Origin of the sequence: Pedobacter sp. Bi27 (assembly GCF_918698255.1) — a bacterium.
GTDB lineage: Bacteria > Bacteroidota > Bacteroidia > Sphingobacteriales > Sphingobacteriaceae > Pedobacter.
In genome coordinates, this window is sequence record NZ_CAKKMW010000003.1 from 57672 (window position 1) to 173014 (window position 115343).

At 38.4% G+C, this 115343-nt stretch carries 97 protein-coding genes and 2 tRNA genes (2 of these 99 cut by a window edge); 40 read left to right on the plus strand and 59 right to left on the minus strand.

Annotated features, from left to right (window positions below; all coding sequences use genetic code 11):
- From rpsB to pnuC, 6 genes are all read right to left on the minus strand, one after another.
- On the minus strand, positions 1–429 hold the beginning of the coding sequence (gene rpsB, locus LQ227_RS10355; protein ID WP_029279074.1) for a 30S ribosomal protein S2. The gene continues 432 nt to the left of window position 1, outside the view; only the first 429 of its 861 coding nucleotides appear in the window; the start codon lies at positions 427–429; its stop codon lies off the left edge, out of view.
- Between the two features lie 18 nt (positions 430–447).
- Entirely contained in the window at positions 448–834 is a 387-nt protein-coding gene (rpsI, locus tag LQ227_RS10360; RefSeq protein WP_029279076.1) for a 30S ribosomal protein S9, read from the minus strand.
- Positions 835–837: 3 nt separating this feature from the next.
- The gene (gene rplM, locus LQ227_RS10365) at positions 838–1281 is read right to left on the minus strand and encodes a 50S ribosomal protein L13 (RefSeq protein WP_010602007.1); all 444 of its coding nucleotides are present in this window, start codon (positions 1279–1281) and stop codon (positions 838–840) included.
- 382 nt (positions 1282–1663) lie between these two features.
- Positions 1664–2197: an ORF6N domain-containing protein gene (locus LQ227_RS10370; RefSeq protein WP_230149264.1), complete on the minus strand. Its 534-nt coding sequence runs from the start codon at positions 2195–2197 to the stop codon at positions 1664–1666.
- Positions 2198–2239: 42 nt separating this feature from the next.
- Positions 2240–3205 (minus strand): AAA family ATPase, encoded by a 966-nt coding sequence (locus LQ227_RS10375; RefSeq protein ID WP_230144308.1) that lies wholly within the window; start codon positions 3203–3205, stop codon positions 2240–2242.
- Complete coding sequence (pnuC, locus tag LQ227_RS10380) at positions 3202–3864, minus strand: nicotinamide riboside transporter PnuC (protein WP_230144309.1); 663 nt, start codon at positions 3862–3864, stop codon at positions 3202–3204. Before pnuC ends, LQ227_RS10375 begins: the two co-directional genes overlap by 4 nt.
- A 147-nt stretch (positions 3865–4011) precedes the next feature.
- On the opposite strand from pnuC, the gene LQ227_RS10385 reads away from it, so the two are divergent.
- Positions 4012–5079, plus strand: coding sequence for a mechanosensitive ion channel family protein (locus LQ227_RS10385; RefSeq protein WP_230144310.1), 1068 nt, complete (start codon positions 4012–4014; stop codon positions 5077–5079).
- A 75-nt stretch (positions 5080–5154) separates the two neighbouring features.
- Here the strand turns inward: LQ227_RS10385 and LQ227_RS10390 are convergent, their stop codons facing one another.
- The 12 genes from LQ227_RS10390 to LQ227_RS10445 form a co-directional block, all read right to left on the minus strand.
- Positions 5155–7446, minus strand: coding sequence for a Tex family protein (locus LQ227_RS10390; protein ID WP_230149266.1), 2292 nt, complete (start codon positions 7444–7446; stop codon positions 5155–5157).
- 122 nt (positions 7447–7568) lie between these two features.
- On the minus strand, positions 7569–8909 hold the full coding sequence (locus LQ227_RS10395; RefSeq protein WP_230149268.1) for a DUF4419 domain-containing protein: 1341 nt from the start codon (positions 8907–8909) through the stop codon (positions 7569–7571).
- Between the two features lie 98 nt (positions 8910–9007).
- The gene (locus tag LQ227_RS10400; protein ID WP_230144313.1) at positions 9008–9385 is read right to left on the minus strand and encodes an iron chaperone; all 378 of its coding nucleotides are present in this window, start codon (positions 9383–9385) and stop codon (positions 9008–9010) included.
- Positions 9386–9389: 4 nt separating this feature from the next.
- Positions 9390–10421, minus strand: a complete 1032-nt coding sequence (locus LQ227_RS10405; RefSeq protein ID WP_230144314.1) for a hypothetical protein — start codon at positions 10419–10421, stop codon at positions 9390–9392.
- Positions 10422–10472: 51 nt separating this feature from the next.
- A complete protein-coding gene (locus LQ227_RS10410) occupies positions 10473–11042 on the minus strand; it encodes a pentapeptide repeat-containing protein (protein WP_230144315.1) in 570 nt (189 codons plus the stop codon).
- 426 nt (positions 11043–11468) lie between these two features.
- A complete protein-coding gene (locus LQ227_RS10415) occupies positions 11469–12455 on the minus strand; it encodes a pyruvate dehydrogenase complex E1 component subunit beta (RefSeq protein WP_029275017.1) in 987 nt (328 codons plus the stop codon).
- A gap of 345 nt (positions 12456–12800) precedes the next feature.
- Positions 12801–13358, minus strand: a complete 558-nt coding sequence (locus LQ227_RS10420) for a GNAT family N-acetyltransferase (RefSeq protein WP_230144316.1) — start codon at positions 13356–13358, stop codon at positions 12801–12803.
- Positions 13359–13578: 220 nt separating this feature from the next.
- Positions 13579–16434 (minus strand): PD-(D/E)XK nuclease family protein, encoded by a 2856-nt coding sequence (locus tag LQ227_RS10425; RefSeq protein ID WP_230149270.1) that lies wholly within the window; start codon positions 16432–16434, stop codon positions 13579–13581.
- A 7-nt stretch (positions 16435–16441) separates the two neighbouring features.
- A complete protein-coding gene (locus LQ227_RS10430) occupies positions 16442–19660 on the minus strand; it encodes an exodeoxyribonuclease V subunit beta (RefSeq protein WP_230149272.1) in 3219 nt (1072 codons plus the stop codon).
- Positions 19661–19736: 76 nt separating this feature from the next.
- Complete coding sequence (locus LQ227_RS10435) at positions 19737–20534, minus strand: ThiF family adenylyltransferase (RefSeq protein WP_230144319.1); 798 nt, start codon at positions 20532–20534, stop codon at positions 19737–19739.
- An 11-nt stretch (positions 20535–20545) separates the two neighbouring features.
- The gene (locus tag LQ227_RS10440; RefSeq protein ID WP_230144320.1) at positions 20546–21544 is read right to left on the minus strand and encodes a YhcG family protein; all 999 of its coding nucleotides are present in this window, start codon (positions 21542–21544) and stop codon (positions 20546–20548) included.
- Between the two features lie 136 nt (positions 21545–21680).
- Positions 21681–22337: a TatD family hydrolase gene (locus LQ227_RS10445; RefSeq protein WP_230144321.1), complete on the minus strand. Its 657-nt coding sequence runs from the start codon at positions 22335–22337 to the stop codon at positions 21681–21683.
- A gap of 172 nt (positions 22338–22509) precedes the next feature.
- Between LQ227_RS10445 and LQ227_RS10450 the strand changes: the two genes are divergently transcribed.
- Positions 22510–23043, plus strand: coding sequence for a thioredoxin family protein (locus tag LQ227_RS10450; RefSeq protein WP_230144322.1), 534 nt, complete (start codon positions 22510–22512; stop codon positions 23041–23043).
- A 102-nt stretch (positions 23044–23145) separates the two neighbouring features.
- Here LQ227_RS10450 and LQ227_RS10455 read toward each other — a convergent pair whose 3' ends face one another.
- From LQ227_RS10455 to LQ227_RS10490, 8 genes are all read right to left on the minus strand, one after another.
- Positions 23146–23355, minus strand: a complete 210-nt coding sequence (locus tag LQ227_RS10455) for a hypothetical protein (RefSeq protein ID WP_230144323.1) — start codon at positions 23353–23355, stop codon at positions 23146–23148.
- A 207-nt stretch (positions 23356–23562) separates the two neighbouring features.
- Positions 23563–25263 carry a glycoside hydrolase family 3 protein gene (locus tag LQ227_RS10460; protein ID WP_230149274.1) on the minus strand — a complete coding sequence of 567 codons (1701 nt, stop codon included), beginning with the start codon at positions 25261–25263 and terminating at the stop codon, positions 23563–23565.
- Between the two features lie 143 nt (positions 25264–25406).
- Positions 25407–25979: a nicotinate (nicotinamide) nucleotide adenylyltransferase gene (gene nadD, locus LQ227_RS10465; protein ID WP_230149276.1), complete on the minus strand. Its 573-nt coding sequence runs from the start codon at positions 25977–25979 to the stop codon at positions 25407–25409.
- A 9-nt stretch (positions 25980–25988) separates the two neighbouring features.
- A complete protein-coding gene (locus LQ227_RS10470) occupies positions 25989–26372 on the minus strand; it encodes a type II toxin-antitoxin system VapC family toxin (protein WP_230144326.1) in 384 nt (127 codons plus the stop codon).
- Complete coding sequence (locus LQ227_RS10475) at positions 26372–26575, minus strand: DUF2281 domain-containing protein (RefSeq protein WP_230144327.1); 204 nt, start codon at positions 26573–26575, stop codon at positions 26372–26374. The genes LQ227_RS10470 and LQ227_RS10475 overlap by 1 nt, the downstream gene beginning before the upstream one ends.
- A 36-nt stretch (positions 26576–26611) precedes the next feature.
- Complete coding sequence (gene gmk / locus LQ227_RS10480) at positions 26612–27178, minus strand: guanylate kinase (protein WP_108197851.1); 567 nt, start codon at positions 27176–27178, stop codon at positions 26612–26614.
- Between the two features lie 58 nt (positions 27179–27236).
- Complete coding sequence (locus tag LQ227_RS10485; RefSeq protein ID WP_230149684.1) at positions 27237–28100, minus strand: YicC/YloC family endoribonuclease; 864 nt, start codon at positions 28098–28100, stop codon at positions 27237–27239.
- A gap of 298 nt (positions 28101–28398) precedes the next feature.
- Positions 28399–29130 carry a 1-acyl-sn-glycerol-3-phosphate acyltransferase gene (locus LQ227_RS10490; RefSeq protein ID WP_230149278.1) on the minus strand — a complete coding sequence of 244 codons (732 nt, stop codon included), beginning with the start codon at positions 29128–29130 and terminating at the stop codon, positions 28399–28401.
- Between the two features lie 70 nt (positions 29131–29200).
- On the opposite strand from LQ227_RS10490, the gene LQ227_RS10495 reads away from it, so the two are divergent.
- The 3 genes from LQ227_RS10495 to LQ227_RS10505 are packed head-to-tail and all read left to right on the plus strand — an operon-like array spanning position 29201 to position 31342.
- Complete coding sequence (locus LQ227_RS10495) at positions 29201–29860, plus strand: hypothetical protein (RefSeq protein ID WP_230149297.1); 660 nt, start codon at positions 29201–29203, stop codon at positions 29858–29860.
- Between the two features lie 47 nt (positions 29861–29907).
- Complete coding sequence (locus LQ227_RS10500) at positions 29908–30645, plus strand: hypothetical protein (RefSeq protein WP_230149298.1); 738 nt, start codon at positions 29908–29910, stop codon at positions 30643–30645.
- Positions 30632–31342, plus strand: coding sequence for a hypothetical protein (locus tag LQ227_RS10505; protein WP_230149301.1), 711 nt, complete (start codon positions 30632–30634; stop codon positions 31340–31342). The genes LQ227_RS10500 and LQ227_RS10505 overlap by 14 nt, the downstream gene beginning before the upstream one ends.
- A gap of 154 nt (positions 31343–31496) precedes the next feature.
- Here the strand turns inward: LQ227_RS10505 and rnc are convergent, their stop codons facing one another.
- The 3 genes from rnc to LQ227_RS10520 all read right to left on the minus strand — a co-directional run bounded on the left by rnc (position 31497) and on the right by LQ227_RS10520 (position 33832).
- Complete coding sequence (gene rnc / locus LQ227_RS10510; RefSeq protein WP_215124919.1) at positions 31497–32225, minus strand: ribonuclease III; 729 nt, start codon at positions 32223–32225, stop codon at positions 31497–31499.
- A gap of 95 nt (positions 32226–32320) precedes the next feature.
- Positions 32321–33574, minus strand: a complete 1254-nt coding sequence (fabF, locus tag LQ227_RS10515) for a beta-ketoacyl-ACP synthase II (protein WP_029274997.1) — start codon at positions 33572–33574, stop codon at positions 32321–32323.
- 21 nt (positions 33575–33595) lie between these two features.
- Positions 33596–33832 (minus strand): acyl carrier protein, encoded by a 237-nt coding sequence (locus tag LQ227_RS10520; protein ID WP_008508386.1) that lies wholly within the window; start codon positions 33830–33832, stop codon positions 33596–33598.
- A 158-nt stretch (positions 33833–33990) separates the two neighbouring features.
- Here LQ227_RS10520 and LQ227_RS10525 point away from each other — a divergent pair, with 158 nt between their 5' ends.
- The 3 genes from LQ227_RS10525 to LQ227_RS10535 all read left to right on the plus strand — a co-directional run bounded on the left by LQ227_RS10525 (position 33991) and on the right by LQ227_RS10535 (position 36161).
- Positions 33991–34410: an IPExxxVDY family protein gene (locus LQ227_RS10525; protein ID WP_230144333.1), complete on the plus strand. Its 420-nt coding sequence runs from the start codon at positions 33991–33993 to the stop codon at positions 34408–34410.
- 147 nt (positions 34411–34557) lie between these two features.
- Positions 34558–35988: a pyruvate kinase gene (gene pyk, locus LQ227_RS10530; protein WP_057931851.1), complete on the plus strand. Its 1431-nt coding sequence runs from the start codon at positions 34558–34560 to the stop codon at positions 35986–35988.
- 88 nt (positions 35989–36076) lie between these two features.
- Positions 36077–36161, plus strand: a tRNA-Ser gene (locus LQ227_RS10535).
- Positions 36162–36353: 192 nt separating this feature from the next.
- Here the strand turns inward: LQ227_RS10535 and LQ227_RS10540 are convergent.
- Together LQ227_RS10540 and LQ227_RS10545 are read right to left on the minus strand one after the other, a co-directional pair.
- Positions 36354–36983 (minus strand): hypothetical protein, encoded by a 630-nt coding sequence (locus LQ227_RS10540; protein WP_230144335.1) that lies wholly within the window; start codon positions 36981–36983, stop codon positions 36354–36356.
- A 120-nt stretch (positions 36984–37103) separates the two neighbouring features.
- The gene (locus tag LQ227_RS10545; RefSeq protein ID WP_230144336.1) at positions 37104–37418 is read right to left on the minus strand and encodes a peptidyl-tRNA hydrolase; all 315 of its coding nucleotides are present in this window, start codon (positions 37416–37418) and stop codon (positions 37104–37106) included.
- A 380-nt stretch (positions 37419–37798) separates the two neighbouring features.
- On the opposite strand from LQ227_RS10545, the gene ppsA reads away from it, so the two are divergent.
- The 6 genes from ppsA to LQ227_RS10575 all read left to right on the plus strand — a co-directional run bounded on the left by ppsA (position 37799) and on the right by LQ227_RS10575 (position 49323).
- The gene (gene ppsA / locus LQ227_RS10550; protein ID WP_230144337.1) at positions 37799–40423 is read left to right on the plus strand and encodes a phosphoenolpyruvate synthase; all 2625 of its coding nucleotides are present in this window, start codon (positions 37799–37801) and stop codon (positions 40421–40423) included.
- 346 nt (positions 40424–40769) lie between these two features.
- Positions 40770–42905 carry a S9 family peptidase gene (locus LQ227_RS10555; protein WP_230144338.1) on the plus strand — a complete coding sequence of 712 codons (2136 nt, stop codon included), beginning with the start codon at positions 40770–40772 and terminating at the stop codon, positions 42903–42905.
- A 571-nt stretch (positions 42906–43476) separates the two neighbouring features.
- Complete coding sequence (locus tag LQ227_RS10560; protein ID WP_230144339.1) at positions 43477–43842, plus strand: hypothetical protein; 366 nt, start codon at positions 43477–43479, stop codon at positions 43840–43842.
- A 107-nt stretch (positions 43843–43949) separates the two neighbouring features.
- Positions 43950–46976 carry a SusC/RagA family TonB-linked outer membrane protein gene (locus LQ227_RS10565; RefSeq protein WP_230144340.1) on the plus strand — a complete coding sequence of 1009 codons (3027 nt, stop codon included), beginning with the start codon at positions 43950–43952 and terminating at the stop codon, positions 46974–46976.
- An 18-nt stretch (positions 46977–46994) separates the two neighbouring features.
- Entirely contained in the window at positions 46995–48500 is a 1506-nt protein-coding gene (locus LQ227_RS10570; protein WP_230144341.1) for a RagB/SusD family nutrient uptake outer membrane protein, read from the plus strand.
- Positions 48501–48651: 151 nt separating this feature from the next.
- The gene (locus LQ227_RS10575; protein WP_230149302.1) at positions 48652–49323 is read left to right on the plus strand and encodes an epimerase; all 672 of its coding nucleotides are present in this window, start codon (positions 48652–48654) and stop codon (positions 49321–49323) included.
- Between the two features lie 87 nt (positions 49324–49410).
- Here LQ227_RS10575 and LQ227_RS10580 read toward each other — a convergent pair whose 3' ends face one another.
- Complete coding sequence (locus LQ227_RS10580; RefSeq protein ID WP_230144343.1) at positions 49411–50169, minus strand: M57 family metalloprotease; 759 nt, start codon at positions 50167–50169, stop codon at positions 49411–49413.
- Positions 50170–50477: 308 nt separating this feature from the next.
- Here LQ227_RS10580 and LQ227_RS10585 point away from each other — a divergent pair, with 308 nt between their 5' ends.
- Both LQ227_RS10585 and LQ227_RS10590 read left to right on the plus strand, forming a co-directional pair.
- Positions 50478–50795, plus strand: coding sequence for a hypothetical protein (locus LQ227_RS10585; RefSeq protein WP_147303081.1), 318 nt, complete (start codon positions 50478–50480; stop codon positions 50793–50795).
- 135 nt (positions 50796–50930) lie between these two features.
- Complete coding sequence (locus LQ227_RS10590) at positions 50931–51455, plus strand: DinB family protein (protein WP_051691638.1); 525 nt, start codon at positions 50931–50933, stop codon at positions 51453–51455.
- A gap of 89 nt (positions 51456–51544) precedes the next feature.
- On the opposite strand, the gene LQ227_RS10595 is transcribed toward LQ227_RS10590, so the two are convergent.
- Entirely contained in the window at positions 51545–51724 is a 180-nt protein-coding gene (locus tag LQ227_RS10595) for a hypothetical protein (protein WP_057931837.1), read from the minus strand.
- 212 nt (positions 51725–51936) lie between these two features.
- Positions 51937–52638 (minus strand): SAM-dependent methyltransferase, encoded by a 702-nt coding sequence (locus LQ227_RS10600; protein ID WP_029274984.1) that lies wholly within the window; start codon positions 52636–52638, stop codon positions 51937–51939.
- A 279-nt stretch (positions 52639–52917) separates the two neighbouring features.
- Between LQ227_RS10600 and LQ227_RS10605 the strand changes: the two genes are divergently transcribed.
- Positions 52918–54759 carry a DUF6600 domain-containing protein gene (locus LQ227_RS10605; protein WP_230149304.1) on the plus strand — a complete coding sequence of 614 codons (1842 nt, stop codon included), beginning with the start codon at positions 52918–52920 and terminating at the stop codon, positions 54757–54759.
- A gap of 527 nt (positions 54760–55286) precedes the next feature.
- Here the strand turns inward: LQ227_RS10605 and LQ227_RS10610 are convergent.
- Positions 55287–55910 (minus strand): HAD family hydrolase, encoded by a 624-nt coding sequence (locus LQ227_RS10610; protein WP_230144345.1) that lies wholly within the window; start codon positions 55908–55910, stop codon positions 55287–55289.
- Positions 55911–55962: 52 nt separating this feature from the next.
- On the opposite strand from LQ227_RS10610, the gene LQ227_RS10615 reads away from it, so the two are divergent.
- From LQ227_RS10615 to LQ227_RS10630, 4 genes are all read left to right on the plus strand, one after another.
- Positions 55963–56217: a YtxH domain-containing protein gene (locus LQ227_RS10615; protein WP_230146651.1), complete on the plus strand. Its 255-nt coding sequence runs from the start codon at positions 55963–55965 to the stop codon at positions 56215–56217.
- Between the two features lie 63 nt (positions 56218–56280).
- Positions 56281–57681, plus strand: coding sequence for an MBL fold metallo-hydrolase RNA specificity domain-containing protein (locus tag LQ227_RS10620; protein WP_230149306.1), 1401 nt, complete (start codon positions 56281–56283; stop codon positions 57679–57681).
- 123 nt (positions 57682–57804) lie between these two features.
- Positions 57805–58491 (plus strand): class I SAM-dependent methyltransferase, encoded by a 687-nt coding sequence (locus tag LQ227_RS10625; protein WP_230149309.1) that lies wholly within the window; start codon positions 57805–57807, stop codon positions 58489–58491.
- Between the two features lie 70 nt (positions 58492–58561).
- Positions 58562–59566, plus strand: coding sequence for an LLM class flavin-dependent oxidoreductase (locus LQ227_RS10630; protein ID WP_230144349.1), 1005 nt, complete (start codon positions 58562–58564; stop codon positions 59564–59566).
- A gap of 98 nt (positions 59567–59664) precedes the next feature.
- Here LQ227_RS10630 and LQ227_RS10635 read toward each other — a convergent pair whose 3' ends face one another.
- The 6 genes from LQ227_RS10635 to LQ227_RS10660 form a co-directional block, all read right to left on the minus strand.
- Positions 59665–62439 (minus strand): outer membrane beta-barrel protein, encoded by a 2775-nt coding sequence (locus LQ227_RS10635; protein WP_230144350.1) that lies wholly within the window; start codon positions 62437–62439, stop codon positions 59665–59667.
- Positions 62440–62759: 320 nt separating this feature from the next.
- Positions 62760–63899 (minus strand): M28 family metallopeptidase, encoded by a 1140-nt coding sequence (locus LQ227_RS10640; RefSeq protein ID WP_230144351.1) that lies wholly within the window; start codon positions 63897–63899, stop codon positions 62760–62762.
- Positions 63900–64287: 388 nt separating this feature from the next.
- Positions 64288–65226, minus strand: coding sequence for a DUF6607 family protein (locus LQ227_RS10645; protein WP_230149311.1), 939 nt, complete (start codon positions 65224–65226; stop codon positions 64288–64290).
- Positions 65227–65249: 23 nt separating this feature from the next.
- Positions 65250–66455, minus strand: a complete 1206-nt coding sequence (locus LQ227_RS10650) for a PepSY domain-containing protein (RefSeq protein WP_230149313.1) — start codon at positions 66453–66455, stop codon at positions 65250–65252.
- Positions 66456–66532: 77 nt separating this feature from the next.
- Positions 66533–67243 carry a DUF4198 domain-containing protein gene (locus LQ227_RS10655; protein ID WP_230144354.1) on the minus strand — a complete coding sequence of 237 codons (711 nt, stop codon included), beginning with the start codon at positions 67241–67243 and terminating at the stop codon, positions 66533–66535.
- 66 nt (positions 67244–67309) lie between these two features.
- Positions 67310–69748, minus strand: a complete 2439-nt coding sequence (locus LQ227_RS10660) for a TonB-dependent receptor (RefSeq protein ID WP_230149315.1) — start codon at positions 69746–69748, stop codon at positions 67310–67312.
- Positions 69749–70205: 457 nt separating this feature from the next.
- Between LQ227_RS10660 and LQ227_RS10665 the strand changes: the two genes are divergently transcribed.
- Genes LQ227_RS10665 through LQ227_RS10680 form a run of 4 tightly spaced genes read left to right on the plus strand, consistent with a single transcriptional unit; the run spans position 70206 to position 76626 of the window.
- On the plus strand, positions 70206–73385 hold the full coding sequence (locus tag LQ227_RS10665; protein WP_230144356.1) for a SusC/RagA family TonB-linked outer membrane protein: 3180 nt from the start codon (positions 70206–70208) through the stop codon (positions 73383–73385).
- A gap of 10 nt (positions 73386–73395) precedes the next feature.
- The gene (locus tag LQ227_RS10670) at positions 73396–74910 is read left to right on the plus strand and encodes a RagB/SusD family nutrient uptake outer membrane protein (protein WP_230144357.1); all 1515 of its coding nucleotides are present in this window, start codon (positions 73396–73398) and stop codon (positions 74908–74910) included.
- Positions 74911–74937: 27 nt separating this feature from the next.
- On the plus strand, positions 74938–75624 hold the full coding sequence (locus LQ227_RS10675; protein ID WP_230144358.1) for a hypothetical protein: 687 nt from the start codon (positions 74938–74940) through the stop codon (positions 75622–75624).
- Between the two features lie 18 nt (positions 75625–75642).
- Positions 75643–76626 carry a DUF5007 domain-containing protein gene (locus LQ227_RS10680; protein ID WP_230144359.1) on the plus strand — a complete coding sequence of 328 codons (984 nt, stop codon included), beginning with the start codon at positions 75643–75645 and terminating at the stop codon, positions 76624–76626.
- 116 nt (positions 76627–76742) lie between these two features.
- Here LQ227_RS10680 and LQ227_RS10685 read toward each other — a convergent pair whose 3' ends face one another.
- Positions 76743–77516 carry a DUF4397 domain-containing protein gene (locus LQ227_RS10685; protein ID WP_230144360.1) on the minus strand — a complete coding sequence of 258 codons (774 nt, stop codon included), beginning with the start codon at positions 77514–77516 and terminating at the stop codon, positions 76743–76745.
- Between the two features lie 509 nt (positions 77517–78025).
- Between LQ227_RS10685 and LQ227_RS10690 the strand changes: the two genes are divergently transcribed.
- From LQ227_RS10690 to LQ227_RS10740, 11 genes are all read left to right on the plus strand, one after another.
- Positions 78026–78724, plus strand: coding sequence for a GNAT family N-acetyltransferase (locus LQ227_RS10690; RefSeq protein ID WP_230144361.1), 699 nt, complete (start codon positions 78026–78028; stop codon positions 78722–78724).
- Between the two features lies 1 nt (position 78725).
- Positions 78726–79913 (plus strand): argininosuccinate synthase, encoded by a 1188-nt coding sequence (gene argG, locus LQ227_RS10695; protein WP_230144362.1) that lies wholly within the window; start codon positions 78726–78728, stop codon positions 79911–79913.
- Positions 79914–80006: 93 nt separating this feature from the next.
- Positions 80007–80987, plus strand: a complete 981-nt coding sequence (gene argC, locus LQ227_RS10700; protein ID WP_230144363.1) for an N-acetyl-gamma-glutamyl-phosphate reductase — start codon at positions 80007–80009, stop codon at positions 80985–80987.
- A gap of 70 nt (positions 80988–81057) precedes the next feature.
- Positions 81058–81414, plus strand: a complete 357-nt coding sequence (locus LQ227_RS10705; RefSeq protein ID WP_230149318.1) for a four helix bundle protein — start codon at positions 81058–81060, stop codon at positions 81412–81414.
- A gap of 95 nt (positions 81415–81509) precedes the next feature.
- On the plus strand, positions 81510–82640 hold the full coding sequence (locus LQ227_RS10710) for an aspartate aminotransferase family protein (protein WP_230149320.1): 1131 nt from the start codon (positions 81510–81512) through the stop codon (positions 82638–82640).
- 199 nt (positions 82641–82839) lie between these two features.
- Positions 82840–83811 (plus strand): acetylornithine carbamoyltransferase, encoded by a 972-nt coding sequence (locus LQ227_RS10715; RefSeq protein ID WP_230149322.1) that lies wholly within the window; start codon positions 82840–82842, stop codon positions 83809–83811.
- A gap of 104 nt (positions 83812–83915) precedes the next feature.
- The gene (argB, locus tag LQ227_RS10720) at positions 83916–84746 is read left to right on the plus strand and encodes an acetylglutamate kinase (RefSeq protein ID WP_230149324.1); all 831 of its coding nucleotides are present in this window, start codon (positions 83916–83918) and stop codon (positions 84744–84746) included.
- 286 nt (positions 84747–85032) lie between these two features.
- The gene (gene proC / locus LQ227_RS10725) at positions 85033–85845 is read left to right on the plus strand and encodes a pyrroline-5-carboxylate reductase (protein WP_230144368.1); all 813 of its coding nucleotides are present in this window, start codon (positions 85033–85035) and stop codon (positions 85843–85845) included.
- 111 nt (positions 85846–85956) lie between these two features.
- Positions 85957–87024, plus strand: a complete 1068-nt coding sequence (locus tag LQ227_RS10730) for a M20 family metallo-hydrolase (protein WP_230144369.1) — start codon at positions 85957–85959, stop codon at positions 87022–87024.
- Between the two features lie 165 nt (positions 87025–87189).
- Positions 87190–88521: an argininosuccinate lyase gene (argH, locus tag LQ227_RS10735; protein ID WP_230144370.1), complete on the plus strand. Its 1332-nt coding sequence runs from the start codon at positions 87190–87192 to the stop codon at positions 88519–88521.
- 28 nt (positions 88522–88549) lie between these two features.
- Entirely contained in the window at positions 88550–89803 is a 1254-nt protein-coding gene (locus LQ227_RS10740; RefSeq protein WP_230149326.1) for a pyridoxal phosphate-dependent aminotransferase, read from the plus strand.
- Positions 89804–90021: 218 nt separating this feature from the next.
- On the opposite strand, the gene LQ227_RS10745 is transcribed toward LQ227_RS10740, so the two are convergent.
- The 5 genes from LQ227_RS10745 to LQ227_RS10765 form a co-directional block, all read right to left on the minus strand.
- A complete protein-coding gene (locus tag LQ227_RS10745; RefSeq protein WP_230149328.1) occupies positions 90022–91446 on the minus strand; it encodes an RtcB family protein in 1425 nt (474 codons plus the stop codon).
- A gap of 11 nt (positions 91447–91457) precedes the next feature.
- On the minus strand, positions 91458–92519 hold the full coding sequence (locus LQ227_RS10750) for a DNA polymerase beta superfamily protein (RefSeq protein ID WP_230149330.1): 1062 nt from the start codon (positions 92517–92519) through the stop codon (positions 91458–91460).
- Positions 92509–93270 carry a nucleotidyltransferase domain-containing protein gene (locus LQ227_RS10755; protein ID WP_230149332.1) on the minus strand — a complete coding sequence of 254 codons (762 nt, stop codon included), beginning with the start codon at positions 93268–93270 and terminating at the stop codon, positions 92509–92511. Before LQ227_RS10755 ends, LQ227_RS10750 begins: the two co-directional genes overlap by 11 nt.
- A 63-nt stretch (positions 93271–93333) precedes the next feature.
- On the minus strand, positions 93334–94431 hold the full coding sequence (locus tag LQ227_RS10760; RefSeq protein WP_230149334.1) for a slipin family protein: 1098 nt from the start codon (positions 94429–94431) through the stop codon (positions 93334–93336).
- Between the two features lie 359 nt (positions 94432–94790).
- Positions 94791–94851: transfer RNA gene (locus LQ227_RS10765), tRNA-OTHER, on the minus strand.
- A gap of 561 nt (positions 94852–95412) precedes the next feature.
- Between LQ227_RS10765 and LQ227_RS10770 the strand changes: the two genes are divergently transcribed.
- Positions 95413–96450: a YafY family protein gene (locus tag LQ227_RS10770; protein WP_230144376.1), complete on the plus strand. Its 1038-nt coding sequence runs from the start codon at positions 95413–95415 to the stop codon at positions 96448–96450.
- A gap of 69 nt (positions 96451–96519) precedes the next feature.
- Here the strand turns inward: LQ227_RS10770 and LQ227_RS10775 are convergent, their stop codons facing one another.
- Complete coding sequence (locus LQ227_RS10775) at positions 96520–98103, minus strand: peptide chain release factor 3 (RefSeq protein WP_029274134.1); 1584 nt, start codon at positions 98101–98103, stop codon at positions 96520–96522.
- 448 nt (positions 98104–98551) lie between these two features.
- On the opposite strand from LQ227_RS10775, the gene LQ227_RS25595 reads away from it, so the two are divergent.
- The 3 genes from LQ227_RS25595 to LQ227_RS10800 all read left to right on the plus strand — a co-directional run bounded on the left by LQ227_RS25595 (position 98552) and on the right by LQ227_RS10800 (position 101962).
- On the plus strand, positions 98552–100819 hold the full coding sequence (locus LQ227_RS25595; RefSeq protein ID WP_305800128.1) for a helix-turn-helix domain-containing protein: 2268 nt from the start codon (positions 98552–98554) through the stop codon (positions 100817–100819).
- A 53-nt stretch (positions 100820–100872) separates the two neighbouring features.
- Positions 100873–101250, plus strand: coding sequence for a GxxExxY protein (locus LQ227_RS10795; protein WP_230144377.1), 378 nt, complete (start codon positions 100873–100875; stop codon positions 101248–101250).
- Between the two features lie 103 nt (positions 101251–101353).
- Complete coding sequence (locus LQ227_RS10800; protein WP_230149336.1) at positions 101354–101962, plus strand: SprT-like domain-containing protein; 609 nt, start codon at positions 101354–101356, stop codon at positions 101960–101962.
- A gap of 150 nt (positions 101963–102112) precedes the next feature.
- Here the strand turns inward: LQ227_RS10800 and ade are convergent, their stop codons facing one another.
- The 11 genes from ade to plsX form a co-directional block, all read right to left on the minus strand.
- On the minus strand, positions 102113–103750 hold the full coding sequence (ade, locus tag LQ227_RS10805) for an adenine deaminase (protein WP_230149338.1): 1638 nt from the start codon (positions 103748–103750) through the stop codon (positions 102113–102115).
- 93 nt (positions 103751–103843) lie between these two features.
- Positions 103844–105820, minus strand: a complete 1977-nt coding sequence (locus LQ227_RS10810; protein ID WP_230149340.1) for a thiamine pyrophosphate-dependent enzyme — start codon at positions 105818–105820, stop codon at positions 103844–103846.
- A 30-nt stretch (positions 105821–105850) separates the two neighbouring features.
- Positions 105851–107236, minus strand: coding sequence for a LutB/LldF family L-lactate oxidation iron-sulfur protein (locus LQ227_RS10815; RefSeq protein WP_371824742.1), 1386 nt, complete (start codon positions 107234–107236; stop codon positions 105851–105853).
- 153 nt (positions 107237–107389) lie between these two features.
- Positions 107390–109024, minus strand: coding sequence for a M28 family peptidase (locus LQ227_RS10820; protein ID WP_230149344.1), 1635 nt, complete (start codon positions 109022–109024; stop codon positions 107390–107392).
- Between the two features lie 26 nt (positions 109025–109050).
- Complete coding sequence (rpiB, locus tag LQ227_RS10825) at positions 109051–109488, minus strand: ribose 5-phosphate isomerase B (RefSeq protein ID WP_230149346.1); 438 nt, start codon at positions 109486–109488, stop codon at positions 109051–109053.
- A 45-nt stretch (positions 109489–109533) separates the two neighbouring features.
- Complete coding sequence (gene tatC / locus LQ227_RS10830; RefSeq protein ID WP_057931792.1) at positions 109534–110415, minus strand: twin-arginine translocase subunit TatC; 882 nt, start codon at positions 110413–110415, stop codon at positions 109534–109536.
- A gap of 120 nt (positions 110416–110535) precedes the next feature.
- Positions 110536–111723, minus strand: coding sequence for an LVIVD repeat-containing protein (locus LQ227_RS10835; protein WP_230149349.1), 1188 nt, complete (start codon positions 111721–111723; stop codon positions 110536–110538).
- Positions 111724–111891: 168 nt separating this feature from the next.
- A complete protein-coding gene (gene accC / locus LQ227_RS10840) occupies positions 111892–113232 on the minus strand; it encodes an acetyl-CoA carboxylase biotin carboxylase subunit (RefSeq protein WP_029274147.1) in 1341 nt (446 codons plus the stop codon).
- A 98-nt stretch (positions 113233–113330) separates the two neighbouring features.
- Positions 113331–113807 (minus strand): acetyl-CoA carboxylase biotin carboxyl carrier protein, encoded by a 477-nt coding sequence (accB, locus tag LQ227_RS10845; RefSeq protein WP_029274148.1) that lies wholly within the window; start codon positions 113805–113807, stop codon positions 113331–113333.
- A 172-nt stretch (positions 113808–113979) separates the two neighbouring features.
- Positions 113980–114978, minus strand: coding sequence for a beta-ketoacyl-ACP synthase III (locus tag LQ227_RS10850; RefSeq protein WP_230149351.1), 999 nt, complete (start codon positions 114976–114978; stop codon positions 113980–113982).
- A gap of 18 nt (positions 114979–114996) precedes the next feature.
- Positions 114997–115343 carry the 3' portion of a phosphate acyltransferase PlsX gene (gene plsX / locus LQ227_RS10855; protein WP_029274150.1) on the minus strand. It continues 592 nt past the right edge of the window, so only the last 347 of its 939 coding nucleotides appear in the window; the start codon falls outside the window, past its right edge; its stop codon occupies positions 114997–114999.

A 115343-nucleotide genomic window follows, 5' to 3' on the forward strand; every position in this document is an offset into this window, starting at 1 on the left:
TTTAATACGCTCACGTTGAATCATTAAACGCTCTTTTTTAGATAAGATCGAATAAGTACCGTCTTTAGTCATTTTATCGATGTTAGACATCTTTTTGATTGACTTGCGAACAGTAGCAAAGTTAGTTAACATACCACCTAACCAACGTTCGGTTACGAAAGGCATGTTTACTTTTTTAGCTTGTTCAGCTACGATTCCTTTTGCTTGTTTTTTTGTTGAAACAAATAATACTTTACGTCCTGATTTTACGATTTGTTTAATCGCAGCCGCAGCTTCTTCAGTTTTAGTTAAAGTTTTATTTAAATCTATAATGTGAATTCCATTACGCTCCATGAAAATGTAAGGAGCCATTTTTGGATTCCATTTACGGGTAAGGTGACCAAAGTGTACACCTGCATCCAATAAGTCTTGATAAGTTGTTCTTGCCATTGTCTTTGCCTCCTGTGATTAACGTTTACTGAATTGGAATTTCTTACGAGCTTTAGCACGTCCTGGTTTCTTACGCTCAACCATACGCATATCACGCGTCATTAGTCCTTTAGCACGTAATGCAGGTTTTTTCTCCGCATCTAGTTCAACAATCGCTTTAGCAATAGCTAAACGAACAGCTTCTGCTTGTCCTTTTACTCCACCACCCTGTACATTTACAGTGATATCATAACGACCTACAAGCTCAGAAACTTCTAAACTTTGGTTTACGATATATTGCAAGGGTAAAGTTGGGAAATATACTTTGTGATCTTTACCGTTAACGGTAATTGCGCCAGCACCATCTTTTAAGTAGATACGTGCAACAGCTGTTTTTCTTCTTCCTGAAGTGTTAGTAACTGACATTTCTTAAAGTTTAATGGTTTTTGGAGATTGAGCCGCATGAGGGTGAGTTTCACCTGCATACACAAAAAGATTGGTGTATAATTTTTTACCCAATTTAGTTTTCGGTAGCATACCGCGTACCGCTTTCTCGATTACACGTTGAGGGTGTTTCGCCATTAACTCCTTAGGAGAAATAAAACGTTGACCACCTGGATAACCAGTATAAGAAACATATTGCTTTTCGCTGAATTTGTTTCCTGTCAATTTAACCTTGTCTGCATTAATAACGATAACGTTATCTCCGCAATCTACGTGTGGGGTGTACTCAGGCTTGTTTTTACCACGGATGATCATAGCGATCTTCGATGACAAGCGCCCCAAAATCTCGCCTTGCGCATCAACAACAATCCACTGTTTGTTAACAGTTTTCGCATTGGCCGAGACAGTTTTGTAACTTAACGTATTCACTTGCTTGTATTTAATTTATTAAACAATTTATTATTCCCATTAAATTTGGGACTGCAAAGATAGATAGAATACTTTTATTATCAAATAGTTGAAGAGAAAATTTTTGATATAAAATTATCGTCATTGCGAAGAGCACAGCGATGTGGCAATCTAATTGTTGCTTTTTGTAAAGCGTAACCTGTAGTTCTTTGGGTGGTTCCAGTCGGGCTTTACGCTAAATCTTTTTGTTTTTTTAAGCTTTGATAAATTTTCTTGCCTCGGTGCTATTAATTTGTCAAAGCAAAAAACAATAAAGGGTATCGCTGCAATCCCGTTTAAGAATCCGGGCTAGTACAATTATTAAAGGTAGGGGGTAAAGTGTTTAAATATTTAATACTATCTGTCACAAATCATCAGGCATATAACCAATCCTTTTCCTTGGTCCAGTTTTCTTATCGATAAGTCTATCCAGGTAGGTAAAAACCAACTCAATATTTTTATCATGATTATTCAGCGTCTTTTTAATCTCTTCGATTTCAAGTTTGAGCTCGCCATTATCAATAATAAATTGACGGATGCGGGAGAAAATCCTTACAATTTGAATATTCACTTGAATCGCTTGCTTACTATTTAATACACTCGAAAGCATCAGTATGCCATGTTCGGTAAAAACAAACGGGAGTTTTCTTCTTCCTCCCCAACTTGAAGTCGCAAATTGCGACTTCAAGTTTAACCATTCCTCATCATTAAGTTGAAACATGAAATCTTCGGGAAATCTATCTGGATTTCTGCCAACTTGCTCATTGAGGCGTTTAGTCTCTACACCATATAGCTCCGCTAGGTCGCTATCGAGCATCACTTTAAGACCTCTTAGCTCGTAAATTTTATTAACTACAATATTGTCAGGGATGATAGGAAGCACTTGTTTAGCTGTCATATCATTTTTGGATTTGAATTGAAGATACAAAAAATAGATTCTTTAAACCAAAATTGAATCTATAATCTTTTTGATCATTTCTTCCCGCTCTCTATAATTACCACTGATTTGAATGTAGTCTATTCCACGTTTTTCTAGCTCTGCCTTAAAAAGCTTAAACATCTCCAGCCGCCTGTTTCCAAAATCGCGGAGGTGGTCGGCTACCCATTCTACATCAATATCTAGCAGAAAATATAAATCGTATTTGATTTCATTTTCAAGATCGTTTAGGATATCCGGAATCTCATTTAAATAATATCGCGAGTATATCTTTGTAGTAATTAAATCGGTATCGCAAAAAACAATCTTATTGGCGCTGTTGGTTTTTTCTTTTACCCTTTCAGTTTGTGCTGTCCCAATTTTGATAATGTCATCGACAGTAATATCGTTCGAGGTAATTAATTCGCGCGCAACTTCCGGAACGAAGGTAGTTTGATAATGTATAGCCATTTTTTCGGCCATTGTCGATTTTCCTGTGCTTTCTGGTCCGTAGAAACAAATCTTCTTTACAAAATATGGTCGGACTTCTTTTGGAATAAATTCCCAATATTGAAACGGATGGTTTCTGATTAGGGTTGCTGAAACGGGGATGGATTTTCTTAGCTCGTCAAATAAGATGTGTTCCGCTTGTAAATTGAAGGCAAATGGTTCTCCATAAAACTCGGAGCTAAAAAGAATATCAATTTTTGGATATACCTCCCGCATCCTGATTGCCCAAATATTTGTCCTTTCATTTACAGACAGGGTTTCATCATCAAAATTATCAGCAATAATGGCTGGTTTGATGCCTGGTTGATCCTTAAAAATCTCTTTGATCCATTCAAAACGTAAAACCGGATCAATCTTGTCCTCAGGAGTAAAGCTCATTGATACAATCAGCTCATCACATTGGGAAGCAGCGAAGTTAATCAATGCAATATGCCCATTATGAATCGGCATAAATTTGCCAATCACTAAGCCTCTTTTCATGCCGTTTTAGTATAGCTTCTATATTCTTTTATCCAATGCCACAATGCAAAAGCTGCAATGATGGTGAAGATGACATATTCTACCCCCATAAACTTGATGCCTTTTAAAAAGTACAGGTAAGTAGCCACTACATCGATGATCAACCAGATAATCCAACATTCTACTCTTTTCTGGATCATTAGAAAAGTGGTAATTACACTCATTACAAAAATAAATGAATCGACAAAAGGATAAGCACTTGGCAGGTTGAAGAGTAGTGGAAGCCAATTGTGGAGCTGACTGGCCAGAGTACCCATCAGCAATGTGCCAACAATACCTATCGCCAGTAAGATTAAAAACTGCCTTACAGGCATAAAACTAATTTTAAGCTCTTTGTTTTTGTCTTCTTCTTCCGGTTTTGGATTTGTCCATCGCCACCAGCCCATAATGTTGGTTATAAAAAAGAAAGCCATCAAAAACATGTCGGGGTAGAGCTGGTTTTGGTAATATAAAAAGGCTGATAAAAATACATTAACAATGCCAGCGGGCCAGCTCCAAATGCTAGCTTTTGCTGAAAGAATAACTGAAATAATCCCCGTAATTACCGCGAAGAATTCCAGGTAGCTCATTTTATATTCAAGAACCGTGAAAAATATACTTTTGGCATCGAAAAAATCCATCTTTTCTTTTTTGAAGATCTACAAAATGCTAATGTAAATAATTTATTTGCGGCTCTTGGTTTTCTGTTGGCAAACAATCCAAAAATATAGCTGTTATAAGAATATCCATAGGCTGATCGCCGTATTTATTAACCACAAATTTCGTTTATGCAGTATATCGACCAGATTTTCGGTTATCCAATTCCTTTGTTTTTTAAGAACCTCATTATTGGATTAATAGCGGTATCTCTTGGTATTTTAATCAAGTTCATCATTCACAAAACTTTCATCCTGCTTTCGCGTTGGTGGGATTTTATCATTATAAAATCGACAGTAAAGCATTTGAGGAGACCTGTAGCTATTTTTATTCCCTTATTGTTCCTTAACTTCTCATTAACGCTGATGGAGATGGTGCCAACATATCGTCTTCCAATAACCAAGATATTAGAAATTGCCCTGACGATTACTTTTGCGCTTATTTTGGTGAGGACAATTAACGTTTTGGAAGATTATTTCTACCTGAAATATGATCTAAACAAAGAAAACAACCTAAAAGAGCGAAAAATCAGAACACAGTTACAGTTTGTTCGAAAGTTTATTATTTCGCTTATTATTTTAATTACTGCTGCTATTATTTTATTGAGCTTTGAAAGTATGCGCAAAATCGGAGCAGGGCTGCTTACCGGGGTGGGCATCGGCGGAATTATTATAGGCTTTGCAGCACAGAAGTCGCTCGGAAATTTATTGGCCGGTTTTCAGATTGCCTTTACCCAACCGATCAGGATTGATGATGTTTTGATTGTGGAAGGCGAATGGGGTAAGGTAGAGGAGATTACTTTAACCTATGTGGTGGTTAATATCTGGGATCAACGGCGGTTAATCTTACCGATTACTTATTTCATCGAAAAGCCTTTTCAAAACTGGACCCGTGTTTCTGCCGATCTGCTCGGAACGGTTTTCTTATATCTGGATTATACGATCCCTATTGAACCGATGCGGCAAGAATTATCCAGATTATTGGATGCTAATCCGCTTTGGGACAAGCGCGTAAATGTGGTACAGGTTACCGATAGTACAAAAGACGGTGCCATCGAAGTCCGATTTCTGATGAGTGCTTCTAATTCTTCAAGGGCTTTCGATTTACGCTGCCATGTAAGGGAAGCTATGATTTCGTTTATTCAAAGAAATTATCCTGAAAGCTTACCGAAGCAAAGATTAGAGTTTAAGAAACAGTAATTTATACATGTCAGTCTGAATCTGTCGAAGATTCCTTAAATACTTCGACAGGCTCAGTACGACAATCGATGGAAATTATTTAAACATCCCTTTCAGCTTTGCTAATTTTTCCTGCAGATCGCCATCAGCGTCTTTAGGCTCATTACGTGGCTTGAAATTGGATTTACTGTTATTCTGTTTAAAATCTTGTTTAGGTTTATGCTCCTTAGATTCCCGATTACGGACTTCCGGCTTCGGGCTGGCTTCAGTTTTCATCGATAGTGAAATCCTTTTGCGTGCTGCATCAACTTCCATTACCGTAACTTCTACCTTTTGGTGTACTTTAACCACATCATTTGGGTTAGCCACAAAGCGGTTAGCCAGCTGACTAGTGTGAACCAAGCCGTCCTGATGTACGCCGATATCAACAAAGGCACCGAAATTGGTGATGTTGGTTACAATTCCTGGGAGCTTCATACCCACCCTTAAATCTGAAACCTCGTTTACGCCATCGGTAAAGCTAAAAGCTTCAAAATGTTCACGTGGATCGCGGCCGGGTTTTGCAAGTTCTTTTAAAATATCCGTTAATGTTGGTAAGCCGATTTCTTCGGTTACGTATTGCTGTGGTTTAATCTGTTTTTGTAGTTGCGGATCTTTCATTAAAGCGGAAACGGTAGTGCCAAGATCTTTCGCCATTTTATCTACTACGGCATAACGTTCCGGGTGAACACCGCTCGTATCCAAAACATTTTCTGCATTGCGGATGCGCAAGAAGCCTGCTGCCTGCTCGTAGGCTTTATCGCCCAAACGAGGTACTTTTTTCAAACTTTCACGGTTTTTAAAAGCACCATGCGTATTTCTATAGTCTACAATATTTTGTGCTAAAGTTGGACCCAAGCCAGAAACATAGGCTAAGATCTGCTTTGAGGCCGTGTTTAATTCTACGCCAACAGCATTTACTGCACTGATTACCGTATCATCCAAACTTGCCTGTAATTTATTCTGATCAACATCATGTTGGTATTGACCAACACCGATGGATTTTGGATCGATTTTTACTAATTCTGCCAATGGATCCATTAAACGGCGGCCGATTGAAACCGCTCCACGTACGGTAATATCCTGTGTAGGGAATTCCTCTCTGGCCACTTCTGATGCTGAATAAATAGAAGCGCCACTTTCGTTAACCATTACAATGGTGATGTGCGGTAAATTTAATGCACGAACAAAAGCTTCAGTTTCTCTTCCTGCTGTACCATTACCAATGGCAATGGCTTCAACATTGTGTTTTTCACAGAGCTGTTGGATAGTAAATTCCGCATTTTTCACATTCCCTTGTCCGGTATGCGGATAAATGGCTGTATTCTCTAACAATTGACCTTGTTTATCTAAACAAACCACTTTACAACCGGTACGGAAACCCGGATCGATAGCCAGTACATTTTTTTGCCCCATTGGAGCTGCCAATAACAATTGACGTGCATTTTCCGCAAAAACCCGAATGGCTTCTTCATCCGCTTTCTGTTTGGTAAATACACGAAGTTCGGTTTCCATGGCCGGTTCCAACAAACGTTTGTAGCCATCTTCTAAAGCCTGCTGAACCTGCTTTGAAGCCGCATTATTGCCTAAAATAAACTGGTTCTCTAAAATAGCAATGGCATCTTCTGCTGGTGGAAGGGCATCTAATCTTAAAATCAGTTCCTTCTCACCACGGCGCATAGCCAGAACACGGTGTGATGCAGCTGTTTTAACCGGCTCGCTCCATTCGAAGTAATCTTTATATTTAATGCCTTCTTCTTCTTTTCCTTTGATCACCTCTGATTTAAAAACAGCTTTTTCCTGAAAATAAGTGCGCATTTTGGTCCGCGCCTCCACATTTTCAGAAATCATTTCGGCTATGATGTCCCTTGCGCCAGCTAGAGCTTCGTCAAGTGAATTTACACCCTTCTCAGTATCGATAAATTTATCAGCTGATGCCTCTAAATCAAAAGCATTTTGCTCAAATATCTGCAAAGCCAAAGGTTCTAATCCTTTCTCTTTTGCAACTGATGCCCGGGTTTTACGCTTAGGTTTAAATGGCAGGTAAATGTCTTCTAAAAGTGAAATGGTTTCGGCTTCGTTGATCTTTTTTTCCAGTTCGGGAGTTAATTTGCCAAGTTCGGTCATCGATTTCAATATCGCTTCCCGGCGCTTGTCTAAATCGCGCAACTGCAAAACCCGATCACGGATTGCAGCTACTTCAACCTCATCTAAACTGCCTGTGGCCTCTTTACGGTAACGCGAAATAAAGGGTACAGTTGCACCTTCATCTAACAGATTTATGGTTGCCGTTACTTGTTTTTCTGCAACTTTTAATTCGGCTGCAATTATTTTATGGTGGGTTAACATATCCTAAAGGTAAAAATTAAAGGAAGCAAAGCTAATCAGGATTTGCGGGATTTCAGGATTTTTAAAATGAAGTTTTCCACCGAAATTTGTGAGTAAGTTTTAAAAAATGGTAGATATATTTATCAATGATCGACTGATTTGTCATTTATGATCAGCCAACTGTTTGGAAAAAGTTTTAAAATCCGCTGTGTTTCCACCTCAGTAATTTTCCCATCTAAATTTAAGCTTCTGATCTTGATTTTACTAAGTTCATCGGGGATAACAATATTTTTAGTGAACTTGATCCTAAGTGAACCAATACTTTCCAACTTATATAAGGCTTTCGGAATTTCATTGATATTGCTCATGGAAAGATCATCAGCATGCGTTTTATTGTCGAAAACAGAAGTTTCAGAAGGAGCACTGTTTTTATTGATGATCGCCCAGCTCATTTCTGGTTTCATGGCAAAGTCTTTATTGTTTTGAGAAAGGCCGATAAAGCCAGCCCAGATTTCCATATTGTTTGATGTATGGTGCTCATCATCTTTTAGAATAAATGGAACTTTTACAATTTCAGAAGCCAAACTGTTTACACTCGTAATCGGCTTTAAACCTGTTTTATTTCCTTCTTTGGTGTAAGGGAAAAACTTTACAATCCAACCGTCGATTGTATTTACGGTTCCATATTTCTTTTCGGTATGGTATTTTACCATGTTCATCCAGAAATCCTTATTTACTTTTCCTTTTTTTGCGGCAATAATTTCTTCGAGAATTGGGATGAGCTCATTTGTCCACCACTCTAATTTATACTGAGAGAGATGTTTTGTTTTCTCCAGTAATTTTTTCCAATCGTGGGTTGTGCCTTCTATGGTGATTTTCGGAATTCCACAACCAATAATAATCACCTTAAATTCGAAATAAGATTTTACGGCTTCCATAATCGTAACCTGGCTCACAATTTTTGAAGTTGGTGTAGTTGTAGTAAAATCGGAAGTTAAAATACCAACCAATTTTTTGCCTGTATAATCGTTGATCTGTTCATTAAACTGAGGGAAAATTGATGCCCAATCTGATTGAGGATTGCCAATCTGGATTTTATTTGAAACAATAGTCAAGGTTTTTCTACCCTCAAAGTTTACCATCTGCGACCTGAGTTCTTCTGTATTTTGAGTGATATGCCGGGCAAAACCCTGGCAGATCAATAACCAGAAAATATCGGGAGAAATCACAAACGGCCTGTGATCTATATATGAATTTAAAATGCCCGTTAGGAAAGGGTGCTCACCATAATAAACCAAACTGTCGGGTAGATTTTCAACGTTTCTTTCTACATCGGCTTTCAACACTTTGAGTATTTCCGAAGTAGGAACAACTGGAAGTAGCTTTGCTGGTTTCGAAAGTGTTTCAATTTCTACAACTGTTGCTTTCTGACTAAATGATTTGGTAGAGATAAAGATGACTAGGAGTAAAAGTATTTTTTTCATCTGTTTGGCGTCGGTTTAGTAAGATTTTACTAAACAGATGCTTTTTTGAACTGTTTTCCATAATTATACCTCCATTTTTCCCAGATAGGAAACCAGAACTACTTGGATTTTTTGTTTTTGACCTTCTCTAAATCCCTTTCTGCTTTAAACTTGGTGATTCGGGTAATCAGGTCTAGCGGTAAAGGTTTGTCTAAAGGAAACTGTACAGTTCCTTTGCTCCATTTATACTGGGCAAATTCTTCTTTAAATGCTTCAATTCCTGAACCGGTTGGATAAAAGCCAATGTGTTTGGCATAACCCGCAAAATAAACGAGCACCGTGTTTTGTTTAAAGGCTGGCATGCCATAACTGATTACTTCTTTGGCTTCTGGTACGGTTTTGTATATAGTTTCACGGATTTGCTGTAATAGCTTTTGCGTTTCTATTGGGAAATTAGCAATGTATTGATCAATGTTTTCTGGTTTGGGCTGTTCCATAAATTTAGATTTTATTTAAGGATACTTTGTAAATCTTATCTTTTTGTTTGCTCATCCAAGTGCCCTCGATCTGGTTGTTTTTAAATTCAGCTTTGATAAAGCCAACATCTTTATAATCTCTGTTCTTTTCCGATAGCGACAATGTTGTGTCGTTTAATTGTCCGGTCAAGAATATACCATCGCCATACCTTAGATATACATATTCGGCACTGATCTCATTTTTATAGCCCTTATTTATAACCATTAATACATTTTTTCCTGCAATTTTTCCTGTATACAATTGCGGTAAGGATTTTGAATGAAATTCTTTTATAGGTTGATTGTTAAGATTAAAAATAGATTTCCCATACGGATTTAAAAATTTCTTGAATTCTGCATTTTTAAATGCACAAACTGTTTCGATTCCCGAGAATTTTAAGTTTTTATGAAAACTGTTATCGCCATCAATGTATAGGTTGCCATTTTTGATGTAAAAATCATTTAAATCGTCATCGCCATAATAACTTTCGATTTCTTTAAAATCTGCCTGCTCTGCTTTATCGAGCTTTTTTATTTCTTCTCTGAGTCGTTTGATTCTTTTCTCTGCAATTTTTTTATAGAATTCTCGATACCCGGCTTCGGTAAACATGTCCTTTAATTGAAGGAGTTCGCCATTTTGGGCATTGAAATTATAATAACGGACCCAATAATGACAGGTCATGCCACAACTGGCCTGATTAAATTTAATGGAGAGCAATTTACTGCTATTGGTTTGAATAGCATATGAAATGGAGACTTTACCACCATAAAGACCATTGTTGTTAGTGCTGATTTTTTTGAAAATATTTTGACCTGACGATTTTCTTAAAATCTCCAATTCAGAAATTTGCAATAACTGATTGATCTTTTTTGAAGCCGAAGAACCATTACGGCCAGAAACAATTGGAAATGAAAAGCCATTATTGTTTTTTATGTTCTTAACAGAAAAATATCCGCTATGGGCATAGGTTGAGATGCCAGATAGGAATAAACAGAGAAAATAAGCTAATGGTCTCATTTTGTAATATAGATAGACTAATATAGTAAATTACAGACCTTTTATATATCATTATTTAATATCTATATCATATTTGTGCAATAGCCCTGCAAGTCCGGATTGTGAAAATTTCGCCTTTTTGACCTTGTTTTTTTCCGGATCTATAGAGTAATTATAAGCTGTTCTAAAATCTGCTTTTTCGAGAATGCTCCTGTCGAAAGTTGCGTTTAATAAATCACAATTATCGAAGGTTGAATTGGCTAGATCACTTTCCGAAAAATCAACCTCATGCAATTGCGAATTTTTGAAATCTGTTTTCTTCAGTTTTAATTTATAGAAAGAAGAATGATCGAGTTTGCAGTTGTTAAAACCAAATGCCAGCCCAAAATCATTGCAGTTTTCGAATCTTAATCCAAGCATTTTACAGTCTTGAAAGTTTACATCAATAAATGAGGTTTTGGTAAGGCTTGCCAGACTTAAGTTACAGGAGATAAATTCGCAATCTAAAAGCTTAACGCCGCTTAAATCTGAACTGGAGAAATCACAATTGATGAATTTACAGTTTTCGTATTCTGCTTTTGGGAGTGCCCGTGAGGTAAAATCGGCTTTTTCGAAGGTTTGATCGGCTATGTATTCGGACATGGAAGGAGTTTCTTTGTGCAACGAATATAAAAATTATCACGCATTTTTTTTGCTTTGAGCAGGAAACTGAATTGTGTTTCTTATACAGGCCATGGTTCACTAAACCTGACAGAAATGGAAATACTTTTTGGTGTGCCCTACAGGAAAGATTGCTTCATCGTCCCCCCTCGCAACGACGATAAATGGAGTAGGTAACCGGCCAAAAAGATTGCAATGAATGGCAGGACTGATGAAACCGAAGGATTACTGAAGTTGATTTTCAAATCTTTATTAATACAACTACCTCTGGAAGGTATAGCAGAATGTTACTAATACACCCCGTCCTGCGGACACCCCTCTGAAAGAGGGGAATAAAAAAATCCCCCAAATTTCTTTGGAGGATTTATATGTTTTGGTCTTCGACTAAGCTCAGACTACAATTTGTAATTACTTTTTAACGTACATTACTTCTTTTACTGCTTTAACCACACGCTCAGCATTTGGTAAGCTTGCTGCGATTAAAGTTGGTGAATATGGAAGTGGAACGTCGGCACAGGTGATACGTAAAACCGGTGCATCTAAATAATCGAATGCATGTTTTTGTACCATGAAAGCAATCTCTCCAGAAAGAGATGCCAAAGGCCATGCCTCTTCTACAACAACCAAACGGTTTGTTTTCTTAACAGAAGCGATAATGGTATCATAATCAATAGGACGTACGGTACGTAAATCGATCACTTCAACATTGATTCCTTCTTTAGTTAATTCTTCTACAGCTGGGTTTACAACGCGAGTTAACATTTTACCAAAGGTTACGATAGTAACATCGGTACCTTGTTTGGTTACGTTTGCTTTTCCTAATTCGATATAGTACTCTTCTGCAGGAACATCGCCCTTATCGCCGTACATTACTTCAGATTCCATGAAAATAACCGGATCCTGATCTATAATTGATTGCTTTAATAATCCTTTTGCATCGTAAGGAGTAGCTGGAACTACCACTTTTAATCCTGGTGTATTTGCAAACCAGTTTTCGAAGTTTTGAGAGTGTTGTGCCCCTAATTGACCTGCGTTACCTGTTGGGCCACGAAAAACCATAGGGCATGAGAACTGACCACCGCTCATTGATAAAATTTTAGCAGCACCATTGATAATCTGATCGATAGCTACTAATGAGAAGTTAAAAGTCATAAATTCCACAATTGGAATAAGGCCTGCTGTTGCTGCACCAGTTGCAATACCTGCGAAACCTAGTTCGGCAATCGGGGTATCGATAATGCGTTTCGCACCAAATTCGTCAAGCATACCCTGACTTACTTTGTACGCACCGTTATATTCTGCTACTTCTTCACCTAATAAAAAAACGCGGTCATCTTTACGCATTTCTTCGCTCATGGCTTCGCGTAGTGCTTCTCTAAATTGGATTTCTCTCATTGTAAATTTTAATAACGGTGGCAAATATAATTATTAATCGCTTTGAAACCAAAGGCTAAAATGCCTATGTTTTGTAATAATTATGGGTAATCTGCCTAATTATTCAGGCTCTTTGAGGCTGTATTTTTTGTTTATCTGTTAAAAGAAGAAATAATATTGGGCAATTGTGTTTTTGATTAGCTTATTGTATTAAAGCATGTGCTTTTTCCGAAATATCTTCTTCAAAATAAATAATATTGCTGCTATTGTATAAATAGAAGGCTGGCGCACAATAGATCTCTCCGCTCCGCCATGCTCTGGTCGAGATGATGCCCCTTTTTATTAAAAGCCCATTTTTACCATGATTTAATGATTTGGATTTAGCAATCCATAAATTTCGCTATCCAGAAACTGGCCCCTAAAATAATAATCTTGTTTAAAATGTGCTTCTTTTACAAATCCGTGTTTAATCAGCATTTGCCTTGAGGCATCGTTTTCGACATTAATATTAGCGCTGATGGTGTGTAGATTAACCTGTTCAAAGCCAAATGCAATTGATCTCTTTAATGCTTCCGAAATAATTCCTTTTCTCCAATAATCGGGATGGAGCATGTAGCCAATTTCAGCCCTGTGGTTAGCAAAATCAGTGCGCCAATAACCTACGGATCCGATCATTTGTTCAGGGTTTTCTTTTAAGGCGATTACCCAAGCCAGGTTGTCGCCATTTTCGTAACCATTTCTAAAACGTGAGATAAAATCTTTGATTTCGAAAATATCTTTGGGCCTTTCTCTGTCAATATATTTCATGACCGTTTCATTGGTACGCATGGCAAAAAGTGCTTCGGCATCAGCAAGATCGTGTTCACGGAGAATTAAACGTTCAGTTTCGAGTATGGGGAATTTTGTGAAATTTAAGGCTAGCATTTTTAAATTTAAGAGATTAACCGCAAAGCACGCAAAGTTTTTTGCAAAGAACACAAAGTTTTGTTTTACCACAGAGCACACGGAAATTTTCACGGAGGACACGAAGTTGATATTTTTCAATCCAGCTCTGGGTACTCTGCGGCTTACTTTGTGTGCTCTGTGGTTATTTTACTAAGCACTTGCGCTCTTTGCGATTGACTTTATTTCTTTGCGATTGAAACTACTTTCCAAACAAGGTTTTATAAATAGAATATTTGTAATTATCCTCAATGGCACTGGCAACGAAATAAGGTGCTTCGAAAAGTTCGGTTAATTTTTTTCTTAACTCAGCAAGAAATTCCGGTTTAATTTCTTCCAAATAAGCTCCAGATAGGTTTTGCCTGCCTGATTTAAACCAAACGCCATCTACACTCATGGTTTTTACTACATAAAGATTGGGTTCTACAAAAGTTCTGCCCGAGAATTGTTCATAAACATAGGTGTACAATAAAGTTTGGATTAAAGCTTTGTTGATATTTTTGCCATCAGAATTGAATAATTCAGGGATGTCTTTAAAGGTTAACTCATCACTTCCTGTTTTGTAATCAATAATTTTAGTTACCCCATCTTTTACATCAACACGGTCTATAAAACCAAATATTTTAACGCTGGCTTCTCTTCCTTTAAGCGGGAAACTGATTTCGGCTTCTACTTTTTGCTCTAGGCTAATGATTGTAAATGGCGTTTGGGCTTCATCCTGATTTAAAATGATGTTTACATAGGCATCAACAATCGATAAAATTACCTTTTGCATACCCTTATATTCCATCACTGTATCAGGATTTTTAAACATCACGGCATTAAAACCTTTTTGTATCAAAGAGGGAATCTGTTTCCGTTTCTCTTTAATCCGCTCTGCAGTAATTTCAGCCGACCTTAAATCCTCGTAAAAATACTCCATCACTTTGTGTAAAATCGAACCTATTTCGTTGGCTTCTACCACTGCACTGATCTCTTTAGGCTCTTTAATGCCTGCAATGTAATTGAAAAAGAAATCTATCGGGTTGGAGATATACTGGGTAAGTGCCGATGGAGAAAGTATCTTCTTTTTATCGAGGTATTTCTGAAGTGTTTCCTGGATAAAAGCATTATTGGTTTTCTCGATCTTTACTTCCTTAAAAGGCTCGGTTTTTACCTCCAGATTAAGCTCATTATAGGTAAAGTCGAAACCGCTTTCGTACTCAAGCTGCTTTAAGATTCTGCTGGCTTCGCCTGAAGTAGACTCGTCGGTTAAGCTATTATAGACAAAATTGATATTCTTTGCTCTTTGTAATAGACGGTATATCATATAAGAGGAAATGGCATCGAGATTTTCAAGAACCGGAAGGCCGTAAACACGACGTATAGAATCGGGAATAAAACTATTACCGATGGATGATTTTGGAATAATACCTTCATTAAAACCTAAAATCACCACTTTATCGAAATTTAAGTTTCGCGTTTCGAGTAATCCCATTACTTGTATCCCATTCAGTGGATCGCCTGAAAGCGGTACGGCAATGGCCTGCAGCGATTTTTGAACGAGGTAAATTACAAAAGGGATTTCCTCTTTACCGATGTGGTTGCTAAAAGTATCGTGCAGCCTATTTAATTCCTGAATGGTTTTTACAAACAGTTCTGCATCGATTTTTTTTAATGTTTTCGCATTCGATAATCTTGTTAACACATAATCCAATACATCGAGTAAATTGGTTACTACATGCTGCAGATCGTCGATTTTTTTATAAAAAGTTTCAAACAGCCCACTTTGGCGTAATAACCTTTTATGATCGATCTCCACTTGGTTTTCTTCCAACAATGCGGTTAAAATTTTATCGCGCATTTTTTGGGTAAGGCCTGTTAAGGGATGGGTTAAAAAAGCTTCTACATTTTTGTAGCTTACTTTATTCCGCTGTAAAATCTCCAACTGACTTCCCAACCATAAATCAACCAAGCCAAAAATGCTTGAGGTTGACAGCGCAAAACCCATCGTTACATTAAGATCGATTTCTTTTCCGTTAAATGTGGTCGGAATCGTCTGTAAAGTTGGGATCAAGAGACTCTCATCTGCTAAAACCACCACTGTTTTGCCAATAGTTTCAGTAGCTGTATAATCTTCTTCTAAAATATTATTTAGGATTTTGGCCTGTGCAGATTGTCCCTGAACTTTGAAAACCTTCACATGGTGTTCTGCAGATTTCATTAAACTTTCATGGTCGGCAAATACATTTTTTAAACCCAGTTGGTTCATGTTTTTGCGTAAAAACAAACCTGCTTCCTGCGATATATCATCTAAATAATAAGTATCAGCATCAAAATAAAACAATGATTTTTCGGCTTCTTGTAGCTGGGTAAATATTTTAGCTTCGGCGCTACTCAAAGCATTAAAACCTACAAAAATGATCTTGCCCTTATCAAAATTTGAAATAAACTGCTGGAGATCGGTAATGTTATCGGCCAGGTGGCGATAAACAGAGCCATTGGTTAAATATCCCTGTTCTTTAAGCGTTGAGTGGAATTTATGGTAAAGCTTGGGCATCCTGCGCCACATCCTGATGAACAGTTCCTGTTGTTTTTTGTGTTTTCCTTCAGAATAGGAAGTCCAGAACTGGGCCAGGAACTCATATTGCTCAGGGCTTAAATAATCGAAATCTTTATTGATGACTGAAATATCTTCCAGATCGCGGTATAGTTTCTCAGCATCAACAAGATCGGCATCAATCTGATTAAAATCGCTTAAGATGATCTTGGCCAATGGAAAAAACTTATGGCTCGAAATGCTTTCCAGTTGCTCTTCTGCAAGCAGTTGATTATAAATACGGTGTAAAGTAAAAAACTGGAGGTAAAAATCGGCTATTTTATAGCTGGTAGAACTGGAGAAAAATTCTTGTATGGTAAAAAATGAGGGACTGAAAAAAGGCTTGCCAATAATATCGGCAAAGTGTTTCTGTAAATAGGCTGATGGCCGTTTGTTGTTAAAAACAATGGCACAGTTTTCAAGCTGATTTCCAAACCTGGTAACTAAATCTTCGGCAACTTCCTGTAAAAATGGTTTCATCTGCATATTATACTAATTTCAACTTGCCTTTAACCGCGTAAAAAAGATAGGTTCTGATATTTTGATAACCCATTTCAGTAAGCAATATTCTGTAAATGTTTACCTGCTCGATGTGTTTGTCGCTTTCTTCCAAGGTAAATTTATAATCCAGAATAATTACCTCATCTGCATTGATCAAAACCCGATCGGGGCGATGAAGCTTACCATGGGCATCAATAATATTTTTTTCTACGATACTTTCGCTCGCTTTATCCAAAATGGCCTTAAGTTCGGGATTGTTTAATACTTCAAGTGCCGAATCGATTAATTTCTGCTTTTCTTCTTCCTTGATAATGCCTTGCAAAACCAGATTGCTTGTATAATCATTTACCTCTTTTGAAGTACTTGCACTGGCCAGGATATCATGTAACAACGAACCTTTTCTTCCTGATTTTTCAATATTGACCAAATGCTTTAAATGTTTGTCTTCTGAAGGGATGTATAGCGCTGATAATCGGGTTGTGGTTGGATAACTATTTAAATTGATAAAATTCGAATCCTCTGATTTACTTTCGATCGAGACATTATCTACGATTTCGTATACCCCGTTTTCATCAAATTGCTCATCAAAAGTAAAATTGATCACATCACCCATATTGGATAATTTTAGCTCTTTTTTTGCCATCGTGGCGATGTACAAATAATCTTTTGAACGTGTGGTAGCCACATAAAGCATATTCAACGCATCCATATTATTATAAAGTAACTCCTCATAATATGCTTTCGCGATTGCCGAATCGGCCAGGGCTTCATTGTATTTTAATGGAATGCCCTTAAGTTCCTTGTAAACCGTTTCTTCAGAAGAGACCCAAAAAGTGCCATTCGGTTTACCTTTAATTTCCCAATTACAAAAAGGAACGAAAACAGCCCTAAAGGCCAGCCCTTTAGATTTATGTATGGTGATGATCTGTATGGCATCTGCGCCTTCTGGTGAGGGTAGTGATTTTTTGATACCGTCTTCTTCCCACCAGGTTAAAAAGGAAATAATACCTTTTTCGCCAAGCTTACCGGCAGAAGCGGTGAGATCTCTAAAAGCCAACAAGTAGGGTAAATTGGCGGTCAGGTTTTTTAGCCCATAGCTTTCAATTAAGATTTCAACCAGCTCAGGCAGGGGAAGCTGTAACCAGCTTTGCCAGTTCTCGCACAATGCTACAGGTAAAACTTCCGTGAGTGTGTTTAAAGGCTTGTTGTTAAGGTTTAAATAATAATTGGCGTTGATCTCTTTCTCGTGCAAGGAATGATACAGTGCTATACAATTGGCTTTATATAATGCTGTTTGCGATTCTAAGCCGATGAGCACTTTCAAAGTGTTGATGATGAGCTGTATAGCCGAGTTGTTCGAAATTAATAAAGCATCGCCCGATAAAACCGGTAAGTTGTGCCCCATTAATTTTTTAACCGTCAGTAAGGCTTCACTATTCGAACGAACCAAAATGGCAATATCCTTTAGGGCATACTGCTGCTGGTTTTTGAGATGATTTATTTCTTCAACAATATCGTCTAAAGCAATGTCCCTGAAAATGGTTTCGGTAAAACGCGCTTCATTAGGTGCATGATCTTTGCCAAACTTTTTAATTTTGATGGTTCCGCCTTTTAAGGTATTGGTGGCAAAGTTCTGGGTTGAGCCACTATAAATATCGGTAATAATCTGCTGGTATTGCTGTTCTTGCCACCATTTAGAGATGCTTTCAGGCTTGCTTGCCAGGTTTTCGTTCAGTTCGTTCTGCAGCGTTAAAGGGATAGCTTTGTAAAGGAAATTGTTAAAAGTGATGATGTTCTCGGCACTTCTATAATTTTCTTCCAAACTTTCCTCCAATACATTCTCTGCGCCAACGTCCAGCTTGGCATGTTTATGCAGGATGTTCCAGTCGCCATTGCGCCAGCGGTAAATAGATTGTTTGGTATCGCCAACAATCAGGTGATCGATCAGATCCTTACTAGGCGTGGCCATCGCATTTGTTAAGAGCGATTTAAAACTTCCCCATTGGCTGGTAGAGGTATCCTGAAATTCGTCGAATAAAAAATTACGGTAGCGGTTGCCAACTTTTTCCCAGATAAAAGAAGGGTTATCGCCTGCATCTTCGGTAATTCCGGAGATCAGTTTTTGTGCATCGCTAATGAGCAGATTGTCATTTTCAGCCCGGTACGCTTTCAATAGTACGGCAATTTCCTGCATCAACCTTAAATAGTAAAGATTTTTATTAAAAGCGATGGCCAGGCTATAATTTGGTAAATGTGCTAAATAATGCATTTTTAATTTCTGGAGGATCGGATTTACCGTATCGTAAGCCTCTGGAAAATTTGCATTTTTTTGAAACCACTCTTCAGGTTCATCGATTAAATTGAATAGTGGTTCTATCTTAGAAAAATCGCCTCTTGCTACCAGGATAATTTTAGCCAGCGGACTACGCGATTTCCCTTTGAGGTGCTCGGTTTCTACACCGATTACATTCAGGGCTTCATTCGCTTCGGTTGCCAGAGAAACCAGTTCCTCTTCAAAGTTCTTGATTTCTGTTTTGGTAACAGCTATGTATTTTTTAAATAATTCGTCGACGTTTTCTAAACCAAGGGTGCTTACCGCATCTTCAAAAATCTGGAAACGTTCAGAAAATATTTCTCCAATTAAATTATAAAGTTCGAATTTATAGTTCCAGCTTTTATTGTCGCTAATGCGTTCGATTGCCAGATCGATAATCCATTGTAAAAGTTGTTTATTATGGTCTAAAGCTTCGTCTAGTTTGTTTACGAGGTCATCTTTAACCTTGTCATAATTCATTTCTAAATTATAATCGGCATTTAGTCCCAGCTCGAAAGCAAACCCACGGATTACTTTTTGCACAAAGCCATCAATCGTACTTACCGAAAAGCGGCTGTAATCGTGCAAAATTTTCCGGTAAATCTTATCTGCTTTGAACTGTAATTCCTGGGGACTTAATATCGGATAGGCGAGTAAAATGAGTTTCCGATAGTCTTCGATTTTTTTCGATGGATTGCCCTTTGCCAATCCTAGCAATACCTCCAGAATCCTGGTTTTCATTTCTTCGGTCGCCTTGTTGGTAAAGGTGACCGCTAAAATTTCACGATACTTATTGTCTCCACTAAAAAGCAGCGTAAGGTAATGTGCGGTAAGACTGAATGTTTTACCAGAACCTGCGGAGGCCTGAAGAATTTTGAGGGGTTGGGGCATAATATGATTTCTCTCGAATTTTAAACTTACAACAATTTAAAATTTTCTCGAAATCATGATATCAACAATTCTACCTCTATTTGGATTTTTTACTTTTCCTTTTATTCAATGTCTTATGGCTGATCCTTGCAGGGCGTTCTGCCATTTCGATTGGCAGGCCAAGCAGATCGCGGATTACAACCGAGGCGCAGGCACCGCCAAATGCTGCAGGTAGGTAAGAAACTGTACCATAAGCGGAGCGCTTGAAATTACTCCCATCAGTCATGATCATCGAGTTTTTATCCATTTCCTCTGTTGAGAAAACAGCCTTTATTTTGCTTGCATTTGCAAGCTTGTTCAATCTTTTACGCACATAACTGGCAAAAACGCATTGATAAGTATCTGGAAGCAATGTAATCCTTATTCTGGTAGGGTCCATTTTGCCGCCAGCACCCATTGAGCTAACAATAGGAATGTTCTTTTCTAATGCAGTTCCCAATAAAGTGATTTTTGGCATTACACTGTCGATACAATCCATAATGTAATCAAAGCCAGATTCTAAAATTTCCCTGCATTTCTCCGGACTAAGAAAAGTATTTACCACATGAAGTTTTAGTTCAGGATTAATGGCCAATAAACGCTCTTGCATTATTTCGGCTTTGCTCACACCATGATTGGTCGCCAAAGCAGGCAACTGCCTGTTCCGATTGGTCGGATCAACCACATCACCATCAACAATGGTCATTTCGCCAACACCCGAACGGCATATAAATTCGGCAGCAAAAGAGCCTACACCGCCCAAACCGATAACCAAAACGTGTTTCGATTGGAGTTTATTTATACCATCATTCCCAACAAGGAGGGCAGAGCGCGAAAGCCAGCTAACATCAGACATATTACGTTTAATTAACTTCTTAGTTTTTCAATTTCTTTTTTCATCTCAGCCATTAATTGCTGCTCTGTCGGCAGGTAGAGATGGTATTTACTTGCTATAATTGTTTTATTATTTTCGGGCAAAGATATTTTTACTACAGCATCGTTTTTATCGGTGCATAGTAAAATACCAATGGTTGGGTTTTCGAAATTTTGTTTTTCAAAACGATCGTAGTAGTTTACATACATCTGCAACTGTCCCATATCTTGGTGACTAAGTTTAGTTGTTTTAATTTCTATTATTACAAAGCATTGTAATAACCGATTGTAAAAAACGAGGTCTATAAAAAAGTCATCACCATCAATATGTATCCGTTTCTGCCTTGCGACAAAAGAGAAACCGTTACCGATTTCTAATAAAAAATCTTGAAGGTGGGTAATGATTGCCGTTTCTAAATCCTTTTCATAATATGCTGCTTCCCTTTTTAAGCCCAAAAATTCTAATATCATTGGGTCTTTAATAATCTGTGTTGGTTCTGTCGGATGTTTTTCTGCTTTGGCTATAGCTAAAACAGATTCAACATCGTTGCTTAACAATAGGCGTTCAAATAGTTGGCTATTTACTTGCCGCTCTAACTGTCTTGCTGACCAATTATTTTTTTCAGTCTCGGCAATGTAGAAGTCTTTTTTATCTTGATTATCAATGCTCATCAAGATTTTGTAATGTGTCCAACTGAATTGCGTCCGCAGTGCAGACGCAATTGGAAAAGCACGATAAAATTGCCTATTTCGCTCTAATTGGCGAATCGAAAATCCTGTCCCTAATTTTGGTTGAAATTCATTGGATATAGATTTAATAAGGTATTCCCCATAATCAGCCCTATCTTTGCCTTTTTGTTCTTCTTCAAAAATAACTTTACCAATTTGCCAATACATAAGCATTCTTTCAGTCTCAACAGAACGTATTGCACGTTCTTTTGCAGAGGCTATGATAGATTGTATTTGCGTTAAAAGCTCTTTTTTTAATTGCATCTAGTTTAGAGAAATTATAGTGGTCTTTTTGTTACTAAAAACTTAAGCATGAAACCAACAAATATAATATTTTTAGAGTTGAGATATTTAAGCTGATTTACTAAAAATATTAGTTTTTCGGCCAGCTTGTTAAAATTTAGATTAAAATCAATTTATTCCAGTCTCCAAAAATACGAGCTTTAAGCTCATCAATGCTACATTTTTTTAAAATGGCTGCGGCCTGGTAAATTTCTTCAATTGAGCTATCCGAATCATCAGTTTCCAGGAAAAATTGATCGGTACTTTGAATCAGCTTAGCTGCGCCCGAATTTTCTTTTAAAGCAGCTATTCCAAAGGAAAGAAGGAAACCTTTATCCAGTAGCTGTTGGCCGAGCTGCTCATTTTTATTAAAACCATGGATAATCATCGGTACTGTAACTTTTAATCGTTCTTTAATTGCAATTAATTCTGAAAAGCATTTAACACAATGTACAATCAATGGTTTATTAATTTTTTCTGCCAATTCAATTTGTTTTTCTAAGATTATGGTCTGATTTTCAAGGTTTTCGCCCCTCAACCGATCTAAACCACACTCTCCAATCTGTTTCACATTTGTTTGATTGGCCACAACGCTTAGATATTTCATCTGTAGTTCGAGGTGATCAATTTTAGCAAACCAGGGATGCAGACCAACAGAAATTGGCTTGGTTTTAGGCATTGCTAAAAAGATATCGCTGGTTAACGACAAACTTTGAACGCTGGTTACCCCAGGTTGGGTGGCAACTTTATGGGTATGTATGTCTAAAAAATCCATTGGAAAACAAAGATATGTAAAATGAAGATGGAGAATGTAAAATTCATATTTGATTAAACCTTCGTTCTTAATCCCTTTTCATTCTACGGACTGTTTCCACTCTGTAAAGAATTCGAGAATAATCCATTGTAACCCTAGACTTTATTACATTTGCTATTATTCATCGAAAATCATGAAAAAATTAATCATCTTATTAACTGCTGCATTAATTTCGACAGCGGCGTTTAGTCAGGCGAAAAAAGAAGGTGTTCATATCTATAACCCACAAGCAGATGCTAAAGCTGAAATTGCTGCTGCGGTTGCAAAAGCTGCTAAAGAAAATAAACATGTTTTGTTGCAGGTTGGTGGTAACTGGTGCAGCTGGTGTATCGCCTTTCATAATCTGGTTGACAGCACAGCAACGCTGAAAAAATACATTAACGATAATTTTGAAACCGTTCTGGTTAATTACAGCCCTGAAAATAAAAACGAAACTGTTTTAGCCAGCTTAGGCTACCCTCAACGTTTTGGTTTTCCGGTATTTTTAATTCTGGATGGGAAAGGCAAAGTACTCCACATCGAAAATTCTTCTTACTTAGAAACCGAAGAGATTGGCGCTAACGGTAAAAAGAAAGTTGGGCATGATGTAAAGAAAATCACTTCATTTTTAAAAGGATGGACAAGCACCGCGGTTAATCCCGAAACTTATAAGCCGAAGGCCAAATAAAGGTTTAAGGTAGAGGGTGTAAGGTTTAAGGCCCAACGACAATAGCCGGAGCCTAAAAAAGCAAGAAAGCCATCCTGATGTAAAATCGGGATGGCTTTCTTGTTAATCGTCTAAATCATCTTCATCTAGCTCATCATCGAGGTTTAACTCATAAGAAGCCCTTGATGCTTCATCGGCTTGTTCCAACAGATCTTTATCATGTTCAATGTTGGTGTCGTCGCCATTAATTTCGTTGATATTTTCAACATCATCCTCTCTGCGTAAAGCATCATTCGGATCGTTTGAATAATTGTCATCTTCTGGATCTATCATAACATTAAGGTTTTATATTAGATAATCGTTTTGAGAGTAAAATTGTTTTAAGAAAGCTAAAAGACTAAAGCAATAGATTGATTATCTGTAAATGCTGTATTTCCGGAGCTAAAATATATAAATAAAAAATGCCGGATGATTTAGTCATCCAGCATGCAATTCTTTTTCGAATTAGAGCCCTCCCTTTTAGGAGAGGGTTGGGAGGGGTTAAAGGCCATCTCCAAATTTATAAAACGGCGCCACGCCTACAGGCAACTTTCCTGTTGGTACCAATCGGTTATTAATTACAGCAGCAGCTGAAATCTGCATATAATCTTCTTTTTGATAGGCAACAACCAAACCTTTACTGTTTTCCAACCCTGATAAACCGGCCAGATTATATGGGTTTGCAAAGAGCGCAAAAACAGCATTCTTTGCCGATAATTCTTTAATAAAATTCTTTACGCCTGCATTTAGCGGGATATTATTGGCTGGTCTTGCACGACTATCGTGAATACCCACAATCACTTGGTCAAATGCGCCGATTTCGCGGGCAATGTTCGAAATCTGAGTAGCACTGGCATCTTTATCCAGTACATAATAAACAGAGTTATAATAACCTTTCGAAACCTCTTTTTGGAAAGTGGTAACCGAAGGTACACCGATGCTGATAATGGCCGTTCTTCTGATCGGGATGAGGCGTTTGATATAATCTTTACCTTTTAACAGCGTTACCGATGCATTGGCAAGTTCCTGCACCAAAGCGTTGCTCGACTTGCGGTTTACACCTGCAACAACACCTTGGGTTACAACCGTATCGCGCTTTGCCAGGCCTGCCCAGTATTTTGCAGTCAATATTTTACGCACACTCTGGTCTATTTCAGCCATGCTTACACGATCTTGCCTTACGGCTTTACGCACCAATTTAATGGCCCTGTCGCTGTTTTCAGATAGCTCAATAATATCGTTTCCGGCAATGATACCCATTAAATCAGCTTCACCACCTTTAAAATATTTTACCACGCCTTTCATATCCATCGCGTCAGAAATAATCAAACCTTTAAAGCCCAATTTCTGCTTCAAAATCCCTGTAACAATCGGTTTAGATAGGGTAGAAGGTAGGTTTGGTGTAGCATCTAGCGATGGGATATTCATGTGGGCAATCATCACGCCCGATGCACCTTGTTTAATCAGCTCTTTAAAAGGATATATCTCCAATGTATCTAAACGTGTAGCAGAGAAAGTAAGCTGTGGTAAATCGTAGTGCGAATCTACATCGGTATCGCCATGACCGGGGAAATGTTTCAACGTAGTTAATAAACCTCCATCTTGCATTCCTTTCATATAAGCGGCAACCTTAGAGGCTACGTTATATTTATTTTCGCCGAAAGAACGGTAATTGATTACGGGGTTTTTGGGGTTGTTATTGATATCGGCATCAGGAGCTAAATTCATCTGCATCCCCATGCGCTTGTAATCTTTAGCCACTTCAAGACCCATTTTATACAGTAATTCTTTGTTTTGGATGGCACCCAAAGTCATTTGATAAGGATAAGAAATGGTACTGTCCAAACGCATGCCCAGACCCCATTCACCATCATTTGCCACAATTAACGGCACCCGACTTAGTTTTTGATAAGCGTTTGTGGCTAAAACCTGTCGACCAGGGCCTCCCTGAAAAAAGATAACCCCACCCAATTGTTCTTTTTTTATTACCTGACCAACTGAATCGGTATATTTTTTACCCAGATTGGTGTGTGCCCGAACAAAGAACATCTGTGCAATACGTTCTCTGCGGTTAAGTTTGTTAAAAACCGAATCTACCCATTTAGGTTGATTGGCCAATAATTCTAAGTAGGTTTTTTGTTGTGCGCTTGCCGAAAATGCAGCGCCACAAAGGGCAAGGAGTATAAATAAGTTTTTTTTCACGTGTTTTGTTTGTATCTGCTGCCGCTAAATTAGTAATCAAAAGGTGAATTAAACAAAAACCAATCCAAGTAATCGATTTAATACAATATGTTGTAAGCCTGTTGTTTTTTAGGTGCTGTATAGGTTAGAAATATTGATCGCTGCTATTTATACATTCCCTTGCCTTCAATGAAATCAATCACTTCATCGGGCAGAAAAAACTGAACATTCTTTTTCTCTTTAATGGCTTTGCGGATAAAGGTTGATGAAATTTCCATTAAAGGGGTTTTGGTAAAAGTGATGGAAGGATGATTTTCCCATTCACTTACATTTGCCTCTGGGCGCGGATAAACATAAATATGATAGTTTTTTAAAAGCACCTCGTAGTTTTTCCATTTTTTGAATGATACCAGATTATCGGCACCCATAATGAGTACAAATTGCTTTTCAGGATATTTCTCGTGAAGATAGGTTAAAGTATCGATGGTATAAGATGGCTGCGGCAATGCAAATTCGATATCGCTCACACGGATATGTTCTGCATTTTCGGTCGCCAACTTGGCCATTTCCAAACGGTCGTACATATTGGTTAAGCCACTCTTATCTTTTAGCGGATTATGTGGCGAAACTACCAACCATACTTCATCAAGCTCGGTATAGTTAGCCATGTAATTGGCAATAATTAAATGCCCGGTATGGATGGGGTTGTATGAGCCAAAGAAAAGACCAGTTTTCATGTTTATGATTTACCAAAGCGCTTTAACCTTATAAAAGCTAAAGTTTTGGTCTTTTGTTAAAATCGTTAAGTTTTCAGAGATGCCCTGAGCAATTAAAATCCGATCAAATGGATCACGATGATAAAAATCTAATTCATTCAGCTTAATAATATGATCGAATGAAATTGGCAATATTTCTATTTGATTTTGATCTAGAAAATCTAAAATTTTATCGAAATCTGCGCTTAAAGAAAGTTTGTTTAATTTAGATTTAATTGCAATTTCCCAAATACTAGCAATGCTAATCAAACATTGATTATTTAGGTTTTTAATTTCATTAACTATCTTCTTTGGCAAGGATGAATCTCCATTTATAAACCAGATAAATGTATGCGTATCTAACAGAAGCTGCATTACATATAATCTTTAAAGTCTTCTAATGGTTCATCAAAATCAGCAGACATTTTAAAGAAATCTTTGGCATAGCCAAATTGTCTTTCTTTCAATTTTTTACTTTCTTTCGATTTTTTCTTTAGGGATGAGACAAAATCAGACACTTGCTTCTTCAGGTCTGAAGGCAATGAAGATATTTGGCTATATAATTGAATATCAGTCATCACTCAAATATAAAGATTTCTACTTTCTTTAGAAAACTATTTCTTCAAAAAATCACCTACCAACTGCTCTGCTTCTGCACAAGCTGTAGCCAGATCGTAATTTTTTAAAATTACATCAAACTTATCTGCATAAAGTAATTCTTTTTCAGCTTTGATAAAACGTTCCTGTAATTTTTCCGGACTATCTGTTCCGCGACCGCTTAAACGTTCTTTTAAAACGTCTAGAGATGGTGGCTGAACAAAAATGGCCAAAGCATCTTCTTCATATTTTCTTTTCAAACGGATACCGCCTTCTACATCAATATCGAAAATAACATGTTTGCCTTCATTCCAGATGCGTTCGATCTCGGAGCGTAAGGTGCCATAAAAAGTTCCGTTATAAACTTCTTCGAATTCCACAAATTCCTGGCGGGCTACTTTGTGCAAAAACTCTTCTTTACTAATAAAATAGTAATCGTTTTCATGTGTTTCAGCGCCTCTCAATTCGCGGGTGGTTGCAGAAATAGAAAAGCTCAGTTCAGGAAATTTCGTTAATAAATGATGTACTATAGTGGTTTTACCTGCTCCTGATGGTGCCGAAAATATGATTAATTTGCCTTGCATTTTTAAAAATTTTGCGATTGGCGTCTGGCGTTAAGCGCTTATCGCTTTCCGCCTAACGCTACAACACATTCAGTAATTGTTCTTTTATCTTTTCTAATTCTTCTTTCATACCTACAACAAATTGTTGCATCTGGGCATCATTTGCTTTAGCACCCATGGTATTAATTTCTCTTCCAATTTCCTGAGAAATGAAACCCATTTTTTTACCGTTTGCTTCTTTGCTTGCTAAAGTTTGCAAGAAATAATCGCAATGGCTTTTTAAACGTGTTTTTTCCTCGGTAATGTCTATTTTGTCAATATAGTAGATCAATTCCTGCTCGAAACGGTTCTGATCGATATTTACTTTGCCTACAGCATCGTCTAAAAACTGGGTGAATTTATCGCGGATTGCGGTAATTCTTTTAGGCTCTAATTCTTCAACAGATTTGAAATAAGAAAGGATATTTTTAATTCTCAGTTCTAAATCGGCCTTTAAAACTGAGCCTTCATCTTCTCTGAATTTATTGAAATTGGCCAAAGCCGAGGTAAAAATCTGAAACAAATGGTTCCACTCATCCTCGCTTACACTTTCTTCCTTGTAACTGATTACATCAGGAAAAGTTAATGCGGTTTGCAATAAGTTACTGCTACCAGCACCCAATTCGTTATTAACGGCAATAAGCTGTTTGTAGTAGTGGCTTAATAAGGCCGTATTGATGGAAGCACCCGTAACTTCACCATTGGTACGTTCTACATTGATGCTTAAACTTACTTTTCCTCTTTCGATGTCTTTACTGCAGATGTTGCGCAGGATCAGCTCTTTATCAGAAAAAGCTTTAGGGTATTTTAAATTCAGCTCCAGGAATTTGCTGTTGAGCGATTTGATTTCGACACTATACTTTGCATTTGCATAATCGGCTGTTGCTAAGCCGTATCCTGTCATGGATTTTATCATGCGCAAAGATAGGGTTTTAAGCCGAAAGGAGAAATAATAATGGCCAAGGCGTGAGAACTGTGTAGAATAATAATTAGAGCTATGTATAAATATTAAGAAAATCAGCGTTCAATATTTCTTTGGTAATTGCAGCCCCGCTTTTCATTACAAGTCCTCGCTGTGTGCTTTTCATTTCAATCGGGTTTATGTACATCGTGGAGTAGTTTTTGGCAGGGGTCTGTTACCTACAAGGCGCAGAACTGCTTTAGCCAAAAGTACCGAATCCTCATTTTCAAATAAAGATTAGCTATTTTTTTATTAACAGTTCTAAAATTGCGTTGAAAGTTTTTTCCTTTAACATTTCCAGATCATCAGCAACGAATCCCTTCGCCTCAATGGCTTCTCCAAATACTGTTCTAATCATCCCGGGGTTGAGTAAAAGGGGGTTCGTTCGGTGGAAATGTGCCTTACTGTTCAATATCGCAAAAGGTAAAATCGGTGTTTGGGTTTCTATCGCCAGCCGAAACGCGCCATCATAAAATGGATTTAAAGGCTGATTGGATTTATTCATTGTCCCTTCGGGGAAAATCAGGATCGATTGTCCATCGGCCAGGTCTTTTCTCAGTTCGGCTACAGAATGGTCTCGGCTTTCTCTGCTACTTCGATCAATCATCACCACCAAACGTTTGTAAATCCATCCAAATACCGGGATTTTAAGCATTTCGATCTTTCCAAGTGGACTAAAAGCCTGTGGAATGCAGATTACAATGGCAACGGCATCTAAAAATGAACTGTGATTGCCTACATAGATGTAAGCCCGCGAAGTGTCAATTTTTTCTCCACCGGCGGTAAACCATAAAAAAGTAAAAACGCTAAAGCTCCATGCCCAGAATTTTAAAAAATAGAATGAAATTTTTCTTCCTGTTTTTTCCTTAAAAATACCTGTACTGATCAGGATAAAAGGGCAAACGATTACCATGAGTATAAAAAATACGATTGCCGAATAGCCTAAATAAAATCCGCCCAATAGCTTTCTCATGGTTATTAACGTTTCTTTAACAGTTTGCAAGATTAACAAATGTTAATTTTACAAAAAATATTTTATAGATATGAAAGCATTTCTAATCACGCTATCACTTTCATTACTATTGTTCTTTTTGCCTAAAAAAACGCTCGCTCAAATTACTTCGGCTAAAGGCGTTATTTTAGAAAAAGGAACACAGATCCGCATTGCATTGGCTGTAGTGACCAATATCAACAACAAACAATCGGTTGGCAGTAATGACATGGGTTTCTTTCAGATCAAGGCCAAAATTGGTGATACCCTGGTTATCAGTAAAAGGCACTTCAATAATATTACTGTCGTGCTCATCAACGATCAGGATTTGGTTATAACACTACTCAGGGCCGAAATGCTGTTGGAAGATGTAACAATTAAAGCAGAAAACAAACAACAAAACTTATCGGCTGTTAGGTTAGAACATCGTAAGAAAACTTATTTTTATGGTAAGAAAAGAAATCCGCTTTATTATGCACGTTACCCGCTGGCAGCCATCATGGAGCTGTTTAGTGCAGAGCGGAAAAATGCCAGGCGGTTTGATCGTTATTATGAAAATGAGACCAGAGAATTGGAAATAGACCGTTTTTTTAACGTTAGAATTGTCAAAAATAATACAACATTAACGGCTAAGCAAATGAATAAGTTTATGTTGGATTACAGGCCGAAATATAAACAGATTAAAGATTGGAATACTTATGATGCCGCTTGATACATTAAAAAATCAGCAAAACAATATTTAGATACTTTAAGTACACCATGAATCATTTAAAACTCTTTCTTTTATTGATCATCTTAACACAAGGCTTAAAAACAAAGGCTCAGGATTTTGTGCTGAAAGGTGTAGTGATTGAAAAGGGTTCGAATGTACGGATTGCTTTGGCTGGGATTACCAATATCAGAAGTAAAATGGGCTCCACAAGTAACGATATTGGTATGTTTCAATTAAGTGCGCGTACTGGCGACACATTGTTGATTCAAAAAAGAAACCTGAATGAGCAAAAAGTAGTCGTTAAAACAGATGATGACCTGGTTGTTTATCTGATCAGAGGAAGTACTATGCTAGAGGAGGTTACAGTTAAAGGACAGACTAAAAAGCAGGAAATGGAAAGCATAAAAAGCGACCTGAAAAGAAATGGTTCATTTTATGCAGGTAAACCGCCTTTAATTTTATTAAATCCATTTGGAGGAAGTCCGATAACATTTTTTTATGAGCTTTTTGGAAAAACACCGGCAAGAGCGCGTAATTTTAACCGTTATTATAAAAAGGAGCTAAGTTTAATCGAGGTAGATAAGTTTTTTAATAAAAATTTAGTTTCGAACAATACGAACTTAACCGGGAAAGATCTGGACAAATTTTTGCTGGATTATTACCCGACACGCAGCATGACCATTAACTGGAGCAATTACGATGCGGTGAAATACATCAAAGAATCGGCTAAGAAGTATACCGAATACTTTGAAACATACAAATTAACACACCATGAAAAACTTTAAATTTGCCGTTATACTATTTGTTTTTACCTCAATCAGCTTCTTCGCAAAGGCACAGGATTTTATTGTCAAAGGTGTGGTGATCGAAAAAGGTTCGAATATCAGGATTGCCTTATCCGAAATTACCAATCTGCGCACCGGAATTGGTGTTGGTAGCAATGATATTGGTATGTTTCAGTTAAAAGCCAGAATTGGCGATACACTGCTGGTAATTAAAAGGGATCTGATCGATCAGCGAGTTGTGGTGAACAGCGAAAAAGATCTTGTAGTTTATCTGGTTAGAGGGAGTACCACGCTAGCCGATGTTACCATTAGGGGAAATACCAAAAAAGAGGATCTGGATGAGATTAAGCGCGAGTTTAAAAATAAGGGCGTGTACAACGGGGGTAAAACAACGCTTTTGTCTGCTATATTCAGCCCTTTAAATGCATTATACAATTTAATTGGCACTGACCCTAAAAATGCAAGGAGATTTGGCAGATATGCCGATAATGAAATCAAACAATCCCAGATTGACGTATACTTCAACCAGAGCATTATTAAAAACAATACCGAACTAAGGGGCGATACTTTAGAGAAATACATGTTAAACTGCCGTCCGGAATTTGATAAGGCTCAATACTGGAACAGCTACGATTACATTAAATACATTAAAGAATCTTCGAAGAAATTTACCGATACGCTAGGGAAGGGAAAGTAGTCTTTAGTCCGAAGTCTATAGTCGGTTTAGCGTTTCGAGTTTTAGGCAAAAAGTCGGAAGTCAGAGGTCAGAATTTTTAGTCTATATCAACAGTTAACCGACTAACCAGTTATACAATCAACCAAATAAACCAATGACTACTGAACCAATGAACTTATATGCTCAATGCCTCACAAGCTTTCTCTGCGGCTAATTTTTCAGCATTTTTCTTGTTATAATCTCGTCCGGTACCTACTTTTTCGCCCTCTACTACAGCACTAATTGTAAATAATTTAGCGCTTTCGCCTTCGCCATTCTCTGCCAGTTCGAACATTACATCCTTACCATGGCGTTGGCACCATTCGATCAATTTACTTTTGAAATTGGTTTCTGTAAGCTCTAAAGTGTGGATGTCGATGTGTGGTTTTACGATCCTGCGCAATAAAAATTCTTTGGTAAAGTTGTAGCCCTTATCCATATAGATGGCACCCACTATGGCTTCAAAAGCATCGCCTAGCATCGAATTGTGCTTGGTTTGTACGCTCACTGAACGCTGATCGAACTGAATAAGCTTATCAAAACCAATTTTCTTTGCCAGCTGATTTAAATTAGCCCGGTTTACAATCTTCGAACGCATTTCGGTTAAAAAACCTTCTTCTTTGTAGGGGTAATGCTTAAAAAGCAGTTCTGCTATCACCGAACCTAAAACAGCGTCGCCTAAAAATTCTAAGCGTTCGTTGCTGCTCCTGCTTCCATTTTTTAAAACTTTTGCTACAGAACGATGCCTGAACGCCATTTTATAGAGCGTAACATTGCCTGGAACAAAGCCTAAAATGTTTTTCAGCTTTTTAACAAACTCCTTTTCGGGAGAGAGGTAAAGTTTATATAATTTTAATATCGGCATTAAATAAATAACACAATTAACGGCTAATTAGCATATTTAACTAAGTTATCTATTTTTAATTAGCATACAAAATTATATAGCAGGGCTGTTTTAAATTAATCTTCGTATTTCTTAAAAATAACAGAAGCGTTATGGCCGCCAAAACCGAATGTATTACTTAAAGCAGCTCTAACGGTACGTTTTTGCGCTTTGTTAAAAGTAAAATTCAATTTAGGGTCAAATGCAGGATCATCTGTAAAGTGATTGATTGTTGGAGGAACAATATCATTTTTAACAGAAAGAATTGCTGCAATTGCCTCAATAGCTCCAGCTGCACCCAAAAGGTGGCCAGTCATCGATTTGGTTGAGCTGATGTTTAAACGATAAGCATCCTCACCAAATAATGTACCAATGGCTTTGGTTTCACTAATATCACCAAGAGGTGTAGAAGTACCGTGTACATTGATATAATCTATATCCGCAGTTGTTAAACCAGCATCTTTTAGTGCATTGGTCATTACCATTCTAGCGCCTAAACCTTCAGGATGTGGTGCGGTGATGTGATTAGCATCAGCACTCATTCCACCGCCAACAAGCTCTGCATAAATTTTTGCACCTCTTGCTTTTGCATGTTCAAGTTCTTCTAAAATAATGGTTCCAGCACCTTCACCGGCTACGAAACCGTCACGGTCTTTATCAAAAGGACGTGATGCCGTTGCCGGATCTTCGTTACGTGTTGATAATGCATGCATGGCATTAAAACCACCCATACCTGCTTCGTTAATGATCGCTTCAGAACCGCCACTTATAATTACATCAGCCATACCCAAGCGGATATAGTTAAATGCATCAATCATTGCGTTTGTTGAAGAAGCACATGCCGAAACGGTTGCAAAATTTGGCCCACGTAAGCCGTATTTGATCGAGATATGCCCTGGAGCAATATCAATAATCATTTTAGGGATAAAAAATGGATTGTATCTTGGCGTACCATCTCCCTTAGCGAAATTCGAAATTTCATCCAGGAAAGTTTTCAACCCACCTATGCCTGCGCCCCAGATTACTCCGATCCGGTTGGTATCTAATTTTTCAAAATCAAAACCACCATCTTTCACAGCCTCATCTGTTGCTACAAGAGCATATTGTACAAACGGATCTAGCTTGCGGGCTTCTTTTTTCTCCAAAAAGTCTTCCGGATTAAAATTTTTAACCTCGCATGCGAATTTGGTCTTGAACTTTTCAGTATCAAAACCCTTAATAGGAGCAGCGCCACTCACCCCGTTAGTCAATCCTTCCCAAAAATCGGGAACATTATTGCCTATAGGAGTGAGCGCACCCAACCCTGTTACTACTACTCTTTTTAATTCCATTTATACTGAAAAAGCGTAATTCTATTTAACGTTTTTTTCCAAATAAGCAATCGCTTGACCAACTGTACCGATGGTTTCAGCCTGATCATCAGGAATAGCTACATTGAATTCTTTTTCAAATTCCATAATCAATTCTACGGTATCTAAAGAATCTGCACCTAAATCGTTGGTGAATGAAGCCTCTGGCGTAACTTCGCTTTCGTCAACACCTAGTTTTTCTACGATAATAGCCTTAACTCTTGAAGCAATATCAGACATAATTTTATAATTTAATGGTTAAATAATTCTGTGCAAAGAAAAATAAATTCTTACAATTTTCAAATGTTTTTATTTCGATACGTAATTTTGGTATCTCAATAACACAGCGAATATAGAATTAGTTTTTTAATTTCGTTCTGTAAATAATTTATTTCGCTTTGAATAAGACTTACCTAAAACTTACCTTAGACCTTGATTTTATACTAATTGCGATCACAGCGCCCCTAAAAGACTATGTGCTTTGCCACAAAATTAATACCCGGTTAAATACTCAATTTGAAAAAATAGAAGACCATGAAATATTTTTTAATATCGACGAACCAGCCTGGTGTTTCTCGAAATATTACTTTTTTGTAGAGCAAGGTGAGGTAGAATACTACTTAATTTGCAATAAAAGCAGCGATGGTTTTCTAATTCCCGAGATGAACAAAGTAGATTTTTTTATTATTATTAAAGAATTTATTGATAAGGAAGATTTGGATTATTTAATCAATGGTTTAAATAAACTGCCTGATATACAGGTGGCTGCAAAGATAGATCCGGCCAAGTTAAAGAGCCGTGAGAATTTGGTAATATAAAAATTATATACTTGGTGTATTAAATACACTATATTTGACGGTTACAAACAAAGAACAAAAGAACAAAATATATAAAATTTGATGCAGTTTGATTATTTTAGATAATAATTAATGCTTTAAACTGCATTGCTAAAATCAATTAATTAAATGAAACCTTTTCATTCGAGAACTAAAATTGTTGCCACGCTTGGGCCTGCATCAGCAAAACCAGATGTATTATATAGTATGTTTAACGCAGGTTTAGATGTTTGCCGCTTAAACTTTTCGCACGGATCACAAGCAGATCACCAGGCGGTTTTGGATACTATCCGCGATTTAAACAAAAAATACGATTATAATGTAGGTATCCTTGCCGATTTACAAGGTCCTAAAATCCGTATCGGTTTAGTAAAAGAAGGTGGTATTAACCTGATCAATGGTAAAACTACCGTAATTACTACTAACGAATGTATTGGTAACGAAGAACGTATTTACATCACCTACCAAAACTTCCCTCAGGATGTTCAGGCGGGTGAAATTATCCTTTTGGATGATGGAAAGCTTCAAATGAAAGTGATTTCTACCAACTTAAAGGATGAAGTAGTTTGCGAGATTGTTCACGGTGGTATTTTAACTTCAAGAAAAGGTGTAAACCTTCCAAATACTAAAGTTTCTATTCCTTCATTAACACCAGAAGACCGCGAAAACTTAGAATTTGTTTTAGAAAATGATGTAGAGTGGATCGGTTTATCTTTTGTGCGTAAAGCTGAGGATATCATTGAACTTAAAAAGATTATTGCAGAACGTGGTAAAACTGCCCGTGTAATTGCTAAAATTGAAAAACCAGAAGCCATTGCCAATATCGACGAGATTATTGCAGTAACAGATGGTATTATGGTTGCCCGTGGCGATTTAGGTGTTGAATGTCCGATGGAAGAAGTTCCATTATTACAAAAAATGATTGTTGCTAAATGTAGAGCAGCTTCTAAACCTGTAATTGTGGCTACACAAATGTTGGAGAGTATGATCACTACACCCCGCCCAACACGTGCAGAGGTGAATGATGTGGCCAACTCTGTTTTAGATGGTGCTGATGCAGTGATGTTAAGCGGCGAAACCTCAGTTGGAGAATTTCCGCTGATCGTAATCGAAACCATGCAAAAAATTATCCAGAACATTGAGCAGAACAACTATCCTTTCAATCCTGATAAGTTTTTAAAACCAAAATCGCCTTCTTTCTTAAGCGATGCCATTTGCGATTCGGCTTGTTTCTTAGCGAAACAAACTAACGCGGTAGGTATTGTATCGATGACTTTAAGCGGTTATACTGCTTTCGAAATCTCAAGCCACCGTCCGGAAGCTTTGACCTTTATTTTTACCAGTAACAGGGCATTATTAAATGCAGTAAGTTTACTTTGGGGCGTAAGAGGTTTCTACTACGATAAGTGGGAAAGTACCGATAATACCATTATTGAGGTTAACGAATTCTTAAAAAGCAAAAAATTGGTGAAACAAGGTGATATCATCATCAATACTGCCGCTATCCCAATGGAAGCAAAAGGTAAAACCAATATGTTAAAAATTACGGTTATAGATTAATTTCTAATATCATATTTATAAAATGCTCCTGATTTTAATCGGGAGCATTTTTTTTATCAATAAAAAATATACTTTTGCAATCCAGCACGGAGAGGTGTCAGAGTGGTCGATCGAGCACGCTTGGAAAGCGTGTGTACTGCAAGGTACCGCGGGTTCGAATCCCGCCCTCTCCGCATAACGAGAATGAGTTCTCAAACAGATAGGATTGTTCGTCTTGAGCATTTCTACTTGCTTCTGATACCAAGTTTTATATTGTAGGCCACGATTTGTAAAATGTATTAATGCAGATTGACAACGTCGATAAATCCTGCTGAAACTGTACCTTCTTCTATAATAATTTGACTACTCCATCTATAAATAATTATTTATTGGAGCTCCTTCTTGTATTTTGCGCCAGCTTTACGGAACATGTCATGGTATTTTTGATATTTTGATTGCATGGCGGATCCTTTACTACGTGCCAAGTGAAAATCAATATAATCAAGCAGCGTCATCTGGTCATAAAGGTCTATTTTATTCAGGTCCAGTTGCCATTTGATCGCATCTTCCAGGAATTGGTCAAAGTTAACGGCAACAGCATACTTTAAAAGGTTTCCATCCCTAATATCAAACGTAATTGCATTGCATGATGTATATCCTGTTTGTTGGTAAATCTTCCACATTGCAGAAATCTTTGTAGCGATGTTTTGTTCGTTATCGTGTAAGGTATCAACTTTAGCCGCGAGATAAAACCGTTGCTGATACATATACTTAAAACGAGTCCCAACTTCTTCAGGTGGTGTCCAATCACCCACTATAAGACAAATATGCTGCATCTTTTTCAAGTCCCACTCAGGAAAGAGTGTTCGCAGATAGTCATGAGCTGCATTAGTTTTCATTCCCTGCCTTACGGACAAGAACTTACCAATCCGCGGATCCTGACCGGTTTGTGCAAATAAAGAAAACGTGATAAACACAAGTAATACACAAAGCCTTAGTCGATGTATAACATTCATAGTCGAAATTTATAAAATAAATGTGCTTAGAACAAATTTGGTTAAAAACAGTATAAATATGGGGATTTAATACCTCCTCATTAACCATTTATGGCTTAGTTCTCTTGGTTATGCATGTCTCTAGGTGTCTTTGGGTGTCCACATGCTAAAAAATTTAAACATCTTGGAATATTCTTCTCTCGGCGAAAATGCGATACAAACTTCCTGATTGTCCAATGCTGATTCTGTTAGTACTATATGGTCTGGTTCCTTTTTAGCATTTACGAACTCCGTTTCGGAAACTACACAAACAACCTTCTTAAATATTCCATTAATCCATATCTGCATATTTTCTGTATTTTCAAACTTTCTAAAACAGGCAAGGGAAGCATGTGCTGTTATTACGGGTACCATTTTATCAGGAATATCTCTTTTAACTAGAATATACATCTTCATACTAAAAATTCACTTTATCATGTACAATACCTCTTGATTTGTGAGGTCTGCGTTTGAGATAAATTTACTGAAAAACCGTGAGGATTAAAGAAGTTTCTGAGCGCAATTTTGCAGACTGTCTGGTGGCAGGCTAGTGAATCGAACTGTGAAAATCATTTTGTCATTTTTGAAGTTAAGGTACCCTGTTGAGGGGAAAAACCGGGATAATTTCATCTTAATTATTGTCGCTTTGTTGTAAGGATAACGCCAATGCTTCTACCATTATTGCGTTTGGAAAATTATAGTTAAAAAACGTTGTTTTCCAGTGCTATAGCCTATATTTTTGGATCTGTTCCTTAAAAATGTGATTAAAAGGGACAGAATTTCTATCAAATTAAAGCATGAAAAATATGGGTAATTATGTAATTGGTTTTCACGAAATCGACAGGTCTGATGTTTTAGAAGTTGGGGGGAAGGGCGCCAATCTTGGCGAACTATCAAAAATTGAAGGAATACAAGTGCCCGATGGCTTTTGCATAACCACTGAAGCCTATAAAGAAATAACAGGAAACAATAATGTACTTAACAGTTTATTGGATGAGTTGGGCCAGCTCAAAACAGGAGAGCTGCAGGCGGTTAATAAAACCAGCGCCAAAATCAGGACACTTATTGAAAACATATCCATTCCGGATGATATTGTTCAAGAGATTGGAAGGTATCTTGCCAGTTCTGGCAAATATGAGGCCTTTGCTGTGCGGTCTAGCGCTACTGCCGAAGACCTCCCATCAGCATCTTTTGCAGGTCAGCAGGATACCTACCTGAACACTATTGGAAAAACAGCCATCTTAAAACATATCAGCAAGTGCTGGGCATCATTATTTACCGATAGGGCGGTAATTTATCGCCTCCAGAACGGTTTTGACCATCGGAAAGTGCAATTAGCTGTCGTTGTGCAGAAAATGGTTTTTCCTCAGGCTGCAGGAATTTTGTTTACTGCCGATCCGGTTTCAGGAAATCGGAAAATGTTGTCTATTGATGCCAGTTTTGGATTAGGAGAGGCCATGGTTTCGGGCCTGGTAAATGCTGATAATTATCAAGTGTGCAGCGGCAGAATTATCAATAAAAAAATATCAACTAAGAAACTGGCTATTTATGCCTTAAAGGATGGTGGTACAAAATCTCAAGCGCTTTCAGCTGGAGAACAAAATAGTCAAGTGCTTACAGATGAACAGATTTTACAGCTTGAGCAGCTGGGTAGAAAGATTGAGGAGCACTTCGGCCATCCCCAAGACATCGAATGGTGTTTGGTTGATGGTAAGCTTTATATTGTGCAGAGCAGGCCAATCACTACATTATACCCAATCCCCGAAGGGAACGATCAGGGAAACCATGTTTACATATCTGTAGGCCATCAGCAAATGATGACTGATGCCATGAAGCCACTAGGGCTATCGTTATGGCAGTTAAGGGCAGCCAGGCCAATGTTTAAAGCCGGAGGAAGGTTGTTTGTAGATGTAACGGATAGTTTGGCCACCGCAACTGGGAGGACGAATTTATTAGATGCGATGGGACAACATGATCCGCTCATCAAAGATGCATTGATCACGATTACAGAAAGAGGCGACTTTATAAAACAACTACCAGATGACGGAAAAAGACCGGTGCTGGTCAAGAGTACTAAGGGCCTGTCTGCTGCCGATATTTTAGCGCAAATAGGAAACGACCCTGCTATCGTTGCTGGTCTGATCAAAACTAATGAGGCATCAGTAGAAACACTAAAACAAAATATCCAATCGAAATCAGGACCGGACCTTTTTGATTTTATTCTGGAAGACATCGAACAATCAAAGAAGATGATATTTGATTCGCAACATATGGGAGTGATCATAGCCGCGATGAATGCTTCGTCCTGGCTCAATGAAAAGATGGAAGAATGGTTGGGTGAAAAAAATCCGGCAGACACACTGTCTCAGTCGGCACCCAACAATATTACTTCAGAAATGGGCCTGGCACTATTGGATGTTGCAGATGTAATCCGTCCTTATCCGGAGCTCATTAATTATTTACAAGAGACAAAGAAGGGTAATTTTTTAGATGATCTGATTCAATTTGATGGTGGAAAGGAGACGCGGAATGCAATCTACGCATATCTCGAAAAATACGGAATGCGGTGTGCAGGAGAAATTGATATTACGAACACACGCTGGAGCGAAAAACCATCGATATTAATTCCCTTAATCCTTAGCAATATCAAAAACTTTGAGCCCAATGCTGGTAAACGAAAATTTGAGCAGGGGAAACAGGAAGCTTTAAAAAAGGAAAATGAATTATTAGGTAGATTGGCTCCTTTACCAGGCGGTGAACAAAAAGCCCTGGAAACAAAGCAAATGATTAGTCTGCTCAGAAATTTTGCGGGTTATCGTGAATATCCTAAATATGGCATTGTTAACCGCTTTTTTGTTTATAAGGAGGCTTTACTAAAAGAAGTCGAAAAACTCATAGATGCTCATGTGTTTCATGAAATGAAAGATAGCTATTACCTCACTTTTGAAGAACTTCGTGAAGTGGTACGTGCACATAAGGTTGATTACCAGTTTATTGCTGAACGAAAAGAAGAGTATGGCAAACACGAAAAACTTACGCCGCCACGGGTAATTACCTCTGATGGCGAAGTTATTACAGGTAAATACAATCGCGATAACCTTCCGGCAGAGGCCATTGTGGGTTTAGCGGTTTCTTCAGGAATGATTGAAGGACGGGCACGCGTAATCCTAAACATGGAAGATGCTGATCTGGAAGATGGAGATATACTGGTTACCCCATTTACAGATCCCAGCTGGACGCCATTGTTCGTCTCAATAAAAGGCCTGATTACAGAAGTTGGTGGATTAATGACACATGGCGCTGTAATTGCAAGAGAATATGGACTGCCGGCGGTGGTCGGCGTGGAAAATGCCACCAAACTGATCAAAGACGGGCAGCGGATCAGATTGAACGGAACGCATGGGTATGTGGAGATTTTATAAATAAGTCTGAAATCTTTAGTCCGGAGTCAATTTATCTTGAGTTGGGCGTTTAGCGTGGAGGTTTTGGAGCGGATTAGCTGATCAATTAGTCCAAAGTCTAGCGTTCGCAGCCGAACTTGTGATTTGTCATTCTGAACGCAGTGAAGGATCTTTAAAAAGATGGATGGTGATGTTAATACGAGGTGTGGAGTGGATTGTGTAAAAAAGAAAAAATCAAACTTTTGCCATTTGCTTTTTCTCTTTGGGCCCTTTGCGGTTAATAGAACGATACATCATGGAAATTATATCAAGATTAATACCTGCCATTTCCTAAAACAGTCTTATTTTTAGCGCAAGATTAACTAACATGATGAATAAATATTGGCTTACCGTAACGGCTTGTACTTTGGCCATTACAGCAAATGCCCAGCAGAAGGCTTTAACCGTTAAAGATTATGAAAGGGCGGAAAGTTTTATGGGCTATAATACTGCAAAGTATATCGACAATGCCAGCGTGCAACCTAACTGGCTGGACGGCGATAAATTCTGGTACACGACTAAAACCAATGGTATTGAACAGACTTTTTTGGTAGATCCGGTAAAGAAAACAAAAACTTTAACTACCGATTATAAAAGCAGTGCAACGCCACCGCGTCGTGGAGCCAGCCGGAATGAAGTTCTATCTCCCGATGGGAAAAAAGCCATTTTAATTAAAGATTATAACCTTTTTGTTAAAGAGGTAGCCACTGGAAAATTAACACAATTGACTAGTGATGGTATTAAAGATTATGGTTATGCTACCGATAATGCGGGATGGAAACATAGCGATGCACCAATTTTGCGCTGGTCGCCAGATTCGAAAAAGATAGCCACTTTTCAACAAGACCAAAGAAACTCAAAAGATATGTATCTGGTAACCACGAATGTGGGTGCGCCAATATTAAAAGCCTGGAAATATCCTTTACCTGGCGATAAACAGATTGCAACCATTAGAAGAGTTGTGATTGATGTTGAAAACGCAAAGATGGTTTCGTTAAACATCCCTGCAGATCAACACCGCGCTACCTTAAGCGATGATATTTCGAGCAGTGGTACTTTTGATGATATCGATTGGAAAGCCGATGGCACTGAAGTGGCATTTTTGTCTACCTCCCGCGATCATAAAAATGAAAAATTCCGTATTGCCAATACCACAACTGGGGCCGTTCGCGAAGTTTTCGAAGAAACGGTAAAAACACAGTACGAATCTGGTCAGGGAACCATCAACTGGCGTTACCTTCCAGCATCTAAAGAGATTATCTGGTATTCGGAAAGAGATAACTGGGGCCATTTATATTTATATGATGCTACCAACGGAAAATTGAAGAACCAGATTACCAAAGGCGATTTCGTGGTTACCCGTTTAGTTAAAGTAGACGAAAAAACACGCACGCTTTACTTCATGGCTAACGGCCGGGAAAAAGGCAATCCTTATTTTAGTCATTTATACAAAATCGGTTTCGACGGAAAAAATTTAGCATTGTTAACCCCTGAAGAAGGTAACCATCAGGTGGTATTTTCTCCAACGTTCGAATATTTTGTAGACACTTATTCGCAGCCAGATGTACCAGCCGTTACGGTTTTAAGAAGTATCAGCAGTAAACTGATCAACACCTTAGAGAAAACAGATGTATCCAGGTTAACTGCTACAGGCTGGAAAGCACCTGTCCCGGTTTCTGTTAAAGCCAAAGATGGTAAAACCGATATCTACGGACTGGTTTTCACACCAACAAAAATGGATGCAGGGCAGAAATATCCGGTAATTGATTATATTTATCCAGGTCCTCAGGGCGGTAGCGTAGGTAGTTGGTCTTTCGCTGCTTCACGGGGTGATAATCAGGCTTTGGCCGAGCTGGGCTTTATCGTTGTGGTAATAGAAGGAACCAGTAATCCAGACCGCTCTAAAAGTTTTCATGATATGAGCTATGGCAATATGGCTGAGAATACTTTGCCTGATCAGATTGCGGCTATCAGGCAGCTCGCTGCTAAATATCCCATTGATACGACAAAAGTAGGTATCTGGGGGCACTCGGGCGGAGGTTTTGCGACTGCTGCGGCCATGTTCCGTTATCCGGATTTCTTTAAAGTAGGAATTTCCGAATCAGGTAATCATGATAACAGAAACTACGAGGACGATTGGGGCGAACGTTACAATGGTTTAGTAGAAAATGCTGATTATGAAGCACAGGCCAACCAGAACTATGCTAAAAACCTAAAGGGAAAACTGATGTTGGTTCATGGTATGATGGATGATAATGTACCGCCTTACAACACGCTATTAGTAGTGGAGGCATTAGAAAAAGCAAATAAATCTTTCGATCTGGTTATTTTTCCAAATAGTGCACATGGCTATGGCGAATACTCACCTTATATGACGCGTCGCCGTTGGGATTACTTTGTACAGCATCTTTTAGGAGCAGAACCACCTAAAGACTATCAAATGAAAGGTCCTTCAGCAAGATAATTTTTTTTGAGGCTGTATGTATAACTACATATAGCCTCAATGTTTTAACATCACCCAGATCCGCTCTCCATTAAAATAGATTCTTCAGTTATGTTTTGTGAAACAGAATTTCTGAAATATATCCACCACCTTTTTAAAGATCCATTTATAATTTAAATGCACGAGTAGAGAGGTTACTTAAATCTCCTCGATCAGGCCAATTGGCCAATACCCTCCTTTCTTAACTATCGACTAAGCTTTTTGATCAGCTATTTCTTGAGTTGTAGTTTTTGTGGGTTTCAACAGTTATATCTTTTAACTGTTATTCCGGCTTAAAACAGGCGTCATGTCGCAATCCTTATATCAGTTCTTTCGGCCCATAACGGATACATTGGGCAATTTATCGCTATAAATAATTTCAAATTTTATGGTTTTGTATGATTTATAGCTTATATTCATACTATAAAGTCAATATTGCGCGTAGGTTTAACTATTTGCTGTTGACGATTAATCATTACATTAACCTAGTGCTAAACTAAATGACAGTAGCTTTGGAGCCATGATATGGACCGGGCTTATTGTATCAAAAATTATGGAACAACCTGAACTGTTCATCATTTTATATCCTCCATTCTCTGTCATTACCGGCCAGCTGCGGCCCGTATTCAAAAATATAATATATACAAAAACAAAAATACCAGCCTGGCAGAAAGATGCCGTAGTTTATTGCCTTAACAAGATAAGTTTTAAAGGCCATCGAAATCGTGTTGACAATTACCAAAATATGCTTGCTGAGTCCTATTTGCCCATAAATTGGGACAGATATGAGCTAAAAATAGCTTATTGTTTTGTTGTCATAAATGTCGGGAACGATCCCAGAAATTTTGAATTGCCCAATCCAGAGCGGGCATTTACCAATGGAGCCATTCATTGGCGCCAGTCATCAATTGCAGTGTAATCAAGTAAATATCAACATAAAACCGAAAACCATGAAAAAGACTCCGCCCTAAATTCCAGTATAAATCTCTTAAAAGCCTAATTTCTAACCAATTATAATAAATCACTATGAACATCATTTTACCAGGCAATTGGTCTGTTTTGTCTTTGAAACAGAAATTGTATTCACTAAACAAACTCATCAGTTTAAGTTTCTTAATACTTTTATCCAGTACGGCAGCCTTTGCCCAGATCACTGTAAAAGGTATTATATACGATACCGATAAAACGCCTTTAGCCGGCGCAACCTTGCAGATAACGGGTACAAACACCAAAACACAAAGCGACGCAGAGGGTAAGTACCAAATCACTGCCCCAAACGGAACAAGCCGGCTAACAGTAAGCTTTGTAGGTTACGAGTCGCAAACGGTAAGTATCAACAATCAAACCCTGCTTAACATTACTTTAAGTTCGCTCAATAACCTTGAAGCTGTTGTGGTTATCGGTTATGCATCTGTTAGAAAAAATGATTTAACAGGTGCCGCAACAACCGTATCGGCCAAAGATTTTAATAAAGGCCCGTTAAATGCGCCAGATCAATTGATACAGGGTAAAGTTGCGGGTGTACAAATGATCAATAACAGTGGGCAACCGGGTGGTGCCTCTACCGTTCGGATAAGGGGTAATTCTGCCATTACCGGAACAGGGCAGCCCCTTTATGTAGTAGATGGGGTAGCACTTGACGGAAGATCGGCCAGGCCATCAACAAGCGCCGGTATCGGTACAGCGCCCGATGGCAATCCTTTAAACTTTATCAATCCGGCCGATATCGAGTCGATGGAGATATTGAAAGATGCATCGGCTACGGCAATTTATGGTTCGCGTGCTGCTTATGGTGTTGTTTTGATTACCACTAAAAGAGGCAAATCTGGAGAAACCAAAATTGATGTAAGCGCCTCGGCAGGTATAAGCAATATTGCTAAAAAAGTTGATGTTTTAACGGGCGATGAGTACCGTGCAGCATTATCGAAATATAACCTTAACACAGGTAACTTCGGTACCAGTGTTGATGCATTGGATGCGATTACCAGAACTGCGTACAACCAAAATTACTCAGTTGGCATAAGCGGTGGCACCAACGGCAATACCTTCCGCGCTTCACTCGGTTATCAAGACCAGCAGGGGATTATCAAAACAACCGATTTTAAAAAATACAGTGCAGCCTTTAACGGTAATTTCAAATTTTTGGAAAGTAAAAAGCTGGGACTAGACATTAACATGATCAGCAACCAGTACCTGGAAAGTGTAGCCCCAATTACTACTGATGCAGGTTTCACGGGAAGTTTAATTTCTCAGGCACTATCGTGGAACCCCACACAGTCTTTTTATAATCCCGATGGAAGTTTATTTATCGATTACGGTTCTACCACCATCAACCCTTTGGCAGCCTTGGCCGCAAATAACGATAAATCGAAAGTTTCGACGATTTTAGGAAGTGTTTCACCATACTATAAAATTACACCCTGGTTAGAATACCGCATGCTGGCCAGCGTTAATTACAGTACCGGTATCAGAAGAGCTTCTACCAGAAGTACGTTAAATCTGCAGGGTATCCAGCCATCGGGAACTTTTCTGGGCGGATATGCCAGTTACTCCAATAACGAGCTGATTACCCAACAGTTTACTAATACCTTAAATTTCAACAAAGAGATTGTTTCTAAGTTAAATCTAAACGCAATCTTGGGTTATGAATATTCGAATTTTATCAACAAAGGCGCAACCAATACCGCAACGGGTTTTGGCGATATAGCCGCTGATTATACAGATGCTTTTCAAACAACATCGCCCGCTAACCGTACGTTTTCTACTTTCAACAACCCTACAACAGAGTTACAGTCATATTTTGCAAGAGCAATTTTTAATTACGACAACAGGTATATTTTAACGGCTACCTTCAGGGCAGATGGTTCAACTAAATTTGGTAAATCGAACCGTTATGGTTACTTCCCTTCTTTTGCAGCAGCCTGGGATATTAGGAAAGAAAATTTCATGGCCAATACTGCATGGCTGGATCAGTTAAAATTACGGGTTGGTTATGGTAAAACTGGTAACCAGGATTTTCCATCCGGTTCTGCACAGCTCCGTTACGATTTTGGGAATGCAAATGGCTCACCAATCCTAACCCCAATCAACAATGAAAATGCTGATTTAAAATGGCAATCGGATAAACAGACCAATATTGGGATTGACTTTGGACTGTTTAAAAGCAGGCTAACAGGATCAATAGATTATTTCAATAAAACAACCAACGATTTACTGTTTCCACAGATCTCATTCTCTCCTGCAGTTGGAGGCAATGTGCCTACCTGGGTAAATTTACCGGGCCAGATTATCAATAAGGGCTTAGAATTAACCTTAAACGGTATACTGATCGATAAAGACAACTTCACATGGAGCTTAGGCGGTAATGCTACTTTTATCAACAATAAAGTGCAGAACATCACTAGCATTATTAAAACGGGTTCGTTGAACGGACAAGGTTTGAGTGGTGTAACTACTGAGGTGATCCAAAACGGTTTGCCTTTGTTTGCGATGGTTACCCGCCAATATAATGGCTTAGATGCAAACGGATTTTCGATTTATACCGATGATGGTTTTACCACTTATTATGTAGGCAACCCCAATCCGAAAGTGATTTTGGGACTGAGTACAAACCTGAGGTATAAAAAGTTCTCACTAACAGCAAACTTTAATGGTTCATTTGGTCAGGATATTTACAACAATACCGCAAACTCAGTATTGGCGATATCTAATTTGGGCGCGCAAAGAAATATTTCTGCTGCCTTGGTTAACCAGCCGATTACCGAATCGCTTGCCAATCCAATTGCGGCTTCATCGAGATATATCGAAAAGGGCGATTACCTAAAACTGGCCAATGCAACCCTCAATTACAACATTGGCAATATTGGTAAAACAATCAAATCGCTAAATATTTATGTTAACGGACAAAATCTATTCGTGATTACCAAATACACAGGTTTTGATCCTGAAGTGAATGTGAACAAAGGTATAAGCGGGGTTCCTTCGGCAGGTATAGATTATACGGCTTATCCAACGGCCAGGACTTTCAATTTTGGTGTTAACTTTTCTCTTTAAGCTTTTAATTATAACAACATGAAAAATAAATATATTCTCGCTTTTGCGATGGCTGCCATGAGTTTTTCTGGCTGTACCAAGTTAGATGAGGGCCTGAATGGCCAGGTTGGCAGTGGAGCCGTATCATCGGGCAATGTTGCCGGCGTACTTGGCGCTACTTATGCTGCAATGATCGGCCCTTACCAGGCCCCATGGAACTGGTCTGCTTTACAGGAAGTAACATCAGATGAAATTATTGTGCCTACACGTGCAGGCGATTGGGACGATAACGGCGCCTGGCGTTCATTGCATTTGCATAAATGGGCTCCGGATCATAGCCGGATATCGGATGTTTTTAGGGATTTAAATAGTATCTCTTATGTAGCAACAAGTGTTTTAAATGCGGGGCCAACTGCTGATCAAGCCGCACAGGCCCGTTTTTTACGGGCATTTTCTCAATTTTCTGTTTTGGATGGCTGGGGGCAGGTTCCGTACCGCGATCCCGGTGAAGGTGTTACCAAACCCTCGCGCGTGAGGAATGCAGCTGATGAAATTGCCTACCTCATTAGTGAGCTAAATGCAATTATTCCGAATTTACCAGACGGTCCGGCAAATGTTGCCAATAAGAATGCAGCCAGAACGCTTTTAATGAAAATTTATCTCAATAAAGGCGCTTTCTTAAATCGCAGCGCGCCAACTTTCGATGCTGCAGACATGGCTAAAGTAATTTCTCTTGCCGATGAAATAGGCGCAGGAGGTTACGTATTAACGCCAAACTATTTTGATAATTTTTCGCCAACGAATCATCTTTCGAAAGAGAATATTTTTACCGCTCAAAATATAGGTGGTGTAAATGGCAGCGACTTAGATGGTCAGTGGAAATGTACCACACATTATAACCAAGATCCAAGTGGTTATAACGGTTTCTGTACCTTATCCAACTTCTATTCAAAATTTGAAGCAACTGACAAAAGAAGAGGCGGGCCTTATGCCGGCCAGACTGAAGTTGCTGGTGTTCGGGTGGGGTTTTTGGTTGGTCAACAAGTAAATGGGAAAGGAGAGTCTTTAAAAGATAGAAAAGGTAATCCTTTAGCCTTTACACCCGAGGTAAGCATTGTAGAAAGAGACCCGAACCATTTGGAAGTGGCGGGTATCCGGGTGATCAAATATCCGATTGATTATGCCAATTCAGGATCTAAAAAGCCTGATAATGATTGGGTTTATTTCCGCTATGCGGATGTGTTATTAATGAAAGCCGAAGCACAGTTAAGAACCGCGCAACCTGCTGCAGCATTGACTATTGTGAATTCGATCAGAACGGTAAGGGGGGCTTCCATTCTGCCTGGCTTAACATTGGATATTTTATTGGATGAACGTGGCCGTGAACTGTACTGGGAAAGTTTTAGAAGACAGGATCTAATCCGTTTTGGGAAATTCCTGGCCGCTTGGCAGGAGAAACCTGCTAGTGAGGCAAAATACCTGCTTTTCCCGATTCCAGAAAATCAAATCGGTAATCCAAATCTAACACAAAACCCCGGATATTAACATTTAGTAGTTATAAAAAGAGGCTGTACCGCTAATGGACTAACAATTTCCATTCGGTTCAGTCTTTTTTATTTTTAAAGAAATGTATCCGATTTTATAGTTCCCAAACAAAGACTACCTTACAACCGTTTTATTAAAAAGTATCAAATTCATGGGAAAAGCCAGAGATCAGAATAATGTAATCATAACCGGTGCCACAGGAATGGTTGGCGAAGGGGTGTTAATGCAGTGCCTAAACTGCCCTGAAATTGATACTGTTTTAGTGATTAACCGCAAGCCATGTGGTTATAGCCATCCAAAGCTTAAGGAGATTATCCATCCCGATTTTTTCGATTTTTCGCCGATTGAAGAACAACTTTCAGGTTATAATGCCTGTTTCTTTTGTTTGGGGATTACTTCAGTAGGTGTTGATAATGCTACCTATTACAAAATGACTTATACGCTAACCATGCATGTTGCAGAAACGTTAAGTAAGCTAAATGAGGGGATGACTTTTTGTTATGTTTCTGGCGGGGGAACCAATGAAAATGGACGGTTGAAATGGGCACAGGTGAAAGGTAAAACAGAGCGTGATTTAATGAGATTGCCTTTCGGGCAGGTGTTTAATTTTCGCCCGGGTTTTATTAAGCCGCTACCAGAACAGAAGTACGCGCACAAATTTTATAAATATATTAATTGGTTATTTCCGATTGGAAGGGCCGTTTATCCAGGCGGGTTTTGCACCATGGCCGAACTGGGCAATGCCATGATTAATACTTTAAGCCATAATGGCGAGCGGAGGATTTTAGAAGGAAAAGACATTATTGCCCTATCAAAAGAATAAGCCCGGGTGCTACAATGAGTTCCCGGGCTTGTTAATTATCAGCTCCTTATAGACCAGTTTAGGTTTGTTTAGTTGTTTTTCGTAAATTTAATATAATGCTGCAACAGCATTTTTATCTTTTGTTGATAATACAGTGGCACCTGATCCACATTGGCCGCCATTCATAAGAGATAAGGCATCTGTTCCGGTAACACCAGGAACATTTGTAGCTGTAGATTCGCCCTGAGCTGACCAATTTGTATGACGTAAGGAAATATTATGACCAAATTCATGGCATATTGTTCTTGCACGTTGCGCAAATGAATTGCCTGCAATATAGTTTTTATTGATTCTAACCAAAGCACCTGCACTTCCGCCAGATGGGAATTGCCCTGAGCCACAAACACCATTTCCTAAATTTTCATCTTTTATCAGGATGTCATAAGGGGCTGTAGTTACGGTGCTGAAGCGCAAAGTGGAATTTGGAACAGCGTTCCATTGCGCAATAGCACTATTGATCTCGCTGCTCATAGAAGTCATAGACGGATCTACAAAAATTCTAATGTTTAGCTTTTTAGTGCTGTTTACAATGCTTCCAGTATAATACTGTTCCGTTTTAGCTCCTGCGCCATAAGCAGGGATTTCCATGTTTTTAGGGAATGTAATATCTTCTTCTACGATAAATTCATTTCCATTATCAACAATACTTGTTGCAGGGAAGCCCAGGTCTTTAATGTACTGCAAAACTTTGTCTGAATTTTTTACTGTTTCTTGAGGCTCAGTAATCGATTCCTGATTTTTTTTACAGGCTGCAATTACCACTGCCACCATGGCAACGATGGCAATCTTTTTTAGATTATTTTTCATGAAGTTTAAGTTAGTTAAGTCCTTTCGGAGCTGATAAACAAATGTAACAGAACTTGTTACATTAATTTTGGCTGCAGGATAATTTTACACGAAAACTTAATTAATATGCTTTGTAATGTTTTAAAGTTATGTTTGTATTTGAAAATTTACATCAACAATCTGTTTTATCGATAATATTTTAGTTAAATAAGAGTTGTCAAAGAAAAACAAGACTCATTCCATGTCGCTTACCAACCAAAAAAAACATACTACCGGTTAATTCTTCTTACCTTGCCAAATTATGGCCAAAAAAGCCCAAATTTTATAATATGCAAAATGAGAGTATAGCCTTACAGGCGAAAGTGTTTTTATATCATTTAAACAATGCCAACAACGAAAATGGTTTTCGGGCCAAAGAATCGTGGAAGTTCAGCCAGGTAAGTGAGCAGGGAAAGGCAGAAATAGAGCACGATTTCTTCCCTACGGTTTCTGTTCAGGTAGACCCAAAAAAGATACATGATTTTGCAGCAAGCGTATTATCGCAGCTTAAGGAACAACCTAAAATTAATGTGCCAGATCTTAATGTTAGTATCCAAACCGGATCAGAATATTTTATTGCTTTTTCTCCTGACAGGATGATCAGGTAAGAGGGAAAATACATGGAAATGTAAACTGAAATGAAGAAAACACTTCATTTTAAAAATATTTTTATGTTGATTTTTACACTGCCATAGGGTTGTCAGTCGCCTGTGTTTTCTTTGTGTAACTAAAACAAAAAAGACATGGTACAGGAACAATTATTCGCAGAAACAATGGAAGAAACTTCCCTTGTGTATTTAATGAAAAATTATGCAAACTATAATTTCTGGGCAAATTTAACCTTGGTAAATTGGTTAAAAAATCATCCGGAAGAATTATTGGAGCAGGAAGTATTATCGAGTTTTAAAAGTGTGAAGTTAACGCTTGCCCATATTTTGCAGGCACAGGAGTATTGGTATTCGATTCTCACTAAAACCGAATTCGAATTTCGCGAATATGGAAGTTTGAATGATATTTTTAATGCGCTGTTGAAACAGTCAGAAAACTTAGCCGTTTATATTACTGCAATCAGTGAAGATAGATTTAATGAGAAAACAGAAATTCAAAGCCCTTGGTTTACTTCCGACTTTCAGAATTTTGAATATGTGTTACATGTTTTCAACCACAGTACCTACCATCGTGGCCAGATCATTACCATTTGCCATAATTTAGGAATAACAGGTGCCCCTATGACGGATTATAATTTCTATAATGTAATGGCGAAATAAAATACCATTTGTTAAAATAAAGGCTTGTCGGAAAATCTCATTTAATATGGATCTCCGACAAGCCTTTTTGGTATAGTAGCTACCTACTATTATTTTTTATTATCGTATTTTCTTTGATTGTCCTTGTTGGAAGTTTGATCTGACCGTTGGCCGCCTCCATTGGTTATTCCCTGGATTTTTTTATCTGTTTTAACATCGTGGTTAGCCCGGTCAGCTATTGAACTGCCCTGAACCGTTGGATTGTTTTTTGGTGTGCTCGTATTTTTCATAACTCAAAGATTTAGTCAATAAATTGCAAAGCGCTATGATAACAACCAATGTATAATCGGATATGTTTTGATTTTTTGAAATTCAATATTTCTCATGGCGTAGCCCGTCATTCCCAACTTAATTGGGAATCGTAATGCAATAGGCCTTAAGATTAGCTTCGCTGAGCAATCGTGGTTCCCTCCTTCGAGGGAATGACACTCGGCCAAAGAACTTAGTACAACAAAAATATCGTAGGCTGTTTATGAAGATCTATTTCTTCTTTGCGCCAATTATAAACACTTTGAGTTTTAATAAATTCATCTTCTGCAGTAAGATTGCTGGCTACACAAACCTGCGTATTAGGTTTGCAGCTTTTCAGCACTTCTTCAAAAAGCTGGTTGTTCCGGAAAGGGGTTTCGATGAATATCTGTGTTTGTTTATAACGGCTTGCCGATAAATCTAAATCTTTAATCCGTTTGGTACGTTGCTCTTTATCGATCGGTAAATAACCCCAAAAGGCAAAACTCTGGCCGTTAAAACCTGAGGCCATTAAAGCCAGCAAAATTGAACTTGGGCCTACCAATGGCACCACTTTAATGCCGCGTTTATGTGCTTCGGCAACAATATCAGCTCCAGGATCAGCAATGCCCGGGCAACCGGCTTCGCTCATTAAGCCTACATCTTTTCCAGCAGCAAGCTCAACAAAAAACTGACCTAAATCTGTCCGGTTATGTTTGCCATAATCGTGTACGATCAAATCTTTTTGTGGTGTTTTTAAACCAGCCTCTTTCAAAAACCGACGGGCTGTCTTACTGTTTTCTACAATGTAAGTATCAATCTGGTTAATGGTATCAACCAAATAAGGGGTAAAAGTTTTATGTGCTACCTCTTCAGCCAATGGTACGGGAATAAGGTATAAAGTGCCTTTTTGCATGCTACAAAAATACTCACAATAAATAGAATTTAAGTTCTAAAGTTTACAGTACTGGCAATATAATCTCTTTTGTGAACAAAGGTGTAGCAAATTTTATTTCAAACTGACTTATTTTCTGCACAATTAAAATGTGCTTAAAACGTTAAATATTAGTTAAATATGCCTCATAGGGCAATATTTGAAGGAAAACACAGAAACTATGCATGCATATTAAACCTTCTGCAGTTTTGGTTCTCTAATTGATACACACACATTAGGTTATTAAAATAAAACACACAAATGAAAACACTGAAATCTACGGCACTTGTGCTGGGGCTATTTGCGCTCCTTGCCGGAACCACAACCCTTGTCAGGGCACAAGACTATCAAAACGATTACCAGGACGATGGTTATAGCACTGGCAATGTTTCTTTACAGACTTTTTACGATGAACTTTCGCCTTATGGTACCTGGATACAAGATCCTCAATATGGATATGTTTGGCGCCCTGATGTAGATCAAAGCGAATTTCGGCCATATTATACAAACGGACGTTGGGCGATGACCGAATACGGTAATACCTGGGTTTCCAATTACGACTGGGGCTGGGCACCTTTCCACTACGGTCGTTGGGTAATTAACAGTTACAGACAATGGATCTGGTTACCTGATACCAATTGGGGGCCAGCCTGGGTAGATTGGAGAAGTGGAGATGGTTATTACGGATGGGCTCCAATGGCGCCAAGTATTAGTATAAATCTGAGCTTTGGCCGTCGTTATTCTGTGCCAGAATTCTGTTGGAACTTTATTCCACAGCGTAATATCTATATCAATGTATTCCCAAGATATGATTACGGGCGCAATAATGTATATATCCGCAATACCACCATTATCAATAATACTTATGTTTATAACAGAAGAACCTATTATGGTGGCCCAAGGGTAGAAGATATCAGACGTGCAACCAATAGGGATGTAACTGTTTACAGATATGCGCAAAGTTCAAGACCTGGCGCAAGTAGGGTTGGTGGTAGAGAGGTTTCTATTTACAGACCTAGACCAGAGCGTAATGCTGATAACCGTAGTGCAGCACCAAGAAAATTTGAGCAGGGTAATGCTGGCATTAGCAGGGGTGGAAGGAATGAAGGTTATACCAACCGCGATCAAAGAGGCGGTAATAGCAATAATAACGATAACCGTTTTGGATCCAGAGGAGATAACCGTACCGGGCAACCTGATAGGAACAACGGCACTATAGGCAGAGATAATAATAATCAGCCTAATAACAGAGGCGAAGGTTATAATAGAGATGCTAATGGACGTGTTAGCCGTGGCAATACCAATGGTATAGACGGAAGAAACGGACAGGAAAATGTAAACCGCGGTCAGGATCAGCAACGTTTGGAGCAGATGAGACAGCAGCGTACACAGCAAGACCGTATGAGCCAGGATCAGCAACGTACACAGCGCGATGCTCAAAGCCAGCAACGTGGCCAGGCAGACCAACAGCAACGTGCGGCTCAAATGGAGCAACAAAGGGCACAGCGTAATGAGCAATTTCAGCAACAGCGTACGCAACGTGATGCTCAGGCACAGCAACAGCGTAATGAGCAGATGCAACAGCAACGTTCACAACAAGCGCAGGCGCAGCAACAGGAAAGGACTCAACGAGATGCACAGATGCAACAGCAAAGAAATGAGCAAATGCAACAACAACGTGCGCAGCAGGCTCAGGCTCAGCAACAAGAAAGAGCGCAACGTAATGAGCAGATGCAACAGCAACGTTCACAACAAGCGCAGGCGCAGCAACAGGAAAGGACTCAACGAGATGCACAGATGCAACAGCAAAGAAATGAGCAAATGCAACAACAACGTGCGCAGCAGGCTCAGGCTCAGCAACAAGAAAGAGCGCAACGTAATGAGCAGATGCAACAGCAACGTGCACAACAAGCACAGCAACAACAGCAGGAACGTGCACAGCGTGATGCCCAGGCTCAACAACAAAGAGCACAGCAGCAGCAGCAACAAATGCAACAAAGACAAGAACAAAGAAGAACGGAAGCACCACAACAACAGCAACAAAGAGGTGGTGAAAGAAGCGGCTCTGAAGGAGGAAGACCATCAAGGGGTGGTAGAGGATAGATTGATAAGTCCCGATGAAAATCGGGACTTTTTTATTTTATATACTTTGTAATCTTAAAATAAGAAGTAAGGATTTGTTCATTCTACTGTTTTGGAAATGAACATTCAGTATTGCTTTGGGAACAGCAGTCCCGTTATCCGCTATAGCTCCGATGAAAGATCGGAGGCTGCCGCTGCTACCAGGTTTAGAAACAAAGTTTGTTCAGCTAAGCACCCAGCCAAAAATAGCACCACTTAAGAGCCACTTAGACCCGATTGAAGTGAACATCCCGATCCTTCATCGGGATAAAACGGAAAGCGGGAGGGAACCTAAATAGTTGCAGAAAACCGCTCTCCTAATAGAATAGATAGGTCGTCATTGCGAGGCACGAAGCAATCTTACAACTATCGCTACTAGCGAGTGCATTAAGATTCCCAATCGAGTTGGAATGACGACTCCTCGCAGCCAATCATTTGCAAAAAAAATCGTTTATATCGACTTTTAAATTACCCCTCAGGGTGACACAACAAGAAAAATATGGTTTAGATTATTGTTCCGCCGCTGCATGAAGGCCACTTAAATCAGTTCCCCTAAAAGTACTTTCTGCATTTGGGTGCAGGTTTTCGGGATCGAGTAAAAAAGTAGCTATCCCGAGTTCCAGACCAAATTTAATTTCCGATTCTGCATCATCACCTATAATTAAAATATCATCCGTGTTTAAGGTGTATTTATCAATCAATAATTTAAAAGCTTCCTTTTTATTGGTGGTCGAAACATCCACAACATGTACGGCTTCAAAATCATCAGCAATGCCCAACATCTTTACTTTTGAGGTTTGCTGTTTCGTGAAACCTGCCGTTACAATAAATTTCCGGCCTTTAAGACTTTTAATGTAATGATAATCATCACTTGGGTTTAAGGGTTTCGTTACCTGGCGGTTTTGCAAATAAGCAAGTATATCGGGCATTAATTCTTCGCTAAAGCCATATTTTTTGGCCACTTTTTGAAAAGGTGTTCTAAGCATGTCTTGTTTTGCAAGCTGAAAATCTTCTTTACTGATCCCTAAATCCAAACTTTCCAGGAAATTGTATAACTCACCCATTAACTGTTCTTCATTTGGTTTGGTAAAATAAATGGTATTGTCTAGATCGATAAAAAAAATGTGCTTCATTTAAATGGAATGATTTATGTTGTAATAAAAGCAAAACAACAAGTGCCAATTAATGTTTAATTATTTAAAGAATAAAGTTATGACAAAGGAAACAAAAATTATAGTAGGCGTATTAGCTGGAGCAGCACTTGGTGCAACAATCGCATTGGCATTATCTTCAGATTCGACAAGCGATTTAAAAGGTAAAGTATCAGATTTTTTTGCTGATCTATTAGACGCTTCAAAAGAAAAATTAGCGGGTTTAACAGATAAAGCTACAGGTGTAGCCGATAAGGTGAAAGATAAAATAGCAGAAATAAATGCATAAAGAATTGGAAGTGCCGGAAATATCCGGCATTTTTATTCTATATATTTTCTAACCACCATCTTGATGAACATTGCTTTTCATGGTGCCGCCCGTACTGTTACGGGGAGTAAGCACCTTATTACCTTAAAAAACGGTACCCAGATATTATTAGATTGTGGCTTATTCCAGGGAATGGGCCATGTTACCGATAAATTAAACGACTTTTTTGGTTTCGACGCCAAAAAGGTTACTTACCTGGTTTTATCACATGCACATATAGATCATTGTGGCTTATTGCCCAAATTGGTTGCAGAAGGATTTGAAGGTAAGATTTTCTGTACTTCGGCAACTATGGATCTGGCCCGAATTTTAATGATGGATTCTGCCAAAATCCAGATGCAGGACGCAGAATTTTCTAACCGCCATCTGCGCGAAGGCGAAGAAATGGAAGAACCGCTTTACACCGATGAAGACGTTACCAAAACGCTTAGTCAGATGAAGATTGTGGAGTATGAAGAAGATTTCGAGATTGAGGCGGGAATTCGGTTAAGGTTTACTGATGCAGGCCATATTTTAGGCAGTGCTGCGGTACATCTTACCATTACAGAAGAAGGAAAACCTACACGGATTACCTTTTCTGGCGATGTTGGCCGTTATGGCGACCTGCTTTTAAAAAGTCCGCAGCAGTTTGATCAGGCCGATTATATCTTAATGGAATCAACTTATGGCGATTCGCTGCATAAAGATCTCGATCCGATCGAAAACATGCTTTTAGAGATCATTAATCATACCTGCAAAATAAAAAAGGGCAAAGTAATTATTCCTGCCTTTGCTGTGGGCCGTACCCAGGAGTTACTTTATGCTTTAAATGGCTTAGAATTAAAAGGTAAATTGCCTGATGTACCTTATTATGTAGATAGTCCACTATCATCAAAAGCGACTGAAATTCTTAAAAACCACCCTGAAGTTTATAATAATGGGGTTAAAGAGATTTTAAAGGTAGATCATGATATATTTGGTTTTAAAGGCCTGCGTTTTATCGAAAGTGTAGAAGAATCGAAAGCTTTAAATGCCGATCCCAGGCCATGTGTAATTATTTCAGCGTCGGGTATGGCAGAGGCTGGTCGGGTTAAGCATCACATCAGGAACAATATTAATAATCAGAAAAACACCATTTTAATGGTGGGCTATTGTGAACCTAACTCGCTTGGCGGTAAATTAATTTCCGGACAAAAAGTAGTTGAAATTTTCCGTGATGAATATGAAGTTAAAGCCGAAGTGCGATCGATAAAATCGATGAGCGCACATGGCGATTATGAAGATTTACTGCGTTTTTTATCAGGTCAGGATCCGGCTAAAGTAAAACAGCTGTTTTTGGTACATGGAGAATATGAAGTACAGCAGCATTTTGCCAGCAGATTGAAAGATGCAGGTTTTAAACATGTGGCTATTCCCGAATATCATCAGGTATTTGAGATTGAATAATTTTGAGGTGCAGGTCTGGATTTGTAATCCGGACCTTTATTCTCCAGATTTGTAATCTGGTTTTTTGATTCCTCATTTTCTTTAAGCTTTAGTCTTTCAGCTTTCCTCCCTATCTTTGTCCACATGGATGTTTTTGGTAAAGCGTTAACAGATATTTATAGAACCGGCGAGGCTGATACGCTTTGGTTACACAATTCGTATGGCGAGCCAGAAGAAATGCCTTTAGAATTCTTCTTTCGTGATGATGAAGATATGCCCGTATTAGAACTTCAGGCATTACATATGTGCAGTGGGAAAGTATTGGATATTGGTGCCGGTGTTGGCAGTCATGCTTTACTTTTACAGGCTTTTAATATCGATGTAACAGCTATTGATATTTCCGAAGCAGCTGTTGATATTATGAAAGACCGTGGTGTGAAAAAAGCATTCATACAAGATGTTTTTACCTATCAGGAAAAATTCGATACGATTATCATGCTCATGAACGGCATCGGTTTAACCGGAACTTTGCCTGGTTTTAAGAATTTTCTGATCAAGCTAAAAGAACTCATCAATCCCGATGGACAGGTAATTTTCGATTCTTCTGATATTGCTTACTTATACGAAGATATGCCGAAACCGCAAAACCAATACTATGGCGAGGTATCTTATCAATATGAATATAAGGGCGAAAAAGGCAATTGGTTTAATTGGATTTATATAGATGAAGAAACCATTAAACAGATTGCTAAAGAGACAGGATGGAATGCTGAATTGATTTTTGACGATGGCGAAGATCAGTATTTGGTCAAATTGACTTTGGCGCAATAATCTAAAAGTCATAAAGCTTTTCGAACTCACGTTTTAAATAAGCAGGCTCATAAATTTGTTGGATACGAATATGAGCAATACGAAAATTAAACTAAGTGTGTTAGATCAATCGCCGGTTCGCAAGGGTGTTACCGCCCGTCGTGCCATTGAGGAAACCACTATACTAGCACAAGAAACCGAAAGATTGGGATATCACCGTTTCTGGGTTTCAGAACATCACAATACCACCAGTTTAGCGGGTTCAACGCCCGAAATCTTAATTGCCCATTTGGCCAATCATACCAAAACTTTAAGGTTAGGTTCTGGCGGTATTATGCTGCCTAACCATAGTGCGTTAAAGGTTGCAGAAAGTTTTCGTTTGCTGGAGGTGATGCATCCCAGCCGGATTGATCTGGGCATGGGCCGCGCACCAGGTACCGACCGCATTACGGCTTCGATGCTTAATCCATCAAACAATTGGAGTGAGCAGGATTTTGTAGAACAACTGCGTGAGCTGCAACATTACTTGCATGATACCTCTGATGGGGGTATCCAGGCCAAAATAAAAGCCATTCCCATTGCTGAAACTGTTCCGCAACAATGGCTTTTGAGCAGCAGCGGGCAAAGTGCCTTATTTTCGGCCCACTTTGGAATGGGCTTTTCTTTTGCGCATTTTATTAATCCGCATGGAGGGCCACAGGCTGTTCGATACTACAGGGAACATTTTAAGCCTTCGGTTGATTTGGCAAAACCCGTTGAAAACGTGGCGCTTTTTGTTTTCTGCTCAGAAGATGAAGAAAAGGTAAAACAACAGGAGGCTTTAATGGCTTACCGTTTTCTCCAGCTAGAAAAGGGTGGAGGTTTAAGTGCTGTAGGTTGGAACGATATTAAGGATATCAGCTATAACGCTGCAGAGCAGGAACGGATTAACGCAAATAAGCCACGAATGATTTACGGTACCCCTGCGGTGATTAAAGAGCGGCTTACCAAATTGGCTGCCGATTATGATGTTAATGAACTGATGGCAGTTACCATTACCGAGCATTTTGAAGATCGGATAAAATCTTACGAGTTGCTTGCGGAAATGTTTTTGTAATGATAAATCATTTCCATGGTCTGTGTCTCCACAGACAATTATGAAGGGTTTCAAGCCAAGAGTTTTTACTGTGGTCTGTGAAGACACAGACCACGGGATTAAAAATTAAAAAACGTTTGTCTGCCGCCAACTTTTTGGCCGAAGTTTTGGATATTATAAGTAAGGGTAAGCATGCCATATCTACCCAGGTTATTACTCTGTGTATCGATAACGCTATTGCCCGTAATCTGGATGTTCCTACGGACATTGCTCTGCAAAATATCATTCACCGAGAATTTTAATTGCGCCCTGTCGTTTTTCATGAAAAGGTAAGTAAGAGCGGCATTCCAGAATTTGATGTTATTGTTATATCCGGCGATTTTTTGATCATTGATGGTTAAAGCATAACTGGTTTCGAAAACCAGTTTTTTGGGATAACGGATAATCAGTTCGGATGTGCTTTGATGGGTATTGTAGCTAATGTTAGTGTAATAGCTATCCTCGTACCTACTGCGATTCAGGTTTACCGAATACGACTGGTTAATTTCTACCTTATCGTTTAGGTTTAACCTGATACTCCCATTAGGCCCTACATAAAACACATTTGCATCGCTCTCAATATTATTCACAATAACTGGACTATGATCAAAATTGGCCCAGAAGCCTAAACCTACTTTTAAACTTGTTTTATCTTTTTTGAAATCTTTCGAAATATTGGCCCCTCCGCTAAAATTATAGATGCCATTTTTGTTAACGGGATTAATCGTTTGAACTCCGTTATTTATGGTGATAGTGTTAACAACGCCATTTTTTGTGAAACTGCCATAACCGTATAAATTATAATTAATCATGCTCTTAGGGTCATATTTATACATATTCATGCTTAAATTCTGCATACGGGCAGGTAATAAATTTGGGTTTCCATTTCTGATGTAAAATGCATTGGTATTGTTGGCCACAGGCTGAAGATAACTTACATCAGGCTCTGTAAAACGGGCAGAATAATTAAAGCGGAATATTTTATATTTTAATTGGAAGGTTGGCCATATAAAATTATAACGCTGATTAATATCAACGGTATTGGTAAAGCGGTTGTTTAACGAAATGTAGTTGTGTACCAATCCCGGTTGAAGGTAAAGATCTTTGGTTACTTTGTATCCCAGACTGATGTTTGTATTGGTTTTAAAACCGGCCTGTTTAACAGTTTGCGATAAATCTGGCACAACAATATCGTACAGCTGGTTAGCCGGATTGCGGTAAAAAGTGCTTAATGCATTTTCGTTATTGATGATGTTTCCGCTTACATCTGCTTTAAAATTTAGTTTTTTGCTAATTGGTTCGGTATAATTGCCATAGAAGTAAGACCTGAAATTATCAATGGTATTATTCCTTAACTGATCAACTTCTGAAGTAGATGGCGTAAGGTAAAAAATACTACTACTCCTGTTGTAATTGATAATTGGGTTGGGGGTTGCAGAAATATCGGCTCCGATATTGAAAGATCTTCCTGCCTTTTTAAAATCCTTACTAAAATCGGCCCTCAACTGATATTTGTTGCTCGAAGTATTGAGGTCATTCAAATTTTTGAGGGTATTAATGAGCTGATTATTCGCATTATTGTTGCTTGAGGAAACCTTACTCACCGAATTGTTGGAGCTGAGCACAATTGCCGGCTCTATGGTCAGTTGTGTTAAAGAGTCGATTTGCCAATCTAATTTTCCACCAATATTGTGTTTTAGAATAAGAGAATTGGTATTTTCACTGGCGTTGGTAATCAATCTGTCAGTACCTAATGTTTGGTTGGTATTGGTAAGTTTCTCCAGAAGGTTATCCGATCGGCCGAAGAAATATTGAGTATTAATTTTGATCCCTTTTTTGGTTAAAGTGTTAAAATTAAAACCACCACCCGATGAAGCCTGAACGCCATTATAACTTCCGCCAAAATTAATACCGTTGAACTCAAAATAACCTCCTGAGGTCATCATCATGGAGTTTACACCGCTTCTGCTAAATCCACCTATCCGTTGCACATCATTGGGGTTAAAGCCTGGCTGATTGATGTTGTTGCCATAAGCCAATATACTTACCTGTGTAGTATCTCTAAAGAAATTCATTAATCCGCCGGCCTGATACAGGTCTTTTAAACCTCCACCAGCATACAGTTTGCCAAAAGCTCCTTTTTTAATGGCTTTTTTCAATTTTAAATTGATAATCTGTGGGATTTCTGCTGCCGTTAAATCCGGATCACGTCTTTTGGCTTGTTTATCATCAACCACCTGCACCTTATCTATAATATTAGCGGGTAGATTTTTAGTCGCAATCTGCTGGTCGCCACCAAAAAACTCTTTTCCGTCTACTAAAATTTTACTAACTGTTTTACCGTTAACCTGTATAGCGCCATCGGCTGCAATAGCAACGCCTGGAAGCTTTTTTAACAGATCTTCTACCACCGCTGATGGGAGGGTTTTAAAGGATTCTGCATTGAATTCAATAGTATCTTTACGTACAATTACAGGTGGCCTTTCTCCCGAAATTACAACCTCGTTTAGGTCGTTTGCTTTAACGGAAAGATAGAGAGTGCCCAAATTTAAGGTGGGATTGGCTGCAGTTAGTTCAACCTCTTTCCGATATGTTCCATACTGCCATGCGGTTACCACTAAACGGTATCTTACGCCTATGGTTAAGCCATTGATTTTAAAAACGCCTTTGTCATCCGATAATTTATAAGTGCTCAATATGCTATCGCCAACTTTATATACTGAAACCGTTGAGTAATTTAAGGTGGTTTTGTGATTGGCACTATCGGCTAAAATTCCGGTAATGCTTCCGTTTTTTTGTGCAAATAAATTAAAAATAGCTAAGGTAAAGGCGATTGAAAGTAAGAGTTTCTTCATGTATATTTTAAATAAGCAAGCTAAAATTAGGCGCTATGTTTTTACGGTACAGATAAATGTGATGAACGGTATAAAAAATGTGATAGACTAAAAATCTGGCTTGGTTCGTTATAAGGCGTACAGGCTGACTAAACGTTGAACCAAATCAAAACAACTAATCTTTTAGGTAAAAGTAGTTGCCTAAAAGTATTTTTGCAAATACTAAACGAAAAAATTACATAATGCTAAAAAGAGGAGCTGGAGAAAAAAGGGATTTCAACGGCTCAGTGTTCATAATTAAAAGTTTGTAATGGCGACTTAAAGCTTTCGTCTAAACAATGTTATTCCATCAGTTTTTGATTAAAACCAACAATTAATTTAAACAGATCTTTATACTCGGTAAGCGGCAATGTTTCAGGTTTATCGAATATATCGTGGTAGGCAGACGGACCACCCTGGGTATAGATGAAGAATGCCGGAACGCCTTTTTCGGTAAAGAAATAGTGATCGCTGTTGGCTGCTTTACCTCTGGAGTTTATTTTCGAGATGTAATGATTTTGGTTATTGATTGCGTTTAGCAGCGCAAATGCTTTAGGATAAACGGATGCATTAACTACCGTCATGCCGGCTTCACCGGTTCCAACCAAATCTAAGTTGATTAGGAATTTAATCTTGCTTAAAGGAATTAAAGGGTTTTCTACAAAAAACCTCGATCCCAACAGCCCAGCTTCTTCGCCTGCGAAACAGATAAAACCAATTGAGTAGGGCTGGGGATTGGCGGCATAATATTTGGCCAAACTTAATAATGTAGCTACGCCAGCGGCATTGTCATTTGCGCCGGGGAAATAAGTGTCAGCACCCATTCCACCCAAATGATCGTAATGCGCTGTAATGATTAAAATGGAATCAGGAAATTTAGTACCCTTAACTAAACCGCAAATGTTAGCTGCCTCAAAGTTCGGAATAAATTTGTTTTCAATATCAACATTAATTTCTTTTGGTGTTGCTGTAAAATTCTTTTTGTTAAGCTGGATCGTTGTTATATCACCAACTTCTGTAGCTACAGACCAGGTTAATTTGTCTTTTAATAAAACCTTTAACGATGGAGAAGCCTGATAATTAAGACTATCCACCTCGGTTAAATTTTCCTTTTGTTTAACGCTGGGGCTCTCATTGTTTACAATGAAATCTTTACCAGGGATAAGTTTTTGACCATTTATTGCCACCATCATTTTTCCTGGAAATGTATTTACAGGGAAATTAAATGTCTGCTTATAAGATTGACCCATTGGCAACAAACCGATTTTTTGATAAGCTTCTGCTAGGTAATCCGCAGATTTTTTCATCCCGTCTTTGGTATAACCTCTGCCCCAAAATTCTTTTGAAGTAAGGGTATTTACTACATTTCTGGTATAGGTAGAATCTTGCGCAAAAGTATTGATTGCTAAAAACAGGAAGATGATGAAGCCAAATTTTTTCATCCCGAAATTTAGTAAAATAATGTAGTTGTTGATCGGGATTTGTAATCCCGATCTTGGAGTTAAGGATTTTTAATCTCTTAGGTGGATTACAAATCCACAATTCATCCAACCGAAATTGCAAATCTCGACTAATATTACGTTTGGTCTATAATCCAAAGAACTACAGACCCAAGTTAAATAAACCTGATAAAGCGTAAAGGCCGGAACGAGGCACGAGTGAGGACTTGCAGCGATAGCATGACTTTACCAACCGAAGTGCGCCAGACTTTGATTTCATAATAATATTATCGATACACCCAAGTTATGCGACATCGTTTAACAAAAAATGGTCGACAGTTAACAAGCCATTGCCATTAACCATCAACCATTCACTATGTAAACAATTATTTTACTTTACCAAATAAGGCTTTAAAGCTGTTTTAATTTTTTCTTTGTTCTGGCTTGCTGTCCATTTTTCTTTAATAGATTGATCACCCAGGTTAAAAAGTGTTTCGTAAAGCAATTTGCCATTTGCCATTGTCTGAACCTTAAAGGTACTTTGCGAACCAATAATGTCAGCCCAAACACCACGAACATCTGCCCAGTAGGTGTGTTGGCTTGCCCACCATTTTTGTGCATATGCGAAAGTTTTAGGGTCTATTTTCGTAAACTCCTCATAACCTTTTTCAACAGCTAAAAGTTTATCGCCATCGGCAGAACGCACTATTTTTTTATTGTCCTGCTCAAACATCCAACCATTTTTAGTAATGGTAATTCTGCTGCCACGGTTTAATACATTGTAATCTTTACGCACAGTAGATTCTCTTCTTGGTAATGGAGAATCGGTTTCGCTCGACCAAGAATCGTGACCACCAACATGGCTCCATGTTCCATAACCCTGGTAACGTGGACTATCATCTACCTGATAAACTTTTTGCGTCCATTTTCCTTTTACATCGGCTGGCGTTAAATTGCCTTTTTTCCATGCATTACCTTCGGTATAAAGTATAATATTGGTGTCTTCATACGTCCAATCCTGGCGCCAGTGTTTAATAACAGTGGTATCATTAATGGCCAACATGTGTTGAATTACAATTCTTTTAGGTTCATCAATGATAATCTCTGCCCATTCGTTGCCATGACTTTCATAAGGCTTACTGAACTTGTAGTTTGGATCTGGAGCGGTAACTTCACCATAGTTGAAGTTCACTTCATAAAAACCAGCCAATGATTTTATTGCTTTTCTATCCTTTTCTAGTTTTTCTTCCGGAGAGTCAACTTTTGTTTGCGCATCAGTATTAAGGGTAATCAAACCGGTTAATACTAAAATTAGGTTTAAAAATTTCATTTTTATTATTAATTAGGGTGTGTTTAGCTTTCCGCCACTGCGGTATTTTTTTTCTTTTTTCCTTTTCCCCACCAGATAATGAATCCGGTTATGGGTAAGCTTGCTGCAATTAAACTGACAAAAGAGGCCATTATTTTTCCGGTTAATCCTAAAATAGCCCCTACGTGGATATCGTAATTCATACCGATTAACGTTTCTCCCCCATTTTTCTCAGACTGGTTTGCTCTGTGCAATAACTTGCCCGAGTACTGATCGAACTGAAGTACGTCGTAATTCCAAAACGTTTCTTTGCCCCGGTATCCTGTGGCGTAAATGGTTGCCGAACCGCCATTGGCAGGCGACATGGCAATGCGATCTTCATTTTTAAATATTTTTCTGGCTTGCTCAAAAGCAATATCGAAAGGAATTGCAGTAATGGTTTTGGTCGAATCTGATTTAACTTCTACCGTTTTTGGCGCTGTGGTACTTCCCGAGGCTACTACGTAAACCGTGGTTTGGAACCATTGAAATGCCCAAACCAGACCGGTTAAGGCCAGCATTAGGCAGATCAGCATTGCATAAAAACCCAGCACATTGTGCATGTCGTAATTAATGCGTTTAAACTTGGCCTTCCATTTTACTTTAAAGCTCTTATCGAAGTTTGATTTTTTGAGGTTTTTAGGCCACCACATCACCATTCCAGAAATGAGGAGAAATACAAAAATGAAGGTAGACCATCCGATAATCTGCTGGCCAATGGGATGATTGATCAACAAACTCCAATGGATCATTTTAACTACACCAAAAAACTCATATTTATAATCGGCAACTAAAGTTACTTTTCCAGTATAAGGGTTAATCAGCACAACATCATAATAATCGATAGAATCGAAATACCAGAATGCCTTAGGGTCGCCAGGTTTATAAACGCCAAGTTCCCATGCCCTTCCTGGTGCTTTATAAGCAGAAACAAAGGTGATTTTCTTTTTATTCCCCAGTGCTTTTTCGGCATTGGCCTTTAGTACACTTAAGGGTAGGGTTTTAGGATTTGATGGAACCTCTACAAAAATCTCCTTGCGGCGAATGAGTTCGGTAATTTCTTTTTGAAAAACATAAATACAACCTGTAATGCCCAACATCAGTACGATTAAACCAGATGCGATGCCCAGCCATAAGTGCAGCCAGTCGCTTATCCGCCTTAAACGCGATTTCTTGTTTTTTGATTTGGTTGATGTTTCTGTTAGTGCCATTAGCAAAGCTGTATGAATAAAAGAACCAATTAGCCTTTTTTAAGACTAATTGGCTTTAAATTTTTATAAAAATTCGACTATTTAACTTCAGTAGTATAAGTTACCAAATGCCAAACTTTATCGTAGTCTTTTCCATTTAATTTTCCTGGCGTTTTATCTTCAGTAAAAGCTTCCAGAAAATAATTTCCTTTTTTCTCTGGTTTGAAAGTGAATTTTCCTTCCACATCTGTTTCAGTAGGTTGTGCTTTTCGATCAGTATTTACAACGGTTAACTTTTGTTTTGCAAAAGGCACTGCGTTATAAATTACCTGATGAACTGAAGTTTCTCCAACGGTTAAAGCGTGTTTATCTGGTCTGATGGTTAATGCCGCAGCTGCCGGAAAACTGGTGTTTATTTTTGCGTTCCCTACGGCAACATCTGCAAAAGCATAATATTCAATTTTAGCTTTTTCATAAACCGCCGCAACTTCATGTACCACAGAAAGTTTATAGGTGCCTTCTTGATCCGGTGTGAAACTGGCTTTGAAGAAACGTACATCAGCAGTAGTTGGTAAAACCCTGGTTGTTCCATCTGGAGCAATTAAAGCCAGCTTAAATTCTTTTAAGTTGCTAAACCATTTTGCTGCAGAATCTGGTTCGTTACTCTCGTATTCTCCGAAGAAGACTTTTACCTCCTGTGCTTGTCCTTTTTTGCCTGTTGAGGCCGTTTCTATCCATAAAGCATGCGCAAATGCGCTCGAAATGCTAAAGATTAGAACGAAAAATAATAATGAGATTTTAGTTTTCATGTTTTCTGGGTTGGGTTTTAAAACCAGGAGAAATTGATCTGATCCAATTGCTCCCGATTGATTTAATTAAAATTTGTAAGTAACACTTCCAGTGAAGGTTCTCAGGTCCTGAGGGTTCATGGTGCTGTAACCTGTCCAGTATTTTTGATTGGTAAAATTGTCTGCTTTAACACCAAGTCTAAATCTATGATGATCATAAAATACTGATGCGTTAAAAACCTCGTAAGCAGGTAATATAAATACGCCCTGGCTAACGCTGTTTACAATTTTATTGTCGCTGGCATAATTACCGCCGGCACCTAATCCAAAACCTTTAAGTGATCCTGTAGCGAATTTATAACTGATCCATAAATTTGCTGAATAAGGCGCTGCCGAATAAGCATCTCTTCTGCCTTCTACATCTGGCGATGCATTTTCTAAATGGTTATCGTTATAAGCGAAACCTGCAATAATATTTAAACCGTTAACCGGGTTTGCAATAATTTCGGCTTCTATACCTTTGCTGGTTTTATTACCATCCTGGATTTGTGCATTTGGATTTGATGGATCTCCGTTATAACCCCTAACAATATCTTTAACTTTAATGTAATAGTAAGATACAGATCCTGTTAACTTGCCATTAAATAGGTTTGTTTTAATGCCACCTTCAATTTGGTTTGCTTGCTCTGGTTTAAAAGCATTACCTTGATAATCTATACCGTTTAAGTTGTTAAAGCCGTTCTGGTAATTGGTAAATAATGATAGCTGATCTTTAATAGGCTGAAATACCAAGCCAAATTTTGGCGAAAAAACAGTTTGTTTGTACGCACCTTTTGGTGCCGAGCCTGCACGATCGGAATTACCTTTATTGTCAAACCTGTCTACTCTCAATGCAGCTAAGGCGATTAACCTATCTGTTAAATTAATCACATCAGAAACATAAGCACTGTATGTATTGGTTTTGAAGTTATACGGATATTTAGGAACACTAGGAAGTGCTGCATAAAATGCCGCTAAATTATGTTCGGTGAAGTTATTGTAGTTAGCACCGCTTCCATCTTTATTGGTCAGATCAAAAGTATCGATCGAATAAAATAACTGGTCGGAGTTTTGTCGTAAATAATCCAAGCCTAAAACCATTCTGTTTTTTACCGAACCTAAGTTAAAAGTGCCATTGAAATTTTGTTGTACCTCGTAAGTAAAAACCTTACTGTTATCAGTTGATTGATCTGCTCTTGATATTAAATCGGCACCTGGTGCAGCCGTTGGGTTGCCCAGTGGAGGATAGTTGTTTGGAACTAAGAACAAATACGTACCACGGCCGTTAGAGAAACTATAGTTGCTTGAAAAGCTGGTGTGAGACGACCAGTTTTCGTTAAACTTATAATTGGCCTGCCCGAAAAAGTTTGAGCTATTGTATTTTTGCTTCATCGCATCAGCGGTGAAGGATTTGTCGTAAGCTATTCCAGATTGATCCGCACGATCAAAACCAAGGTCTTTTACAGGGAAATAGAAGAAAACGAATGGTTTTAGGGTGCTTGTACCGTTGGCAATTTCGGCATCAAAAACAAAGTCTAATTTATCGTTTACTTTATACGACAGGCTAGGCGCAATGAAGAAACCTTTGTCGTAAACATTCTCCTGGAAAGAACCTTTGTAATTGTAAGAAGTATTTAAGCGGGCATAAATGTGGTTATCTTTATCAACAGGAAAATTGAAATCGGTACTAACCCGGTTAAAATCGTAGCTGCCTGTCGAAAAGCTTACCGCGCCTCCCATTCCTTCGAAAGGTTTTTTGGTGATGCGGTTGATTAAGCCACCATATGAGGTTAATGTACTACCGAATAAGGTAGCAGATGGGCCTTTAATAAACTCTACATTTTCTAAGTTAGCTGCATCGTTGCGGCCGGTTACGTTACCAGCAATTCCATTTCTGAGTTTAGCCTGTACAATAAAGCCTCTTGATGCGTAATAAGCACCACCATCGCCACCGCGCGAAGTTGATTCCCACATTTTTTGAACGCCTGTCGCATTGCGGGCAGCATCATCAACCGAAAATACAAGCTGATCGGCCATTGTTTCTTTCGTAATCGTGGTATATACCTGAGGGTTTTCCAAATTATTTAGGGGCATTTTTGAAACGAATTCACTTTTCTTAGCGATATACTTATTTACGCCCTGGTTAATATTTACTTCATTAAGCTGATTTGAATTTTGATTGATTACAAAATCAACAGTTTTATGCTCTCCAGCAGTAATAACTATTGGTTTTTCTATGTTTTGGATACCAACAGCCGATACCCTTAAGGTATAAGATCCTGGTTTAACTCTCTGGATTTCGAAAATACCTTTTTCGTTGGTTACATTCCCCAAGCCTTTTCCTTTTAAACCAACCGAAATGTAAGCGGCAGGTTTACCATCAGAAGTGGTAACTGTGCCGCTTATGGTCGAAAACTGTTGCGCAAAGGAGAGTAGACTGGTAAAAGTTAAAAAAAACGTTATACAGAAAAGTCTGATTTTAAGCATGATAATATTTATTTGGATTAATTCTAAACTGCTGCAAAATAACGGCAGAAAATCTTATTATCCAAATTATTTTGAATTATTCTAAATAGCAGTGATTGATGCCTGTAAATTTGTATTTTTAATACAGATTGGGAATGAAGGGGGTAAATAACTTTAACGTTTTAGTTGCGCTAAAATCTAAGTTTATAGAAATTTTTTCAACTAAACTTCTGGGAGGTTTTTTTCGAATTTAATTGGGCTATGATCAAGAAACATGAGGCAATTTGGCAAAATACGCTGTTTTGAGCAGCTATTGGTGCATTATCAATTACAAATGTCGGTTTTTGTAAAACAAAATGTGGCATTTAGGTCAATTTTTAGGTTAAAATATGGTTCCTTTTGATTAAAAATAAATTAAAATCGAAGTAAAAATGTTGATACTTTTAGTTTGTAATCAAACCAAACTAACTAATCATCAATGGAAAAAACTTCTACAAGACATTGCTATGTGAAATTTTTGACGGCAACATTCTTTTATTTACTCATTCCCTGGCTCGCTTTTGCGCAGAAAACAATTAAAGGAACCGTTTTAGATCAGAATGACAAACCCATCCCCGGGGTGTCTATCTTAGAAAAAGGGACAAAAAATGGTACTTCCACCAACAGCGAAGGTAAGTTCGTAATCGCTGTACAGAGCGATAAAGCTGTGCTGGTTGCCAGGATAGTTGGTTTCGTTACCGTTGAAAAAACAATTACGGCAAGCGGTACCATAAACTTTTCCCTGCAAGATGACAATAAGACGCTGGATGAGGTGGTACTTATTGGTTATCAGAAAATAACCAGGAAAAAATCTACGGCTTCTATTTCCAGTATTTCAGGTAAAGAGCTGGCAAATTTACCGGCTGCAAGCTTCGATCAACTATTGCAGGGTAGGCTTGCCGGTGTAAATGTTCAAAACTTTACAGGTCAGCCAGGGGTAGCACCTACTGTTTCGGTACGTGGTAACTCTACAGCAAGTAGTAGTTACGATCAGTTTAATGTGATCAGATCGCCATTATATGTGGTAGATGGGGTGCCTCAATCTTCTGACGATTTTGTGCCACCTGGTACAGGTACGGGTACCAACTATCTAGCCGGTATCAACCCTAATGACATTGAGTCTATTGATGTGTTAAAAGATGCCTCTGCTGCAGCCATTTATGGTTCTCGTGCAGCAAACGGGGTAATCCTAATTACCACCAAAAAAGGCGTTAGTGGTGATACTAAGGTCAACCTAAGTACCTATTTTGGGCTCGTACAGCGCCCAAATTTACGCGAAGCAACCATTGGTAGTACAGAACGCAGGCAAAAAATGGAAGTACTGCAGCGTCAGCTCAATTACGACCAGAGAAGACAACTGCCATATATACTTACCGATAGTTTAAATCCAGCTTTCAACGGAAATACCGATTGGCAGGATCTGTTTTATCAGGTAGGTAGAATTAACGATAACAATCTCAGTTTAAGCGGTGGTTCAGACAATGGCATGACTTACCGTTTTAGTGGCGGCTATTATAATGAAGAAGGCGTTGTAAAAGGAACTGGTTTTAAACGCTATAGTGGTAGACTTAACTTAACCTCGAGAGCATTAAATAAAAAGTTGATGATCAATCCACAATTTTTTTATTCGAGAGCTGATCGTGCAAGGGGCAACGAGGATCCTAACGATCCTTCCAAGCCTACAAAAATAGGGTCTGGCAATTTACCTTCTTCGCTGATCAACTTATCGCCAGAAAAGCTCGACTTTTTTGTGAACCCTAGTAGTGAGAACCTGGACAAGAATATCAGTAATCAGTTTAGTATAAACCTGAATTTATCTTATGAGTTTAGTAAAAACTTTACATTGAATTCTCAATCATCTTATAAGGCTGATAATGCACGTCGGGATGCCAGTCTGAGTAGCTTGCTAAACAATGGTTCTGGAAATAGTGCGACTAGTTTTTCTTCTACTAATGTGAACCTGAGAACTTCTAACTACTTAAATTATAACGGTAAGCTTGGTAAACACAATTTCAGTGCGGTAGTGGGCCAGGATATTGAATATAACCAGTATCAAAATACACAAGCGGGAGGCTATGGTGGTGCATCTGATAACATTCAAGTGGTAACGGGATTTCAGCAAGCCAACATCTTTGCCTTCTCTCAGTACAAAGCACATGGATTAATTGCTTATTATGGAAGGTTTAACTATGACTATGCAGAAAAATATCTGTTATCTGGAACGATTAGAACCGATGGTTCATCAGGTTTTGGTGAAAATAATAAGTATGGGGTTTTTCCTTCCATATCACTGGGCTGGATATTATCTGAAGAAAATTTCATGAAAAACATCACTAATAACCCTTTTACATTAGTTAAAATTAGGGGAAGTTATGGTGCTACCGGTAATGAAGATTTAAATAATTCTTACGTACAATATAACAATTACCTGGTTAATAATGGTGGTTTTTCCGGCAATGGTGGTTCTACTTCCTATAACGGTGTTACGGTTATTACACCAAATTTTAGAAATGGGGTAGCGCAAAAAGACCTGAGCTGGGAAAAATCTACCCAATGGAATATTGGTACGGATATCGAAATCCAAAATGGAAAATATGCCTTAACATTTGATGTATATAACAAAGAAGTGAAGGATAAATTATTCAACGTAGATCTACCTGCTACTTCTGGTTACGATGTTGCCTATACCAATGCCTTTTCAGTACGTAATTCGGGTATGGAGTTAACTTTTAATGCAACTCCGATCAGTAAAGTGGTTAGATGGAATACTTCATTCAATATTTCTTACAACAAAAATCAGATCATGAGTTTACCAAATGGTGGCAGGGATATTATTTTAAGTGGCGATCGGTTTGATAAAACACATATTTTATCGGTTGGTAGCCCTATTAATGCTTTTTATCTGTATCAAACAAAAGGTGTATTCTCACGAACTGGAAATATTCCACAAAACCCATTTACCGGCGAGCGTTATAGAAATAGTAATGGAACATTTAACGAAGGAGATTTCTATCTGGCCGATTTAGATGGTGATTACTTTGTTGATATTTTTAATGATGGAATTAACCCAGATAAAATGCCGATCGGCGATCCAAACCCTCGCTTTACAGGAGGCTGGACCAACACCTTTAACTATAAGAATTTCTCACTTAGTATTTTTGCAAACTTCACCTTCAAAAGAGATGTATTGAATCTATTTGATTCAGATCGTTTTGCCAATTCGCAGGATGGTAACGCTGTAGCTAATTTTGCAAGCTTCTCTACTCCTGATCTAGACAGATTGAATATTTGGAGAAACCCAGGCGATAATGCGGAATATGCTAAATACGATTTAGGTACTTATCGTTATTATTATACTGGGGCACAAACATTTTTCTTAGAAAAAGGTGGTTATTTAAGGATAAAAAATATTACCCTTGGATACGATTTGGGCGCAAAAACTTTAAGCAAATGGGGCTTAAGCCAGTTTAAAGTGTTTGCTATGATGGATAATGTACACATGTTCCAACAATCAAAAAAACTGCCAGATGCAGAAGCTGTAAATGGTTATGGAGAGTATAATGGAAATGGGTATCCGATTCCAAAAAAATACACCTTAGGTCTTCAAGTTCAATTTTAATAGCATTAACATGAAAAATATAATTAAAAAACTCAGCATATTAATTACTATCCTCATTATAGTAACCACAAGTGCCTGTAAAAAATTACTTTACGAAGAACCGAAGGATGCACCTTACGAACAAACATTTTGGAAAAATTCTAAAGACGTGAGAAGTGCCATGGCAGGTAATTACGCCTTACTCCGCAATGCCATTACCGATAAAAGCAACCGGTATTACATGTATGGTGATGCCATTGCCAAAAATTATTTTACCATACAATATACGGGTGATGGGCTTGAAGGAATACAAAACGGTGATTTTACCTTTCAGTATAACTTAAACTCTTTGGCAAATTATACGCTTTATTACAAAAGCATAGCGATGTCTAATCTAATATTGTCGAAGGTAGGTGCGATGACCAATTCCCAGTTATCTACGGAGGATGACCCAACCGAATTTAAAAACAATACTTTAGGACAGGCTTATTTTTTAAGGGCTTTGAGTTATTTTATGATGGTAAGGGTTTGGGGTGATGTACCAGTAGTTACCCAAGCATACGAAGATCCGCTTAATGCACCCCAGCTTCCAAGAACACCAAAAGCAGAAGTGATGAAGCTTATTGAGGATGATTGTCACAAAGCTATTAATTTGTTGGGCTGGACGTATGCCAATAGTGGTGATGCTAAAGTAACCGCAAACAAGGGCTCAACCTATGCGCTCTTAGCACATTTATATTTGTGGAGAGCAACGATGTCCAATGTGGCTACAGATGCACCTAATCTGGTTGATGTAAATAGTGCGGATACTACGATTAATACTTTAATTAGTCGTGGAGGTTATGCATTAACTGATACTGCAAATTATAAAAATACCTTTATAGGCCGTTCTACAGAAGGTATTTTTGAGATCAACGTGAGTGAAAATACCTTGGAGGGTTCAAATAGTTCTGTTGGCGGTAATTTCCTTAATGAAACTTATGTTAAAGGCTACGGTAATAACCCTAGATACTACGTAGTACCGAGTTATTTCAATAATTTTTACACAGATACCGATATCAGGTATAAAAAAGGATTTGATGTAACCTTGCCTGATAAGCCGATGTGTATAAAATATAGCAATGTAATTTACAGGAATCCTGGTCAAAAGTTAAATCCCTATTTAAGCAATAACATTATCATATTCAGATTAGCTGATATGATGTTACTAAAAGCAGAAATTGCGCTATATAAAGGAGATGTCCCTACTGCTATTAACATTATCAATACCTTCAGGAAAAGGAATGACCCTAATCCGGTACTGGTAGATGCTGTTTTATCTAGAGATGAAGTGATGGACGAATACATTACAGAACGTTCGAAAGAAATGTTTTTAGAAGGGCACCTGTTTTACGATTTGTTAAGAACCAGGAAGTATAGCAATGTGGTAGAGTGGCTCCCGGTAGAGCGATTTAGAAAAGAGGGCTATTATTGGCCGGTAGACCCTGCTTTATTCAGGAATAATCCATTGTTAAAGCAAACCACATACTGGTTGGGTAAAGTGTAAAATAAGTTGATTCTTAGATTAAAAGATATGAAAAATAATATTCTAATATACATAGCTATTTTTTTATTAGCCTTATCGGCATGTAAAAAAGACGACTATAAGCGAGATGGGGGGCCGAGCAATGCCTATGTGGATATGACCACTTATGATTATTTAAAATCCAACAGAAATTTTGATTCCTTGGTTAAAGTGATTGATAAGGCTGGTTTAAAAGATGCCGTAAATGGAGATATCACTTTGTTTGCGACCACGAACTATGGCATTGCCGATTATGTAAAAGCTAAAAAATACCAGAAGAGTCTTCAGACCGGGAATGAAAATTTTGATTTCGGAATTAAGGATCTTCCATCTCAGGAGCTTAGCGATTCATTAAAAACCTATCTGTTTACAGGCAAGATAAACAGGGATCAGATTACCTTGGGAGGTAAACTTTACAATAGTTTATTAGGTGCAATTCCAAATGTTCAGTATTTAATAAAATTTCGGCGTTCTTTCGAATACTCACAGTATTTAAATTACGTAGATTACGTTACCTATACCAAGGTGATTGGTACGCGAGATGATAAAGAGCCTGATTTGAATGCCATACCGGATGATCAGAAAGACAAAGGGGTAGACGTGCAAACTTCTGGTATTATCACCAGAACCGGAATTATCCATGTTTTAAACGGAAATCACCGCTTGTTTTTTAACGGACAATCGCTAGGTAATTAAGCCATAAATATTTCAATTATGAAGATAAAATATATTTTGGGCATACTATTTTTATTAAGTATGTATGCCTGCACAAAAATCGAAAAGGGTTTTTTAAGTAACGGCATTCGATATAAAGACAACGATATCTATGCCAAAAGAGGATTAATACTCTTCCAGTCTGACAGAATCAATGCCGATGGGTCTACGCCGCCATATACCTATAAATTGGTAAACTTAAGAAAAGAAGATGGCTCTCCGGCACCGGCAGAGTTTTCTAAAGAATATGAAATTCTGGTATTTAAGGAGGGAACAAGTTTTGATCCTGAAACTGATGTAACCGTTGAATTGCTGAATAAGAAAAGAGAACTGGTAAAAAGGTTGCCCATGTACTTTAATGAGAACAGTGGTCAGTTAACGTTTAACAGGGCATCAGCTAATTTGCCCTTGGGTAGATATGTTTTTGATGTAGAAATGACGAATGTTACAGGTACAAAACTTTTTCCAAAATTGGCTACCATAAATGTGGTAGATCCGGAAAAAGATGATTTGTTTGTTATTACCGATAACGTTTCGAATGCTTTTCATGATGTTACCGGTGTAGCAACCCCAATGAAAAATCCGATCATTACCTGTACAAAAATTTCTAACCAAGGCGCAAGGGCTATTTTAAAAATGGTGGATAAAAACGGAAAGGTTTTTAACCCTAAAGCTGGTGAAATCATACAAAGAGGTGATCGGCCAGTTTTTGAAAACTACGCAAAGTTTAACCCAGTGATCAAAACTGATACAGCCATGATCTGCGATTTTGAAGTAGCGCCTTTCCCACTTACCAAATACGTTACACCAACTACCGATTGGGGCTTTTTGATGTACTATAGAATTCCAAGTCAGTTTGTAACGGTAGATGGTTTTCCTGCATCACTTGGTACCTTCTCCGTAAATCCAAGATGGTCGTGGCAATTAAAGCTTGAAGGAACTTATGTTATACAGGTGAAATTTACTGACGTAACCAAAAAATAGAAAATAATACCATTTCCTTAATAGGAAGATATATTCATTTTCAATACAATCAAAAAACGGCAATTTTCATATCGAAAATTGCCGTTTTTTATGAGGGGCAAACGCAAAAGCCTTTTTTATTTGATCAATATAACCTGTAAACTTAAAGGGCGTTCGGTTTCATTTGCAGGTGTTACCAAACCACCACAAATAATGTCATAGTGATAACCCGCTGTAAAGCTGGTGCTGGCAGAAGTCGCTTTGATTGTTCCCGATGAAGTTTCTTTCGCATCCAAGGTGTAAGTTCCTGCATCTACAGCAATAAAACCACTCGCACTTTTATAGGCTTTATTGGTAACCAGCATGGTCGTTGCGCTCGTTTTGGCCAAGTCTAAAGCCGGTGCATCAGGTGATAAATTGATAAAGCGGATGTAAGCTTTATCTGTTGATGGAATAGAAAGATCATCGCCAATGGTATAAACGTCTAGTGCAGCAGGCTTATTAATTAAATAAGAAGAGTAATAAGTACTTGCATTTAAAGTAACGGTTTTGGTTAGCAAACTCTCTGTGCTACTGGCCGTCGTAAATTTTAAACTGTAAGCGCCTGCGGCATAAGAAAGATAAGCAGCAGAGCCTCCAAATGGTAAAGCTGCCGAATTAACCATGCTGCCATTAAAGTAAGCATTGTAGGTAGCCAAAGAAGGTGATGCATTGATTACCCTTAAATAAGATATGTTGGGATCTGCAGTTTCGGTTTTTTTACATGAAGTTAATGCGGTAAAAGCAATTAGAACAAATAAAGGGATCGATTTGAAATGAAATGGCGTAAAATTCTTCATACGGTTAAAATTTGATTTAATATTTAAGGAGTATCCATAAAACGATAGCCAGATCGCATTCGCTACAGACATACAAATATTGAGTTTAAACCGTATTACGGGATGTTAAATGATGTTAAGCAGATGTTAAAGTTTGTTGCGTTTTTTTAACAATGTTAAAATTGGCAAAAGAATCTATAACTGAAATGCACGATACTCGAATTTTTTATAAATTTATAAGTGGCCTCAATACTTGTTTAAGTCAGATTAGTTCAATAAAATCGAAAGCTTAACATAAAAAAATGATGATATTATTGTGTAACTCGATTTTTATTTAAACCTTTGCACCTCAATAGAGTTAAAGCCGTTTTAATACGCAAGAAATGATTAAACAAATTTTATATAAACTTTCTGTTTCCACAGCACAAAATGTGTCTGGAAAAGGTATGTTTATTAATCATTTTCAGCCCGTGTTTTATTATCCCACAAGCCGGCAAAATTTCACTCCACGTATTTAGTACCTATACTAAACGTAACGAGGAATTGATCCTCTCTAAAAACCCAATTAACAAGAATACTTATAATTTTTCGTTAGAAAACGAATGGATATTAACGAATTTATAGTGCAGGTCGCACTTCCTGAACATCGTGTATTTGCAGAAGAAATAGTAACCGAAATGGCAGAATCGGCAAAAGCTCGTGGAACAGGGATTGCTAAGCGTTCGCCGGAATATATTTCTAATAAAATGCAAGAAGGCAAATCGGTTATTGCTTTCCATAATGATGGCTCTTGGGCAGGATTTTGCTATATAGAAACCTGGAGCCACGGACAGTTTGTGGCCAATAGTGGTTTAGTAGTAAGTCCTAAATACCGCAAAGCGGGATTAGCAAAAGCCATCAAAAATGAAATTTTCGGTTTATCGAGAAAGTTGTACCCAAAGGCAAAAATATTTGGTTTAACAACAGGTTTGGCCGTAATGAAAATCAATTCAGATTTAGGCTACGAACCTGTAACCTACAGCGAACTTACTCAGGATGAAGAGTTTTGGAAAGGCTGCCAAAGTTGCGTAAACTTCGAAATTTTAAAAATGAAGGAACGCAAAAACTGCATGTGTACAGCTATGCTTTACGATCCGGCGGAGAAGAAACATGAGGTAGCCAAGCAATTTGCCGAAGAACTGCAAAAGAAACCCAAATTATACGAGCGCTTTATGCGCATTAAACAGCGTTTAGTTGTTAAACCTAAGCCAAAAAATGGCTTAAAAGCCCTTTTATTTTTATTTACCTTTTTATTTAAATAGCATGAAAAAAGTTGTTTTAGCATTTAGCGGAGGCTTAGATACCTCATTTTGTTGTATTTACCTGGCACAAGATCGTGGATTAGAAGTTCATTCAGTAATTGTAAATACTGGTGGTTTTTCTGATGAAGAGTTGCAGGAAATTGAGAAAAGAGCATATGCTTTAGGCGTAAAATCGCATGCTGTTGTAGATGAAACTGAAAGTTACTATGAAGGATGCATTAAGTACCTGGTTTTTGGTAACGTATTAAAAAATGCTACTTATCCATTATCGGTAAGTGCAGAGCGTGTTAGTCAGGCAACAGCTATTGCCAACTACGTGAAAAAAATTGGTGCAGATTACGTAGCCCATGGAAGTACCGGTGCAGGTAACGATCAGGTACGTTTCGATATGATCTTTAATATCCTTATTCCAGAGGTTGAAATCATTACTCCGATTAGAGATTTAAAATTATCCCGCGAGGCGGAAATAGAATATTTAGCACAACATGGTGTAGAATATAGTGCAGAAAAAGCAAGATACTCAATCAATAAAGGTTTATGGGGAACTTCGGTAGGAGGAAAGGAAACTTTAACTTCTCACGAAACCTTACCAGAAAGCGCCTGGCCAACCCAGGTTTCGGAAACAGAATCGCGTAGGGTAGAGTTAACCTTCGAAAAAGGTGAACTTGTTGCTATTGATGGTGAAAAATTAGCACCTGTTAGGGCAATCCAAAAATTACAGGCAATCGCTCAGCCTTTTGGTATCGGTAGAGATATCCACGTTGGTGATACCATTATTGGTATTAAAGGTCGCGTAGGTTTTGAGGCAGCTGGCCCCATTATCATTATCAAAGCACACCATACGCTAGAAAAACACACCTTAACCAAATGGCAGTTAAGCTGGAAAGAACAACTATCGTCTTTCTATGGCAATTGGTTGCACGAAGGTCAGTTCCACGATCCAATTATGCGGAATATTGAGGCTTTTTTAACCGATACGCAAAAATTTGTGAGCGGTAAAGTATTTGTAGAGTTGTTACCATATCGTTTCCAGGTTATCGGAATTGAATCAAACCATGATTTAATGAGTAATAAATTTGGCAGTTATGGCGAAATGAATAACGCCTGGAGCGGAGAAGACGTTAAAGGTTTCTCTAAAATATTTGGTAATCAGGTAATGATCTGGCATAAAGTAAATAACGAGGCATAGCCTCAAAGGTAGAAGGTAGAGGGTTTAAGGTTTGAAGCTGCATTAGCATTTAAACCTTAAACCTTAGGCCTCAAACCCTAAACCTTTTTAAATATGAAAATTAAAGCAGGAATAATTGGCGGTGCGGGTTACACTGGGGGTGAAATGTTGCGTATTTTGGTTAACCACCCAAATGTTGAAATTGCTTTTGTAAACAGTACAAGCAATGCCGGGAACTTAATTTCTGATGTACACACTGATTTAATAGGCGATACAGATCTAAAGTTTGTAAGCGATATTCCACAGGATATTGACGTGCTTTTCCTTTGTGTTGGCCATGGCGATGCGAAGAAGTTTTTAGCTGCTAATCCAATTAGCGATAACATTAAAATTATCGATTTGTCGCAGGATTTCAGGTTGCATGCAAATGCTAACTTTTCGACCAAAGACTTTGTTTATGGATTACCCGAACTAAACCGCGATAAAATTAAAATCGCTAAAAATATTGCAAACCCTGGTTGTTTTGCAACTTGTATTCAATTAGGCTTATTGCCTTTGGCATCGAAAGGTTTGATCAAGAATGAAGTTCATATTAATGCAACTACGGGATCAACCGGTGCAGGACAGAGTTTAGCTACCACTTCGCACTTCAGCTGGAGAAACAACAATCTTTCCATATATAAGGCATTTGAACACCAGCATTTGAACGAGATTAGCGAGAGTTTGTTGCAGTTGCAACCATCACTTTCTGAAACTTTAAGTTTTATCCCACAGCGTGGTGCATTTACAAGAGGTATTTTAGCTGCCATGTACCTGGAAAGTGATTTGAGTTTAGAAGAGGCGCAAAATATTTACGAAGCATATTATAGTGCTCATCCTTTTACGCATGTAAGCCGGAAAAACATCGATCTAAAACAGGTTGTGAACACCAACAAGGCATTGGTACATATAGAAAAACACGGTGGTAAATTATTTATCATCAGTATTATTGATAACCTGTTAAAAGGTGCCAGCGGACAAGCGGTTCAGAATATGAATTTAATGTTCGGCTTGGATGAAACAGCAGGACTTAAGTTAAAAGCAGCCAACTTTTAGGTAGAAGAGACCAAAGCTGAAAGACTAAAGTCTAAAGCGAAGGTAGCATGAGGAATAACTAAAACATCAAATGAGAGACTATCAAAAATTAGACGTTTGGAAAAAATCACATCTAATGGTTTTACATGTGTATAAAGTTATTTTACCTGCTTTTCCTCCTCATGAGAAATACGATTTGCAAAGTCAGGTTAAAAGGGCTGCATATTCTGTTCCACTAAATATTGTTGAGGGAGCAGGGCGGCGGACTGAAAAAGATTTTGCCCACTTTCTTGATAATGCTTTAGGCTCTGTCCAAGAAATGGAATATGCTTGTTTTCTTGCAAAAGATTTAGATTATCTTGAAGAAAGCAAATATTTAGAAATTTATAAAATGGCAGGTGAGGTTAAAGCAATGTTAATTGGCTTAATTAAACACCTTCGACAATAACCGAGATTAAATGCTATTGAGTTTTGGCTTACTGCTATATGAAATGTGACAGGAAGCTTTGGTCTTTGGTCTTTAGTCTTTAACCTTATTAAAAAATGAACTTATTCGACGTTTACCCACTTAACGATATAGAAATAACAAAAGCGGCAGGCAGTAATGTTTGGGATGCTAATGATCAGCAATATTTAGATTTATATGGCGGTCATGCTGTAATTTCAATCGGGCATACCAACCCACATTATGTAAACCGCTTAACCGATCAATTAAATAAAGTTGGTTTTTATTCAAATTCAGTAAAAATTCCTTTGCAGGTTCAGCTTGCAGAATTATTGGGAACCGTTTCCGGTAAAAAAGACTTTCAACTCTTTTTATGTAATTCTGGAGCTGAGGCAAATGAAAATGCTTTGAAACTGGCTTCATTTTACAATGGAAGAAAAAAGGTAATTGCTTTTACAGGCGCTTTCCACGGACGTACATCTTTGGCTGTTGCCGTAACCGATAATCCTAAAATTGTAGCACCGGTTAATCAGACCGAAAATGTAATCTTTTTGCCTTTCAATAATGAGGTTGCTTTAGAAGAAACTTTTAAAGCACAGGGCAATGAAATTTCGGCTGTTATTATTGAAGGTATTCAAGGTGTAGGCGGCATTAAAGAAGCTTCGAAAAGTTTCTTGCAAAAAATCCGTTCACTTTGCGATGAATATAATACGGTTTATATTGCAGATAGTGTACAATGCGGTTACGGACGTACAGGATCGTTTTACTCGCACGATTACGCCGGGGTTGAAGCGGATGTTTATACCATGGCAAAAGGAATGGGTAATGGCTTTCCGGTAGCGGGAATCTCTATAGCACCCAAATTTAAACCTTGGCATGGAGAGTTAGGTACAACTTTCGGTGGTAACCATTTAGCTTGTGCCGCGGCTTTAGCTGTTTTAGAAGTGATGCAACAGGAAAACCTGATGAAAAATGCAGAAGAAGTGGGAAGTTACTTAATTACCGAATTGAAAAAATTTGAGCAGGTGGTAGAAGTACGTGGACGTGGATTAATGATCGGTATTGAGCTACCTGCAGAACTGGCACATGTTAAAAAAGAATTATTGTTTACACACCATATTTTTACTGGTGAAGCAAAACCGAATGTGATCCGTTTATTGCCGGCCCTAAATTTAACGAAAGCACATGCTGATGAGTTTTTAGCAGCTTTTGGTAAATTGGTTAAATAATATAGAGTCATTTGTTATTGTGAGGAACGAAGCAATCCTAAAGCGGTAAAAAAGGGAACCTGCCCATAATAGTAAGATTGCTCCGTGCCTCGCAATGACGACAATGAATAAAATTAATGCAAGCTTGTTTATTGAAATTTTTAAGAGCAGGTGGAAAGGAAAAACCTTAAACCCTACACCTTAAACCTTATACCTTAATATGAAACTTTTCACTTCCGTACACGATGTTCCAAGCATCAAACAGTTTGTAAATGATGCGCTAGCGTTAAAGGCGAATCCTTATGCGCACCAAGATTTAGGTAAGAACAAAACCTTAGGTTTAGTTTTTATGAATCCAAGTTTACGTACCCGGTTAAGTACCCAAAAAGCGGCCTTAAACTTAGGTATGAATGTAATGGTGATGAATCTGGACAAAGAAGGTTGGGCTTTAGAAACACAGGATGGTGTAGTGATGAATGGCTCGACAGTTGAACATATCCGCGAAGCTGCTGCGGTGATGGGCCAATATTGCGATATTTTAGGCTTGCGTTCTTTTCCAAAACTGAATAACCGTGAGGAAGATTATAGCGAAGATTTCTTCAATAAATTTGTGAAATATTGTGCTGTACCTGTAGTGAGTTTGGAGAGTGCAACACGTCACCCTTTACAAAGCTTTGCCGATATTATTACCATTCACGAAACCTGGACAAAGAAACCTGATGGGCGCAAACCAAAGGTAGTTTTGGCTTGGGCGCCTCATGTAAAGGCTTTGCCCCAGGCAGTACCAAATTCTTTTGCAGAGTGGATGTGCAAGGCTCAGGCAGAAGGAATGATCGATTTTGCCATTGCGCAACCAGAGGGTTACGAGCTTTCGGATGATTTTACGCCTAATGCCGATATTCAGTATAATTTAGAAGAAGCTTTGGCCGGTGCTGATTATGTGTATGTGAAGAACTGGAGTAGTTATAAAGAGTATGGAAAAGTGTTAACTTATCCTGATGGCTGGATGATGAATAATGAGAAATTAAAATTCACAAACGATGCTAAAGTGATGCATTGCTTGCCTGTACGCCGCGATCTGGAATTATCATCGGAGATTTTGGATGGACCAAATTCATTGGTTATTCACGAAGCCGGGAACCGTTTATGGGCGGCGCAGGCAGTAATTAAAGCGATGTTGGAGGAATTGTAAATCATATGCCTCGGTTCGTGTCCTCACGAACCGAAATTATTAATATGGTGAAACAAAACAATTAATGTGGTTCGTGCAGACACGAACCACGGTAAGAATAAATTATGAAACAACTCACTATCATAAAAATCGGTGGAAACGTAATCGATAATTCCGAAAACCTACACCAGTTTTTATTGGATTTTACTGCATTGCCAGGAGATAAAATCCTGGTGCACGGCGGGGGTAAAATTGCAACTGAACTGGGCGAATCATTGGGCATTGAGGCCAAAATGGTTGAGGGTAGAAGAATTACCGATATTGAGACGCTGCGTATTGTAACTATGGTTTACGCCGGACTGATCAATAAAAATATGGTTGCCCAACTACAGGCCAAAGGAAGTAATGCGATTGGTTTAACCGGTGCAGATGGTAATATCATTAAAGCGAAAAAAAGGCCTGTTAGTACCAAAACTTATGGTGCAGAGGCGGGCCCTATGGCAGGTGCAGTTATTGATTACGGCTTTGTGGGCGATTTAGATGAAAATTCTGTTTCAGCAAGTACTTTAGGCGCTTTATTAAATGCTGGCTTTGTTCCGGTTTTATGTGCCATTACACACGATGGTGATACTCAGCTTCTAAATACCAATGCTGATACCATAGCCTCTTCTGTTGCGGTGGCTATGTCAAGCTTATATGAAACCCGTTTGGTATATTGCTTTGAGAAAAAAGGAGTACTTAGGAACGTTAATGATGATGCTTCTGTGGTAAGAGAAATCAAAGCTGATGAGTTTGAAGGTTTAAAAGCCGATGGAACTGTGAAAGGTGGAATGATCCCTAAACTGCATAATGCCTTTGAAGCGATTAAAAAAGGAGTTTCTGCAGTTTATATTGGTAAGGCCGATGAACTTGGTGAGCTTGAAGAAGGAACCTTTGGAACTAAGATGTTAAAGTAGGTTTTTAACCACCAAGGCACGAAGAACACAAAGGATTATTAATCTAATTTAGTGCCCTTGCGCTTTAGTGGTAAAAAGTTTTGCCCTGGTATGGAAAAGAAACCGATTAATTGCTGACTTTGCCATCTAAACCTGATAGTAGTGAAAAGCTCCCGATTTTTCATCGGGACTTGCAACGAATAGCAGGACTGAACATCAATAGAATTACTGAAATTGCTTTTCAAAAGTAAATTTAAATCTGTATAATCAATTAATCTGTAACGAACCCGCAGGAAAATTAATAATCATGACAAAAAAAATAGCCATAATTGGTAGCGGAAATATCGGTTTATCTTTAGCGAAAGGTTTAGTAAAGGCCGATTTTGCTCAAGCAGGCGACATTACGCTTACCCGTAGAAATATTGATCATTTAAAATCATTCGCCGAAGCCGGTTTTAAGGTAAGCAATAACAATAAACAAGCTGTAGTTGATGCTGATGTTGTGATTTTGGCTGTTCTGCCGCAACAATTAAATACGGTTTTAGATGAAATTCAAACTTCAATTGTTCCGGCCAAACATTTGGTTATTTCGGTAATTTCTGGCGTGAGCTGTGCTGCGGTAAGGGAAAAATTAGGTGATGCTGTTGAGGTAATCAGGGTAATGCCTAACACAGCAATTGCTATTGGTCAATCGATGACTTGCATGGCCAGCGATAATGCATCAGCAGCAAATATTGCAAGTGTAACCAAAATGTTCGAAACGGTTGGTTCTGTTGTGAAAATTAATGAAGATTTAATGACTTCGGCAACAGCGCTTTGTGCCTGCGGGATTGCGTTCTTTTTAAGGGCAATCAGGGCTGCGTCGCAAGGTGGGGTAGAAATCGGTTTTCATGCGGATGAAGCTTTAAAAATGGCTGTTCAAACGGCTAAAGGAGCGGCTGATTTGCTTTTATTACATGGAACACACCCAGAATCAGAAATAGATAAGGTAACTTCGCCGAAAGGTTGTACCATAGCAGGTTTAAATGAAATGGAACATAACGGTTTTAGCTCATCATTGATAAAAGGTATTAAACTTTCGGCTTTAAAAGCTGGGAATCTGTATACTAAAGAGGGTTAGAGTTTAGGGCATAAGGTCTTAATTGCAAACATAAAACTGAAAGCCAAAATAAAAGGTAGAAAGTTTAAAGACGGGTTTAGTCTTAATACTTGATACTAATTACTTGATACTATGTTATTAGAAAATATACAAAAAGAAAGCCTGGATTTATTGCGACAGTTGATCCGCATCCAGTCTTTTAGTAAAGAAGAAGATCGGACGGCGAATTTAATTGCGCAGTTTTTAGAGGAGAGAGGCGTTGAGACGCAGCGTAAAATGAATAACGTTTGGGCTTACAACAAACATTTTGATCCTGCTAAGCCAACATTGCTTTTAAATTCACATCACGATACGGTTAAGCCTAATTCTGGTTACACCCGCGACCCTTATGATGCCGCAATTGAAGGTGATAAACTGTTTGGTTTGGGCAGTAATGATGCTGGTGGTTGTTTAGTATCGCTAATCGGAACCTTTTTGTATTATTATGAGCAGGAAAATTTAAAATACAATATCTGTTTGGCAGCGACTGCCGAGGAAGAAATTTCTGGTAATAATGGATTAGAACTGGTTCTTCCCGATTTGGGAGAACTGGAGTTTGGTATCGTAGGCGAGCCTACAGAAATGAATTTAGCCATTGCCGAGCGCGGTTTGTTAGTGTTAGATTGTGTATCGCATGGTAAAGCCGGTCATGCGGCACGTGAAGAGGGAGAGAATGCGATTTACAAAGCATTAAAAGATATCGAATGGTTTAGAAACTATCAGTTTCCAAAAGTTTCGGAGGTTTTCGGGCCATTAAAAATGACCGTTACGATTATCAACGCAGGTTCGCAGCACAATGTTGTACCTGCAAATTGTAATTTTACGGTTGATGTTCGTGTAACCGATGCTTACACTAATGAAGAGGTTTTAGAGATTATCAGGGCAAATGTTGATTGTGATGTTACCCCACGGTCTATCCGCTTAAAACCATCATCGATTGATAAAAACCATCCGGTTGTTCAAGCTGGTGTTGCCCTTGGAAAAACTACTTATGGTTCGCCTACTACTTCCGATCAGGCATTGTTAGATATCCCATCAGTAAAATGTGGCCCAGGATTTTCTGGTCGCTCGCATATGGCTGATGAGTTTTTGTATGTGCGAGAAGTAGCAGAGGGGGTAGCGGGGTATGTAAATATGCTTAAACCGGTTATAGAAGGTTGAGGGTTTAAGGTTGATGGTGGCTTGGATGCCCAATTTAGATGCTTTCATACACTTTACAAACCTTGTGTTTGCTGTGAAAAACGCTGCGTACTGTGGTAAAATGATAGAATAGCCTTGTGTGCTTTGCGGAAAACTTAGCGCCCTTTGCGGTTAAATAAATTTAAAATGAAGATTTGGCAAAAAAATATAGATGTAAATCAGTTTGTAGAGCGTTTTACGGTTGGTAAAGATCGTGAACTGGATCTGCAAATGGCAAAGTTTGATGTATTGGGCTCTTTGGCGCATACACAGATGTTAGAAAGCATTAATTTGCTAACAGCTGAAGAACTGAAAACGGTTCAACAAGAGTTGAAAAATATTTATGCTGAAATTGAAGCTGGAAATTTCACCATCGAAGACAGTGTAGAAGATGTGCACTCACAGGTAGAGTGGTTGCTTACACAACGTATTGGCGAAGCAGGCAAGAAAATCCATAGTGGGCGTTCGCGTAACGATCAGGTGCTGGTTGATTTGAAACTGTTCTTTAGGGCTTGTATCGAAGATATGGTTGGCCAAACCTCAACCTTGTTTAATAAGCTAATTGAGCTGAGCAATACACACAAAGATAAATTGATGCCGGGTTATACGCATTTGCAGATTGCCATGCCATCGTCTTTTGGTTTGTGGTTTGGTGCTTATGCCGAAAGCCTGGCAGATGATATGGAACTGATGTTGGCTGCCTGGAAAATCTGTAATAAGAATCCACTAGGGTCAGCTGCTGGTTATGGTTCTTCATTCCCTTTAAACAGGACTTTAACAACCAATTTGCTAGGTTTTGAAAGTTTAAACTACAATGTAGTTTATGCGCAGATGGGCAGAGGTAAAACGGAAAGGATTTTAGCACAGGCAATGAGTGCAGTTGCAGCAACCTTAGCTAAAATGGCGATGGATGTGTGTTTATTCATTAATCAGAATTTTGGATTCATCAGTTTTCCGGCAGAGCTTACTACAGGTTCGAGTATTATGCCGCACAAGAAAAACCCTGATGTTTTTGAGTTGATCCGTTCGCGTTGCAATAAAATTCAGGCTTTGCCGAATGAAATTGCCATGATGATTACGAATTTGCCATCAGGTTATCACCGCGATTTACAATTGCTGAAAGAAAATCTTTTTCCAGCAATTACTTCTTTAAACGAATGTTTGGAGATCGCTACTTTTATGTTCCAGAACATCACGATAAAGGATGATATTTTAAAGGATAAAAAATACGATTACCTGTTTAGCGTTGAAGTAGTGAATGATCTGGCGCTCCAAGGTGTTCCATTTAGAGAGGCTTATAAAATTGTTGGCGAACAGATAGAAAATGGTAGTTTTGCACCATCTGGCCAAATACATCATACGCATGAGGGAAGCATTGGCAACCTTTGTAACGAACAGGTTTCTGCAGCAATGCAGGGTGTGCTGTCTCAATTTGGTTTCGGAAAAGTGAATAAAGCAATAGAAGATTTAATTCGCTAATTATAAAGGCGATAATAAATAATAATATATGAAAGTTTCAGTATTGGCCAGTTCATTGATCGGCTCAGAAATTATAAAAATCGGTAATGAAGTTAACGAAATGAAGCGTAAAGGTGCTTCGATCGCTAATTTAACCATAGGCGATTTTGACGCAAACATTTACCCAATCCCAACTGAATTAAAAGCTGGCATTGTAGAAGCGTACAATGCCAACCAAACCAATTATCCGCCTGCTGATGGTGTTTTGCCTTTGCGCGAAACAGTTTCGGAATTGTTAAAGGATAGATTTGGGTTAGAATACAACACCAACAGCATTTTAGTTTCTGGTGGTTCACGCCCTTTAATTTATGCTACTTACCTGGCTTTGATCGATCTTGGAGATACTGTGGTTTTCCCTGCACCATCTTGGAACAACAACCACTATTCTCACTTAACTTCGGCAAAAACAATTGCGGTAGAAACCGATGCTGCGCATAATTTTATGCCAACGGCAGCGCAATTAAAACCACATTTAAAAGGGGCAACCTTATTGGCGCTGTGTTCGCCATTAAACCCGACAGGAACCATGTTCGATGCCGATTCCTTAGCTGAAATCTGTGATGCTGTTTTAGAGGAAAATGCATCTCGTGCAGCTGATGAAAAACCGTTATACATGATGTATGATCAGATTTATTCGCTTTTAACCTTCGGAAAAGAGCATGTAAACCCAGTTTCTTTGCGCCCTGCAATGCGTCCGTTTACGGTTTTTGTTGATGGTAGTTCGAAATGTTTGGCGGCAACTGGTGTACGTGTAGGTTGGGGTTTTGGTCCGGAAGATATTATCAATAGAATGAAAGCTTTGGTCGGTCATATGGGTGCCTGGGCGCCAAAAGCCGAGCAAGTGGCCATGTCTAATTATTTTAACGATAAAGCACAGGTTGATACTTTCTTAACCAGTTTTAAAGGCCAGATTCAAGATAGCTTAAATGCACTTTATAATGGTTTTAATGAGCTAAAGAACGAAGGGTTTAATGTTGATGCTGTTGAGCCAATGGGTGCAATTTATTTAACAATCAAAATCGATTATATCGGGAAAACTACTGAAGATGGTCAGCTTTTAAAAGACAGTGCGGATGTGAATTTTTACCTGATCAAAGAAGCTGGAGCAGCTTTGGTTCCGTTCTCTGCTTTTGGAAATGAAGATAGCATGCCTTGGTTCAGGGCTTCGGTTGGTGCTTGTACCTTGCAGGATATTAAAGATATGTTGCCAAGGATTAAAACCGCTTTGAGTAAGTTGAAATAAGATTATAAGTATAAAGAAAGCCTCTTCAGTTAATTTTGAAGAGGCTTTTTTATGGATTTGATCGTCATTTCGAGCGGAGTGCAGTGCAGTCGAGAAATCTATTATAGATCTCTCCATTTCGCTGCGCTCCAGTCGAGATGACGATTTTTTATAGGATTGTATTTCTGACTTCAGACTAGGGACCTTTGGACTCAAGACCCCAAACTAAAAACTCCCAACTAGTCCTCCCTACTTCCATCATCAGCCATTCTCACCATCTTTGGTTCAAATTTGGCCACTACATCAACCAGTTCAGTTTGTGCTGCCATCACTTTGTTAATGTCTTTATAGGCCATTGGCGCTTCATCTAAACCCGCACCAATTAAGGTAACGTTATGATCTTTCAAAATCGCTTTCATATCCGATTTGGTAATCGATTGAATCGCTTTTGTTCGGCTCATTTGACGTCCTGCTCCATGCGAAGCTGAATTGATTGCACTCATTTCTCCTTTTCCCCTAACCAAAAACCCTGGAGCTGTCATACTTCCTGGAATAATCCCCATCACACCTTTACCAGCCGGTGTAGCACCCTTTCGGTGCACAATTACTTCTTCTCCATCAAGCATTTCTTTCCATGCGAAATTATGGTGGTTTTCTACCTTGGCTAAAACTTTAGCGCCAATCGCCTTGGTTAATCTTTTATGAATTACCTCGTGACAGGCTGAAGCATAATCGCCTGCTAAGTTCATGGCAATCCAATACTCTTGCCCTTCGGCAGAATTTAGATCCAAATAAGCCAGGTTTGCAGCCTCTTTAGGGAGCTTACAGATGTCTTTGGCCAGTTTGGTGTAATGACCTGCAATGGTTGCGCCAAAGCCACGGGAACCCGAATGGGTCAATAATGCTACGTAACGGCCTTTATCGATATTTAAAATCTCATCGCGTTCGGCAAAATCAATTATCCCCCATTCTACAAAGTGATTCCCACCACCCGAAGTACCCAGTTGTGCCCAAGCCTTTCCGTGTAAATTTTTAAGAAAAGGAGTAGCATTAAATGCGTCATTTTCTAAAACGTCATGATCAGCTCTTTCATTACCTTTAAAATTTTGACCCGCACCAAATTTGGTAAAAGCAATTAACTCGCGTTTATACATTGCATCTTTCCCGAAATAATGTTTCTCTGGAATATCGAAAATACTTAAAGCCATTCTACAACCGATATCTACACCTACACCATAAGGGATAATTGCATTTCTAGTCGCTAATACACCACCAATTGGTAAACCATAGCCTTGGTGGGCATCGGGCATTAATGCCCCAGCTACCGAAACAGGCAGTTTCATGGCGATATCCATTTGATTCCTGGCACCTTCTTCTATATAATCGGCACCGAAAATTGAATAATCTTTAGCATTGCTGATCAGTTCAATGGTCCCATCTGATTTTGGATTGGCTTCCTCGATCACAGCAGTTGCCAATACATTTAATACCTCGTCATCCAAAAAACTTTCCGGATAATCTTTTACTTTTTTAAATAAGGCGAGTAATTCTTTTTCCTCAATATCCGCAAAATTTTCTTTCAGGATATCTAAAGCCATCCCTACTATTTTTCCTTCGGAATAGCCTATTTCTATAAGGTCTTTCCCTGTTATGTTGTTGTTCATTGTTTAATCTTTTAATTGGCATAAAGTTCTGCTCTCATCTCAACAAGTAACGATTCGATTAGTTGAGCATCTGGTTTTTCCTGAAGCTTACTTTTTGTTGTTTCTTGTTCTATTAGCAGCATTAGTTTTTCTGCCTTTTTTAATACTTCATCGTAATCAAGTTCTCCTCTTTTAATTAAAAGCAACTCCTCCCGATTTTGTCTTTTTACACTTAATTTTCCATCCCGCACAATCTCAAGCGCTACTTGCAAAAGCCTAATGGTATGCATCATGTTTTTGGCATCGTAATCTTTGCCATGGCTTTTATTTAAGCTGTACCTGTCTTCATTTCTTTTTTCTACCCATTCCCAATATTCATTATACTCCTTGCAATAAGATGAATAGCTATCCTTGTTAAAAAATAAATAGGCAATTTCTTGTTCTCCTGCAGGTATTGACGAGACCGAAACCTCATTTGCCGCTTCCTTGTTCGCAATCCCTTTATAATTCAATTTCTTCTCCGCATCATGAAACAAAGCATACAGATCTTTAGCATTAGGGATTTTGGACAATCCACAATCAGCTTTCGAAATGCCATTTTTTGTAAGCCAGGTTTTCGCTTTTACAGATGAATAGTTTACCGTGATGAAACAAAAGTCTAATACCGTTTTCCGGGTTTTAGGCATTGGGTTTAATATTTTTTTGTTTAATCCCTTTGCTTTTCTAATCTGGGTTAAAGCATAGCCACCAAAAGTATCCTTACATAATTTTGATAAAATCATCTCGATTCTAAGCTTGTCCATTATTGGGTGTTTATATAAGATACAGTCTTCCGGAGTAGCTAAAATTTCGACAATATTGGGGTTGTTCTTAATCAGTAATTCAATAAAACGGCCAATTTCATAATATACTTCGTCATTACTTTCATTGCTGATTTGAGGGATATACTTCAGGCCAAAAAACATTTCTTTTGGCATATAATATATTCCCTTTATATCAGTGTCAGATTGTGGAGTGGCTAATCCATAGGCTTTACTACCGCTTAAACATTCGAATAATAATAGGTTTTTGTCCTTTAAATCTTTAATCGTCATGACGGTTTATTGTTTTTCTAAAAAAGATGTCGAGCATTTCTGAATCAAAACTTTCTTTTGGTAAATCTTTAGCGCCTTCAGTACAGTTTTTAAATTCCTCATCAATATAGTTACTTAGCTCAGGATGTATTTTAATAATATATCCTTCTGCAGCGGTTGACTTTAGTGTAATCAGGTCTTTTACCAACTTTTGAAGGTGTTCTGGTATTAAGTTCAAAAGTGGTCCAATGGTCATTGGCGCTATTGTATTTTTTTCTAAGCACCATTTGGCCGAAAGTAGGGGGCGAAGTACATAAAAAAGCTTTTTTATTTTGATTTCGTCACTGTTTACTACGGTTTCTAGCGCACTGTGTGCTATTCCTAAATAATGGTTGATATTTGTCTTCCTGTAAAAATAAGATTGGCATAATGTCCATAATTCTTCCTTGAAATGATCCTTTTCTCCATAAACTATAGGTGATTGTAACCACTCGAAAGGAGTGGTGTTCGATTTCCGGATCAGTTTAAGTACTTTCTTTATATCCCATCCGTAAATATCCAGTTCATCATTAATAGGAAAACCCAATTGATCATCCTTATCCTGAACCGAAAGATAAAAGTTGAGCGGGCGTACATAAATAAAGCGGACATCGAAATCACTATCCGGTGATGGAAATTCCCATCCCCTGCTACCTGATTCACATGCAAATAATATTTTGATATCATTTGATCTTTCTATTTCTGCAAGTCTGTTTATTATTGTAGTTTTCATTTTATTTCTTGTTCAATCCCCGGCAGGTAATACTCACCTAACCGAGGAGTTTCTAAATTTAATTTATTTTACGAAGATTTGTTTCAATTGATCTACAATTTGTCCACTACCCGATAAGCTGATGTTGTTGATTTTTTCTGCGATTTTCTCTACATACTCCATCTCTTTCAACTTATACAACATAGCGTTGTCTTCCATCAATTTGGCTGTATTCAACAAACTTCTGGTCGAGGCCGTTTCTTCTCTCCGGGTAATGATATTGGCTTGGGCTCTTTTTTCGGCCACTAAAACCTGGTTCATAATTTCTTTAACGTCGCCAGGTAAAACGATGTCTTTAACACCACAGTTGGTTAATTTTACACCCAAGTTTTCAACCTTATCCAAGGTGATGGCCATTACCATTTCAGCAATTTTTTCTTTGCTTTCCATCAATTCGTCAAAAGTCATTAAGCCAATACATTCTCTTAATGCTAATTGCATGGTGATGTATAATTGTTTTTCAAATTCTTTGTTCTCCAATAAGGCCTTGATGATGTCATCAACTTTATATTGAATGCTGAAATTTACCCTCAGTTGCGCTTTATCCTTTGTTAAGATTTCTTGTCCGATAATCTCCATATTCAATTGTCTCATATCGGTTTTCAAAACTTGAACGGTAGTACTGTTTTTCCAGTAAACATAGTTTCCTGCTTCCAATACGTTTTCAAATTTACCATCAATAAACAATAAAGCTTTTTCAAAAGATTCTACTTTATAAGCCCTGATATAATTCAATAATGGTGCTTTCTCCAATAAGTTTTTATCAATGGTTTCATCAATTTTGATGTTACTGATATCTACTTTAATAAAGTCATATGCAGACAAACCTTTCCAGATGGCGTGTCTGCCAGCCGTTAAAACGTTCTTGAAATTTTTGTTTTGATAAACCAAGGCCAATTCATTATCGGCAACACTTACCAAGTGAATCAAATTCACAAAATCTGTGTTTTCCAATAAGATATCCAATTCGGCAACTGTGTAATAGTACTCTTTTGCCATATCATACAAAGTCATGTCTTCACCGAAACCTAACCAGTAAGTTCCAGCTGTTAAAACGTTTTTTAATTTTCCTTTTTTAAACACCAATCCAACATAATTGGTGTTAATTGTTACTCTTTTCATGTTTTTTTGATGTTAAGATTTATAATTATTTAATTTTTGTTTTACAAAGCATTGCAAAAGCACATTCATTTTTTTCTTGCGGAAGCAAATTGAATCTTGATGTTTTTAAGAATGAAATCAAGCTTTAGCAAGTAGGTAAATCCGAGGATTTAAATAAATTTTTCGGCGAGATTTGATTTTTAAATCAGCTCTTTCATCGTTTTTACTTTCAAAGCAAAAGGCAAATTGCGTTCAGATTCATCAAAAATCTTAAAGCCGAATGCGGTTTTGCAATGCTGTTCTTTTGAGCGATTTGAAAAGTTGCCCTTCTTTAGATGGATCCTAATTCCATTGCATTACCATTTTGCTATTCCAAGTGATGGTTGGAAGCAGGATTCGAACCTGCATTTTGGTTGGTACTCTAACCCCTGAGCTATTCCGGTATATCGGAAGTGGGATTCGAACCCACGGCACACAACGTGTTTTAGACAATCTATCATAATTCTTATCAGCATATTCTAAGCAATTTGCCCGAATACTTTGGGGCTATTCCGAAACCCACAACATTGGATAAGTTTTATTTAGTATCGCCATCCCTTTCGGGATTTCCTTATATCAATCTGATTATGATAACCACTACTAATGTAACCCTGTCCGGCGTATCCCGAACAGGGGCTTCATAAACGAGAGCGCATATCATTTAGAACAGTAAACTGTTTCTGTCAATCAGATTGTTGTTATTAACATTTATCAAAGAACTTTATCGACTGGCGACATTACAAAGATGCCACCACCACTACGCGGCAGATTTGCGTAGTAAAATTTATTTTTGTATAAAAGAACTAATTTGTTGATAATTAGATTGATAAATTTAATTTTTCCATTATATTTTTTCTTTTATCCTCTAATTACGCAGTTGTATTGCGTAGATGATAAATGCTTTGCTATATTTAGTTAAGCTTTTCGATCAGATTTTTAGCTTCGTACTCAAATTGATTAAAAATGGCAGTAAATAAATTGGCGCTCATCCGGTATAAAACCATCGACGATTGCTTGAAGAACCGTTACCGTAAATGGACACTAGAAGATCTTATCGAAAAGGTATCGGCAACCCTGTACGAGCTTGAAGGGATTACCACCGGGGTAAGCAAACGGACCATTCAGGCTGATATCCAGCTCATGCGGAGTGATAAGCTTGGCTATAATGCGCCGATTGTGGTGAAGGATAAACGTTTTTATGCCTACGAAGATTCTGGTTTTAGCATTACCAAAGCACCAATCAATAACGCTGATGTAGATAAAATGAAAGAAATTGTAGGTGTACTGAAACAGTTCAATGCCTTCAATTATTTCGACGAAATGAGCGATATGATTGCCCGTTTAGAAAATAACCTCTACAAATCGACCAAACAGAGTGGAAATAATATTCAATTGGAGAGTAATAAGCTGGTTAAAGGTTTAGAATGTATCCCGCCTTTGTATCAGGCGGTTTTAAATAAACGATCTTTATTAATAGAATATAAATCGTTCAAGGCACAACAATCACAACAGGGAATTTACTATCCGTATCTGTTAAAAGAATACCGCAACAGATGGTTTTTGATCTGTAAAGCGAAAAAACGGCCAGGGATCTTAAATTTGGCATTGGATAGGATAGTAGAATTTCAGGAATTGCCTAACGAAGAATTTGTAAGTTATCAAGGCGTAGATTTTGATCGGTATTATGAAGATCTGATCGGTGTAACGAAAAACGAACGTGACCGTGCACAAAAAGTAATCCTCGAATTTACCAACGATCATGCGCCCTACGTCGTAACGAAACCGATGCATCAATCGCAGGTAGTATTAAGTAAGAACGAGAAAACAACAACTTTTAGGATCGATGTGGTACTAAACTATGAACTGGAGCGCGAAATTTTAGGCTTTGGAGAGTGTGTTAAAGTGCTTTCGCCACGATTGTTGATTTCAAAAATTAAAAGGCGTTTGGAACAAACTTTTAGTCAATACGAAACTAAAGAGGGAATGGATATTAGTAATTGAATTTTGAATGAGAGAATATTGGCAATTCCGCTAATAAAATCTCTCATTCAATCACCCTGTCATTCAATTTTAACTCTTAAACTCGCTGGTTTTATGGAAATCGATATCAGGATAATCCTGTTTGGTTAAATTAATCATGTATTCACTATCAGCCAGATAAACCGGATTGGCTTCTTTATCGAAACCGATGTGCTGTTGTTTACGTTTTACAAATTCATCCAGTTTCTTTCTGTCGGTGGAAGTTACCCAGCTCGATCGGGTATAACTCAAGGTTCGGAAACGACATTTTGCACCATATTCGTGCTCTAACCTGAAGTTGATTACCTCGAACTGAAGCTCACCAACCGCACCGATCACTTTCCTGTTTCCAGGCTGCATAACAAATAACTGCGCAACTCCTTCATCGGTTAACTGCTCAATACCTTTTTCCAATTGTTTGGTACGCATTGGATCCATATTTTCTACCTCTTTAAAAATAGATGGAGAGAAACTAGGGATACCTTTAAACTGCAGCTTTTCGCCTTCGGTTAAAGTATCGCCAATTTTAAAGTTGCCACTATCGTATAAACCCACCACATCACCTGGCCACGCCTCTTCAACAATACTTTTTTCGTTCGCCATAAAGTCCATCGGGTTGGAGAATTTCAGTTTCTTATCCTGGCGGGTATGGTAATAGAATTTATTACGTTCAAACTTGCCAGAGCAGATCCTTAAAAAGGCAATCCTGTCGCGGTGTTTTGGATCTAAGTTGGCGTGGATCTTAAATACAAAGCCACTGAAATTTTTCTCTTCAACCAGTACATCACGCTCTTCAGCCTCTCTATGTCGAGGGCTCGGGGCAATATCAATAAAGGTATCCAGGAGTTCTTTTATCCCGAAATTATTAATCGCACTGCCAAAAAATACTGGTGCAACCAAGCCATCGGTATATAAATCCTTATCTATCTTCCCGTAGATACCGTCGACCAATTCAACGTCATCTTTAAGGGTATTGATTTCGTTCTCTTTAAGGTAATTCAATAAAGATGGATCATTTAAATCACTGGCCGCCACAACCGAATCGGTTACTTTGGTTTTGTCTGAATTGAATAAATTTAAATGTTTGTTATAAATGCTGTAAACACCTTTAAACGTATGTCCCTGACCAATAGGCCAGGAAAGCGGACAAAGGCTGATATTTAATTTTTCTTCAATTTCATCCAATAAATCGTAAGCCTCTTTACCTTCACGGTCCATTTTGTTGATGAAGATAATTACCGGGGTGTTACGCATGCGGCAAACCGACATCAGTTTTTCGGTCTGTTCCTCCACACCCTTTACACAATCTACTACCAAAATAACACTATCTACCGCCGATAAGGTTCTGTAGGTATCTTCCGCAAAATCTTTGTGACCAGGTGTATCGAGAATATTGATGCGTTTACCGCTATATTCAAATCCCATAACAGAAGTTGCAACCGAGATACCACGTTGCTTTTCGATCTCCATAAAATCGGAGGTATTACTCTGGTTCGCTTTGTTCCTTTTTACCGCACCGGCAGTATTAATAGCACCACCAAAAAGCAGAAATTTTTCTGTCAATGTGGTTTTGCCCGCATCGGGGTGGCTAATAATGGCAAAGGTTTTACGTTTTTCTATTTCAGGGTTAAGCATAATAAAATTTTGGGTGTAAAGAGTGATGAAACCTTGTTAAAGGAATTTAACAGCGATAAGATTTGAATATTGTTGTTTCATCAGGCCGCAAAGATAAGGAATTTGCTTAAAGTTTGAATAGGTTAATTGTTTAATTGAAAATAGGTTGCGTGTTTATTGCTTTTGAAAAGCAGGGGCAATGGTTCTTTTGTTATTGCAGTCCTGCCATACACTATAGCTCCGATTGAAGAATCGGAGGCTGCCGTTGCTGTCAGGTTTAGGTTGCTTCTGCAGTAATTCTATTGAGGTTTTTTGATTCAATAATTAAGAAATTATCGATTAAATAAAGGTTTAGACCAAAAATATCCGCTTAAAGTTAAATTTTCTCACCAATCATTGTTTAGTTTTGTGCTAAAATGTTTAGCTTTATTCATCCCTCCGTTTATTGTTGACTAAAATTTTACTGCCGATGCCCACTTTAGAAGAAACTTCTATGCCCGCAGAAATTGCGGCTAAATTTGTTAATTATACCTCAAAACACGTTTTCTTGACCGGAAAAGCAGGAACAGGTAAAACAACTTTTTTACGGAAACTCATCCAGCTTACGCACAAAAAAGCCTTAATTGTGGCACCAACGGGTATTGCCGCAATCAATGCAGCTGGGGTAACTATCCATTCGCTTTTCCAACTTCCTTTTGGGGCTTTTTTTCCTGATGCTGCTGGCGCCTTGATTAATGAAAATATCAATTTTAACTTCAATACGCCAAAAACTTTAGTGAAACACCTAAACATGCAAGGCAATAAACGCCGCATGTTGCAGGAACTGGAGTTACTTGTTATAGATGAGGTAAGTATGTTGCGGGCTGATATGCTCGATGCCATAGATTTCGCTTTACGTTATGTGCGCAGGAACAGAAACCTTCCGTTCGGCGGAGTACAGTTATTGTTTATAGGCGATCTGAACCAGCTGCCACCTGTGGTAAAAAACGATGAGTGGCGCATCATGGCTAAATTTTATAAGAGCATTTATTTCTTCGATGCCCTGGCCCTGCAGGATAATCCACCGGTTTATATCGAGCTGGACAAAATTTACCGTCAAGATGATGCTGTTTTTATCGATTTGCTCAACAACCTACGGAACAACAAAATCACCGCAGAAGATACAACTTTGCTCAGACAGCATTTTAAACAGGATTTTAAGCCCTCGGCAGATGAAAATTATATCACTTTAACCACCCATAACAATAAAGCTGATGGCATTAACCGCGAAAGGTTAACACAGCTGAAAACCAAATCTTACTTTTTTGATGCAAAGATTCAGGGTGAATTTAATGAATATGCTTACCCGAATGATAAAAGTTTAGAATTAAAGGTAGGTGCACAGGTAATGTTTATTAAAAATGACATGACGGTCGAAAAGCGGTATTACAATGGTAAGATCGGCGTGGTGCACCACATCGAAAAGGATGTAGTTGAAATTGAACTGCCTGAAGACAAAGTGGTGATCCAGATTTCACCCTATACATGGGAGAACGTAAAATATAAATTGGATGAAGCAACCAACGAAATCAAAGAAAATGTAGCAGGTTCGTTTATCCAATACCCGATTAAGCTGGCCTGGGCAATCACCGTGCATAAAAGTCAAGGTTTAACCTTTGATAAGGCAATTATTGATGTAGGCGATGCTTTTGCACCTGGCCAGGCCTATGTCGCCTTGTCGCGTTTACGCTCATTAAAGGGTTTGGTTTTAACGTCTCATCTTCGCGAGAGTGGTTTGCAACAGGACCAAAATGTGCATTACTTCTCTAAAACAAAACAACCTTCGGAAGTGTTGAACGAGCAGATCAGTATAGAGAGTTATACTTTTATCCGCAGTTATTTGCTTGCCGCATTTGATTTGAACCTGATCCGCTATTACTTAAAAGAACACCGCCAGACTTTTGATAAAAGCGAAAAATCGACCAAGCAAAAGCACGAAGATTGGACCGATACTGTTTATACCGACTTTCAAAAAATAACAGCCACAGCCGATACATTTGTTAATCAGCTCAAAAACCTGTTCGCACAGCAAACCGAACATACTTTATTTAATATATCGAAAAGGGTAGAGGCTGCCTTAAAATATTTTAATCCCTTAGTTAAGGAAATTTCAGACCGTTTCCTGATCCAAATCGAAGTGATCAAAGAAGAAAAGCAGATTAAAACCTATGTTACAGAACTGTTAGAACTCGAAATTTTGGTGTACGAGCAATTGAAAAAAATGCATAAAAGCAAAGCATTGTTGCAAGCGCTCATTGCTGGGAAAGAGTTTAGCAAAGCCGATACCGATGCACTGTTGAATACGGTCGAAAGAAACAACCAACTCCAAAAAGCCATTCAGCTAAAAGGAGAAACGCTTAAAGTAAAATCTGCAGCAGAGAAAAAGAAAAAAGAGCCAAAGATTGATACCAAGTTAGTGAGCTTCGAGCTGTATGAGCAGGGCAAAATCATCGACGAAATTGCAAAAGAGCGTGGCTTTTCTGCCGGTACCATTGAGGGGCATTTGGCTTATTATGTTTCTACACAGCAATTGGATGTAACCAAACTGGTAAAGGCCAATAAAATCAAAAATATCAGTGATGCGGTGGAAAGCCAGAAAACAAAATCGATGGCTACGATAAGGGAGTTTTTAGGGAAAGATTATTCTTTCGGGGAGATCAAGCTGGTATTGGCATCGTTGTTTCCATCTGAAGAATAAAATGTTTTAACCACGGAGAAAAGAGAGGTAAGGCACAGAGAACACAAAGTGTTATGAAAGAAGATTTATTAACAAGAACCATTATTGGATTGGCTATAGATGTTCATACAGCCCTGGGTCCCGGTTTGCTAGAGAGTGCTTACAAGGAATGTTTGTTTTATAAGATTGATAAGGCAGGTTTTCAAGTTGAAAAAGAAAAAATAATGCCCCTGCGATTTGAAGATGTAAAGTTGGATTGTGGTTATCGAATTGATATCTTGGTTGAGAATAGATTGGTTTTAGAATTTAAAAGTATAGATTCCCTAAATGATATTCATCTTGCACAAATGTTAACCTATATGAAATTAGGTGGATATAGATTCGGGTTATTAATGGATTTTAATGTTTTAAGATTAAAAGATGGAATTGAGCGGGTAGTAAATGGATATTAAAATAATCTCTGTTTCCTCTGTGCAAACTCAGTGCCCTCTGTGGTTAAAAGCTATATGAATATTTTGTTTCCTTTGCGAAAAACTTTGCGAACTTTGCGGTTAAATGGAAAAGGTTAAAGTTTTAGCGCAGTACATGCCCGAACCAGCGGCACCGCTAATTGCAAAATGGATAGATTATTTTCAATGTGAATTTAAGATTTCTAAAACCCGTTCTACAAAATTGGGCGATTACCGCCATCCTTATCAGGGCAAAGGGCATCGCATTTCGGTGAATTTTAACCTCAATCATTACGCCTTTCTGGTTACTACCGTACACGAGTTCGCGCATTTACTCACCTGGAACGATTTCAAGAATAAAGTAAAACCGCATGGCACAGAGTGGAAGAAGAACTTTCAGCGGATGATGGTTCCCTTTTTTGAACTGAATATCTTTCCAGCCGATATCCACAAAGCGATTGATAATTATATGTCGAACCCGGCGGCATCCAGCTGTTCTGATCTGCATTTATCGCGAGCCTTAAAAAAATACGATAGCAATAAAACCGAGACTTTGCATTTGGAGCAATTGCCGATTAATACCACTTTTAAAATTAAAGATGGCCGGCGTTTTACCAAAGGCGAACGCATTAGGAAGCGGTACCGCTGTATATGTTTAGACGATAAGCGATTATATCTGTTTAATCCTTTGGCAGAGGTTTTTGTAGTGGAATAAGATTAATTTGCTGTCATCCTGAATGCAATGAAGAATCTTTTGCAAAATAGCTCTGCAATTACATTTTGCGTTTGAAGATACTTTAGATTAATGCCATTTGAAGTGCCAATAGTAAACAGATTCTTCGCTGCGCCCAGAATGACAAATCAGCTACACAAACTTAAACTCATCTCCATCAAATAAACCTTTGTCGCTCAGTTTTAAGTGTGGAATTACCAATAAAGCCATAAAAGAAAGCGTCATGAAAGGGGCAAGCAAAGTAGAGCCTAAATCTTTCGCAAATTGATCTATTGAAGTATAACTTTCTGCAACCTGATAACCGTTATGGTTACTCATTAAGCCTGCTACCGGTAAAGCTAAAACTTCTTTTTCCCCATTTCCCAATGCCACTACGCCACCGGTTTCATTAATCACCAGATTTACGGCTTCACAGATACTTTTATCGTCTACGCCGACAGCAATAATGTTATGACTATCATGTGCAACACTTGATGCAATGGCGCCTTCTTTTAAGCCAAAGTTTTTAACGAAGGATATTGCAATAGGGGCATCATGATAACGGTTTACCACCACCATTTTTAAAACATCGTTTTCCGGATCACTAATGATATTTTGATTTAAAACTTTCGGTTTTGCGGATATTCTATTCGTAATCAATTGTCCATCCAATGCTTCAATAACTGGAATTTCTTTTTGTCCGGTGAATGGATAAATAAAATCTTCTTCCTTTTTCAAACTGCAATCGAAATGGTTTACCGATTCTCGATCTTCGACATGTTTTACCCAATTACCCACTATTTTTCCATTTTCGGCAAGCAATATCCCATCTATATAGGTTTGTTTAACCTTGAATGTTTTTAAATCTTCAAGCACGATAAAATCTGCATCATCATTGATCTGAAGTGAGCCAACATCTAATTTATAGTGAAGAATAGGATTGATGCATGCTGCCCGCAGTATATTGAATATATTGATCCCTTTTTCTATGGCCCTTGCACAGAGCTGATTAATATGGTTTTCAACTAAACTATCAGGATGTTTATCGTCGCTGCAGAACATCATCATTTCCGGCCAATCGTTCAATAAATCGATCAGTGCCTCAAAATTTTTGGCTGCACTTCCTTCTCGGATAAGGATTTTCATGCCACGCTGCAATTTATCCAGCGCTTCAGCTGCCGTAAAACATTCGTGATCTGTAGAAATTCCGGCATTGATGTATTGTTGAACAGCATCGCCACGTAAGCCCGGGGCATGCCCATCAATAGGTTTACCCAACAGGTGCGCCGCCGCAATCTTTTTTAAAACTTCTTCATCTTTATAAAGTACGCCTGGGAAATTCATCATTTCGCTCAGGTATTTTATTTCAGGACGTTCTAAAAGTGATTTTACATCATCATGATCCAATTCAGCTCCGGCCGTCTCAAAAACGGTAGCTGGAACACAGCTTGGGGCACCAAAATTGAATTTAAAAGGCACGGTATTGCCATTTTCAATCATAAATTCTACACCTTCCATACCACAAACGTTGGCAATTTCGTGTGGATCGCTAATGGTTGATACCGTTCCATGAACTACCGCTAACCGCGCAAATTCACTTGGAATTAACATACTGCTTTCGATATGCACATGGCTATCTATAAAACCTGGAGAGATAAAATGTGCTCCTTCTTTCTGTTCAGAAATTTTTGAGATTGATTTTATTTTTCCATCCTCAACTTCTACTTCGCCAAAGAAAATATTCCGCTTTGTGATGTTGATGATATTTCCTTCGACTTTGAAATTGCTCATGTTGTTTATATAAATTAGCCACGGAAACACGGATTGGCACGGAATTAATAATTAATGTTCTCCGTGATTTCTGTGTTTCCGTGGCAAAACTATTTAATATTTCAATAATTTATCAATCGTTTCTGTTAGTCTTGCTTTAGCTAAAAAATCTTCTTCCAATACTTTACTCATTGGAATTGCCGTATCTAGGCTCGCACAACGCATTACAGGTGCATCGAGATCAGAGAAGCAGTGCTCTCCAATCCAGGCAGATAGTTCGGCGCCAAAGCCATTGGTTAAGGTATCCTCATGCAAAATTAAAACCCTACCGGTTGCTTTAACAGCTGTGCTTACAGTCTCTTTATCCCAAGGTTGTAATGTACGCAGATCAATTAATGTTGCGCCACTTTCCGGATATTGCTTCAGGTAATCTAACGCCCAGTGCACACCCAGTCCGTAGGTAATGATCGTGAATTTATTTCCTTCGGCAAGCCGAACTGCTTTACCAATCTCTGTAGTATAGTAGCCATTAGGAACAGGAGTGCTTAAACTCCTGTAGAGGTATTTGTGCTCGAAATAAAGCACTGGGTTTGGATCTTCAATCGCTGCCAACAGCAAACCTTTCGCATCTTCAGGGAAAGCCGGATAAACAATTTTTAAACCCGGTGTTTTGGTAAACCAGGCTTCATTACTTTGTGAATGGAATGGTCCAGCCCCTGTTCCGGCACCTGTAGGCATGCGCACCACTACATCGGCCCTTTCGCCCCAACGGTAATGCGTTTTGGCCAGGTTATTCACGATCTGATTAAAGCCAACAGTTACAAAATCTGCAAATTGCATTTCTACAACAGCCTTATAGCCGTTTATGGATAGGCCTAAACCTGCCCCTACAATGGCCGATTCGCAAATAGGGGTGTTGCGGACTCTGCTTTTTCCATATTTAGCAGTAAAACCATCTGTAATTTTAAAAGCCCCACCATAATCGGCAATATCCTGCCCCATTAAAACGAGGTTAGAATACTTTTGCATGGCCAAGTCTAATCCATCGGTTATTGCATCTAAATATCTTTTTTCTGTGGAAATTTGACCAGATTGGACAACATCTTGCTGATAAGGGAAATACATATCGGCCTCTTCCCGATCGGCATTCGCAAGAGGCTCATCTTCATTAAAAGCTTCTTCAACTTCCAGCTCTATATCTCTTTTAACCTGGATTTTGATGTCGATAATTAAGTCTGAGGTTAAAATACCCTGCTCAATTAAATACGCTTCGTAATTATTCAAAGGATCTTTCTTTCCCCACTCATCCAACAATTCTTGTGGAACATATTTAGTGCCGGATGCTTCTTCATGTCCACGCATCCTGAAAGTAAGGCATTCTACCAAAACCGGTCTTGGATCTTTTCGGATTTCCATAGCCAGTTGATTGATGGTATCATAAACTTCTAAAATATTATTCCCATCTATCTGAATACCCTCTACGCCATAACCAATGGCCTTATCAACCAGGTTTTTACATCTAAACTGCTCTGATTTTGGAGTGGAAAGGCCATATCCATTATTTTCGATCAGAAAAATAACAGGAAGGTTCCAAACTGCGGCAACATTTACCGCCTCGTGGAAATCGCCTTCACTGGTTGCCCCTTCTCCGGTGTAAACTAGTGTAGCGTGCGGTTTGTTGGCTAAAACATCGGCCAGAGCAATGCCATCAGCTAAGGCCATCTGTGGGCCAAGGTGGGATATCATCCCTATTATTTTATATTCTTGTGAACCGAAATGGAAAGAGCGGTCGCGGCCTTTGGTGAAGCCTGTAATTTTGCCTTGCCATTGAGCCATTAATTTTTTTAAGGGAATATCGCGAGCGGTAAAAACGCCCAAATTACGGTGCATGGGTAAAATGTACTCATCGCTTTGCATCGCTAAGGTGCTGCCAACAGCAATTGCTTCCTGACCAATGCCCGAAAACCATTTGCCAATTCTACCCTGACGCAAGAGTTTGAGCATTTTGTCTTCAACCATCCGAGGGTAAAGCAATCTTCTGTATAAGTTCAGTAAGAACTTGTCGTCTTTATCACCTCTGTTAAATTGCATATCTGGTTATTTTGACTAATGGGTCCTGATTTAAGACTCCTTATTTTTTTTCAGTTCTTCCCATTGTTTAGCAAAAGATTTATCGGCAACTTTAGGCATCTCCCGGTATTTGCCCCAGCTCTTTTTGAAAAATCTTTTGAGCATAAAGTTTTTAAACTTCCCGCCAAAGAAATCCATCCATTTGCGTTTTTGCATCATTCTGTTAAACATGCTCCAGCCAATTTCCTCTTTTTTGCCGTTCTCATGCCCTGCGGCGGCATCTCTACGGTTAAGTAAGAGCATTTTATGGATATCGATTTTTACCGGGCACACTTCTGAACACTTACCGCAAAGACTGGAAGCATAGCTTAGGTGTTTAAACTCTTCCATGCCCTTTAAATGAGGCGTAATTACCGAGCCGATAGGTCCACTATAGGTTGTATTATAAGTATGTCCGCCGATATTTTTATAAACCGGACAAGCATTTAAGCATGCACCACAACGGATGCAGTACAAGCCCTGTCTCTGGTCTTTTTGTGCCAATAAATTGGTGCGGCCATTATCCAGCAAAATCACATACATTTCCTCTGGCCCATCTGTTTCATTAGGTTGGCGTGGACCACTTAAAATGGTATTATAAACCGTTAAGTTTTGCCCCGTTCCGTGCGATGCCAGTAAAGGCCAGAACAGATCAAGATCAGCCATAGAAGGAATTACTTTTTCGATACCTACTATAGCAATGTGGATTTTAGGGAAAGTAGTACTTAAACGAGCATTGCCTTCGTTTTCTGTTAGTGCAATACTTCCGGTATCGGCAATTAAAAAATTTCCACCGCTTATACCGATGTCGGCATTCAGGTATTTATCGCGGAGTAATTCTCTTGCTTTTTGTACCAGCTGCGGAGGAGTGGCATCGATAGGTGTGCCAAATTTATCATGAAATAACTGCGCTATATCTGTTGCACTTAGGTGCATGGCCGGGGTAACAATATGGTAGGGAGCCTGCCCAAGTAGTTGAACAATGTATTCGCCCAGATCACTTTCTAAAGATTCGATGTTGTTCTTTTCCAGGAAATCGTTTAAGTGGATTTCCTCGGTGGTCATCGATTTTGATTTGATAACCGTTTTGCCGTTGTTTCTTTTGATGATGTTGAGGATTTCCTGCTGGGCTTCTTCGGTATCATTGGCCCAGATTACCTTACCGCCGCGGCGTTGGAAATTTGATTCGAATTCTGGCAAGAATTTATCAAGGTTTTCCATCACACGCCATTTAATTACGTGTGCTTTTTTTTTGGATGCCTCTAAATTTTCGAATTTTGATAAGCCCCGTTCAACAGCTGCATTGTATTTCCCAATATTATAATTTATGGTTTTACGATGCGGTAGATCGAAAGCTTTCTCGTCAGATTTCTCTAAAAATTCCTCGGCAATATTCATCAATAGTTATTTTGTAATAGGTAACGAATATTAACTGATTTTAGTTTTTAGCTACTTCGTTATAACATCAAAGATAGGAATTTATGCAGGTGCGAAAAGGTATTGTGCATAAAAAAGCCCCGACATTTTGTCGAGGCTAAGCATTTTGAATGATTATTTCTTTGGATTTCCTTTTCCATCCATATCTACTGCCGGGCGTTTTGCGCTGTTGGCCAATTCCCATGCGGTAAAGTAGGTTAATTTTGCTCTTTTGGCCAAAAGTGGGAAGTTAATTTTGCTTACTTCATCACCAGGTTTATGGTAGTCTTGTTGTAACATGCCGTCATAATAGAAGATGATCGGAATACCCAATTTAGCAAAGTTATAATGATCTGAACGGTAATAAATCTGCTCAGGATCTTTTGGATCATCATATTTATAATCCAGTTTCATTTTGGTATAGGTTGCGTTAACTCGCTCACTTAAGTTAGCCAAATCACTACTCAACATTCTCGAACCTACAGAGTAAATGTAATTTGCCGAATCTGCTTTACCTAAATATTCTTCGCCAGTACGGCCAATCATATCGGTATTTAGATCAGCAATGGTATTTTCGACAGGGAAAACAGGATGCTCCGAGTACCATTCAGAACCCCAAAGTCCTTTTTCCTCACCAACAACAGTCATGAAAAGGATGCTACGCTTAGCGCCTTTTCCGGCTTTTTTAGCATCAGTAAATGCTTTTGCCATTAATAAAACGCCCGTAGTTCCCGATCCGTCATCGTCCGCTCCGTTGTTCACTTTATCTTTTGCATTTGGATCTGTTTCCAACCCAATATGGTCATAGTGACCTGTAAGAATTAATACTTCTTTTTTAAGTGCCGGATCAGAACCTTCTAAATAACCCAGAACGTTCTCACATCTAACTGGTGTTTCTGTTTTTGCAGCACTTGCAGAGAAAGGCACATTTAATACTTGCGACGCAGGAGCCTGACTATCTACTATTTTCTTTTGTAGATCAGCCACAGTAGTGTTTGAGGCCTTTAGCAGCTCGTTTGCCAAAACAACAGATATCGAAATGCGTGGAATATTGTTTTGCTTTTGCGCTTCGATAGCAGCATTGGTTTTTACCATTACCCTACCATTTTTAAGGGTTTGCTTGGTGTTTTCGGTTATTCTATCAACTGCTGGATCGATCAGGATAATTGCTTTTACATTATTTTCTACAAAATACTTTGCCCTTGCTTCAAGCGTAGCACGATAAGCTGCTCTATCAATTTTTGTACCCGGTTTTACGGTTGGATCTCCGCCATTAAACATGACAACTACTTTTCCTTTAATATCGGTACCTGTAAAATCGTTATAGTTGTCTTTCTTTAAACCATAACCAATAAATACAAGTTCGTTGGCTGAGAAAGTAAAACCTTGATCGCTGATTAAGCTGGGAGATACCAAATAATCTTTCTGATATTCTTTAGGTTGACCGTTAACCGTTAAATGGCTTTCTTTTAAGGTAACGTTAACCAAATCGATTTTTTGGAAATAGCTGCCATTTACAGGCGCTTTTAAGCCTAAAGATTTGAAATAATCGCGGATATAATCAGCAGCCATCCAAGCGCCTTTTGTGCCTGTTTCGCGGCCTTCATATTCATCAGAAGCCAATACAGAAAGGTGTTTGTAGGCATTTTCAGGATTAATGGCTTTGCTAAATTTGATCGCATCCTTATTCGGTATAAGGGGCTTTATTTGGCTAAAGCAACTTGCCGTAACAAGTGATACCAAACCAAGGGTTAAAAACTTTTTGTTCATTATGATAATAGTTAGTTATTTTTTTGTTAGCACGAAATCTTTTCAACCCTGTTTTGGTGACGCCCGCCCTCAAATTCAGTTGTTAAAAAGGTTGTGGTAATCTCTTTAGCCAGTTCTTCCGAAACAAATCTGGCAGGTATACACAAAACGTTTGCGTTATTGTGCTTGCGGACTAAAGAAGCAACTTCATTCTCCCAGCACAAACCTGCTCTGATATGCTGATGTTTGTTTGCGGTGATGGCTACACCGTTTGCCGATCCACAAAGTAAAATCCCATAAGTAAATTCTCCATTTTCTACAGCAGCAGCAACCGGATGGGCGAAATCTGGATAATCAACAGAATTTTCTGAGTAAGTACCAAAATCTTTTACTTCGTAATCCTGTAAAAAAACTTTTAGTATTTCTTTGTATTCAAACCCAGCGTGATCCGCTCCAATAGCAATTTTAATTTTTGTATCAGACATTGTCAAATTTATAGAGAATTATAAAATCTATTCGTAATGTTTTTGTTAGTTAGCGTAGAAAGCAGCATCAGCCTTTTTCTTCTTTTTTTCTATGTAAGCCGAAACAAAAATGCTGAGCTCATAAAGCAAGAACAATGGCGTAGCTACAATTAGCATCGTCATAATATCAGGTGTTGGGGTAACAATAGCTGCAATAATTAAGATAATAACCGCGGCATACCTTCTGCTCGATCTCATCAGCTTTGGTGTCATCAATCCAAGTTTCGACAGTACGAAAATAATAACCGGAAGTTCGAAGATAATCCCTGTGCCTAAAGTTAAAGTTGCTACAGATGATAGATACGAATCAACTGTGAATGTATTTTTAATTTCGGCACTAACGGTGTAACCTGTTAAAAAGTTAACCGATAATGGGCATACCACAAAGTAGCCAAAAAATATACCAATAATGAAAAGTACAGAAGCGAAGAAAACGAAGCCACTTGCCGATTTACGCTCATTTTCGTGTAATGCCGGTTTAATAAAACGCCAGATTTCCCATAATAAATAAGGAAAACCAACTACAATACCGCACATTACACAAACATTTAATTGCAGGTTAAACTGACCGGCCATTTCGGTGTTGATAATCTCTCCATTAATTTTGGTGATGCACATATCTGCACCAAGTGAAGGGAATTTTTCTACCAGTTTGCACATCATCCTGTAAGTCCAGAAATCTGGCTTTTTTGGACCAAATATGATTTTATCTAAAATGAATTCGTTGAAGTAAAAAGCAATACCGGTAAAAACGGCAATGGCAATTACGGCCCTGATTAAATGTTTACGGAGAACATCCAGATGATCAAAAAAAGACATTTCTGCCTCTAATGTGGTGCTCTTTTGTCCGATAGCTTTTGTTAGTGAAGTTTTTTTAGTGTCGCTCATGTTGAAAACAAAAATACCATTCTATTTGAATAGAATGGTATTTACGTGTTAAATATAGAAATAGTTTATATTATTATGAGAAATGACTGCAAAAATAGAAAGATGCTACAAAAGGAGCTTTTAACGTTGCCCTTTAATTATACTCAGTTGCTTTAAATTTGCGGCGTTGTTATAATTAAATTGATATACCCCATCGTCTCCTGTAACGATTAAAGATTTAGGGCCTGCAATAACATCAAAGCTTTTAATATTATTCAAATGCTGCAACATGTTGTTGCCTATTTTGGTTTTATCGGTAATATTGAAGCTCTTTATTCCATAATTGCCTTCACAGAGAAACAGATTATCGCCACTGGTGCTTAGACCGTGTGGATTTTGCATAGCATAAACTGCAATCTGTTTCGGTTTGGTGGGATCTTCTATATCTACAACTTCCAACTGATTGCTTGCTTGCATGCACATATTGCCTGTGCGTAAGGTAACGTAAGCATATTTGCCTTGTACAACAACAGGGTCGCAGGCAAAAATATGGCTGTAAGTAGATAGTTGTACGGGATTAGCCGGATCGGTAGCACTAAAAATGTGCATACCTCTATTGGTACCTATAAATAATTTATTCTCGTATGGAAAGATGGTTTCGACACCCCAACCTAAAGGAATAGCCTTTAAAAAAGTTGGGTTCGATGCAGTTTTAACGTCAAACAGACTTAAATTATTCGTGCCAACAGTATATAAATAGTCGTTCATTAAGGTAAATCTGGCCATCGAGCCACCTTGCCCAGAAGAAGAGTTGTTCGAATAAGCGAGATCATTAATTACCCCTTTGTAAGTTTGTTTCTTTACCAGGGTATCTTTATAGGTGTAAAGATACTTTTGCGCACCTGGCAAATAGAACTGATTGAAAACATCGGTTACTCTTTTTGCCTGTTTGATGTTGTTCATGTTTGAGATATCAAAAGCCAGCAAATCAATAAAATTGTCGGCGTAAAGGATATTGTTGTGGATCGCTAAATCTACGTTTCCCGGAATTTGTAGAAAACCCACGTTTATGGGAGCACCTGGATTAGCATTGTTGTAGATATGAATACCTTCATTTGGTTCATTAATGAAAAGATAATCGTTATAAATGTATATTTTTCCGGTTTTTTTGGCAGGAATAGCTTTTGTCATACCTACAGGTAAAGCCCTCATTTGCTGAACCGAAATCATTTTTACAATCTTTATCATTTCATACTCGTCTTTTTTGCATCCTGTAAATGCAGCGAAAACAAGTAGGAAGAGTAGTGCGTTAATTAGACTTTTTTTCATAGTTGGAGTGTTTTAATATTAAACGTATGAGGTTAATTAAACGCTACACCGTTCGGTAAATATTAATTATCAGGTATTTATCTCACAGTAACTGAATCTAAAACAATGAAAAAGGCTATCCAAATTATTTGAATAGCCTCTTCGTATATTAAGTATAGAAATGCTTTATTATTCAGAAAACTCGAACGTTTCCATAAATTTCGTAGTGAAATTTCCCGCCCTAAAGTTTGGATCTTTCATCAACTGAAGATGGAATGGAATAGTTGTTTTTACACCTTCAATTACAAATTCGCCTAAAGCCCGCTCCATGGTACAGATTGCCTCTTCGCGTGTTTGTGCCACACAGATTAATTTAGCAATCATCGAATCGTAGTTAGAAGGAATTGAATATCCTGCATAAACGTGCGTATCAACGCGAACACCATGGCCACCCGGAGAGTGGAAATTGGTGATCCGTCCTGGTGATGGACGGAAGTTATTTGCTGGATCTTCTGCATTGATACGGCACTCGATTGCGTGCATATCAGGGAAGTAGTTTTTACCCGAAATTGGAATTCCGGCAGCAACTTTAATCTGTTCTTTGATTAAATCGAAGTTGATTACTTCTTCCGTAACCGGATGCTCTACCTGGATACGGGTGTTCATTTCCATAAAGTAGAAGTTACGGTGTTTATCAACCAGGAATTCAATTGTTCCTGCTCCTTCGTAATTTACGGCCATCGCACCTTTAATAGCTGCTTCGCCCATTCTTACACGGAGTTCATCTGTCATAAAAGGAGAGGGAGATTCCTCTACCAATTTCTGGTGACGGCGTTGAATAGAACAATCGCGTTCTGATAAGTGACATGCTTTGCCAAACTGATCTCCGATAATCTGGATCTCGATGTGACGTGGATCTTCGATATATTTTTCTAAATATAAACCATCGTTACCAAAAGCTGCACCAGATTCCTGACGGGCACTATCCCATGCATTTTCGAAATCTTCATCTTTCCAAACTACCCGCATACCACGGCCACCACCACCGGCGGTTGCTTTTAGAATAACAGGGTAGCCCATTTCATTCGCAATTGCAATACCTTCTTTAACGCTGGTAAGCAAACCTTCAGACCCTGGAATGGTTGGTACACCGGCAATTTTCATGGTTTCTTTTGCAGAGGCTTTATCGCCCATGCCATTGATCTGCTCTGGAGTTGCACCAATAAATTTGATGTTGTACTCGCGGCAGATGTTAGAAAACTTAGCATTTTCTGATAAGAAACCATAACCTGGGTGTATGGCATCGGCATTGGTTAATTCTGCTGCCGAGATAATATTTGGAATATTTAAATATGAATCTTTACTAGGAGGGGGGCCAATACAAACAGCCTCATCAGCAAAACGTACGTGTAAACTTTCGCGATCTGCGGTAGAGTAAACAGCAACCGTTTTGATGCCCATTTCCTTACAGGTACGGATAATACGCAAAGCGATTTCACCCCTGTTGGCAATTAGTATTTTTTTAAACATAATTTTTAATTTAGGATTGCACTGATTTTAAGGATTACACCGATTTGGTCGGTATCATCACAAATCTGTGAAATCAAATTAATCTGTGAAATCGGCTTCTAAATAGGTTCTACTAAAAATAACGGTTGATCGTATTCTACCGGTGATGCATTATCAACCAGGATTTTAACGATACGGCCAGAAACTTCGCTTTCAATCTCGTTGAAAAGTTTCATTGCCTCAATAATACAAACTACTTTACCAGTGCTAATTTCGTCGCCAACATTAACAAACATTGGCTTGTCTGGGCTAGCTGAACGGTAGAACGTACCGATCATTGGCGATTTAATCGTAATGTATTTTGAGGTGTCTTCTGCAGCCGGTACAGCAGGTGTTGCTGCGTTTGGAGCAGTAGGAGCTGTAGCAACAGGGGCAGCAGCCTGTACAAGCGGAGCCTGTGGTACGGTAGCATGCACAACTGTTGGTGCTTGGTTTGTTTTGATCGTGATTTTGAAGTTTTCCTGCTCAATAGCAACTTCATTTACTCCAGAACGAGAAACAAATTTAATCAGTTCCTGTATTTGTTTGATATCCATTTTTTAGGCTAGTTATGTAAAAAATAGTGTTTATTGAATTAACTAAGTTATACTTTTTTTGTTTTATTTTTCTTTGCAACCGCTTAAGGTTGATGGTTTAATGGCTCATCGTTAATGGTGATGTGCTTAATTAAGCAGCTGATTAACTCCGAGCTCCAAGCTCCCAACTCAATTACTCAGAGTCGTAAGCCCATTTAAGGTATACCGAACCCCAGGTAAAACCACCACCAAATGCAGCTAAAACGATGTTATCGCCTTTTTTCAGTCTGCTTTCCCATTCCCATAAACATAAAGGAATTGTTCCGTTGGTTGTATTTCCGTAACGTTCGATGTTGATCATTACTTTATCGGTAGTAACACCCATACGGTTTGCAGTGGCATCGATAATGCGTTTGTTGGCCTGATGAGGTACTAACCATGCAACATCATTAGCGGTTAAGCTGTTGCGTTCCATAATTTCGGCAGCAACATCGGCCATATTGGTTACTGCAAATTTGAATACTGTTGGGCCTTCCTGGTGTGCAAAATGTAGTCTTGCGTCAACAGTTTCGTGTGTTGCCGGCATAACCGAACCACCTGCTTTCATGCCCAGGAAATCTCTTCCCGAACCATCTGTTCTCAGGATGGAATCCTGAATACCGAAACCTTCTTCATTTGGCTCTAATAAAGCACAACCGCAACCATCACCAAAAATGATACAGGTTGTACGGTCTTCGTAGTTGATGATTGATGACATTTTATCGCCGCCAACAACTAAAACTTTTTTGTGTCTTCCTGACTCGATAAATGATGCACCGGTAGAAAGCCCGAAAAGAAAGCCAGAACAAGCGGCCTGTAAATCGTAACCCCAGGCATTTGTAGCACCGATTTTATCAGCTAAAACGTTTGCTGTTGCAGGGAAAGTGAAATCTGGAGTAGTGGTGCAAAAGATAATCAGTTCAATTTCTTTTGCATCAATTCCCCTCTTTTTAAGTAAACCATTTACGGCATGAACAGCCATATCGGAAGTACCTAAACCTTCTCCCTTTAAAATTCTACGTTCTTTAATTCCCGTTCTGCTGGTAATCCATTCATCCGAAGTATCAACCATGGTTTCTAACTCTGCGTTTGTAAGCACATAGTCGGGAACGTAACCATTTACTGCTGTAATAGCAGCGTGAATTTTACTCATTTTAAGAATTTTAATAAATTATTTAAATGCCATTCTAATCTTTTCTACCAATCCTGTAGTGATCATTTCTCTGGATTGTAGAACCATATTTTTAACAGCTAGCGGACTAGAAATTCCATGTCCGATAACAACGGGAGCGTTAACGCCTAGAACCGGACTTCCACCGTATTGTTCATAATTAAAACGATCGAAGAACTCATCTTTAAGTCCCTTTTTGATGGTAAGTACGTAAAACGATTCTGCTAATTTTAGCATTATATTTCCGGTAAAACCATCGCACACAATTACATCGGCTTTATCGTTAAATAAATCTCGTCCTTCCACATTGCCCACAAAGTTGAAAAGGTTGGTTTCTTTCATTAACG

Coding starts and splice junctions, on each gene's coding strand:
- rpsI (WP_029279076.1), bottom strand. CDS start 834: ATGTCAGTTACTAACACTTCAGGAAGAAGAAAAACAGCTGTTGCACGT.
- LQ227_RS10370 (WP_230149264.1), bottom strand. CDS start 2,197: ATGACAGCTAAACAAGTGCTTCCTATCATCCCTGACAATATTGTAGTT.
- LQ227_RS10375 (WP_230144308.1), bottom strand. CDS start 3,205: ATGAAAAGAGGCTTAGTGATTGGCAAATTTATGCCGATTCATAATGGG.
- pnuC (WP_230144309.1), bottom strand. CDS start 3,864: ATGGATTTTTTCGATGCCAAAAGTATATTTTTCACGGTTCTTGAATAT.
- LQ227_RS10385 (WP_230144310.1), top strand. CDS start 4,012: ATGCAGTATATCGACCAGATTTTCGGTTATCCAATTCCTTTGTTTTTT.
- LQ227_RS10390 (WP_230149266.1), bottom strand. CDS start 7,446: ATGTTAACCCACCATAAAATAATTGCAGCCGAATTAAAAGTTGCAGAA.
- LQ227_RS10395 (WP_230149268.1), bottom strand. CDS start 8,909: ATGAAAAAAATACTTTTACTCCTAGTCATCTTTATCTCTACCAAATCA.
- LQ227_RS10400 (WP_230144313.1), bottom strand. CDS start 9,385: ATGGAACAGCCCAAACCAGAAAACATTGATCAATACATTGCTAATTTC.
- LQ227_RS10405 (WP_230144314.1), bottom strand. CDS start 10,421: ATGAGACCATTAGCTTATTTTCTCTGTTTATTCCTATCTGGCATCTCA.
- LQ227_RS10410 (WP_230144315.1), bottom strand. CDS start 11,042: ATGTCCGAATACATAGCCGATCAAACCTTCGAAAAAGCCGATTTTACC.
- LQ227_RS10415 (WP_029275017.1), bottom strand. CDS start 12,455: ATGAGAGAAATCCAATTTAGAGAAGCACTACGCGAAGCCATGAGCGAA.
- LQ227_RS10420 (WP_230144316.1), bottom strand. CDS start 13,358: ATGCTAGCCTTAAATTTCACAAAATTCCCCATACTCGAAACTGAACGT.
- LQ227_RS10425 (WP_230149270.1), bottom strand. CDS start 16,434: ATGAAACCATTTTTACAGGAAGTTGCCGAAGATTTAGTTACCAGGTTT.
- LQ227_RS10430 (WP_230149272.1), bottom strand. CDS start 19,660: ATGCCCCAACCCCTCAAAATTCTTCAGGCCTCCGCAGGTTCTGGTAAA.
- LQ227_RS10435 (WP_230144319.1), bottom strand. CDS start 20,534: ATGTCTGATGTTAGCTGGCTTTCGCGCTCTGCCCTCCTTGTTGGGAAT.
- LQ227_RS10440 (WP_230144320.1), bottom strand. CDS start 21,544: ATGCAATTAAAAAAAGAGCTTTTAACGCAAATACAATCTATCATAGCC.
- LQ227_RS10445 (WP_230144321.1), bottom strand. CDS start 22,337: ATGGATTTTTTAGACATACATACCCATAAAGTTGCCACCCAACCTGGG.
- LQ227_RS10450 (WP_230144322.1), top strand. CDS start 22,510: ATGAAAAAATTAATCATCTTATTAACTGCTGCATTAATTTCGACAGCG.
- LQ227_RS10455 (WP_230144323.1), bottom strand. CDS start 23,355: ATGATAGATCCAGAAGATGACAATTATTCAAACGATCCGAATGATGCT.
- nadD (WP_230149276.1), bottom strand. CDS start 25,979: ATGAAAACTGGTCTTTTCTTTGGCTCATACAACCCCATCCATACCGGG.
- LQ227_RS10470 (WP_230144326.1), bottom strand. CDS start 26,372: ATGCAGCTTCTGTTAGATACGCATACATTTATCTGGTTTATAAATGGA.
- LQ227_RS10475 (WP_230144327.1), bottom strand. CDS start 26,575: ATGACTGATATTCAATTATATAGCCAAATATCTTCATTGCCTTCAGAC.
- gmk (WP_108197851.1), bottom strand. CDS start 27,178: ATGCAAGGCAAATTAATCATATTTTCGGCACCATCAGGAGCAGGTAAA.
- LQ227_RS10485 (WP_230149684.1), bottom strand. CDS start 28,100: ATGACAGGATACGGCTTAGCAACAGCCGATTATGCAAATGCAAAGTAT.
- LQ227_RS10490 (WP_230149278.1), bottom strand. CDS start 29,130: ATGAGAAAGCTATTGGGCGGATTTTATTTAGGCTATTCGGCAATCGTA.
- LQ227_RS10495 (WP_230149297.1), top strand. CDS start 29,201: ATGAAAGCATTTCTAATCACGCTATCACTTTCATTACTATTGTTCTTT.
- LQ227_RS10500 (WP_230149298.1), top strand. CDS start 29,908: ATGAATCATTTAAAACTCTTTCTTTTATTGATCATCTTAACACAAGGC.
- LQ227_RS10505 (WP_230149301.1), top strand. CDS start 30,632: ATGAAAAACTTTAAATTTGCCGTTATACTATTTGTTTTTACCTCAATC.
- rnc (WP_215124919.1), bottom strand. CDS start 32,225: ATGCCGATATTAAAATTATATAAACTTTACCTCTCTCCCGAAAAGGAG.
- fabF (WP_029274997.1), bottom strand. CDS start 33,574: ATGGAATTAAAAAGAGTAGTAGTAACAGGGTTGGGTGCGCTCACTCCT.
- LQ227_RS10520 (WP_008508386.1), bottom strand. CDS start 33,832: ATGTCTGATATTGCTTCAAGAGTTAAGGCTATTATCGTAGAAAAACTA.
- pyk (WP_057931851.1), top strand. CDS start 34,558: ATGAAACCTTTTCATTCGAGAACTAAAATTGTTGCCACGCTTGGGCCT.
- LQ227_RS10540 (WP_230144335.1), bottom strand. CDS start 36,983: ATGAATGTTATACATCGACTAAGGCTTTGTGTATTACTTGTGTTTATC.
- LQ227_RS10545 (WP_230144336.1), bottom strand. CDS start 37,418: ATGAAGATGTATATTCTAGTTAAAAGAGATATTCCTGATAAAATGGTA.
- ppsA (WP_230144337.1), top strand. CDS start 37,799: ATGAAAAATATGGGTAATTATGTAATTGGTTTTCACGAAATCGACAGG.
- LQ227_RS10555 (WP_230144338.1), top strand. CDS start 40,770: ATGATGAATAAATATTGGCTTACCGTAACGGCTTGTACTTTGGCCATT.
- LQ227_RS10560 (WP_230144339.1), top strand. CDS start 43,477: ATGGAACAACCTGAACTGTTCATCATTTTATATCCTCCATTCTCTGTC.
- LQ227_RS10565 (WP_230144340.1), top strand. CDS start 43,950: ATGAACATCATTTTACCAGGCAATTGGTCTGTTTTGTCTTTGAAACAG.
- LQ227_RS10570 (WP_230144341.1), top strand. CDS start 46,995: ATGAAAAATAAATATATTCTCGCTTTTGCGATGGCTGCCATGAGTTTT.
- LQ227_RS10575 (WP_230149302.1), top strand. CDS start 48,652: ATGGGAAAAGCCAGAGATCAGAATAATGTAATCATAACCGGTGCCACA.
- LQ227_RS10580 (WP_230144343.1), bottom strand. CDS start 50,169: ATGAAAAATAATCTAAAAAAGATTGCCATCGTTGCCATGGTGGCAGTG.
- LQ227_RS10585 (WP_147303081.1), top strand. CDS start 50,478: ATGCAAAATGAGAGTATAGCCTTACAGGCGAAAGTGTTTTTATATCAT.
- LQ227_RS10590 (WP_051691638.1), top strand. CDS start 50,931: ATGGTACAGGAACAATTATTCGCAGAAACAATGGAAGAAACTTCCCTT.
- LQ227_RS10595 (WP_057931837.1), bottom strand. CDS start 51,724: ATGAAAAATACGAGCACACCAAAAAACAATCCAACGGTTCAGGGCAGT.
- LQ227_RS10600 (WP_029274984.1), bottom strand. CDS start 52,638: ATGCAAAAAGGCACTTTATACCTTATTCCCGTACCATTGGCTGAAGAG.
- LQ227_RS10605 (WP_230149304.1), top strand. CDS start 52,918: ATGAAAACACTGAAATCTACGGCACTTGTGCTGGGGCTATTTGCGCTC.
- LQ227_RS10610 (WP_230144345.1), bottom strand. CDS start 55,910: ATGAAGCACATTTTTTTTATCGATCTAGACAATACCATTTATTTTACC.
- LQ227_RS10615 (WP_230146651.1), top strand. CDS start 55,963: ATGTTTAATTATTTAAAGAATAAAGTTATGACAAAGGAAACAAAAATT.
- LQ227_RS10620 (WP_230149306.1), top strand. CDS start 56,281: ATGAACATTGCTTTTCATGGTGCCGCCCGTACTGTTACGGGGAGTAAG.
- LQ227_RS10625 (WP_230149309.1), top strand. CDS start 57,805: ATGGATGTTTTTGGTAAAGCGTTAACAGATATTTATAGAACCGGCGAG.
- LQ227_RS10630 (WP_230144349.1), top strand. CDS start 58,562: ATGAGCAATACGAAAATTAAACTAAGTGTGTTAGATCAATCGCCGGTT.
- LQ227_RS10635 (WP_230144350.1), bottom strand. CDS start 62,439: ATGAAGAAACTCTTACTTTCAATCGCCTTTACCTTAGCTATTTTTAAT.
- LQ227_RS10640 (WP_230144351.1), bottom strand. CDS start 63,899: ATGAAAAAATTTGGCTTCATCATCTTCCTGTTTTTAGCAATCAATACT.
- LQ227_RS10645 (WP_230149311.1), bottom strand. CDS start 65,226: ATGAAATTTTTAAACCTAATTTTAGTATTAACCGGTTTGATTACCCTT.
- LQ227_RS10650 (WP_230149313.1), bottom strand. CDS start 66,455: ATGGCACTAACAGAAACATCAACCAAATCAAAAAACAAGAAATCGCGT.
- LQ227_RS10655 (WP_230144354.1), bottom strand. CDS start 67,243: ATGAAAACTAAAATCTCATTATTATTTTTCGTTCTAATCTTTAGCATT.
- LQ227_RS10660 (WP_230149315.1), bottom strand. CDS start 69,748: ATGCTTAAAATCAGACTTTTCTGTATAACGTTTTTTTTAACTTTTACC.
- LQ227_RS10665 (WP_230144356.1), top strand. CDS start 70,206: ATGGAAAAAACTTCTACAAGACATTGCTATGTGAAATTTTTGACGGCA.
- LQ227_RS10670 (WP_230144357.1), top strand. CDS start 73,396: ATGAAAAATATAATTAAAAAACTCAGCATATTAATTACTATCCTCATT.
- LQ227_RS10675 (WP_230144358.1), top strand. CDS start 74,938: ATGAAAAATAATATTCTAATATACATAGCTATTTTTTTATTAGCCTTA.
- LQ227_RS10680 (WP_230144359.1), top strand. CDS start 75,643: ATGAAGATAAAATATATTTTGGGCATACTATTTTTATTAAGTATGTAT.
- LQ227_RS10685 (WP_230144360.1), bottom strand. CDS start 77,516: ATGTCTGTAGCGAATGCGATCTGGCTATCGTTTTATGGATACTCCTTA.
- LQ227_RS10690 (WP_230144361.1), top strand. CDS start 78,026: ATGGATATTAACGAATTTATAGTGCAGGTCGCACTTCCTGAACATCGT.
- argG (WP_230144362.1), top strand. CDS start 78,726: ATGAAAAAAGTTGTTTTAGCATTTAGCGGAGGCTTAGATACCTCATTT.
- argC (WP_230144363.1), top strand. CDS start 80,007: ATGAAAATTAAAGCAGGAATAATTGGCGGTGCGGGTTACACTGGGGGT.
- LQ227_RS10705 (WP_230149318.1), top strand. CDS start 81,058: ATGAGAGACTATCAAAAATTAGACGTTTGGAAAAAATCACATCTAATG.
- LQ227_RS10710 (WP_230149320.1), top strand. CDS start 81,510: ATGAACTTATTCGACGTTTACCCACTTAACGATATAGAAATAACAAAA.
- LQ227_RS10715 (WP_230149322.1), top strand. CDS start 82,840: ATGAAACTTTTCACTTCCGTACACGATGTTCCAAGCATCAAACAGTTT.
- argB (WP_230149324.1), top strand. CDS start 83,916: ATGAAACAACTCACTATCATAAAAATCGGTGGAAACGTAATCGATAAT.
- proC (WP_230144368.1), top strand. CDS start 85,033: ATGACAAAAAAAATAGCCATAATTGGTAGCGGAAATATCGGTTTATCT.
- LQ227_RS10730 (WP_230144369.1), top strand. CDS start 85,957: ATGTTATTAGAAAATATACAAAAAGAAAGCCTGGATTTATTGCGACAG.
- argH (WP_230144370.1), top strand. CDS start 87,190: ATGAAGATTTGGCAAAAAAATATAGATGTAAATCAGTTTGTAGAGCGT.
- LQ227_RS10740 (WP_230149326.1), top strand. CDS start 88,550: ATGAAAGTTTCAGTATTGGCCAGTTCATTGATCGGCTCAGAAATTATA.
- LQ227_RS10745 (WP_230149328.1), bottom strand. CDS start 91,446: ATGAACAACAACATAACAGGGAAAGACCTTATAGAAATAGGCTATTCC.
- LQ227_RS10750 (WP_230149330.1), bottom strand. CDS start 92,519: ATGACGATTAAAGATTTAAAGGACAAAAACCTATTATTATTCGAATGT.
- LQ227_RS10755 (WP_230149332.1), bottom strand. CDS start 93,270: ATGAAAACTACAATAATAAACAGACTTGCAGAAATAGAAAGATCAAAT.
- LQ227_RS10760 (WP_230149334.1), bottom strand. CDS start 94,431: ATGAAAAGAGTAACAATTAACACCAATTATGTTGGATTGGTGTTTAAA.
- LQ227_RS10770 (WP_230144376.1), top strand. CDS start 95,413: ATGGCAGTAAATAAATTGGCGCTCATCCGGTATAAAACCATCGACGAT.
- LQ227_RS10775 (WP_029274134.1), bottom strand. CDS start 98,103: ATGCTTAACCCTGAAATAGAAAAACGTAAAACCTTTGCCATTATTAGC.
- LQ227_RS25595 (WP_305800128.1), top strand. CDS start 98,552: ATGCCCACTTTAGAAGAAACTTCTATGCCCGCAGAAATTGCGGCTAAA.
- LQ227_RS10795 (WP_230144377.1), top strand. CDS start 100,873: ATGAAAGAAGATTTATTAACAAGAACCATTATTGGATTGGCTATAGAT.
- LQ227_RS10800 (WP_230149336.1), top strand. CDS start 101,354: ATGGAAAAGGTTAAAGTTTTAGCGCAGTACATGCCCGAACCAGCGGCA.
- ade (WP_230149338.1), bottom strand. CDS start 103,750: ATGAGCAATTTCAAAGTCGAAGGAAATATCATCAACATCACAAAGCGG.
- LQ227_RS10810 (WP_230149340.1), bottom strand. CDS start 105,820: ATGCAATTTAACAGAGGTGATAAAGACGACAAGTTCTTACTGAACTTA.
- LQ227_RS10815 (WP_371824742.1), bottom strand. CDS start 107,236: ATGAATATTGCCGAGGAATTTTTAGAGAAATCTGACGAGAAAGCTTTC.
- LQ227_RS10820 (WP_230149344.1), bottom strand. CDS start 109,024: ATGAACAAAAAGTTTTTAACCCTTGGTTTGGTATCACTTGTTACGGCA.
- rpiB (WP_230149346.1), bottom strand. CDS start 109,488: ATGTCTGATACAAAAATTAAAATTGCTATTGGAGCGGATCACGCTGGG.
- tatC (WP_057931792.1), bottom strand. CDS start 110,415: ATGAGCGACACTAAAAAAACTTCACTAACAAAAGCTATCGGACAAAAG.
- LQ227_RS10835 (WP_230149349.1), bottom strand. CDS start 111,723: ATGAAAAAAAGTCTAATTAACGCACTACTCTTCCTACTTGTTTTCGCT.
- accC (WP_029274147.1), bottom strand. CDS start 113,232: ATGTTTAAAAAAATACTAATTGCCAACAGGGGTGAAATCGCTTTGCGT.
- accB (WP_029274148.1), bottom strand. CDS start 113,807: ATGGATATCAAACAAATACAGGAACTGATTAAATTTGTTTCTCGTTCT.
- LQ227_RS10850 (WP_230149351.1), bottom strand. CDS start 114,978: ATGAGTAAAATTCACGCTGCTATTACAGCAGTAAATGGTTACGTTCCC.